Origin of the sequence: Corynebacterium ammoniagenes DSM 20306 (genome assembly GCF_001941425.1) — a bacterium.
GTDB lineage: Bacteria > Actinomycetota > Actinomycetes > Mycobacteriales > Mycobacteriaceae > Corynebacterium > Corynebacterium ammoniagenes.
The window spans coordinates 2,241,131-2,356,473 of sequence record NZ_CP009244.1; the positions used below are offsets into that span (position 1 = coordinate 2,241,131).

98 protein-coding genes, 10 tRNA genes and 3 rRNA genes (2 of these 111 running past the window's edge) are annotated in these 115,343 nt (G+C 54.8%); 42 read left to right on the forward strand and 69 right to left on the reverse strand.

Annotated features, from left to right (window positions below):
* Positions 1–331: the beginning of a bifunctional copper resistance protein CopD/cytochrome c oxidase assembly protein gene (locus CAMM_RS10285; RefSeq protein ID WP_003847256.1), read on the reverse strand. The gene continues 1,736 nt to the left of window position 1, outside the view; 331 of the gene's 2,067 nt are visible here — the first part of the coding sequence; the start codon lies at positions 329–331; the stop codon falls past the left edge of the window.
* Positions 332–490: 159 nt separating this feature from the next.
* On the opposite strand from CAMM_RS10285, the gene CAMM_RS10290 reads away from it, so the two are divergent.
* From CAMM_RS10290 to CAMM_RS10300, 3 genes are all read left to right on the forward strand, one after another.
* Positions 491–564, forward strand: a tRNA-Arg gene (locus CAMM_RS10290).
* Positions 565–619: 55 nt separating this feature from the next.
* Positions 620–1,261: a Fic family protein gene (locus CAMM_RS10295; protein ID WP_003847255.1), complete on the forward strand. Its 642-nt coding sequence runs from the start codon at positions 620–622 to the stop codon at positions 1,259–1,261.
* Positions 1,262–1,365: 104 nt separating this feature from the next.
* On the forward strand, positions 1,366–6,336 hold the full coding sequence (locus CAMM_RS10300) for a DEAD/DEAH box helicase (protein ID WP_003847254.1): 4,971 nt from the start codon (positions 1,366–1,368) through the stop codon (positions 6,334–6,336).
* Here the strand turns inward: CAMM_RS10300 and CAMM_RS10305 are convergent.
* The 5 genes from CAMM_RS10305 to CAMM_RS10325 all read right to left on the reverse strand — a co-directional run bounded on the left by CAMM_RS10305 (position 6,314) and on the right by CAMM_RS10325 (position 13,481).
* Positions 6,314–7,927, reverse strand: coding sequence for an alpha/beta hydrolase (locus tag CAMM_RS10305; RefSeq protein WP_147581081.1), 1,614 nt, complete (start codon positions 7,925–7,927; stop codon positions 6,314–6,316). The two genes, CAMM_RS10300 and CAMM_RS10305, sit on opposite strands and share 23 nt — an antisense overlap.
* Positions 7,928–7,939: 12 nt before the next feature.
* Positions 7,940–8,773, reverse strand: coding sequence for an ABC transporter ATP-binding protein (locus tag CAMM_RS10310; protein WP_003847251.1), 834 nt, complete (start codon positions 8,771–8,773; stop codon positions 7,940–7,942).
* Positions 8,774–8,776: 3 nt separating this feature from the next.
* Positions 8,777–10,840, reverse strand: coding sequence for a dipeptide/oligopeptide/nickel ABC transporter permease/ATP-binding protein (locus tag CAMM_RS10315; RefSeq protein WP_003847250.1), 2,064 nt, complete (start codon positions 10,838–10,840; stop codon positions 8,777–8,779).
* A gap of 3 nt (positions 10,841–10,843) precedes the next feature.
* Complete coding sequence (locus CAMM_RS10320) at positions 10,844–11,791, reverse strand: ABC transporter permease (RefSeq protein ID WP_003847249.1); 948 nt, start codon at positions 11,789–11,791, stop codon at positions 10,844–10,846.
* A 106-nt stretch (positions 11,792–11,897) separates the two neighbouring features.
* On the reverse strand, positions 11,898–13,481 hold the full coding sequence (locus CAMM_RS10325; RefSeq protein WP_040355388.1) for an ABC transporter substrate-binding protein: 1,584 nt from the start codon (positions 13,479–13,481) through the stop codon (positions 11,898–11,900).
* Between the two features lie 482 nt (positions 13,482–13,963).
* Here CAMM_RS10325 and CAMM_RS10330 point away from each other — a divergent pair, with 482 nt between their 5' ends.
* Positions 13,964–14,770 carry a FadR/GntR family transcriptional regulator gene (locus CAMM_RS10330; RefSeq protein ID WP_003847247.1) on the forward strand — a complete coding sequence of 269 codons (807 nt, stop codon included), beginning with the start codon at positions 13,964–13,966 and terminating at the stop codon, positions 14,768–14,770.
* Between the two features lie 145 nt (positions 14,771–14,915).
* Here CAMM_RS10330 and CAMM_RS10335 read toward each other — a convergent pair whose 3' ends face one another.
* The 3 genes from CAMM_RS10335 to CAMM_RS10345 form a co-directional block, all read right to left on the reverse strand.
* The gene (locus CAMM_RS10335; protein WP_003847246.1) at positions 14,916–15,845 is read right to left on the reverse strand and encodes a dihydrodipicolinate synthase family protein; all 930 of its coding nucleotides are present in this window, start codon (positions 15,843–15,845) and stop codon (positions 14,916–14,918) included.
* Between the two features lie 92 nt (positions 15,846–15,937).
* Positions 15,938–16,714, reverse strand: a complete 777-nt coding sequence (gene nagB / locus CAMM_RS10340) for a glucosamine-6-phosphate deaminase (RefSeq protein WP_003847240.1) — start codon at positions 16,712–16,714, stop codon at positions 15,938–15,940.
* Between the two features lie 13 nt (positions 16,715–16,727).
* Positions 16,728–17,948 (reverse strand): N-acetylglucosamine-6-phosphate deacetylase, encoded by a 1,221-nt coding sequence (locus CAMM_RS10345; protein WP_003847239.1) that lies wholly within the window; start codon positions 17,946–17,948, stop codon positions 16,728–16,730.
* 154 nt (positions 17,949–18,102) lie between these two features.
* Between CAMM_RS10345 and CAMM_RS10350 the strand changes: the two genes are divergently transcribed.
* Both CAMM_RS10350 and CAMM_RS10355 read left to right on the forward strand, forming a co-directional pair.
* Positions 18,103–19,047 (forward strand): ROK family protein, encoded by a 945-nt coding sequence (locus tag CAMM_RS10350; RefSeq protein ID WP_003847237.1) that lies wholly within the window; start codon positions 18,103–18,105, stop codon positions 19,045–19,047.
* A 51-nt stretch (positions 19,048–19,098) separates the two neighbouring features.
* The gene (locus tag CAMM_RS10355) at positions 19,099–19,803 is read left to right on the forward strand and encodes a putative N-acetylmannosamine-6-phosphate 2-epimerase (protein ID WP_003847236.1); all 705 of its coding nucleotides are present in this window, start codon (positions 19,099–19,101) and stop codon (positions 19,801–19,803) included.
* Positions 19,804–19,806: 3 nt separating this feature from the next.
* Here CAMM_RS10355 and CAMM_RS10360 read toward each other — a convergent pair whose 3' ends face one another.
* Positions 19,807–20,910 (reverse strand): alkene reductase, encoded by a 1,104-nt coding sequence (locus CAMM_RS10360; RefSeq protein ID WP_040355385.1) that lies wholly within the window; start codon positions 20,908–20,910, stop codon positions 19,807–19,809.
* Positions 20,911–21,075: 165 nt separating this feature from the next.
* Here CAMM_RS10360 and cmrA point away from each other — a divergent pair, with 165 nt between their 5' ends.
* Positions 21,076–21,876 (forward strand): mycolate reductase, encoded by an 801-nt coding sequence (gene cmrA, locus CAMM_RS10365; protein WP_003847233.1) that lies wholly within the window; start codon positions 21,076–21,078, stop codon positions 21,874–21,876.
* On the opposite strand, the gene CAMM_RS10370 is transcribed toward cmrA, so the two are convergent.
* Complete coding sequence (locus CAMM_RS10370; RefSeq protein ID WP_003847231.1) at positions 21,873–23,438, reverse strand: alanine/glycine:cation symporter family protein; 1,566 nt, start codon at positions 23,436–23,438, stop codon at positions 21,873–21,875. The two genes, cmrA and CAMM_RS10370, sit on opposite strands and share 4 nt — an antisense overlap.
* A 253-nt stretch (positions 23,439–23,691) precedes the next feature.
* Between CAMM_RS10370 and orn the strand changes: the two genes are divergently transcribed.
* Positions 23,692–24,339 carry an oligoribonuclease gene (gene orn / locus CAMM_RS10375; protein ID WP_040355439.1) on the forward strand — a complete coding sequence of 216 codons (648 nt, stop codon included), beginning with the start codon at positions 23,692–23,694 and terminating at the stop codon, positions 24,337–24,339.
* 49 nt (positions 24,340–24,388) lie between these two features.
* A tRNA-His gene (locus CAMM_RS10380) sits at positions 24,389–24,461 on the forward strand.
* 74 nt (positions 24,462–24,535) lie between these two features.
* On the opposite strand, the gene CAMM_RS10385 is transcribed toward CAMM_RS10380, so the two are convergent.
* Positions 24,536–25,510 carry an alpha/beta hydrolase gene (locus tag CAMM_RS10385; RefSeq protein WP_040355382.1) on the reverse strand — a complete coding sequence of 325 codons (975 nt, stop codon included), beginning with the start codon at positions 25,508–25,510 and terminating at the stop codon, positions 24,536–24,538.
* A 252-nt stretch (positions 25,511–25,762) separates the two neighbouring features.
* Between CAMM_RS10385 and CAMM_RS10390 the strand changes: the two genes are divergently transcribed.
* Complete coding sequence (locus tag CAMM_RS10390) at positions 25,763–26,770, forward strand: FUSC family protein (protein ID WP_232051064.1); 1,008 nt, start codon at positions 25,763–25,765, stop codon at positions 26,768–26,770.
* On the opposite strand, the gene CAMM_RS10395 is transcribed toward CAMM_RS10390, so the two are convergent.
* Entirely contained in the window at positions 26,754–27,737 is a 984-nt protein-coding gene (locus tag CAMM_RS10395; protein ID WP_003847225.1) for an MsnO8 family LLM class oxidoreductase, read from the reverse strand. The genes CAMM_RS10390 and CAMM_RS10395 overlap by 17 nt on opposite strands.
* A 19-nt stretch (positions 27,738–27,756) precedes the next feature.
* Positions 27,757–28,947 (reverse strand): L,D-transpeptidase, encoded by a 1,191-nt coding sequence (locus tag CAMM_RS10400; protein ID WP_003847224.1) that lies wholly within the window; start codon positions 28,945–28,947, stop codon positions 27,757–27,759.
* Positions 28,948–29,331: 384 nt separating this feature from the next.
* Between CAMM_RS10400 and CAMM_RS10405 the strand changes: the two genes are divergently transcribed.
* Both CAMM_RS10405 and CAMM_RS10410 read left to right on the forward strand, forming a co-directional pair.
* Positions 29,332–29,404: transfer RNA gene (locus CAMM_RS10405), tRNA-Lys, on the forward strand.
* A 180-nt stretch (positions 29,405–29,584) separates the two neighbouring features.
* Positions 29,585–29,902, forward strand: a complete 318-nt coding sequence (locus tag CAMM_RS10410; protein ID WP_003847222.1) for a hypothetical protein — start codon at positions 29,585–29,587, stop codon at positions 29,900–29,902.
* 100 nt (positions 29,903–30,002) lie between these two features.
* Here CAMM_RS10410 and CAMM_RS10415 read toward each other — a convergent pair whose 3' ends face one another.
* Both CAMM_RS10415 and CAMM_RS10420 read right to left on the reverse strand, forming a co-directional pair.
* A complete protein-coding gene (locus CAMM_RS10415; protein WP_003847221.1) occupies positions 30,003–31,286 on the reverse strand; it encodes a glutaminase in 1,284 nt (427 codons plus the stop codon).
* A 143-nt stretch (positions 31,287–31,429) separates the two neighbouring features.
* A complete protein-coding gene (locus tag CAMM_RS10420) occupies positions 31,430–31,705 on the reverse strand; it encodes a DUF3618 domain-containing protein (protein WP_003847220.1) in 276 nt (91 codons plus the stop codon).
* 83 nt (positions 31,706–31,788) lie between these two features.
* Here CAMM_RS10420 and bcp point away from each other — a divergent pair, with 83 nt between their 5' ends.
* From bcp to CAMM_RS10435, 3 genes are all read left to right on the forward strand, one after another.
* Positions 31,789–32,259, forward strand: a complete 471-nt coding sequence (bcp, locus tag CAMM_RS10425; protein WP_003847219.1) for a thioredoxin-dependent thiol peroxidase — start codon at positions 31,789–31,791, stop codon at positions 32,257–32,259.
* A gap of 21 nt (positions 32,260–32,280) precedes the next feature.
* Positions 32,281–32,955: a TetR/AcrR family transcriptional regulator gene (locus CAMM_RS10430; RefSeq protein WP_003847216.1), complete on the forward strand. Its 675-nt coding sequence runs from the start codon at positions 32,281–32,283 to the stop codon at positions 32,953–32,955.
* 128 nt (positions 32,956–33,083) lie between these two features.
* Positions 33,084–34,178 (forward strand): HNH endonuclease signature motif containing protein, encoded by a 1,095-nt coding sequence (locus CAMM_RS10435; protein ID WP_003847215.1) that lies wholly within the window; start codon positions 33,084–33,086, stop codon positions 34,176–34,178.
* A 35-nt stretch (positions 34,179–34,213) separates the two neighbouring features.
* Here CAMM_RS10435 and acpS read toward each other — a convergent pair whose 3' ends face one another.
* From acpS to CAMM_RS10450, 3 genes are all read right to left on the reverse strand, one after another.
* A complete protein-coding gene (gene acpS / locus CAMM_RS10440) occupies positions 34,214–34,654 on the reverse strand; it encodes a holo-ACP synthase AcpS (protein ID WP_040355438.1) in 441 nt (146 codons plus the stop codon).
* Between the two features lie 20 nt (positions 34,655–34,674).
* Entirely contained in the window at positions 34,675–43,725 is a 9,051-nt protein-coding gene (locus CAMM_RS10445) for a type I polyketide synthase (RefSeq protein WP_003847212.1), read from the reverse strand.
* 282 nt (positions 43,726–44,007) lie between these two features.
* Positions 44,008–44,196 carry a hypothetical protein gene (locus tag CAMM_RS10450; RefSeq protein WP_003847211.1) on the reverse strand — a complete coding sequence of 63 codons (189 nt, stop codon included), beginning with the start codon at positions 44,194–44,196 and terminating at the stop codon, positions 44,008–44,010.
* A gap of 52 nt (positions 44,197–44,248) precedes the next feature.
* Between CAMM_RS10450 and CAMM_RS10455 the strand changes: the two genes are divergently transcribed.
* Positions 44,249–45,052: an HNH endonuclease family protein gene (locus CAMM_RS10455; protein WP_003847210.1), complete on the forward strand. Its 804-nt coding sequence runs from the start codon at positions 44,249–44,251 to the stop codon at positions 45,050–45,052.
* A gap of 104 nt (positions 45,053–45,156) precedes the next feature.
* Here the strand turns inward: CAMM_RS10455 and CAMM_RS10460 are convergent, their stop codons facing one another.
* Together CAMM_RS10460 and CAMM_RS10465 are read right to left on the reverse strand one after the other, a co-directional pair.
* Positions 45,157–46,227 carry an SPFH domain-containing protein gene (locus CAMM_RS10460; protein WP_040355434.1) on the reverse strand — a complete coding sequence of 357 codons (1,071 nt, stop codon included), beginning with the start codon at positions 46,225–46,227 and terminating at the stop codon, positions 45,157–45,159.
* Positions 46,228–46,441: 214 nt separating this feature from the next.
* Positions 46,442–46,524: transfer RNA gene (locus tag CAMM_RS10465), tRNA-Leu, on the reverse strand.
* 87 nt (positions 46,525–46,611) lie between these two features.
* Here CAMM_RS10465 and CAMM_RS10470 point away from each other — a divergent pair.
* Positions 46,612–47,043, forward strand: coding sequence for a hypothetical protein (locus tag CAMM_RS10470; protein ID WP_003847205.1), 432 nt, complete (start codon positions 46,612–46,614; stop codon positions 47,041–47,043).
* A 72-nt stretch (positions 47,044–47,115) separates the two neighbouring features.
* Positions 47,116–47,466 (forward strand): DUF3817 domain-containing protein, encoded by a 351-nt coding sequence (locus CAMM_RS10475; RefSeq protein ID WP_003847203.1) that lies wholly within the window; start codon positions 47,116–47,118, stop codon positions 47,464–47,466.
* A gap of 75 nt (positions 47,467–47,541) precedes the next feature.
* On the opposite strand, the gene rdgB is transcribed toward CAMM_RS10475, so the two are convergent.
* The 7 genes from rdgB to clpS all read right to left on the reverse strand — a co-directional run bounded on the left by rdgB (position 47,542) and on the right by clpS (position 52,253).
* Positions 47,542–48,150: an RdgB/HAM1 family non-canonical purine NTP pyrophosphatase gene (gene rdgB / locus CAMM_RS10480; protein ID WP_003847202.1), complete on the reverse strand. Its 609-nt coding sequence runs from the start codon at positions 48,148–48,150 to the stop codon at positions 47,542–47,544.
* Between the two features lie 5 nt (positions 48,151–48,155).
* The gene (rph, locus tag CAMM_RS10485; RefSeq protein ID WP_003847199.1) at positions 48,156–48,884 is read right to left on the reverse strand and encodes a ribonuclease PH; all 729 of its coding nucleotides are present in this window, start codon (positions 48,882–48,884) and stop codon (positions 48,156–48,158) included.
* A 23-nt stretch (positions 48,885–48,907) separates the two neighbouring features.
* On the reverse strand, positions 48,908–49,675 hold the full coding sequence (locus CAMM_RS10490) for an MBL fold metallo-hydrolase (RefSeq protein ID WP_040355377.1): 768 nt from the start codon (positions 49,673–49,675) through the stop codon (positions 48,908–48,910).
* 99 nt (positions 49,676–49,774) lie between these two features.
* Positions 49,775–50,572: a glutamate racemase gene (gene murI / locus CAMM_RS10495; protein ID WP_003847194.1), complete on the reverse strand. Its 798-nt coding sequence runs from the start codon at positions 50,570–50,572 to the stop codon at positions 49,775–49,777.
* Complete coding sequence (locus tag CAMM_RS10500) at positions 50,573–51,244, reverse strand: rhomboid family intramembrane serine protease (protein ID WP_003847192.1); 672 nt, start codon at positions 51,242–51,244, stop codon at positions 50,573–50,575.
* Between the two features lie 153 nt (positions 51,245–51,397).
* On the reverse strand, positions 51,398–51,934 hold the full coding sequence (locus CAMM_RS10505) for a DUF2017 domain-containing protein (protein ID WP_003847190.1): 537 nt from the start codon (positions 51,932–51,934) through the stop codon (positions 51,398–51,400).
* 7 nt (positions 51,935–51,941) lie between these two features.
* Positions 51,942–52,253 (reverse strand): ATP-dependent Clp protease adapter ClpS, encoded by a 312-nt coding sequence (clpS, locus tag CAMM_RS10510; protein ID WP_075761557.1) that lies wholly within the window; start codon positions 52,251–52,253, stop codon positions 51,942–51,944.
* Positions 52,254–52,350: 97 nt separating this feature from the next.
* On the opposite strand from clpS, the gene CAMM_RS10515 reads away from it, so the two are divergent.
* The 3 genes from CAMM_RS10515 to CAMM_RS10525 all read left to right on the forward strand — a co-directional run bounded on the left by CAMM_RS10515 (position 52,351) and on the right by CAMM_RS10525 (position 56,357).
* On the forward strand, positions 52,351–52,920 hold the full coding sequence (locus CAMM_RS10515; protein WP_003847186.1) for a CAP domain-containing protein: 570 nt from the start codon (positions 52,351–52,353) through the stop codon (positions 52,918–52,920).
* An 89-nt stretch (positions 52,921–53,009) separates the two neighbouring features.
* The gene (locus CAMM_RS10520) at positions 53,010–54,332 is read left to right on the forward strand and encodes a nicotinate phosphoribosyltransferase (protein WP_040355433.1); all 1,323 of its coding nucleotides are present in this window, start codon (positions 53,010–53,012) and stop codon (positions 54,330–54,332) included.
* Between the two features lie 72 nt (positions 54,333–54,404).
* Positions 54,405–56,357, forward strand: coding sequence for an ATP-dependent DNA helicase (locus tag CAMM_RS10525; protein ID WP_003847180.1), 1,953 nt, complete (start codon positions 54,405–54,407; stop codon positions 56,355–56,357).
* A gap of 9 nt (positions 56,358–56,366) precedes the next feature.
* On the opposite strand, the gene CAMM_RS10530 is transcribed toward CAMM_RS10525, so the two are convergent.
* The 4 genes from CAMM_RS10530 to nrdF form a co-directional block, all read right to left on the reverse strand.
* Entirely contained in the window at positions 56,367–57,101 is a 735-nt protein-coding gene (locus tag CAMM_RS10530) for a peptidyl-tRNA hydrolase (RefSeq protein WP_003847178.1), read from the reverse strand.
* Positions 57,101–57,979, reverse strand: coding sequence for a phosphoserine phosphatase SerB (serB, locus tag CAMM_RS10535; RefSeq protein WP_147581084.1), 879 nt, complete (start codon positions 57,977–57,979; stop codon positions 57,101–57,103). The genes CAMM_RS10530 and serB overlap by 1 nt, the downstream gene beginning before the upstream one ends.
* 94 nt (positions 57,980–58,073) lie before the next feature.
* Positions 58,074–59,771 carry an aa3-type cytochrome oxidase subunit I gene (ctaD, locus tag CAMM_RS10540; protein ID WP_003847172.1) on the reverse strand — a complete coding sequence of 566 codons (1,698 nt, stop codon included), beginning with the start codon at positions 59,769–59,771 and terminating at the stop codon, positions 58,074–58,076.
* 474 nt (positions 59,772–60,245) lie between these two features.
* Positions 60,246–61,235 (reverse strand): class 1b ribonucleoside-diphosphate reductase subunit beta, encoded by a 990-nt coding sequence (gene nrdF / locus CAMM_RS10545; RefSeq protein WP_003847168.1) that lies wholly within the window; start codon positions 61,233–61,235, stop codon positions 60,246–60,248.
* A gap of 366 nt (positions 61,236–61,601) precedes the next feature.
* Here nrdF and CAMM_RS10550 point away from each other — a divergent pair, with 366 nt between their 5' ends.
* Positions 61,602–62,315, forward strand: a complete 714-nt coding sequence (locus CAMM_RS10550) for a FadR/GntR family transcriptional regulator (RefSeq protein WP_003847167.1) — start codon at positions 61,602–61,604, stop codon at positions 62,313–62,315.
* A 138-nt stretch (positions 62,316–62,453) separates the two neighbouring features.
* Here CAMM_RS10550 and nrdE read toward each other — a convergent pair whose 3' ends face one another.
* From nrdE to CAMM_RS10575, 5 genes are all read right to left on the reverse strand, one after another.
* Positions 62,454–64,616: a class 1b ribonucleoside-diphosphate reductase subunit alpha gene (gene nrdE / locus CAMM_RS10555; RefSeq protein WP_040355374.1), complete on the reverse strand. Its 2,163-nt coding sequence runs from the start codon at positions 64,614–64,616 to the stop codon at positions 62,454–62,456.
* A 78-nt stretch (positions 64,617–64,694) separates the two neighbouring features.
* Positions 64,695–65,129 (reverse strand): class Ib ribonucleoside-diphosphate reductase assembly flavoprotein NrdI, encoded by a 435-nt coding sequence (gene nrdI, locus CAMM_RS10560; protein WP_040355372.1) that lies wholly within the window; start codon positions 65,127–65,129, stop codon positions 64,695–64,697.
* A 154-nt stretch (positions 65,130–65,283) separates the two neighbouring features.
* Positions 65,284–65,511, reverse strand: a complete 228-nt coding sequence (nrdH, locus tag CAMM_RS10565; RefSeq protein WP_003847164.1) for a glutaredoxin-like protein NrdH — start codon at positions 65,509–65,511, stop codon at positions 65,284–65,286.
* Between the two features lie 567 nt (positions 65,512–66,078).
* A complete protein-coding gene (ykgO, locus tag CAMM_RS10570) occupies positions 66,079–66,201 on the reverse strand; it encodes a type B 50S ribosomal protein L36 (protein WP_003847162.1) in 123 nt (40 codons plus the stop codon).
* A 224-nt stretch (positions 66,202–66,425) separates the two neighbouring features.
* Positions 66,426–67,769, reverse strand: a complete 1,344-nt coding sequence (locus CAMM_RS10575) for a sugar porter family MFS transporter (protein ID WP_003847159.1) — start codon at positions 67,767–67,769, stop codon at positions 66,426–66,428.
* Positions 67,770–67,876: 107 nt separating this feature from the next.
* Here CAMM_RS10575 and nadE point away from each other — a divergent pair, with 107 nt between their 5' ends.
* Positions 67,877–68,686, forward strand: coding sequence for an ammonia-dependent NAD(+) synthetase (gene nadE / locus CAMM_RS10580; RefSeq protein ID WP_003847158.1), 810 nt, complete (start codon positions 67,877–67,879; stop codon positions 68,684–68,686).
* On the opposite strand, the gene CAMM_RS10585 is transcribed toward nadE, so the two are convergent.
* Both CAMM_RS10585 and CAMM_RS10590 read right to left on the reverse strand, forming a co-directional pair.
* The gene (locus CAMM_RS10585) at positions 68,683–69,426 is read right to left on the reverse strand and encodes a fructosamine kinase family protein (protein ID WP_003847157.1); all 744 of its coding nucleotides are present in this window, start codon (positions 69,424–69,426) and stop codon (positions 68,683–68,685) included. The two genes, nadE and CAMM_RS10585, sit on opposite strands and share 4 nt — an antisense overlap.
* Before the next feature lie 22 nt (positions 69,427–69,448).
* On the reverse strand, positions 69,449–70,033 hold the full coding sequence (locus CAMM_RS10590; RefSeq protein WP_003847156.1) for a dihydrofolate reductase family protein: 585 nt from the start codon (positions 70,031–70,033) through the stop codon (positions 69,449–69,451).
* A 139-nt stretch (positions 70,034–70,172) separates the two neighbouring features.
* Here CAMM_RS10590 and CAMM_RS10595 point away from each other — a divergent pair, with 139 nt between their 5' ends.
* From CAMM_RS10595 to CAMM_RS10610, 4 genes are all read left to right on the forward strand, one after another.
* Positions 70,173–70,517, forward strand: coding sequence for a cupin domain-containing protein (locus CAMM_RS10595; RefSeq protein WP_003847154.1), 345 nt, complete (start codon positions 70,173–70,175; stop codon positions 70,515–70,517).
* A gap of 132 nt (positions 70,518–70,649) precedes the next feature.
* On the forward strand, positions 70,650–71,879 hold the full coding sequence (locus CAMM_RS10600) for an NAD(P)/FAD-dependent oxidoreductase (protein WP_040355358.1): 1,230 nt from the start codon (positions 70,650–70,652) through the stop codon (positions 71,877–71,879).
* A gap of 252 nt (positions 71,880–72,131) precedes the next feature.
* Positions 72,132–73,505 (forward strand): MmgE/PrpD family protein, encoded by a 1,374-nt coding sequence (locus CAMM_RS10605; protein ID WP_003847150.1) that lies wholly within the window; start codon positions 72,132–72,134, stop codon positions 73,503–73,505.
* 71 nt (positions 73,506–73,576) lie between these two features.
* Positions 73,577–74,413, forward strand: coding sequence for a phosphosulfolactate synthase (locus tag CAMM_RS10610; RefSeq protein ID WP_040355355.1), 837 nt, complete (start codon positions 73,577–73,579; stop codon positions 74,411–74,413).
* 104 nt (positions 74,414–74,517) lie between these two features.
* Here CAMM_RS10610 and CAMM_RS10615 read toward each other — a convergent pair.
* The 4 genes from CAMM_RS10615 to pgm form a co-directional block, all read right to left on the reverse strand.
* Positions 74,518–74,590 (reverse strand) — tRNA-Ala (locus CAMM_RS10615).
* Between the two features lie 107 nt (positions 74,591–74,697).
* Positions 74,698–75,426 (reverse strand): DsbA family protein, encoded by a 729-nt coding sequence (locus tag CAMM_RS10620; protein ID WP_003847147.1) that lies wholly within the window; start codon positions 75,424–75,426, stop codon positions 74,698–74,700.
* A gap of 137 nt (positions 75,427–75,563) precedes the next feature.
* Entirely contained in the window at positions 75,564–76,034 is a 471-nt protein-coding gene (locus CAMM_RS10625; protein ID WP_003847144.1) for a MauE/DoxX family redox-associated membrane protein, read from the reverse strand.
* Position 76,035: 1 nt separating this feature from the next.
* Entirely contained in the window at positions 76,036–77,664 is a 1,629-nt protein-coding gene (pgm, locus tag CAMM_RS10630; protein WP_003847142.1) for a phosphoglucomutase (alpha-D-glucose-1,6-bisphosphate-dependent), read from the reverse strand.
* Positions 77,665–77,759: 95 nt separating this feature from the next.
* On the opposite strand from pgm, the gene CAMM_RS10635 reads away from it, so the two are divergent.
* Together CAMM_RS10635 and CAMM_RS10640 are read left to right on the forward strand one after the other, a co-directional pair.
* Complete coding sequence (locus CAMM_RS10635) at positions 77,760–78,119, forward strand: fluoride efflux transporter family protein (RefSeq protein WP_040355352.1); 360 nt, start codon at positions 77,760–77,762, stop codon at positions 78,117–78,119.
* A complete protein-coding gene (locus tag CAMM_RS10640; RefSeq protein ID WP_003847135.1) occupies positions 78,112–78,498 on the forward strand; it encodes a fluoride efflux transporter FluC in 387 nt (128 codons plus the stop codon). The genes CAMM_RS10635 and CAMM_RS10640 overlap by 8 nt, the downstream gene beginning before the upstream one ends.
* Positions 78,499–78,576: 78 nt before the next feature.
* Here CAMM_RS10640 and CAMM_RS10645 read toward each other — a convergent pair whose 3' ends face one another.
* Together CAMM_RS10645 and CAMM_RS10650 are read right to left on the reverse strand one after the other, a co-directional pair.
* Positions 78,577–81,138, reverse strand: a complete 2,562-nt coding sequence (locus tag CAMM_RS10645) for an ABC transporter permease (RefSeq protein WP_003847134.1) — start codon at positions 81,136–81,138, stop codon at positions 78,577–78,579.
* Positions 81,138–81,953, reverse strand: a complete 816-nt coding sequence (locus tag CAMM_RS10650; protein WP_003847133.1) for an ABC transporter ATP-binding protein — start codon at positions 81,951–81,953, stop codon at positions 81,138–81,140. Before CAMM_RS10650 ends, CAMM_RS10645 begins: the two co-directional genes overlap by 1 nt.
* Before the next feature lie 531 nt (positions 81,954–82,484).
* Here CAMM_RS10650 and CAMM_RS10655 point away from each other — a divergent pair.
* Positions 82,485–82,952 (forward strand): universal stress protein, encoded by a 468-nt coding sequence (locus CAMM_RS10655; protein ID WP_003847129.1) that lies wholly within the window; start codon positions 82,485–82,487, stop codon positions 82,950–82,952.
* A 135-nt stretch (positions 82,953–83,087) separates the two neighbouring features.
* Here the strand turns inward: CAMM_RS10655 and rrf are convergent.
* The 5 genes from rrf to ramA all read right to left on the reverse strand — a co-directional run bounded on the left by rrf (position 83,088) and on the right by ramA (position 91,210).
* Positions 83,088–83,206: ribosomal RNA gene (gene rrf / locus CAMM_RS10660) — 5S ribosomal RNA — on the reverse strand.
* 156 nt (positions 83,207–83,362) lie between these two features.
* Positions 83,363–86,441 (reverse strand): 23S ribosomal RNA (locus CAMM_RS10665).
* Between the two features lie 503 nt (positions 86,442–86,944).
* Positions 86,945–88,470 (reverse strand): 16S ribosomal RNA (locus CAMM_RS10670).
* The 16S, 23S and 5S rRNA genes sit together here, the layout of an rRNA operon.
* 620 nt (positions 88,471–89,090) lie before the next feature.
* Positions 89,091–90,359 carry a UDP-N-acetylglucosamine 1-carboxyvinyltransferase gene (murA, locus tag CAMM_RS10675; protein WP_003847510.1) on the reverse strand — a complete coding sequence of 423 codons (1,269 nt, stop codon included), beginning with the start codon at positions 90,357–90,359 and terminating at the stop codon, positions 89,091–89,093.
* Between the two features lie 11 nt (positions 90,360–90,370).
* The gene (gene ramA, locus CAMM_RS10680; RefSeq protein WP_040355514.1) at positions 90,371–91,210 is read right to left on the reverse strand and encodes an acetate metabolism transcriptional regulator RamA; all 840 of its coding nucleotides are present in this window, start codon (positions 91,208–91,210) and stop codon (positions 90,371–90,373) included.
* A 297-nt stretch (positions 91,211–91,507) separates the two neighbouring features.
* Here ramA and cysK point away from each other — a divergent pair, with 297 nt between their 5' ends.
* Complete coding sequence (gene cysK, locus CAMM_RS10685) at positions 91,508–92,443, forward strand: cysteine synthase A (RefSeq protein WP_003847514.1); 936 nt, start codon at positions 91,508–91,510, stop codon at positions 92,441–92,443.
* A 121-nt stretch (positions 92,444–92,564) separates the two neighbouring features.
* Positions 92,565–93,137, forward strand: coding sequence for a serine O-acetyltransferase EpsC (epsC, locus tag CAMM_RS10690; protein ID WP_003847516.1), 573 nt, complete (start codon positions 92,565–92,567; stop codon positions 93,135–93,137).
* A gap of 81 nt (positions 93,138–93,218) precedes the next feature.
* Here the strand turns inward: epsC and CAMM_RS10695 are convergent, their stop codons facing one another.
* The 7 genes from CAMM_RS10695 to CAMM_RS10725 form a co-directional block, all read right to left on the reverse strand.
* The gene (locus tag CAMM_RS10695; RefSeq protein ID WP_040355517.1) at positions 93,219–93,554 is read right to left on the reverse strand and encodes a GNAT family N-acetyltransferase; all 336 of its coding nucleotides are present in this window, start codon (positions 93,552–93,554) and stop codon (positions 93,219–93,221) included.
* 86 nt (positions 93,555–93,640) lie between these two features.
* A complete protein-coding gene (locus CAMM_RS10700; RefSeq protein ID WP_003847519.1) occupies positions 93,641–93,925 on the reverse strand; it encodes a GNAT family N-acetyltransferase in 285 nt (94 codons plus the stop codon).
* A 66-nt stretch (positions 93,926–93,991) separates the two neighbouring features.
* Positions 93,992–94,064 (reverse strand) — tRNA-Phe (locus CAMM_RS10705).
* A 25-nt stretch (positions 94,065–94,089) separates the two neighbouring features.
* Positions 94,090–94,163, reverse strand: a tRNA-Asp gene (locus CAMM_RS10710).
* 186 nt (positions 94,164–94,349) lie between these two features.
* A complete protein-coding gene (locus CAMM_RS10715) occupies positions 94,350–96,374 on the reverse strand; it encodes a vWA domain-containing protein (RefSeq protein ID WP_003847521.1) in 2,025 nt (674 codons plus the stop codon).
* 169 nt (positions 96,375–96,543) lie between these two features.
* Positions 96,544–96,617: transfer RNA gene (locus CAMM_RS10720), tRNA-Asp, on the reverse strand.
* 23 nt (positions 96,618–96,640) lie between these two features.
* Positions 96,641–96,713, reverse strand: a tRNA-Glu gene (locus tag CAMM_RS10725).
* Positions 96,714–96,801: 88 nt separating this feature from the next.
* Here CAMM_RS10725 and CAMM_RS10730 point away from each other — a divergent pair.
* The 5 genes from CAMM_RS10730 to CAMM_RS10750 all read left to right on the forward strand — a co-directional run bounded on the left by CAMM_RS10730 (position 96,802) and on the right by CAMM_RS10750 (position 99,457).
* Positions 96,802–97,134 carry a metal-sensitive transcriptional regulator gene (locus CAMM_RS10730; protein ID WP_003847523.1) on the forward strand — a complete coding sequence of 111 codons (333 nt, stop codon included), beginning with the start codon at positions 96,802–96,804 and terminating at the stop codon, positions 97,132–97,134.
* A 66-nt stretch (positions 97,135–97,200) separates the two neighbouring features.
* Positions 97,201–97,728, forward strand: coding sequence for a methylated-DNA--[protein]-cysteine S-methyltransferase (locus CAMM_RS10735; protein WP_003847524.1), 528 nt, complete (start codon positions 97,201–97,203; stop codon positions 97,726–97,728).
* Positions 97,729–97,756: 28 nt separating this feature from the next.
* A complete protein-coding gene (locus CAMM_RS10740; protein WP_003847526.1) occupies positions 97,757–98,251 on the forward strand; it encodes an RNA polymerase sigma factor in 495 nt (164 codons plus the stop codon).
* A complete protein-coding gene (locus CAMM_RS10745; protein ID WP_147581141.1) occupies positions 98,244–98,834 on the forward strand; it encodes a methylated-DNA--[protein]-cysteine S-methyltransferase in 591 nt (196 codons plus the stop codon). Before CAMM_RS10740 ends, CAMM_RS10745 begins: the two co-directional genes overlap by 8 nt.
* Positions 98,831–99,457, forward strand: coding sequence for a DNA-3-methyladenine glycosylase I (locus CAMM_RS10750; RefSeq protein ID WP_003847529.1), 627 nt, complete (start codon positions 98,831–98,833; stop codon positions 99,455–99,457). The genes CAMM_RS10745 and CAMM_RS10750 overlap by 4 nt, the downstream gene beginning before the upstream one ends.
* Before the next feature lie 16 nt (positions 99,458–99,473).
* On the opposite strand, the gene CAMM_RS10755 is transcribed toward CAMM_RS10750, so the two are convergent.
* The 5 genes from CAMM_RS10755 to CAMM_RS10775 form a co-directional block, all read right to left on the reverse strand.
* Positions 99,474–99,953 carry a YybH family protein gene (locus CAMM_RS10755; protein ID WP_003847530.1) on the reverse strand — a complete coding sequence of 160 codons (480 nt, stop codon included), beginning with the start codon at positions 99,951–99,953 and terminating at the stop codon, positions 99,474–99,476.
* 9 nt (positions 99,954–99,962) lie between these two features.
* A complete protein-coding gene (locus tag CAMM_RS10760) occupies positions 99,963–100,457 on the reverse strand; it encodes a hypothetical protein (RefSeq protein WP_003847531.1) in 495 nt (164 codons plus the stop codon).
* Between the two features lie 33 nt (positions 100,458–100,490).
* The gene (locus CAMM_RS10765) at positions 100,491–101,597 is read right to left on the reverse strand and encodes a cytochrome P450 (RefSeq protein ID WP_003847533.1); all 1,107 of its coding nucleotides are present in this window, start codon (positions 101,595–101,597) and stop codon (positions 100,491–100,493) included.
* Between the two features lie 117 nt (positions 101,598–101,714).
* A tRNA-Lys gene (locus tag CAMM_RS10770) sits at positions 101,715–101,787 on the reverse strand.
* Positions 101,788–101,968: 181 nt separating this feature from the next.
* Entirely contained in the window at positions 101,969–103,474 is a 1,506-nt protein-coding gene (locus CAMM_RS10775; RefSeq protein WP_040355625.1) for a succinate CoA transferase, read from the reverse strand.
* Between the two features lie 234 nt (positions 103,475–103,708).
* On the opposite strand from CAMM_RS10775, the gene dusB reads away from it, so the two are divergent.
* Together dusB and phoU are read left to right on the forward strand one after the other, a co-directional pair.
* Positions 103,709–104,854: a tRNA dihydrouridine synthase DusB gene (gene dusB / locus CAMM_RS10780; protein WP_040355519.1), complete on the forward strand. Its 1,146-nt coding sequence runs from the start codon at positions 103,709–103,711 to the stop codon at positions 104,852–104,854.
* A 161-nt stretch (positions 104,855–105,015) separates the two neighbouring features.
* Positions 105,016–105,744 carry a phosphate signaling complex protein PhoU gene (phoU, locus tag CAMM_RS10785; protein ID WP_003847537.1) on the forward strand — a complete coding sequence of 243 codons (729 nt, stop codon included), beginning with the start codon at positions 105,016–105,018 and terminating at the stop codon, positions 105,742–105,744.
* A gap of 137 nt (positions 105,745–105,881) precedes the next feature.
* On the opposite strand, the gene pstB is transcribed toward phoU, so the two are convergent.
* The 5 genes from pstB to mshD all read right to left on the reverse strand — a co-directional run bounded on the left by pstB (position 105,882) and on the right by mshD (position 111,184).
* Positions 105,882–106,655 (reverse strand): phosphate ABC transporter ATP-binding protein PstB, encoded by a 774-nt coding sequence (pstB, locus tag CAMM_RS10790; RefSeq protein ID WP_003847539.1) that lies wholly within the window; start codon positions 106,653–106,655, stop codon positions 105,882–105,884.
* A 39-nt stretch (positions 106,656–106,694) separates the two neighbouring features.
* Positions 106,695–107,612 (reverse strand): phosphate ABC transporter permease PstA, encoded by a 918-nt coding sequence (pstA, locus tag CAMM_RS10795; protein ID WP_003847541.1) that lies wholly within the window; start codon positions 107,610–107,612, stop codon positions 106,695–106,697.
* Positions 107,613–107,624: 12 nt separating this feature from the next.
* Positions 107,625–108,695: a phosphate ABC transporter permease subunit PstC gene (gene pstC / locus CAMM_RS10800; protein ID WP_003847542.1), complete on the reverse strand. Its 1,071-nt coding sequence runs from the start codon at positions 108,693–108,695 to the stop codon at positions 107,625–107,627.
* Between the two features lie 182 nt (positions 108,696–108,877).
* Positions 108,878–109,993, reverse strand: a complete 1,116-nt coding sequence (pstS, locus tag CAMM_RS10805; protein WP_003847545.1) for a phosphate ABC transporter substrate-binding protein PstS — start codon at positions 109,991–109,993, stop codon at positions 108,878–108,880.
* A 237-nt stretch (positions 109,994–110,230) separates the two neighbouring features.
* Entirely contained in the window at positions 110,231–111,184 is a 954-nt protein-coding gene (gene mshD, locus CAMM_RS10810) for a mycothiol synthase (RefSeq protein ID WP_003847549.1), read from the reverse strand.
* Between the two features lie 74 nt (positions 111,185–111,258).
* On the opposite strand from mshD, the gene CAMM_RS10815 reads away from it, so the two are divergent.
* Complete coding sequence (locus CAMM_RS10815) at positions 111,259–112,083, forward strand: LmeA family phospholipid-binding protein (protein ID WP_003847552.1); 825 nt, start codon at positions 111,259–111,261, stop codon at positions 112,081–112,083.
* Between the two features lie 26 nt (positions 112,084–112,109).
* On the opposite strand, the gene CAMM_RS10820 is transcribed toward CAMM_RS10815, so the two are convergent.
* Entirely contained in the window at positions 112,110–113,135 is a 1,026-nt protein-coding gene (locus tag CAMM_RS10820) for a diacylglycerol/lipid kinase family protein (protein ID WP_003847554.1), read from the reverse strand.
* A gap of 133 nt (positions 113,136–113,268) precedes the next feature.
* Between CAMM_RS10820 and CAMM_RS10825 the strand changes: the two genes are divergently transcribed.
* Positions 113,269–113,973: a heme-binding beta-barrel domain-containing protein gene (locus tag CAMM_RS10825; protein WP_003847556.1), complete on the forward strand. Its 705-nt coding sequence runs from the start codon at positions 113,269–113,271 to the stop codon at positions 113,971–113,973.
* Between the two features lie 32 nt (positions 113,974–114,005).
* Here CAMM_RS10825 and CAMM_RS10830 read toward each other — a convergent pair whose 3' ends face one another.
* Positions 114,006–114,854, reverse strand: coding sequence for an aminodeoxychorismate lyase (locus tag CAMM_RS10830; RefSeq protein WP_003847558.1), 849 nt, complete (start codon positions 114,852–114,854; stop codon positions 114,006–114,008).
* 145 nt (positions 114,855–114,999) lie between these two features.
* Here CAMM_RS10830 and ygfZ point away from each other — a divergent pair, with 145 nt between their 5' ends.
* Positions 115,000–115,343 carry the start of a CAF17-like 4Fe-4S cluster assembly/insertion protein YgfZ gene (gene ygfZ / locus CAMM_RS10835; RefSeq protein ID WP_003847559.1) on the forward strand. It continues 736 nt past the right edge of the window, so the window shows 344 of its 1,080 coding nt (coding positions 1–344); it begins with the start codon at positions 115,000–115,002; its stop codon lies off the right edge, out of view.

Consider the following 115,343-nt stretch of genomic DNA (forward strand, 5'->3'; position numbering starts at 1 on the left):
CCACCGTTAACCTCGCCTCATTTAACCGGAAATTATCCTTATCTGGAATATCCGGGCTAATGAAAAACGCGGTGGTCATAAAGGAACCGATGGACAATGCCATCAAGATCCATGCAATCGCGCGGAAGAAAGGCAGCCCGAAAGTCGTGAGCCGCCCAGGATCGGGAATGCCCAACGCGGCCAGAGAATCCGCGAGGAAAAACAGGGAAATAAAGCCGCCAACGAGACCAGCAATGAGCGCGGCGACTACATAAATAGGCCACGAGGAACGGACATTGCTTTTCGGTGGGACGGCGGGTTGTGCCGGCGATTGCTGCGAGGTCATCGACATGGCCCTTAGTATACTGAGCCAAGCTCAGGCCTCATAAATGTTAGCGACCGACTCCGTCACACCTGCCAGTTCAAGATTTCTTGAACCATGAGCTAAAATCACCCATTGTTAGTCCGCAAGGTGCACAGCCGATGTTTTGTACCCGCGGTTTTAACACTTGCCTCCATAGCTCAGCGGATTAGAGCAACGGGCTTCTACCCCGTGTGTCGTAGGTTCGAGTCCTACTGGGGGCACGCAAGTGACAAGGCGTTTCATTAGCCTTGCACCGAGCATCTAGGGAGGACTTCCATGCTCGATACGGGAAAATTGACGGACGTCATCTACACGGCCGGTAAAGTCTTCGACAATCTCCGAAGCGACCGGCTCGCGACACAATCTTTTATTTCTAACGGAGATATTCGAGGCATTGCGAGCCGAGCTGATCTCGAGCTGCTTAAAGACCTCAATGACGCCGCAAAAATCATCCTTGAGTGCCATAACAACAACATTTCGCTTAGTCCTAGCGTTGTCATTTCTATCAACTCTGCGATGACACGTTCAGCGGCACTTCGACCCGGAGTTTTTCGTCAGGACAGCGATAACATCGGGGTTTCTACTCGTTTTGGAGATCACCGACCTTTTGCAGTTCAAGAAACTGATCTCCAGAAGTTCATCAACGAGGCTTCAGTACTCTCCATTGAGAAGGCGGCTGCTACCCTTTTCGTTTCTATCGCAAAAGCTCAACCTTTCGGGGACGGTAACAAACGCACAGCGTTGTTAGCAGCAAATCTGCTTCTGCTGCCATCAAACAAAATACTGACAGTCCCTTTCAAGGACGACGACCCTGAAGTTTCAGCCAAGTTCAATGACTTGCTCGCGCGTGCATACATCTACGATGAGGTGGACGCATGCGTAGATTACATGGCGTCTCGAGGAATCATGCCCTTTTAATTCCTCCAAATTCAGCAGTATTTCATTGCCTGCTTTCTTTCGATGTCCCTCATCTTCCTCCCCCTGTTTCAGCGCACATAACCTAGTTCATAGATAATGTCTTTATGACTGCGTTTGGTGAAGTACTGGAACAACTCCGCGAAAATCAGCCTCAAGGCAAGTACGGCATTGCTTTTGAGAAGTTGATGGTGAACTTCTTCCGTACTGCCCCCACTCTTGCAAGCCAATTTGATGAGGTTTATCGCTGGAGTGACTGGCGCTATAATGGCGGCAAATCTGATACTGGCATCGACTTGGTGGCTCACCGAATTGATGACGATAGCTGGGTGGCCATCCAAGCGAAGTTCTACAAGGAAACCACCAGTATTCAAAAAAGCCACATTGACTCTTTCTTCGAGGCCAGCGGGCATTCCTTTGAAACGGAGAAGGGTAAGGAACACTTCTCGCATCGCTACATCATCTCCACCACCGACAAATGGTCAAAGAATGCTGAAGACGCTCTAGAAAACCAGGTCATTGAAACCAGCCGTATTGGTATGTCTGATATTGCCACGGCACCGGTGAATTGGGATGTAGCCTTCCCCGGTTCTGAAATTCAGATCAACCTATCCAGGAAAGAAGCATTTGCTCCTCGCAAGCATCAGGTCGAGGCAATCGACATGGTGATGACCGGGTTCGGAAACAATGACCGCGGCAAGTTGATCATGGCTTGCGGCACGGGCAAGACTTTCACTTCGCTTCGTTTAGCCGAGCAGTACGCAAAAGAAAACGGCAATAAGGCGCGAGTCTTGTTCCTAGTTCCATCAATCGCGCTGCTCTCGCAGACGCTTCGTGAGTGGACTGCGCAGTCCACGATGGATCTACGTTGCTTCGCGGTGTGTTCAGACACCAAGGTCGGGCGGGCTGCGGAAGATATTGCCCCGCACGACTTGGAAATACCGGTCTCCACCAATGGTGAGATGATTTCCAAGACTTTTGCGAGCGGTAAGCGTGCTCAAGGTTTGCACGTAGTCTTTTCCACTTACCAGTCCCTCCCGGCAGTACATGATGCTCAAATGACAGAGGGGGGGGGGATCGAAAACTTCGATCTCATTATCTGCGACGAGGCTCACCGCACTACCGGTGTAACTCTTGCTGGTGAAGACGCATCCAACTTTGTTCGCGTCCACGATGAGGACTACATCAAGGCGGACAAGCGCCTTTACATGACGGCGACTCCGCGCCTCTTCGATGATTCTATTAAGGGCAAGGCAGCAGAGCATTCCGCTGAACTCGCATCCATGGATGATGAGGCCATCTACGGCCCTGAATTCCACCGTCTCGGGTTCGGTGAAGCCGTAGAAAAGGGCTTGCTGACGGACTACAAAGTCCTGGTCATGACCGTTGATGAGGATGTTGCGGCAGAAGCACTGGCATCTGCACCAAGTCCGGATATTAATCTGACCACAGCATCTGCAATGATTGGTGCGTGGAATGCTCTCGCTAAGCGCTCGGGCAAACTTCAGGGTCAAAAAGACGGTTTTGACGTTGGTGCGGCACCGATGCAGCGCACCGTTGCTTTTGCGAAAGACATCAAGGCATCAAAGCAGATTGCAGAGTCTTTCCCGTCACTTATTGAGACTCACAAAGCACAGCTGATAGAGCACCAAGCACTGTCTGGCGTTGATGCGCAGAATATCAATCTTGAAATTGCCGCGGACCACGTGGATGGCACGATGAATGCTCTTGCACGTTCTTCGCGTATTTCTTGGTTGGAAGCGGACATGCCCTCCCAAGAATCCCGCGTTCTCACCAATGCTCGTTGTCTGTCTGAGGGTGTCGATGTCCCAGGCCTCGATTCCGTTATCTTCTTCAACCCGCGCAATTCGATGGTGGATGTTGTTCAGTCGGTCGGTCGCGTCATGCGTAAGGCCGAGGGCAAGGACTATGGCTACATCATTCTTCCCGTTGCGGTAGCCCCTGGTGTGAGTCCTTCGCAAGCGCTCAATGATAACTCTCGCTTCAGAGTTGTCTGGCAGATTCTCAACGCGCTTCGTGCGCACGACGATCGTTTCAACGCAAAAGTGAATTCCATCGCGTTGAACGAAGGTTCAATCGATGACTTACCTCTCGAGGTAAACCCAGTTGAGGATCCAAAAAAGAAGCTTAATGAAAGTGACGCTCGTAAAGCAGATGATGCCTATGACGATGGCACCATGGCGCAACAGGTTGCGCTGTTTTCTTTGGAGCAATGGCAAGAAGCCATGTACACGAAGCTTGTGGACAAAGTTGGAACGCGTACCTACTGGGAAGACTGGGCTGATGACGTCGCATCCATTGCACAGTCACAGATCACCCGTATTAAAGCCCTCGTCGATGGCGCTAATCCAAAACTACGTAAGGAATTCGACCGCTTTGTTGAAGGTCTGCGAGGTAACCTCAATGACTCCATTACTGATGATGAAGCGATAAGCATGCTGTCGCAGCATCTGATCACAGCACCTGTTTTTGATGCTCTATTTACTGAGTATGACTTCTCCACACATAACCCGGTGGCACAAGTCATGCAGCGTATGGCTGATGTGTTGGAGGAGGCCAACCTTGATACAGAGACAGATTCTTTGGAAAAGTTCTATGAGTCCGTCCGCGTACGTGCTTCTGAAGTATCTTCTGCTTCCGGTAAGCAGCAAGTGATTAAGGAGCTCTACGAGCGCTTCTTCCAAAAAGCATTCAAGAAGCAAGCTGAGTCCCTCGGTATTGTTTACACGCCAGTAGAAATCGTGGACTTTATCCTCCGCGCTGCCGATGACGTATCCAAGATACACTTTGGCAAAGGGCTTACCGATGAAGGTGTCTGCATCCTCGATCCCTTCGCCGGTACCTCCACCTTCATGGTTCGTCTCCTGCAGTCTGGTCTCATCAAACCGGAGGATTTGGCACGCAAGTACGCGAATGAACTCTTCGCAACCGAGATCATGTTGCTGGCGTACTATGTTTCCGCCGTCAACATTGAAACGACGTACAACGCACTTCGAGCCGAGGAGGCTTTCCGTAAAGGCGAAACTGAGCCTGAATATGTTCCATTCGACGGCATCGCGCTTGCGGATACTTTCCAGATCCATGAAGAGGGCGACATCCTCGACCTGGAAGTGTTCAAAAATAACAACCAGCGCATTGAGCGGCAAAAGACTGCACCCATCAACGTGGTAATCGGAAACCCTCCCTATTCTGCTGGTCAGCACTCTGCGAACGATAATAATGCGAACCTGAAATACCCAACTTTGGATAAACGTATTGCAGAGACCTACGCTGCGAAGTCGACTGCCACGAACAAGAATTCTCTATACGACTCTTACCTACGCGCATTCCGATGGGCCACCGATCGAATTGGCTCCCAAGGCATCGTCGCATTCGTTTCCAACGGCGGCTGGCTCGACGGAAACACAGGAGATGGAATCCGCCTGTCCCTGGCAGAAGACTTCACTGATATCTATGTCTTCAATCTAAGGGGAAACCAGCGCACAGCCGGTGAACTTTCGCGCAAAGAAGGCGGCAAGGTCTTCGGCTCTGGTTCGCGAAGCACCATCGCGGTCACCATTGGTATCAAGGACCCGACTCATGGAAGATCTCGAATCCACTACAGAGACATCGGAGACTATTTAAGTGCTGAGGAAAAGCTAGAAATCGTAAGTGAATCATCCATTCTAAAACTAGAATGGGACCACATCGAACCAAATATCCATGGCGATTGGATCAGCCAAAGGAACGAAAAGTTCACGCTGTGGCCAAAACTAGGAAGCACAAATTCCCAGGGACTGCAATTCTTCAAAAAGGTTTCTCTAGGCCTAGGGACAAGCCGAGATGCTTGGACATATTCATTCTCTCAGTCCAAATTAACGCTTAACGTAAAGAAATTGGGTAGGAACTTCGTTAAGGCTAGAGACGAGTTTCATGACGTCAGTCTTCCCCTACATGGCCCAGGTGAGCAACAGGTCAGCGCGTTTTTAAAGCAATTCCCTGGGCACTCGGACGGGTCTAAGATCAAGTGGAGCCGTAGTTTGCGTACCTATGCATTCCAAAATAAGGAACTTGTGTTTAATGAAGACCAACTAACGACGGCAATGTACCGTCCTTTTAGCAAACAGTCAGTGTATTTTGACAAGCTCTTGAACCATGAGCGTTCAAAGCTTCCCTCAATGTTCCCTACTCAATGGCACAATAACGTGGGATTCTATCAAGTCGGTAATGGCTCGGCAGTTCCCTTTTCAGCCTTTGCGACAAAACTCCTTCCAGATCTTCATGTCACTGGTGCCGGCTCAGGGGGCCAATTCTTTCCTCGTTTTACCTGGGAACCTCTCGAATTTAATGATGGTGGCTTATTCACAGAAGGCAGCACATCCACTTCAGAACAAGAGGCTTCCATGTACGGACAAGTCGGCGAAGTCGTTGACGGTTATCGCCGCATTGACAACATCACCGACGAGATCAAAAAGCTGTACCGAGGTTCTTTGGGCTCGGATATTTCAGGCGATGATATCTTCCACTTTGTGTACGGAAAGCTGCACGATCCGGAGTACCGGACGAAGTATGCTGCTGACTTGAAGAAGATGCTGCCACATATTGAAACTCCGGCGACGCGAGCGGAATTCGATAAGTTTGCAGTTGCGGGCAAGCAACTGATGGATCTCCACGTGAACTACGAAGATGCAGAACCTTGGCCGCTGACGTTCAAGGTCAACGGTGATGAGAATGACCGTGAGACGTGGCGTGTAATCAAGCTCGCGTGGGCAAAGAAAAAGGACCCAGAGACTGGTAAAAACGTCAATGATGTGACGACGATGAAATACAACAAGCGCGTCACCATCACGGATATTCCAGCAGAAGCCGATGAGTACATGCTGGGATCACGCTCAGCTTTGGCATGGATCATTGACCGCTACCTGGTGAAGAAGGACAAGGCATCAGGAATTGTTAATGACCCGAATGATTGGGCCGATGAAGTGGGCAACCCGCGCTACATTGCTGATTTGATTGGCAAGGTAACGCGGGTGGCAGTTGAGACCGTCCGAATCGTTAAGAGCTTGGAATCTGAGTAAACCTAGCGATGAGCTGCACCAGAGATTCCCAAGAGTCAGTTCCAGGGATGGTGCATAGACCGTGCACGGTGCCTTTGAACCAGTGCAGCTCAGTAATCACTCCGGCATCGGTGAAGCGGCGAGCCCAGTCGATTCCTTCATCGCGGAGCGGGTCAACCGGGTTCACTACAACCAGGGTCGGTGGAAGAAGTTCTGGGTTGGTCGGTATGAGCTGCACCAGCGAAGGCTTTACATGGTGGTCTGTATTTTCGGGAAGGTAGCCAGCCCAAGCCGCTTCGGATGCGCGGTCGTACCAGATCGGTCCATCGGCATACGTTGTCCAGGAAGCTGATTGCATTGCCGGATCCAGGCAGGGCTCCACGGCAATGAATGCGGTGACGTGCTGACGCAGTAGTGCTGCGTCAGCACGTGCGAATTCTTCGAGTCTCGCGAACGCTTGGGCAAGTGTGCCCGCGCCGGCGGAATCACCGTAGGCAATGATGGGCACATTGGGATATCGGCGCGCGGTTTCAATCAGCGCGGCAATCGCATCTTGAACGCCTGCTGGATAAGGGTTTTCCGGTGCCAACCGGTAATCCGGGGATACGGCAACTGCTGGCTGGAAGGCTTGAACTAAGGCCTCATGACGGACATCGTCATACTCGGGCTTGCCGCCCACATACCCGCCACCATGGACGCAGAAGAACACTACGATGGGCTGGGTACTTCCGTTGTGAATGTCATCGGCAGCTACAACGCGGACAGTCTGCGGTTGCGCATCACCGTCGGTGGTGTGGAATTCCGTGGCGCTGATGCCCGGCGCGAAGGGATAAGGCCTATTGCGCTTGGCCGTGGTCTCGCGCATGGGCACTACATCCCACGTGGTCTGCGGAGGAAGTACGTCCACGATGCGCTGAAGGCTGTCCAGAACAAAGGGCTTCTTTTTGCCGGTCGATGTGATGCTTTTAGACAACACATCGTCCAAGAAGGCATCGGCAGCTGCGAAGAATCCTTCAGGATTATCGTGGCGTACCAAATGCGATGCCCCGCTAACAATGGTCGTCTCTACTAACGGGAATTGCTGAAGTTCTTGAATATGTTCGTGGGTAAAGATTAATTCATTGTCTTTACCCACGCTATCGCCCGCGATAACCAACGTGGGAATGATGAGATTCGGCCAGATGGTCTCATCCGTTGCCCCATAGGAGAAGGAATACTCAGCGTTGTGGGCCTTGGCTTCTGCGGCGGTGAGAATGGCGGGGTCTTCAAGCACGAGGGCATCGGCAAGCAATGCATTATGCGTGGCAACATAAGCGGCCACTGCCCCGCCAAGAGAATGGCCCATAAGAATGACCGGAATACCGCTAGGTGATTGGTTAAGGATCTGCGCGAGGTCTTTCTCAAATTGTGTGGCGGTAGCGTGGAATTGGTTCTGACGCTGCGATTCTGTGAGCTCGGCTGCCAAACCGTGACCAGCAAGATCCACCAAGTACACCAGGAAATCCTCGCGATAGTGCGCGGCAAGGTCATGCAAATCCGTCGCGCTATACCCCACCCCGTGCGTGGCAATAATGATGCCGCGACGCGGGTTCCCAGCCACTTGAAAACTCAAGCTATTCCCCTACTAATTCAACTCAACACCCGAGGGGTGGAGCAATGATGGAGCGGCACCGAGCAACGTACGGGTATAGGCATCGCGCGGATTGCTGAGCAGCTCATCGGCCTGGCCCTGCTCTACAATCTTGCCGCCGTTCATCACCACGAGACTGTCCGAAATATAGCGCACGGTCTGGATATCGTGAGAGATAAACACCATGGACAGGCCAAGGTCATTCTTCAAATCCATGAGTAGGTTGAGGATCTGCGCGCGGACGGAAACATCTAGCGCGGAGGTTGGTTCATCGGCAATAATGACCTCCGGGCCCAGCGTCAACGCACGGGCGATGGCGACGCGCTGACGCTGACCGCCTGAGAGCTGTCCGGGCATGGCTTCAAGCGCAGAGACAGGCAGACCTACGCGCGAAATGAGTTCTTCAACGCGTTCTTCGCGCTCGGCTTTGGTGCCAACCTTGTGCATCTCCAGCGGGTCAATGAGCTGGTCATGCACGGTCATGCGAGCATTCAGCGCCGTTGATGGATCCTGGAAGATAACGGATACAACGCGCCCAATCTGGCGGCGCTCAGCTGCAGACCGGGTGGATACTTCCTTGCCGCGGAAAAATACCTGGCCATTGGTTGGGATCTGCAGGCCACACATCACATTGGCAGTGGTGGACTTGCCGCAGCCAGACTCGCCCACGATGCCGATGGTCTCACCTGCGTTGACTGCCAGCGATAGACCTTGGACTGCATGCACGTAATTGGGCTTGAACAGTCCACTGTTGCGGGATTTAAAGCGCACTTCAATATCGCGCAGCTCAATGATGGGATCTGTTGTGGTTGTGGTGTTGTGTTCCATGATTTACGCACCTTCCTTCGTGGTGGTTGAGCCAGTGTTCTCCACTGGAGTACCAGGAGAGATAACTCCGGTCTGCTGATCTGGAATGGCTGCGTAGGTGTGCTCCGTTTCCGGTGCTCCCACTTGTGTACGCACGGGAGTGATGTCCTCTCCGTAGCCTGGATGGGAAGAACGTGGTGCGAAGCGATCACCTGCGGGAAAGTCTCGCGGTGATGGGACAACGCCGGGAATCTGGTGAAGACGCCCGGAAGCGGCCTCAATGGACAAAACTGCGCCGAGCAGGCCGCGAGTGTATTCGTGTACGGGATTGGTGAGCAGCTCCACCGAGGTTCCCTGCTCAACAACCTGGCCGGCGTACATGACAGTCACCTTGTGTGCGACCTCAGCAACGAGTGCCAAGTCATGGGATACAAAGACCATGGCGAATCCGAGCTTGTCACGCAGGTCATTGAGCAACTCAATAACTTGCTTCTGCACCGTCACGTCCAACGCGGTGGTCGGTTCATCGGCTATAACCAGCTTGGGATCGCGTGTTAGGGCCATCGCAATCAATACGCGCTGGCGCTGACCACCTGACAGCTCATGCGGGTACGACTCCAAGGTGCGCTTTGGCTCCAGACCAACCAGCTCCATAAGTTCTTCAGCGCTACGGGTGCCACCGCGGGAGGTGAGCTGCTTCATCTGAGCTTTAATCAACATGCCTGGGTTCAGAGAACTCAGCGCATCCTGGTACACCATGGCTAGTTCATGTCCCAGCAGCGATTGACGTTCCTTGTGCGGCATGGACAGAAGGTCCCGGCCTTCATATAGCGCCTCACCGCTCACCTCGGCCTTCGGATCAATCAAGCCCATGATGGCGAAAGCGGTGATGGACTTGCCACAACCGGACTCCCCGACCAATGCCATGGTTTCACCCTTGCCGACGGTGAAGGACACGTTGTCCACCACATTGACATCACCATGGCGTGGGAACTTGATGCACAGGTTCTTGACTTCCAATAGAACCGGGGATCCTTCCGGTGCCTTCTGGCGGTCATCGCGCAGGGCTTCCACGCGCTTAAGTTCTGCGATTCGCTTGTCCAAGCTTTCTTTCTGCGCTGCGTGGGCCACAGCGGAATCAGAGAGCAGCTTATCCTGTTCGCGCTCAACATTCTTCGATGGCTTGGTCTTTGCAGGGCCGGTCGGTGCAGCAACCATGGCATCCGTGATGCCTTCGGACACAATGTTGAGACACAACACGGTCAACATAATCATTACGCCTGGGAAGAGTGCCTGCCACCATTCACCGCGCAACACACCTGGCTGCGCTGCGGACAAAATATTGCCCCAGGTAGCGATTGGTTCTTGAAGACCCGCACCGATGAAGGTCAGGGAGGCTTCCAGGATGATGGCGTCAGCCACCAGCAACGTTGCGAACACCAGGACTGGTGCCGCGCAGTTGCGCATGACGTGGCGGGCCAGAATCCATGGCGCACGTGCACCGGCGACAACCACAGCGTTGACATAGTCCTTGCCGTATTCACTCAGCACGTTCGCGCGGACAATACGAGTGAGCTGCGGGATGTAAACAAAGGCGATGGAACCAATAATCACCCAAATGAGTGACTCGGGGTTGGAAGGATCCCTAAACACCACGACGGTAACCGCTGCCAGCGCGATGGCTGGAACGGACATGATGACATCCATAATGCGCATGATGAGCTCATCCATGCCCTTGCGCGACACGGCCGCGATGGAACCCAAAATGACAGCAATCGCGAGCGCAATACCAGTCGACGCCAAACCAACCAGCAGTGAGTAGCGACCGCCATAAAGCAGGCGGGACAATACGTCACGGCCGAGGTGGTCAGTACCAAAGAGGTTTTCACCGGATGGCTCAAGGCCCTTCATGGTGATGGCTTGCGGATCGTGTGGCGCCAGCAGCGGCGCAAAAATCGCGCTGAGGGCAACGATGCCAAGGACGATGATCGATAGCTTGGAGCCAAAGCTCATGGCGTTCCACCGACGGAAGCGTACTTTGCCCGCGTTATCTTCCATGGCTTGGAGTTTTTGCTTCTTAGAAGTCATGTTTTACACCGCCCGAATTCGAGGGTTAATCAGTACATAGAGCACGTCAACGATGATGTTGACCAGGATGAAGGAAATCGCAACGACCAGTGCCGAGCCCTGGACAACGCTGACCCAGGAGTTGGTGATGCCATCGATAAGCACGCGGCCCATGCCCTGCAGGTTGAAGATGATCTCAATGACCACCGCGCCACCAATGAGGTAGCCAACGCGCAGACCCAGCACGGTGACTGGGGTAATCAGCGCGTTGCGCAAAACGTTGCGGGAGACAACCACGCTGCGCGGAATACCGGCACCGATGGCGGTTCGGACATAGTCAGAATCCAGCTCTTCGACCATGGAGGTACGAACAATACGGGTCATCTGACCAATCACCGGTACCGCCAGGGAGACTGCTGGAAGCAGCATGCGCTCAAACCAGCCGAGGGGGTCTTCGCTGAGTTGCGGCAGGCCACCGGCGACAGGCAGCTTGCCTATGAATGCCATGACCAGCAAGATAGCCAACCAGAAGGATGGGGTTGCAATGAAGATCACGGAGAAGAATCGGATGACCTGGTCTGGCCAGCGGTTGCGGAACAATGCCGCAATGATGCCCAGTGGGAAGGAAATCAGAATTGCGATGATCAAACCGAAGAAGGTTAGCTGCAAAGTAATTGGCAGTGCAGCGAAGACCTTATCGGCCACTGGTAGTCCTGCTTGGCCGTAGACGCCGAGGTCACCTTGGACCATGCCTGCGATATAGGAACCGAACTGGATGTACCATGGGTCATTGAGGCCATTGGTTTCGCGGTAGGTGGCGAGCGCCTCCGGGGTGGCAGATTCGCCGAGGGCAGCATATGCGGGGTCAATTGGTGACAGTGACATCAGCACAAATACCAGGAATGTCACCCCCAACACCATGATCGGCAGCAGCACGAGGCGCCTACCGACGAGCCGGATGAGATTGTTCATGAGTTTTCCGAGTTCTTCTTCCTAAGATCGAAATAAAGGGCTAGGCCTGTGTGCGCCTAGCCCTTTGAGATCAACGGTGTACAGCGAGGACTACGCTTGCGCCGTCTTATTCGTTCGAGGTCGCATCCAGCAGCTGCAGACCAGTGGTGGAGATTGCCTTGAAGCCTTCAATCTTTTCTGGGTTGTATGCAGTCAGCAGGGTGCGGTGGAACAGTGGGTAGATAACCGCGTTCTCAGCAATGATGTTCTGAGCGGTATCCCAGTTCTCCTGTGCCTCAGCAGATGGCTTCTTCACGCCTTCGGTGATGACGTTTTGCAGCTCATCGAATGCTTCCTTGTCAGATTCCTGCCAGAAGGAACGCTGCTGGGTCCACACGTTATCGCCGTACCACCAGTTCATCAGCAGAGCTGGGTCCTGGCCGAAGACCGATGGGTCACCAGGTGCCAGTGCTACGTCGAAGGATGGGTCTTCAACATCGAGGTAGTCGGAGTACAGCGATGCTGATGCCTGGGACTGGATGTTGACGGTGATGCCGACTGCCTCCAGGTCATTCTTGATCTGCGGCGATAGCTGCTCAATCCAGGTGTGGTCAGTGGTCAGCAAGGTGACTGAAATGTCATCAGCACCAGCCTCTTCCAGCAATTCCTTCGCTGCGTCTGGGTCATAGCTGAGGTCCGTATCGGCCTCACTGTAGTTCGGGTGGCTTTCCGGCAGGAAGGACGTTGCTTCCACAGCCTTGCCCGACATGTTGTTGTCCACCAGCTGCTGCTTATCGATAGCGCGGTGAAATGCCTGGCGGACACGCGCATCATTGAATGGTTCCTTCTCCGTATTGAAGAGCAAGAATGGCAGGTTGAAGCCTTCCTTTTCTTCAATAGTCATGCCAGCCCCCTCTAGAAGGGAAGCGTTGTCAGCGGAGACATTCTCAATAATGTCAGCAGCACCGGACTGACCAGCGTTGGTACGTGCGGTGTCATCGACCAGGACGTCCCACACCAGCTTGCCGTTGGTGGCTTCCTTCTCACCGTTGTAATGCTCATTTGGAATTGCAACTACCTGCGCATCTGTAATCGACTCATACTTATATGGGCCGGAACCGATTGGCATGGAGGTGAGTTCTTCATCGGTGGCAGATTCCGGAACGATCTTGACCACGGAGAGGCGCTCTTTGAGCAGCTCGAATGGGTACTTCAACTTCAAAGAAACGGTGGTGTCATCTTTTGCTTCAACAGTATCGATGAAATCAACCATGTCCGCGTAAATGTTTCCTTCAGCCATAGCGCGTTCAAAGGAGGAAACAACATCAGCGGAAGTTACATCCGCACCATCGGAGAACTTCGCACCCTCACGGATGGAGATCTCATACTCAGTGTCGGAGATTTCGGTTGGCTCATCTTCAGCGGCCAACGCCTTATATACCGAGTAATCCGAAAGATCCTGCTCATACAAGCCCTCAACTACGTGCCAGTTGGTACCCATTGCCAACGCCGATGAAGTGGAGGATGGGTGGTAGTTGGTGGTCGCGTATGCGACGCCGGAAATGATGGTTCCGGTACCTGCACCAGCAGTGCCGTCAGCACCACCAGCAGCATCTGACGTGTCATCAGAGCTTCCACAAGCTGTGACGAAGAGTGCGGCAGTGGCCAACATTGCGGTCATGACCTTCGCGCGGCGGTTTAGGTGTGCCATCTTCAATACCTTGTCTCTTTGGGGGAGGAATGGAGGAAACAGAATGCTACGTCTGCTATGAAATTGCTTAAGCGCGCACATTTATCTCAAACGCTGCGGCCGTTATCGGGATGCATATCTAAATCTCCCTAACGATTCGCTTATCAGACATCTTATAGGTTAGGTGGCTCACATAGTTGAAAAAGAGAGCGGCAAATCTCCAGAATGGCTACTGGACAGTGCATGACACCCAGTAGATACATCCATAGACAGAGGTCACACCACAAACGGGACACAAACCTTTAAGTCCCGAATCCACGCCGCAAGCACCCCCAGTATCACCCCCACCACCACCACATTCTTAGCCGTGCCAGCATGCATACCTTCTCCTATAACCAGGGCACAAAAGGCGCCTCACCCCCGCAAACACAGAAATCCCCATATCCCCACGCAGTATTTGATATCTACTGCTACAATTTCAACCTCAACGGCACTACACCTACATGTCTGACATCAGTGTGCACACCGAGTGCGTAATTGCCGTATTCATTCCGCAAGAGATTGAAGGCACCATGACTCATCCCAACTCCGCGGGAAGCGACACCGCAGGCACGCCGGCAGGCGGCTTTACACCCCTGCCGCCGCTCAGCCGCACAGATAGCGTTATTCAAGCCATCAAGGGTTACATTGTTTCGCACAAGCTAAATCCTGGCGATCCCCTTCCCTCTGAGAATCAACTCTGCCAAGAGCTGCAGGGATCCCGATCTGCTGTGCGCGAAGCTATCGGCCAGCTCCAAGCCTTAGATATCGTCCGTGTTGAACGCGGCAAGGGCAGCTTCGTTGGCAATCTATCGCTAGCGCCGTTGGCCGAAACTATTTTGTTGCGTGCGTCTTTAGAGCCCGGCAGCCTCAATACATTGCGTGATGTGGTTGAGGTTCGAAAAATGCTAGATATTGGCTCTGCCGGCGCGATCGTCTCCGCGCTCAAAGGGTCCACCAACCCTGCATTAAGCGCAGTTGTAACGGCTATGGAGAAAAAAGCCCAGGCTGGCGAGCCTTTCTTAGATGAAGACAACGCCTTCCACCAACAGCTTTACACCCACACCTCAGCATTGCTATCGCAGCTCGGAACCACTTTGTGGAGCATCCATATGCAAGCGCTCAGCAGCGCCGATGTTCGTACCGACAAGCTAGAAGACACCGCTCGCGCGCACCGCAAGATGCTCACCGCCGCCGAAGCTGGCGACTTGGAAACCTATCTTGAGGCGGTTGATGAGCACTACGCTCCCCTGCTCAACTCTCTAGCATAGTTCCCTGGCTTAGATTCCCTGCTCAGCTTTCCCTCTCAAGCACTTAAGGCCCAGTCTCTCAATGATTTTCATCCGAGACTGGGCCTTAACTTTTCTTACTCGGAGTCAATCTCTCCGCAAGAGCAGTCTGCCTGATAAGCGAAGACTAAATCAGGTCCGTATCCTGCAGCACCTTGCGGACTGCTTCAACATTGTCACCTTCCATGCGAGCAACAGGAAGAGGCATCTGGTTGGTCTTGATAACGTTGAGCATCTGTAGAGCCGTCTTGAATCCGCCGATACCAGCACCAAATCCGGAAACGCCGCTGGTGACAGTCACAATATGCATCAGACGTGCAATACGGTCCTGCTCGGTGCGCACGGTTTCCCAGTCGTTATTTTGGTAAGCATTCCACTGACGAACGTAGGCATCAGGATCGACGTTACCCAGACCAGGAACACTGCCATCTGCACCTGATAGGTAGGCCCCGTCAACAACGACCTCGTGGCCGGTAAAGATACGCAGCGGGTGACCTGCATCTTCATTGGCTTGACACAACCAGCGAAACGCTACATCATCGCCAGAAGAGTCTTTGACACCAGCGATTACACCGTCCGCAGCGAGACGCATCAACATGTCCACGGGCAGTTTGACATTGACGCAGACTGGAATGTCATAGGCGTATAAAGGAAGATTCGTTGCTTCCGCAATCGCACGGAAGTGCGCTTCGACTACTTCCAATCCACCCAATGCATAAAACGGGGCGGTGGCAACCAGTCCATCAACCCCTGCTGCTTCAGCATCGCGAACATGCTCAAGGACTCGTTCGGTCTGAGTGTCCACAACGCCGGCGAGAACCGGAAGTCGGCCATCGACAATGCTCACGGTCGCTTCCAGAATTTCCTGGCGGCGCTCGCGAGTGGAGAAAGCAACTTCGCCAGAAGAACCGAGAATAAAAAGGCCGTGCACGCCGGCTGCAATGAGGCGCTCTAAATGAGTCGCATAGGATTCGCGGTCAAAACTACGGTCCTCATTGAGCGGAACAATGACTGGTGGGACAACACCAGAGAGGTTAGCGATAGATGCATTAGACATGGGAAAGCTCCTTTAAAAGCAGTGAAAGTTCAAAACCAAACTTGAAAATCGAATGAGAAAGTTGAGGCCAGTTTCGGCTGAGGATCGTTAGGTCAATGTCCCTGCCAACTGGGTTTATTGGCTTCAGTAAACCGGTAGTAGTCAGCGTGTCTGAGTTGCTCTGCCGCCGCTTCATCCACAATCACCGTGGCATGCGGGTGTAGTTGCAGAATTGACGCCGGACAGATAGCGCTCAACGGCCCTTCAGCCAAAGCAGCAACGGCTTCTGCCTTGTTGCTACCAGTGGCCAGCAGCATGAGATGTCCGGCGCGGCTGATAGTGCCAAGACCTTGGGTCAGCACGTGAACTGGCACAGCACTTGTGGAGTCAAAGAAGCGTGCATTGTCCGAAATAGTGCTGGCGTGCAGCGTTTTCATACGCGTCCCCGAAGATAATGAGCTTCCTGGTTCGTTAAAACCAATGTGCCCGTCAGTACCTACTCCTAGTACTTGGATATCGATTCCACCAGCCGCGGCAATGGCTTCGTCGTAAGCAGCCCCTGCTTCATCTGGATTTTCAGCAGTTCCATCGGGTGAATACACACGGGCATCATCGATATCTACGTGATGGGTAAATTCCCGGCGAATAGTCGCAAAATAGGACTGCTCATGTCCACGTGGCAAGCCGATGTATTCATCCAGCAAGAAGGCTTGGCATTGAGAAAAGCTTAACTCTCCACGCTGATACCTCGTGATGAGTTCTTTATACATAGCCACCGGCGTTGACCCCGTGGCCAACCCAAGCGTTGCGCCGCGTCCGGCGTAGTCCGAGATGATGTCAGCCGCGGCTGTAGCCACTGACGCAGCATTAGTACGAATCAAAATTTCCATTAAATATTTCTTCCTACTTCGCAGTTACTTGTGGACGCAGCGCACTGCCTGCCGCAATGGTCATCTCCGGCAGCGAGTCAGAGCATCCGGCAAATACCACCAGGTCAGCAAGCTTTCCAGTAGATACTGTCCCCACGTCGTCCATCCCCATAACGCGTGCAACATTGCCCGTGACAAAGGCACTGGTGTGAGCAACGCTTGCGCCACGCGCTATTCGGCGTGCGAATTGCTCTGCTAAAGTGCTGGTCCCACCTGCGATAGCACCACCGTCAGTCAACCGCGCCACACCACCAGCAACGGTGACATCGAGCGCGCCAAGGACATAGTCGCCATCGGGTTTACCAGCCGCAGCCATCGCATCTGTAATTCCAAAGGCATTATTCGGCGCGCAATTGAACACCATGTCGACGGCACCATCGTCCAGATGCGTGCCATCAGCAATAACTTCTAGACCAATTTCCCCGCGCGCACCGGCACTAATGAGTGCAGCTGCCGCGCCGGGGTCACGATGGTGAATCTGCGGCATAGCATTGAATAAGTGCGTGGCAGTGATTGTCGCGCCAATCTTACGGCCACGCGAAATAGCAGCAGCCATGGTGTCAAAATCAGCATCAGTATGGCCCAACGATGCGATGACACCATGTTGCGCACATAGTTCAAAAAGCTGTTCCGAGTTCGCAGTTTCTGGCGCGAAGGTAATGGACTTTAAATAACCTTCACCTGCGGAAATAATCTCAGCAAATAGACTCGGGTCACCGTCAATAATGTTCGCCGGGTTCTGCGCACCACAGCGGCACGAAGAGATAAACGGGCCTTCCATGTGTACGCCTGAGATATATCCTTGCCTAGCCAAATCAGCCAACATCGACGTTTGTGCAATTAGCTCCTCCCCGGGCGCGGAGACCAAAGAAGCCCACAGCGTGGTGCTACCGCGTTCACGGTGGTACATCGCGGCAGCTCTGCATTCATCGGCAGTGCCGGTAGGAAATCCGCCGCCCGCACCGCCATGGTTATGCACGTCAATAAAGCCTGGAACAATCAACGGGCCATCCCACCGGGCAGCAGTCGATGCATCATAGTCAGCCGCATCATCGGCGTCGACGATTGCGTCAATAACGCCATTAACCAAAGTCAACGTAGCAGGGCGTGGCGGATTCACACCGTCATAAAACAACCCCGTGATATCGCCGTTAAATAAATCTCTAGGCACTTGGTTGTCTGAGTGCACCATCATGGCAGTTAATACCTCATTTGGTCTGTTGTGCATGTGTGAGCCGAACTTCCGAGCATCTGGCCAAGCCTTTTTACGCCAAGAGACTACGCACCTGTCGCCAACCTGTATGATGTCTTATAAGTAATGTAGCTCATAGTAGCAAAGTGGAGACCCCATGCCTAGCTTTTGCACAATCACGCTTGATATCGGTGGCACAAAGATCGCCTATGGGCTCATCCCAGATGCGCAACCCACCACGGTTCTTTCCGCAGGACGCATCCCCAGCCAACCGGCGAATTCCACCGCCCAGCAGCAGGTTCGCGTAGCACTACGGGAAGCTGCCGCGGCGGCACACGCAGCAGGACTTGTACCAACTCGCGTAGGTCTAGCTGCCCCTGGAGTAGTGGATACTGCCACCGGGATCGTTACGTACGCCGGGGCCACCATGCCCGGTTGGCAGGGTACGAACCTGTTCGACTTGGTGTCAGAAGAGGCCGGATTGCCCAGTATTGCCACCAACGATGTTCGTGCATTCGGGCTCGGTGAATACACATACGGTGGGCACACCGATTACTCTCGGGTGCTGTTTATTTCCCTCGGCACAGGCTTAGGCGGCGCAGTCATTGATGACCACACATTGATCTCTTCCCCACGTGCGACCGCCGGCGAGTTTTCAGAACTGGTCGTATCTGATGCCTTTGGATACGCCCAGCGCGCTGAATTCGTAGCTTCGGGAACCGGATTGACCATCTATTACAACGATATTGAAGAAGGCCACGTCCCTGCTATCGGCGAAGTCGCTTGGCGTGAGCTCACTGCTAACGACATTAGGCTGGAAGATATCGCAGAAGATGATGCCCACTTTGCCACGATTGCAAAAGGAAATCTCACTGGCCTAGGACGAGCGCTGGGTGCAATCGTGACAGCTTTCGATGTCGACGCAATCATCATCGGCGGCGGCTTGGTGGGCCTCGGAGAGAGAGTTCTAGCTCCCATTCGCGCAGGTCTTTCATCATCCGCACTAGAGCCTAATAAATCCACCCCGGTTATCCGGGCTAGGCTCGGTGACAATTCTCCGCTCATCGGTGCCGGTGTTCTTGCAACAACTCACCTGAGTTGAAACCGGCCACAAGAAACTCACAACATTTAAAACACCGAAAGAATTATTGCCATGAAGCTATCCTTTGAAAAACTCCGCGCGCAGATTGAAGGCAAGGTAATTGTCTCCGCACAAGCACCCGATGGCCATGCTTTACGCGATACTCATGCGCTGACCGCGATTGCAAAAGCATGCGTTGATGGTGGTTCACCAGCCATTCGTTGTGGCGGCTATGGCGGAGTGGAAGATATTGCGTCCATTAGCAATGCCGTTGAGGTCCCTATCTTTGGTCTGACTAAGGAAGGCACGGAGGGAATCTACATCACCCCAACGCGTGAATCAGTGCGCGCGGTGGCAAGGGCCGGAGCTGCAGTCGTGTGCGCAGATGCCACCTTCCGTAAGCGTCCGGATGGTTCCACCGTGGCTGATCTGATTGAAGTCGCTCACGAAGAAGACATCCTCTTCATGGCAGACTGCGCCACCGCAGACCAGGCTAAAGCAGCTGCTGATGCCGGCGCCGACATCGTGTCCACCACTTTGGCTGGATACACAGAAGACCGCCCGAAAACGGACGGTCCAGATTTTGAGCTACTCAAGCAAACGCGTGAACTTATCGGCCCCGATGTATTCCTCATTGGCGAGGGACGCTTTTCCTCACCAGCTGATGCGGCAAAGGGCCTGGAACTAGGCGCGAATGCCATCATTGTCGGCACTGCGATCACTGATCCAGGTTGCATCACCGCGCAATTCCAAGCCGGCGTATCGAAAGAGGATTAATACTTAGCTGCGCACGCGGGCATCTTCCAGCGTTGGATAATCAACATAACCTGTTGCCCCGCCGACGTAGAAGGTGCTCTGGTCCGGCTCATTGAGCTCCGCACCAGATTCCCAGCGCTCGACGAGATCCGGGTTAGCGATGAGCATGCGGCCAATAACCGCGGCATCTGCGCCGAGTTCATCGACCCAGTACTGGGCATCGTCGAGCTGGCTAATGACAGCGAAACCAGAATTGAGCAGCAACGGCCAGCCGTGCTCTTGCTGGATCAGTCGGCGCACTTCGGTGGCCACCTCACCTTCTGGTTCATTGACCAGCACGGAGACATAAGCCAACTTCAGATCAGAAATATGCGCGAACAGTGCCTGGTAGGTAGCAATGGTTTCTTGCGTGTCAGATTCATCAATACCCTGCACATGGTGCTGCGGGGAGATGCGCACCGCGGTGCGGTCTTCGCCGATTTCTTCTGCCACGGCACGAATGACCTCTGCGGTTAAACGCGCGCGGTGGGCTGGGTTGCCACCGTATTGATCCTCGCGGACATTGGAGCTTGGCGCGAGGAATTCGTGCAAAAGGTAACCATTGGCGCTGTGAATTTCAATGCCGTCGAGGCCCGCATCAACAGCCCGGCGCGCGGATTGGCGAAAATCCTCGATAATGCCTGGAATCTCCTCCACGGTGAGGGCCTCGGGCACAACGCCGTCGGTCTTGCCACTAAATCCACGGACCTGTCCGCCGGTGGCAATAGCACTGGGAGCTTTCACCGGTGCATCGCGCAAAAGATCGGGGTGTGAGGTGCGCCCACCGTGCATGACCTGGGCGAAGATAACGCCATCGCGGGCGTGCACGGCATCAGCAACGGGCTTCCATGCCTCGGTGTGTTCATCGGTGGCAAGTCCTGCTTGGCCGGGGAAGGAACGGCAGCTATACGCGGGGAATACGCCCTCGGTCACCACCAGACCCGCCGATGCCCGCTGGGAATAATATTCCTTGTGCAATTCAGTCGGGGTGCCATCTTCTCCGGCGCGCTGGCGGGTCAATGGTGCCATGGTTACCCGGTTGTTTAGGGTGTATTGGCCAATCTGGACTGAATCAAAAAGCTTCGTCACGGTGTCCTCCTCGGTGTGTAATAATCCGAACCGTACAACCGTGCACAAGCCAGATAAATTCCTGCCGGTGGTTCACCAACCCGTGCGTGCTGCGTGTGCAGTAGATTTAAGGCCTAGAACATGCACTGAATTTTTCTGCCTGAAGTGAAAGGATCTCCACCCACCATGGCACTTCCCTCCCCCGCTCCAGATTCCTACGCGCTGATCACCGGCGCCAGCCAGGGAATTGGTGAAGCAATGGCACGCGATCTTGCCAGCCAAGGTCACAATGTCATCCTCATTGCTCGCAGGAAAGAGGTTTTGCAGTCGCTTGTCGATGAATTCGTGGGCAACTACGGCATCGACGCCCTAAGCTGGCCCGCGGATCTATCCAAGGAACCTGAAGTGGATGAAGTCATTGCGAAAATGGCCGAGACCAAGATTCACATCATCATCAATTCCGCCGGAATCGCGAGCTTCGGTGCCTTTATGGACCAAGACTGGAACTACGAAACTGATCAGTTCCACCTCAACGCCACGGCAGTTCACCGCCTAACGCGCGCAGCCCTTGAGCAAATGTTGCCGCGTAAGTCCGGCGCGATCTGCAATGTCGGTTCTGCTGCTGGCAATGTGCCTATCCCGTATAACTCCACCTATGTCTTTACCAAGGCTGGAGTCAACGCGTTTACCGAGGCCTTGCACTATGAACTCAAGAAGACCGGCGTTTCCTGCACCCTGCTTGCCCCAGGGCCAGTGCGCGATGCCGTAATCCCGGATTCGGAAAAGTCGATTGTCGACAAGGTCGTCCCGGACTTTTTGTGGACCACCTACGAGTCCTGTTCCGAAGAAACCCTGAAAGCTATGTCGCGCAATCAGCGCCGAGTAGTGCCAGGGCCTTTGTCGAAGGCAATGAATACCATCTCACAGATCTTGCCCACCCCAGCGCTGGCGCCGTTGATGGGCAAGTTCTATTCGCAGATGGGCTAGTCACCTACTGGTGCAGCTTCTGATGCTTCAGGAGCTTGCGGAGCCGGCGGGTTGCCGTAGAGCTCAGGACGCTCGAGCTTGCGCTTTTCCCAGAAGGTGGCGTTTTTAATGCCCAGTGCCTCTGGATCGAACTGCGGATCCTTGCCGGCCTTCTTTTGCGCGTAGTAGTCCTTCAGCGCCTTCATGGCTGGCTTCTGAATAATCAAGATGCCGATGATGTTGAGCCACGCGGTAGCACCGACACCAATATCGCCCAGTACCCAGGCGGCGCCAGCCGCCGAGGAGGAACCCACGATAACGGAGATAAGAACCAGCACGCGCAGACCCCAAATGATGCCGCGACGTACTTGCGCATTTTTAATCCAGCGGTTGAAATACACCAGGTTCACTTCGGCCATGTAGTAGTACGCCAAGATAGTGGTAAAGGCGAAGAACAAAATAGCCAATGCCACAAAGCTGGGACCAAAGCCTGGGAATTGGGCATCCATACCTTCTTGGACAAAGCCCGGGCCAACAGCGATATCCGATGGTAGCGCTGGGCCTTCAAAGACAATGGCGCCATCTTCGCTTTCACCTTCAAACACCCGGTACATGCCGGTGGAGATGATGATGAACGCAGTAGCGGAGCATACGAATAAGGTATCTACGTAGACTGCGAAAGCCTGGACAAAGCCTTGCTTTGCAGGGTGGGAGACCTCCGCGGCAGCAGCGTGCTGCGGACCAGTACCCTGGCCTGCTTCATTAGAGTAAATACCGCGGCGTACACCCCACATGATGGCCACACCGAGCATGCCGGAAAAGCCTGCGTTGAGGTTAAACGCAGAAGAGAAGATCAGTCCAAATACTTCTGGGATCTGCTCATAGTTCGCAAACAAGATAACCAGCGCGATAACGATGTAGATGACCGCCATGAATGGCACGACCAAGGTCGCGAAGTTTGCAATACGCTTAACACCACCGATGACGATGATGCCCAGTACGGCCGCGATAGCGATACCGGTGTACAACGGTGGGATCCCCCACGCATTTTCCACAGCGGAGGAAACACCGTTGGCCTGCACGCCAGGCAGGAAGTAAGCGGTTGCCAAAATCATGGCGACTGCAAAAACGCAGCCATAGACCAGCATGAAAGGCGCTGCTTTGGTGTGAGCGTATGCCTTTTCAATGTAGTAGGCCGGCCCACCACGGTATTCCCGAGTGTCTTTATCCTGCTCTTTGTAAATCTGCGCCAACGTACACTCAATGAACGAGGTCGCGGAGCCCAACAAGGCCACCGCCCACATCCAAAAGACCGCGCCTGGTCCACCAAAAGCAATTGCGGTAGCAACGCCGGCAATATTGCCAACGCCGACGCGGCCAGCCAAAGACATCATCAGCGATTGGAACGACGAGACGCCATTTTCTGACTTCTCACCATTTTTCAGCTGCTTCAGCATGTCCGGAATGCCACGGATTTGAAGGAATTTGGTCGTCAGGGTGAAATACACGCCGGCCGCCAAGCACAGAAAAATCAATGCCGGGGACCAGATCACGCCATTTAGCCAATCAAATACATCTGCCATGCGGGCTCCTTAGCTCGGAATAGATCGCACTATCTAATACGACCGTCCGCATTAGATGAAAAGAATTCTGCCCTACCGATGCACTAAAAGTGAACTAGAGCACTAAATTAATTTTTAACTTTCCACGTCATCAATTCATTCATTCGACAGGAATCCACCCCACCTGCCGTGTTAATTCACAACCTAAATTTGCAAACTTTGCCAATTACCCCATTTCAGGGGCAAGACGTTCATGGCATTGGCAGGGGTTAAGATGGCAGACATGACTTCTTCTGCCACTCCCGCCAAACATGACCGCCTCGTGTGGATCGATCTGGAAATGACCGGACTTGATCCCAAGCGCCACACCATCGTGGAAATTGCCGCCATCATCACCGATGCGGAACTCAACGTTATTGGCGAAGGCCTCGACATCGTCATCCACGCCACGGATGAAGAATTATCACGCATGGATGACTTTGTCACCAATATGCACAACTCCTCCGGCCTCACCGAGGAAATCAAGGCTGCCACCACCACGTTGAAAGAGGCTGAAACGGCAGTACTAGAGCTCATCGAAAAGCACTGTGACCCTGAGCACCCCGCTCCCCTTGCCGGCAACTCCATCGCCACCGACCGGACCTTTATCCGTGAATACATGCCGCGCTTGGACAAAGCCCTGCACTACCGCATGATTGATGTCTCCACCATCAAAGAACTAGCCCGCCGCTGGCACCCCCGCGCCTATTTCAACCAACCCGATAAGGGCTTAGCGCACCGCGCACTCGCCGATATCGTCGAATCCATTCGCGAGCTCGACTACTACCGCCGCTCGGTATTCCGCACCGACGAAGGACCAACCTCCCCCGAAGCCGCCGAGGCAGCCAAGGAATCAAATGCGGCCTACCAGGCGTTTTTGTAATTTCGACTTCGTGAGTTACTCTTTAATACGCTGCTTAAGAGCAGCAATGGTGGCTGTAGTTCAGCTGGTAGAGCACCAGGTTGTGATCCTGGGTGTCGCGGGTTCGAGCCCCGTCAGCCACCCCGACCAAAACGCGCTTACCGTGAAATCGCAAGATCTCCGGTAAGCGCGTTTCTTCGTGCAATGAGCACTGCTTTTAAGTCAAAATCCTTCGCATCCAGTTGCTGCGCGTTTCTGTGGCCTCGCTGGATAATAGCGAGGGGATGCCGAAGACATCGAAGCCGTGATAACCACCGCGCCATACGTGCAGCTCCGTTTGCACGCCCGCTTCCAATAAACGCAAGGCGTACGTGATGTCTTCATCGCGAAAGACCTCCGCGGAGCCCACATCAATGTAGGTGGTGGGCAATCCAGAGACATCAGTCGCGCGGGCCGGGGCAATATATGGGCTGACCTCTCGGGTTTTATGGCCTTCACCAAGCAGCGCATTCCATGCGAACTCATTGGATTCCACGGGCCAAATCCGGCCATGCGGCTTGGCAAATTGCTGCGCGGAAACGGTCTTATCGCGATCATCCAACATGGGATAGATCAGAACCTGCGCGAAGAGATCAAAATCCCCACGGTCACGCGCCATCAGCGCCACGCCGGCTGCCAGTCCACCACCTCCGGAGGCGCCACCGACCATGATGCGCTCTTTGTCCACGCCCCACGCATCCGCTTGGGACACCGCCCACTCTAGGGTGGCATAGCAATCATTTAAGCCTGCCGGCGCTGGATATTCCGGCGCCAAACGATACTCCGGGGTCACGATGATCATATTGTGCTCATTAATCCATGCCAGATCGTCATAACCACCGCCAATTGCACCAAAGCGATCCCCAATAATCATGCCGCCACTGTGAAAGGTGATATATAGCGGCGAATTGCCGGACAGTTCTGCCGGTTTGAGCACCGTGACATCGATTGGACCTTCCGGGCCGTCAATAGCGTGTTCTTCCCACACAATGTTGTTTGCCTCAGCCGCCTCTTTCGCCAGAGCCGGACCTAAGCCAAATGCCTCCCGCAAAGACTGGTAGTTATCTTTGGTCACCGTGGGTAATTCAGTTTCAGGGGTTAAGGTAGCGCCTGCGACCTCACAAATATCTTGCCGCTTAAGCTGGTCAGACATGGTATCTCCTACTGCCAATTGAAATGGGTACTTAATTCCACACCCCACCCTCAATTTTGTGACGCAGATCATAGATAACAATCTGGCTAGAACACTGCTTCGCGCTGCCGATGTTGCATCGTGGCAAATTCGCCGCCGGGCGAAGAACGCTCACGTATCTTCGGTATAAGTGTCGTTTCTGACGGGAGACTCGACAGCGATTTATTCCGACTGATAGGAAATGGTGAGCACATGCGCAAAGGCGCCCTGAGAATGGATTTTCTTCTGATTTTCAAAACGGTCCTCGCCTCGACCAGCGCTTGGTGGATCTGCGTGGCCCTGTTGGACTCTCAGATGCCTTTTCTTGCCCCGTGGGTCGCGTTCCTAGTGATGCAGCCGACGGTCTCCAGCTCCCTTACCAGTGGCTTTCAAACTGTGATTGCCTCTGGCCTCGGGGTGCTGTTGTCGTCGGCAATCGGGGTATTCCTTGGTGTCGAAGTGTGGAGTTACGCGCTGGCACTCGTGCTCGGCATGCTGGGAGCGCGCATTCCGGGGCTGCGCAAAGAAGGCGCCACCATTGCCACGACGGCCATATTTTTGCTCTCCACCGGGTTTACCGAAGATGTCCCCGCCCTGGTTGACCGCATGATTGAGATTTCCATTGGCGTTGCCATCGGCGTTGGAGTCAATCTCATCGTCATGCCGCCATTGTGGGACCAACAGGCAGCCAGCACGGTTAAATCCCTGCGCCAACAAGTTGCGGATGTTTTGGACCAAATTGGTACAGAGTTTAGCGAATCCTGGGATAGCGACCGCGCCCATGAGCTATCGAAGACCGTCAATCAAATGCGCCGCGATTTAAGACAATCGTGGTCGACCGTAGAATTCGCCCAAAACAGCCGCCGCAGAAATCCGCGGGCCCTATTTCACGGCACGACGGGCACGCGGTACGAACAGGTTCTCATTAGCCTGGATGAAGCAATATCGCACCTGCGCAACCTCACCCGCATTCTGGCCAGCACCTCGGACTCGGAAACTTTGTGGGACCGACAATTTCGCGAAAAGTGGTCCACCATTGTCCAAACCACCGCTACCTTAATGAGCAACCCTGACGCCAATGTTGAACCAGCCGTACAGCAACTCGATGACTTGGCACACGCGATGGTGACTGAAAAGCAACTACCCGAAGAAGGTTGGCCGCTTTACGGTGCGCTCATTACTTCCGTGCGCAGCATTGCATCGCTTATCGATGATGTCTCCACCGCTACATCAGATGCATAAGAAGTTCCTCGCTGTAACTGCGTCCTTCCCTATCAGGGATATCGCCGGTGACGAGGAATTCTTCGACTGAAAGGTTCTGGGCGGCATCGTCAAGCATTGCTGCGACCTCGTCCTTCGTGCCGTAGACGGTGTGTGCCAACGACTCATCGATACGCTTTTTCTGCTGCGCGGTGAGGCTATCTAAGTCTAAGTCTGCTGCGACCCGCAGCTCATCGAAGACCCCCGTGGACCGGGATAGCACCTGGGAGTGCGCCTCCGGCAGCAAAAGATTGCGGGCTTTTTCCGTGGTATCGGCCACTGCGATATTCAGCGAGGCAATAGCGCTGGGCTCATCCAGAAATTCCGACGGGGTGAAGTTATCGCGATAGGCCTTAATCGCATCCGCCTGCGTGGACAGCGGGCCTCCGGTAATAACACCAATGCCGTGCTTGGCGGCGGTTAAGGCCGAGCGATATCCCGCCAGCATATAGATGGGCGTGCGCGCATTATCCGCCGGAAAAGAGCTCACCGCGCCCGTGCCTGCGAGATACCCCAAGAGCTCCTCGACATCATCTTCCAACCGAGCCTTAAGCTCTATGGGCTCGCCTTGACGCAATGCCTCGCGCACGGGCTTGGTAAAGCCAACGGACGAGCCCAAACCAATATCAATGCGGTTGGGAAATAACGATTGCAACAGCCCAATTTGCTCAGCGATGAGATACGGCGGATGATTCGGCACCATAATCCCACCGGTTCCAACGCGAATAGTACTGGTATGGGCTGCAACATAAGTTGCTAGCTGCGCCGGCTGCGAGCCAGGAATTCCCGGAACGCCGTGGTGTTCGGCAACGAGAAAGCGGCTAAAGCCGAGCTTTTCCACGTGCTGTGCGTGGTTGGCCACGCTCCTTAAGGTCTCATCGTGAGATTCATGATGTGTCCCGGCTGCCCGGTCAAGAACAGAAAAGCGCATAAGTACAACTGTACCCATGCGCTCGCTGTAAGAGGCTTTATGCGTTCCCGGCGGACCACTCTTCCCAGGACATATTCCAGTCACCCAGGCCGTCATAGACCGGCAAGGTTCCACCCGTGGTGTTTTTAACCTCCACGATGTCCCCGCGCTTGGTGTTATTCATAAACCACTGGGCTGCTTCCTCGGTGACGTTGATGCAGCCGTGCGAGGTATTGGTATTACCCTGCGCCCACACCGACCACGGCGCGCCGTGGACATAGATGCCAGAGTACGACATCTGGGTGGCGTAGTTGACCATCGTCTTATAGCCTCCGTCTTCGATGGAATAGCCAAAAGTCTCGGAGTTCATCAGCAGGGTTTCATGACTATCGCCAATCATGTAGCGCCCATTCGGCGTTGCCCAGCGGCCGCCATCTTTGCCCAAAGACACCGGGATGGAACGCAGGACTTCCCCGTTTTTGTACACGGTCATCAACTTGGTGGCGTCATCCACAATCGCCGTGACGCGATCTCCGATGGTGAAGTTGGTTTCGTTATTATCACTGCCGTAGATGCCATTGCCTAAGTCCACGCCCTGGATATCCACGTCCACGTCGACTTCGGTACCTGGCTCCCAGTATTCTTTCGGACGCCAGCGCACTTCATAGTCATTGAGCCAATAAAACGCGCCCTCGACCTCTGGCGCGGTGGTCACGGTGATAGCTTCCTGGGCCTTTTCGCGATCCGGGATGGCAACGTTAAAGCGCACGCCGATGGTTTGGCCAACACCCACCTCGGAATCTGGCAGTGGCGAGAGCGATGCCGCCGTGGTGTTTACCATCTCTGGCGTCTTAAAAGTCACCGATGAGGTTTTACCGTTCTCATCTTTCGCCTTGATGGTGTACGTACGGTTGAACCCTAAAGTCTCCGCGGAAGTCCACTCCATGCCATCATCGGAAAGCTCTTCCATGACAACGTAGCCTTCTTCGTTGGTCATGGTGACTTCGTCCAGCCCCTTACCAAGAGAGGTCACGGTGACCGGCTCATAAGGGTTATGGTCTTTCGCGCCATCGGCAACAGAGATCTCCGGCGCTGGCTTGTCTACCTTGTCCTTTTCCACCTGGCCCGATCCATCGGACGACGCGGCATCGACAGCCTGCGCATTCGGATCATCAGGATCTCGCTCAATGGTGCAGCCAGCTAGCCCTAATGCCGCAACGACTGTAAGTGCTACAACCGACCGGCTCAAGCGCCGGGTATTTACTTTACGTAGACCGAGCAACGGACAAGACCTATCTTCCTCATTTCAGACAACTCTTTCAATCTATCGGCAAAGCACCTAAAACACTAGCTAGACCACGCCGCCTTGCTGCTTCGTTATCGAATTAATACCAAATGGGAAATTCCCTGCATAAAGCTTTATTTCCAATATTATTTCTGGGTAAAAGAACTTCTTTCCCGGCGCGTTCCGGCGATGCTCGGTGACGCTTTGATTGCGATGATTTAACCATCCCAGAATCGCGGTTTACCTGCTGATTTTTTGTTTAACGCAATCTGGTGTTAGAGTTATCTCTCGTTGCACAGGCAAGGGAAATGCCAAGTACGGATTAGCTCCCAAACCAGAAACAACACTGCGCCATTAGCTCAGTTGGTAGAGCAACTGACTCTTAATCAGTGGGTCCGGGGTTCGAAACCCTGATGGCGCACAATCAGGCCAGGTGGAATTTTTCCGCCTGGCCTCTTTTTGTTTTCTTACTTAACCCGCAAATACTGGGGGTTTGGCAAAATGCTGGTCGCCGATTCTTTCGAGCTGTATAATCACTGGTAGATAGAGATCCTAATCACAGCTATCTATATCTTGAATCACATCTAGAAAGGATGAGATCATGCGTGTACTTCCTCAGGACTTAACCCCAGGGCTTGCCCGCGCTGGACGCGCCCTCGCTCAAATTAACTCTCTCATTATTTCCGAAGAAGCTGGACTGACCCGACAACAAGTCAGAGACTTTGAAAAGCGGGTCGGAAGCCTTACTCTCGACGAGAAAACTCGGCTACAAAAGACCCTTGAGAGCTACGGTGTAGTTTTCATCGCCGAGGAGGAAAACCTTGGACATGGAGTGCGCAAACGCTACACCACTTCCAAGCTCCGCCAGATCAAACGCTGGGAAGATGAGGGCGGGCTAGCAAACGAAGACGATAACTAGGCCTTTCTGCCCCCGGCACTGCTTGCGTAAGCAAAGAGTTACTGAGTCCTCCGCCAGGCAATGAGCGGCGGACTCAGTAACTCTCTGTGTTTTCTTGAGATTAGAGGAGTTCTTCGCCGTTAATCATGTAGTCCTCATTGTCATCACGGCGAACAACCTGCGTGCCATCGCGCATGGTGCGGTCTTTAATCCGCTCATCGGGGTCGATAACACCAATTTTGAAACCCGCCTCGCGCATACGGCGCAGCCCTTCTTTGAGCATGACGCGGCCGATGCGGTTGACCGTAGTAACCTGGCTGAAATCTAGCAGGACCTCGTCCGCGGTGATGTCATAGTCTTCTAGGCGGTAGAGGATGGACTCCGCGGCGGAGAAGTTCATAACACCTTGCAGGCGAACCACCCAGGCATCATTGATGATTTCCACATCGCGAATGGGGTGGATGCCATAACGCTGGTCAGTAGACATCAGGTGCAGTCCCATATCTTGGCTCAACCGCTTGAAGGCTTCCACGCCACGCACGGAATTTCCTTCACTATTAAGACGCGGCGAGAACGTCGCAATTCCCAACTGGCCGGGCAGGGTGCCAAGCAAACCGCCGGAGACTCCCGATTTCGCAGGAATTCCCACTTCGGCCATCCACCGTCCCGCCCCGTCATACATTCCGGCAGAACTCATCACGGCCTGGGTTAAGCGGCAAACATCAGGATCCAGGATCTTCTCCCCCGTTATCGGCTGAGTTCCACCATTAGCCAAGGTTGCGGAAATCACCGCCAGGTCTTTGACATTGACCTGGATAGAACACTGGCGGGTGTATGTCACCACTGCGTCGTGGGCGTCATCTTGAATGATTTCGTAGTTGCGCAGCATATGCGCCAAAGACAGATTGCGTTCGGCAAACAGCAGCTCGGAATCGCACGTTTCCTCATCAATGGTCAGATCCCTACCCGCCAGGCGCGACATGTACTGGCGGATGTGCTCCACGCGCTCATCAACGCCCGAGTCCACGCCATTAATCAATTGCGTCACTGTCATCGCGCCCGCATTAATCATCGGGTTCACAGGGCGATGATCGTCTCGATTCAACGACAGCTCATTGAATGCCTCACCCGACGGTTCCATCCCCACGACGGCAACTACTTCTTCGAATCCCAATTCCTGCAGCGCTAATGCGTAGACAAAAGGCTTGGAAATAGATTGCATGGTGAATTCTTCCGAATCATCACCCGCGCTATACAAGTGTCCCGTCGTCGTGCACAAGGCAGCACCGAGGTAGGACGGGTTCGCCGCTGCTAGTGGCGGGATGTAATCCGCAACGGAACCACCATCGAGGTAGCGCACATTTTCCAAGATTTCATCAAGGTAAAAGGGAATGGGAGTCTGCACATGCACCAGCCTAGCTAATGGTTATTGGGTTCGGGTTGAAAAGAACAATCGCTTTTAAGGATCGCTAAAGACCGGGCACCCGCACTGCTGGCAGGTCCCGGAAATTTGCAAGTAAAGCAGGTTAGGCTCGAGCGCTAAACGGCTTAGCGCTGGGAGAGCAGGTGCTGCAGGTCCTTGAGATCCTTGTGCTTGCGGCGAGAACGCACAACGCTAAACGCAATCGCGCCAACGACCAGCGCAGCAACGGAAGCTAAAGCGATCTGCACGTTTTGCTGTGAAAGCTTTTCAGTAGCCGCAGCCTTGGCATCGTTAGCCAAGTTTTCTGGCTTGGAGCGATCTGCCAGCTCATCCAAAGTGCTTGCGAGCTGGCGACGGGTGCGCTCGATGTCTCGCTGAATGTCATCAATATTGCGTGCCACGTTTATTGTCTCCTGAAAAGTTACATTGGATATTAGGTTCGCACCTAGTCTAGCGCGACTTACTTTACGATAGAGTAAAAGGCATGACTGAGCAGAATAGATTAGAAGTTGGAGACACCGCACCAGCCTTCTCTTTGCAGGATGATGCAGGAAACACCGTCTCTTTGTCCGATTACGCAGGAAAGCGCGTCGTAGTGTACTTCTACCCACGTGCTAATACCCCAGGCTGCACCACGGAAGCATGTGACTTCCGTGATGCCATGGAACAGCTCAATGACTCCGATGTTGCAGTCATTGGCATCTCCCCCGACGAACCAGATGCCTTGGCGAAGTTCCGTGAAGACCATGACCTCAACTTCCCTCTCTTGTCCGATCCAGAGAAGGAAACCCTCACGGCCTACGGCGCGTTTGGTGAAAAGAACAACTACGGCAAGAAAGTCCAGGGTGTTATCCGCTCGACCTTCGTGGTGGAGCCGGATGGCAAGATTGGTGCAGCAAAGTACAACGTCAAGGCCACCGGCCACGTTGCACGCATCATCAAAGAACTCGACTAAGAAGAGTCAGCATTTCCACCAATGACCGATAAGAACCCAGAGTTGCTTGTCCCCCGGCGGCGTCCTGCACAGGCGCGCAGCCGGGTGCGTTTCGAACGCATCTTGAAGGCAGCTCGTGACGTACTGGTAGATCTCGGCTTTGAGTCTTTTACTTTCGATGAGGTATCAAAGCGCGCCGAGGTTCCCATCGGTACGTTGTATCAGTTCTTTGCCAATAAATACGTTCTGATTTGCGAGCTGGATCGAGAAGACACCGCAGCCAACGTTGAAGAGCTCAATAAGTTTTCCCAGCAAGTCCCAGCACTACAGTGGCCGGATTTACTGGATGAATTTATTGACCACTTAGCGCGCATGTGGCGCGAAGACCCGTCACGTCGCGCTGTGTGGCATGCCGTCCAGTCCACGCCCGCTACCCGCTATACGGCCGCGGCCACGGAGCGGGAGATGCTGGAGCCGCTATCGCAAATCCTCAAGCCTTTGGCGCAGTGGATGAGCGATGAAGAGCGCATGGAGCTCGCCGGATTTTTGGTGCACACGGTGGTGTCGTTGTTGAACTACGCCATCCGCAGTGATGATCCGCAGACCATTGACGGGGTCATCACCGAAATCAAGCGCATGCTCATCGCGTATCTCTTCAGCGTGGCGCAGGGGCAACAAATCCCCGCGCAGCACCTCACCTCGGATCCTGAGCTCTAATCCTGAGAGCTTCCGAGTCCTTAGCCTGTGGATAAATCGCGGGTTTCGATGATGCGTCAACGCAGTTATCCACAGGCTCATAAGTTGGCGCTAGCGCGGCCGTGCCCCAACGCCATACTGTCCAAGTCATGGACTTACTCCAAGCATTTGCGCTTCTCACCAGCAACGGCGTCGGCCTCTTGAGGCTGTTCGCCGAGCGCTCGCCTTACGATGTAGCAAGCTACGGCATTGAAATTTCTCTGGCGAAAAACTACACCAAGCTTGCCGATGTCCTCTTCGGCCCCGCCGATTCCCCACGCCTGCAACGCGAGTCCGTAGCCCTGGCAGAAAAGCGCGAACTCAGCATCAACCACCTGTTGATGATCAACAAGCACGCCAAGAAGCTGAAAGCACGCGGCGCCGCATGGAAGTTGCGTGCCGAACTTATCGCGCACGAGGGAACCTTGGAAGAAGTCGACGCTTACGGCGCACAGCGTGTCAAAGAAGAAGTCGGCGAGACACCAAAGAAACCTGGCGTGCGCATCGGCCGCGCCGTAGGTGGCATGCGCACCATCAGCGTGACCGATAGCCAACGCCGCATTACTGACCTCGAAAAGACCCTCGACTCCGCTGCGCCCGATGACCAGCCGCGCTCCGGGGCCCTGCTGGAGGCATTCTGGAACCAGGTCGAAGGCGGCGGCCAAGGTCTGCTGCGCCCGGAATACCGCACCGTGATTGCCATCGGGCTCGATGACTTCGCCACAATATCCAGCGGCTCCGGCGATGAGGTCGTCGTGGGCTTATCGGATGGCACCACAATGACGGGAGCAGAGCTTATCGATGCCGCCTTGACCGGATCTTTAGGCGAGAACCTCTACGCCGGACTGTTTCACCCAACGGCTGGCCCCGTCAATCTCTACCAGGCGCGGTTTGCATCGCTGAAGCAGCGGATTTTGGCCACTGCGGAAAACCTCGTGTGCCCGTGGCCAGACTGCACCGTTCCCGCCGATAGGTGCCAAGTGCACCACATCGATGCCCACAAAAATGGCGGACACACCACACCGTCGAATTTGACGATGTTGTGTCGCTATCATAACGGCGTCAACGACGACGACCCGACAAGACGAAGACGCGGACGAATACAACGCCACCGCGGGAAAATGCGACTTATCACCCCAGGTGGAAAGCCGGTGGCCAACACGCATGACTTAAGCACCATGGGAGCAATGCACCTCATCAAATAGCTGCGCTCTAATTGCGGCAATTTCCCGATCGGTTTTTACCGCTGGTACCGCAGCAGGCACTGCGCGGTGGCGTAATCGCCATCATGGCTGATGCTCAGCGCCAGCTCCACGTCGCCTATTGATTCCTGAAGTTTTGCAGCAACTTCACCTTTAAGCTGCAGCGCTACCCTGCCCCAGCGGTCGGGCAAGACTTCGATCTCTGCGAAGTTCACCAGGTCTGGTTCAATCACTGGTGGCTTGCCGTAGATCGCTTGCGACCACGCCTTGATGAACGCTTCTTTTGCCGCCCACCGCCCAGCCAGGTGCTCAGTCCGTGAACCCGCAAGGCTCGAATTCGTAGCATCCGCTGCAGCGTCACGGCGCGTTTGAGCATGACGACGTTCCAACGGCGAAAACACTTGCTCAAAAGTCGAACCAGGGCGCGACAATTGCTCGGCAAAGCCGGGGATGTGGACCAAGTCCACACCCACGGTCATCGCTTCACGGTTGTCGAGCACTACTGCTGCTTTCCTGATTCTGCGGAAGTGCTCGGCTCGAGGACGGCTCCGCGCAGCCGCGCGGCATCGTCAAGCAATACTGCTGCTTCGCGTTCCTTGACTACGTCACCGGTTCCACCCAGGTTGCGGTCCACGGGGCGCTCATACAACGCCGGGCCACCGGAGATAGCCGAGGTTAGTCGCTGCAGACCAGCTGCCTCGCGGGCATTGGCCGACTGCTGCCACTGCGCGGCTGCCTCGGCGCCACGCTCAGCGCGCAGAGCTTCCACGAATGCGCCAGGGTGAACCACAGCAACCAGCGCGGAGACGTGACCAAAGCCCAAGGATGTAACCAGCCCGGCCTTTGGTGGGGTTGCACGCAAATCCAGCTGCTCGCGCAGCCAGGTCAAATGAGTGTGCTGGCGCAACGCCGGATCCACACAGTCCAACGAGCGGTTCGGTGGCAATACACCGTTGCGCAGAACCTGGGTGAGACCAACCAGCTGGAAGGCTGCGGCACCGCCCTTGGCGTGACCGGTCAGGGTCTTTTGCGAGATGATAAACAACGGGTTGCCCGCATCGCGGCCCATTGACGCTGCGATTCGCTCATGCAGGTCAGACTCATTCGGGTCATTGGCATTCGTAGACGTGTCGTGCTTGGAAATGACCGCGATTTCATTCGCAGACACCCCAAGCTCGGCCAATCCCTGCGCTAGACGGGAATCTGCCCCACCACGCGCGGCAGAAAGCGCACCCAGACCAGGCGCTGGAATGGAGGTGTGCGCACCGTCGGCGAAAGACTCCGCGAAGCCAACTACGCCCAAGACTGGCAGGCCCAATTCCGCAGCCAAGCTACCGCGCGCCAGCAAGATGGTGCCGCCGCCTTCCGACTCAATGAACCCGCCACGACGACGGTCATTGGCACGCGAGAAGTACTTGTGGTCAATGCCCTTGGCTTCCATCTCGCCGGAATCCGCCGTGGCCGCCATATCGCCGAAGCCCGTAATGCCTTCAATCGACAGGTCATCAATACCGCCGGCGACCACGAAATCAGCCTTGCGCAAACGCAGTTTATCCATGCCCTCTTCGACAGAGACAGCCGCGGTCGCACACGCGGCAACCGGGTGAACCATCTGGCCATAACCGCCGACATAAGACTGCATGACGTGCGCTGCCACGACATTCGGCAGTGCTTCCTGCAAGATGTCATTCGGGCGCGGCTGCGCCAGCAGCTTGTCCAGGTACAGCGAGCGCATCGACTGCATGCCGCCCATACCCGTGCCCTGGGTCGAGCTCACGCGCGCCGGGTGCACATGCGCCAGCAATTCCGCGGGGCTAAACCCAGCCGCCAAGAAAGCATCCACCGTGCACACCAGGTTCCACAAGGCCACCCGGTCGAGGTTGTCAATCATATCGGCCGGAATACCGTAGACACCGGGGTCAAACCCTTGCGGAATCTGCCCGCCGACAAAGCGCGTCATCGCCACGCGCCGCGGCACGCGCACCTCGGCCCCAGCTGGGCGGGTGACTTGCCATTCCTCGCCGTCAAAGTGCGCGGTGGCACCTTCCACGTCGGCAACAAACGTGCGCGCGGTTTCTTCATCCGCAACAGCAAAGGTCATATCGCGTTCGAGGTAGATGGTGGTCAGCTCCGGAGCCAAGTTATCCACCATCGGCATCTTCGGGCCGTAGTCATCGTGGTACTTGCGTACGCCGACGTTGGCTAGGACTTCATCGTGGAAGCGGTCGTAGATATCTTCCTCGGCGATTTCCTCGCCCTCGGCATCAAACCACGCACCCGAGGCATCATCCCAGGCAATCAGGCCAGTAGTCCACGCCAATTCGACAACACCAGCGGCGGTAAGGTCACCGGTCATCTCCACCTCGAAACGGGTCCGAGACGATCCCACCGGCCCAATTTCGCCGGCACCGACGATAACCACCATGTCATCGAGTTTTTGGTTCACACCCGCAAAATCAGGCGTGGTCCACTCAATGCGCTCGCGGATATTTGGCAATGCCCGCAAACTCGCCACTTCTTCTACGTCCTCGGCAACAGGCTGGACAGATACCGAACGCGCCAATTCCGGCAGGTTGATATCAGCCTCGCCTAAGCCACCGGTGAGATCCAAGGTGACAGGTGCGTGGGCAGCAGCGTCGCGCTTGCTTGTCGATGCCCCCTCGCCCACCAATTGACTCGCCATTTCCTCCGTGGAGAAAGTGCGCACGCCCTTGGCTTCGACGGCATCGACTAGCGGGTCATTGCCGCCCATCAAACCGGTGCCACGGACCCAGCCAATGTGGGCGTGAACAATGGAGGTGCGCGCACCCCATACGGGTTCTGCATGCCAGCGGGTCACCAGCGCATCCAAGGCAGCCTTGGACTCACCATAGGCACCGTCGCCGCCGAAGCGTCCCCGGTTGGGGCTGCCCGGCAACACGATGTGCAGGCGCTGGCCCACATGTGTTCCGGTGCCCAGCTGGCTGAGCCCAGCGATGAGCTTTTCCACACTCCACAGCAACAGGCGCATCTGTGCTTCGGCAGGGGCCCCGGCATCAGCCAAGGTGCCCTGCACGCGCGGTGCTGCAAACGGGAAGAGCAAGGTCGGCACCAAGGCTGGTTTAACCAGCTTCGAGGAACCGCCCACAGTGACCGTCTGCTCCGTGCCAATCCAGTCAATCAGCGCATCTAGGTCGGCGAAAGAGTTGAGATTCGCGGGCACAATCCACAATTGCGCGTTGCCACGCGCGGAGGTGCGGTAGAGGTTTTTATAAAACTCGAGGCGGTCATGTCCCAAACGAGACGTCGTGGCAATGACCGTGGCGCCCTCGCGCAGCAAGTTAGCCACAATTTCCGAGGCAATAGAGCCAGGCGAACCACCGGTGACAACAGCAACCTCGCCATCATGGTCCAAGGTCGAAGCCGCCACTCGTGCTTGCGCAGCCTGTTCATCTAGACCCAGGTAGGTTGCCATCGCTGCGGCTTCTTCGCCCGCGCCGGTGATATCAAGGTCCTCGATTTCGCCCAACGACAAACGCACGAGGTCTTCACGCGCCGAGGCCCAGCGGTCATCGAGTTGGACGGTCTTGTCTGCATCGAAGCTTGGGCTTACCAGTCGTGGCCAGTCCGCACCGAGTTCCGAGGTGACCAAGTCGACGACGGCCGCGTTGTCATCTGCTTCGGAAAACTCCGTGGTTGGTGCCTGCTGTCCCAGCTGTGAGAGCAAGGTCCGCGCGGTATTAGCCAAAGCGGAGTTCATCTTCTCGGAATACGCATCCAGTGCGGCCGAGTCCACAACTCCGCCTTGCGCTGCACCGCTAGCGGAAGGCTTCGAGATGACGATGCCGACCTTGGCACCGGCGGCGTCGACGGCGGCATCGATAAGCGCATCAAGCTCTGCGGTTGTTGCCGGGTTCGCCGGTGCAAGCAATGCCAGGTCACCGCCGCGTAGCGATGCCCCCTCGCGCGCTCCCAGCACGAGCTCTGCGGTGACGCGATCGACCCATCCGGCGCCCAGGCCCCAGGTGTCCGCGACGCGCTGGGCAATATATGCCGGCTTTTTACCAGCTGGTCCGGTCAAACGGCGCAGGGATTCTGCCACCTGTGCCGAAAGCACGGGACCGAAGGCCTTGTAGCCCTTGGCCATGCCGGAGACCTGCTCTTTGAGAGCGGAAATCTCGGCATCGGCTGCGCCTTCGATGGCACCGAGGCCGAATTCCACGCCCAAGTCCAGCAAGAGCTGGTTACGACGCGAGGAGACGCCTTCGACCAAAAGCTCAATGGTATCGGCAGCGCCCATTTGGTCGGGGCGGACCTTGGTCCAAATAGCAATGAGCATCTCGGTGGCATCGGCGGCGCTAAAGGCTTTGTCATCCGGGGTCGTGCCGCCAGCGGCCGGTGCTGGTGTCGCTGGTTGGGCGACCACGGGCTCTGGCGCCGCTGCTGGAGCAGCATTGGCCTGCGATACTTCTTCGGCGGTTGCTGTTGCGGCCTCTGCTACACCGGTTGAAGACTCCGAAGAGTCTTCAACCGGGCGCTCTAGGGCGTCTTCGGCGAAGACGGTGGCGCGGTCGCGTTCCACGTTGAGAACCTCAATGGGATTGCCGGCGTATTGCGGCAAGCGCAGGGTTTGGCCGAGCATATTCGCAAGCGTCGGGGAAGAACCCACGCCGATTTCTACAAAGCGCTCCACGCCTAGACCTGCGGTGCCGGCTCCGGCGCTGACGCTTGGGGCAGACAGCAGCAAGTCTTGGGTTTCGATCCAGCGCACAGGTGAGGCAAATTGCCACGCTAAGAGCTCAATGAGCAGGGTGCGGCCCATCTTGGCCGGGTCGTCCGTGGCCTTATCGAAGTCGGCGAGGATGTCGTTGACGTACGTCGAATCGACGACATCGGCCATGGCTTCGACGAATTCGCGGGTGAGCTCAAACGGGCGAGCCACCAGGTTAGGGATGTAGCGACCGCGCAGAATATCCAAATCCACGTCGTCTGGAATGAGCATGTCCAGGTGCGTGCGGAAGTTATCGACGCCGCCCAACAGGTGCGAAGAGTGAAATGGCACGTCGATGCCCGGGATCATGATAAATGAGCGCATGCCCGGCGCGCGCGACTCGGCATCGGCAGCCAATGCTGCCAACCCTGCTCGCGTGCCGGCGACGGCGTACTGCACACCGGCGATGTTGTAGTTGACGATTTCTAGGAATTCGCCGCGGGTCTGCGAGACCTGCGCGACGTAGTCAAAGACGTCCTCGGCGCGGATGCCAATCTTATTCGGGCGCAGCGCTGCCAGGCCGTAGTTGGAGTTGCCTTCTGCGTCACGGTCGACCAGGCGGTGCATGGTCAAACCGCGGGCGTAGACGATTTCTACAACGGCTTCCAAAGACAGCACCTGTGCGTAGGCAGCTAGGGCGTTGTATTCGCCCACGGAGTGTCCGGCGAAGTAAGTGTCCTGGGATTTCACGCCGGCTTCTGCCAGCTCCGCGATTTGGGCGCAGCCCAATGTCGCCATCGCGACCTGCGTGAACTGGGTTAAGAATAGAGTGCCATCTGGGTGGGTGAACTCTTCGCCGTCGACAACGACCAGCGGTGGGTTGTTGCGTACAATTTCCAAAATGGAAAAGCCGAGCTTTTCTCGGGTGTGGGCATCGGCGCGCTCCCAGACCTCACGAGCTGCGCTCGAGGAAGCATAAGATTCCATGCCCATGCCCTGGGACTGAATGCCCTGGCCGGGGAAACCGTAGAAAGTTCGCGGTGCGGCCATGGTGGCCGTGGCTTGTAAGACCACATCATCGCCGACGCTGGCTGTCACAGTACGCACTTCACCGCGTCCTGGGCGAGAGTCCACGCCAGTGCGCTCGACGATGAAGGTGACTTCTGCGCCGGGTAGCACGGGGCTGAGCATATTCGCGGACCACTCGGCGAGCTCAAGTCCATCAAATCCTGCTGCGAGCTGGCCGATGGCTGAGGTCCACATGCCGTGGACAATAACGCCGTTTTCCAATCCAGCTAACCGTGCGGCAGCAGCGGAGACGTGGATGGGGTTGCGGTCGCCGGTCACGACGGCGAAAGGATGCATCGACGCTGGTGCGGTCACGCGAAGCTGATGACGAAACGACGCTGGGGTGTTGGTGATCTCTGCGGTCGAGGTAGCAGGTTCAAGTTCCTGCTCGCCGGTGCGACCGACGATGGCAAAGCGTTCCTTCAACGTCGCCAGCACGGTGTCTTCTGCCTCGGCGATGGCGATGTCGACGGCGACTTCGACGACGCGACCAAGTGCAGTATCGCGGACTTCTCCCCCGCGTGCGGTCACGGTCAGGTCCACGGCCTCGGTGGGCAGTGCTTGGTGCAGGCGTACATCGTGTTCGAGGTGGACGAGGTTCAACAGTCCTTCCACCACGAGCGCGGAATCAGAGCCCGGGATGACAGAGTTGGCGATCACCGCGAAGACCGCTGGCCACGCGCGGCCGACGATGACATCAGGTGCGATAGCCGAATTGGTATCTGCGCTGGCGAGATAGCCGCTGGTAACCCCTGCGTAGTCTGACAATGCAGCGGAATCCAAGGTGGTCTTCCAGACGGCGGTGCCGTCGGTGACCTCGGGCAAGGTGCCGCCTGCTGCCACGGCGGCTAATGCTGCCATGGACTCTTCTGCTGCCTGTGCGGTGATAATCGGGGTTGCCGAAAGTGGTGCATCTGCTGGCACGGTAATCTGCAGCTGCAGCGTGGCACCAGGTACCGAGCCGGTCAGCGCAACCGATAGCTCGACGGTGTGCTCGTCGATGGTGACGAGTTCTGCGCCCTCAGTCGATGCGGTTTTCGCCTGGGAATCTACGGTCCAGGACTCAGAAACCTGAGCAACTGGATTCGGGCGTTGGCGCCCTGCCCATTCCACAGAGGGTGCGGCGAGGACGCGCTCGAGTGCCGAGTTCGCAAGCTCTGCCTTCTCGGTATCTTCTGATTGCAGGGCTTGTTCTACTGCGGCTGCTTCAAAGCGCGCGAGTAGTTCCGCTACTGGCTCATTGGCCTTGGTAATACCGGCAACAGCGGTGGTGCCTGGGATGATGCCCACTTGTTCTGCGGTGTAGCGCTCATCGTGTGCCTGCCACAGGGAGTCTTGGCGCCACCAACGACGCACATCGGAATCAATGACGGGTACGAAAGCTGGTGGTTTGCCGTTGCCGCGTAGCAAGTCCACAAACCAAGCTTCATCGGAAGCAATAACGGTGTGCTTCTCCGCTGCCGGATACGCAGCTACCACATCGGCGATAGCGCGTTCTGGGTGTTCAGCATCAACGGTGACTAGTGGTGTGAATTCGCCGTGGTCCGCTTCCGTAAGGCGGGCTTCGGCGCGGGCAATCATCTGCTCGAAACGACGTGCCCAGGAAAAATCGACCCACGAGCCCATGTACGAGACTTCGACATAACGGGCCAGCCACTCGGCGTAGGTCATGGCGTTGATATCACCGAAATACGGCTTGGCGGTGCCAGCAATCACGGCGATGATTTCTTCGCGGCGCGCGGCTACTGCGTCGGCGTCTCCGGCAACCTCGTCCAACAACCGTCCGGCCTTGGCGAAGGTGTTATCAATTTCGTGGATATCGGCGCCTAGTTGGGAGCGGCCGGAGGCAATACCGTCGCGGGCACCGCCGGCTGGAACCCAGCCGCCGCCTGGGATATCTTCCAGACCTTGGGTTGCTACCAGTGCCTGCTTGACTGATTCCGAGGCCGTGGACTCCTTCGTGGCCATCGCAGCGGTGCCGATCATGATGGCATCGACAGGCATTGCCGGCAGTCCATAGACCTTCGACCATTCACCGGTAAGATACTGCGCACCGCGTTCTGGGGCGCCAATACCGCCGGCGGCCATGAGCACGACATTGTCGCGCTCGCGGATATCGGCATACGTTTCCGTCAGCAGATCATCGAGGTCTTCCCACGAGTGGTGACCGCCAGCCTTGCCGCCTTCAACCTGCATGATGACCGTGGTATCCGGCAGGTCATCAGCAATTGCTAATACTTGGTGGACGTGGCGAACCGCGCCGGGCTTAAACGCTACCCAGGGGATATTGTCTTCCTGGAGTTGGCGCACCAGCGCGATTGCTTCCTCGTGCGGTGGAATACCGGCCGAGCAGATCACGCCATTGATGGACGCACCATTGGCACGCGCACGCGGAATCAAACGACGGCCCTCAATTTGGGCACGCCACTGCTTCGGGGACAGGTACATGGCGTTGAACTGAGCGTTAATGCCCGGGTTCAGCATGTCCTCGAGTCGTTCCAGCGAGTCATTCAAAATCGCGTCCGTGACCTGACCGCCACCAGCAAGCTCTGCCCAGAATCCAGCATTGGCAGCTGCGGCAACAATCGCGGGATCCACCGTCGACGGAGTCATACCGGCAAGTACCACTGGGGAATACCCGGTTAATTCGGTAAACCGCGTGGACAAACGTGTCTTGCCCTTATCGTCAAAAACCTTCGGCGCGAACTGGGCGAAGTTGACGGGAAGTTCTGGGGCCTGGCCGACATCGAAAAGCGCTGCTTGGCCTTCGTCCGTGGAGACAACCTGCACCCCAATGCCTTGACCGGCGACGACCGCCTTGGTCAAGGCAGCCATGCCCTTTTCCGGACCGCATTCCAAAATCCACGTCACGCCCGCATCGACAGCGGACTGCACCGTGGCAGGCCAGTTCACGATCTCCGTCAAGACTGCCTCTGCGCCATCGTGAGCCAAGTCTTTATCCAGCCCGATGCGCTCTGCCCAGCTGGTGACCATCTCTACTGCCGCGGACATCTTTGGGTGGTGGTAGCCAGATTGCACCGGCAAAGCATTAATACGCGGGGCAAAGGGGTTGCCGCCGCGTTCTTTATTTTCAATCGCTTTCGCGTCTTTGGCGGCTAATTTTTCAATCGCCTCAATGACCTTATTATTATCTTCCGGGCTGCCGGTAACAACGAAAGTGTTGTGGTTATTTTGCAGGCCAATAACGCTATCGACACCGGTTTTAGCCAGCACCTTGGCCAGCTGCTCGCGGGAAATGCCGGCGATGGAGACCATCGGTGAACCCGCAGCGATACGGATGAGTCCCGTGGCGCGTGCGGTCTTAGAAATAGCGACGCCGATGAGCTGCGCCAGCGCAATAACCTCTGCTGCCTGCGCGCGCCCGGAGGAGATATAAGTAGCAAGCGCGCCTTGGGAATGGCCAATGTGTGCGACTGCATCCGCAGGATCTAATCCCTGGGCTTTCAATGACTCAATCAGGCCGTACTGGGCGACCACGATGCCCGGGGTAGAAATCGACGAATCTGACAAATCCCACGCTGGGTCCTCGGCGTTGCCAGCCCACTCCACCGGATCGAAGCCGTGTGGCAGTGCAGCAACGAGCTCATCTGCTACTGGCTCCAGCAACTTGCCCGCTGCATCGACTGCTCCGGCTACCTGCGCGCCATTGCCACCGGCAATTACCGTGCGCAAGGTGGGCAACCAGCTAAAACCTTGTCCGGAAAAGCTGAGAGCAAATTTTTCAGACTCGAGTCGGTTCACCAGGCGGTGGTTAGAGATGCCAATAGTCACGATTCGTTTAACTCCTAGTGATATCGGTTATGACCAATGGCAGGGTTTCGAGTTGAGGGCGCACTGGTGCTATCCCACGTGTAATTCTTTGCTTAATCCAGGGTGGAAATACAAAGAAAGAAAACGAAAATGGCAGGCCAAAAATTCAGCTGGTTTATTAGCATGCCACAAAATCATGAGGAAACCATCATCTTTTAACCCGCGCCGCTTTCGACGTGCAGGTTTGACGCTTGTCGACGAACAAATTCACTCACCATTACTTTTGTGACCTGAACTATATTTCTATGCTAAGTATTTGTTCACCTTATCGCGTGCCTGCTCTAAGGTCGGCTCAGCGCTCCGAGAGTCCCCGCCGGGTTTTGCACCCTCCGGTGTCTCAAAAATCTGGCAGGCATGATCTGGAACCACTTCTGCGCTCCGATCCAGGCCGGTGTCTTCGAGGTATTCATCGAAGATGTAATCGATGCTCATGCCACAACCTTTCGAGGTTTGTCCGATGCCCCGTCTACAATCATCATCCATTATGAAAACGGGCTTCAAACGCACAATAACAGTTGCGGTTCAAATACTTCTTCTCCTCGTGGTTATTGTTGGCGTCGCTTTTTATCAAAACGCCGACCCGCACAGCCCACTTACTCCCTCTGCACAGGTGCATACCTCGACCCCCAGCACGGAGGACACCGCCCCCACCGAGCAGCAGGCAACAACACCGCATGCGGATAATTCAACACCAACCGCATCTGATGACTACTCCGCCACTCTCAATAGCCTGCGCGTGGCTGGTCGGGCACCAAAGACCGGTTACGACCGCGCGCTATTCGGCCAAGCGTGGAGTGATGACGTCACGGTTGAGTTCGGGCACAACGGTTGCGATACTCGCAATGACATTTTGCGTCGCGATCTAATTGACCTTGATATCAAAGACGGCACGCACGGCTGCGTGGTCTTATCCGGCACTCTCCATGATCCCTATAGCGGTGAGACCATTGATTTTGTGCGCGGGCAATCCACATCGTCGCAGGTACAAATTGACCACGTTGTCGCTTTGTCGGATGCCTGGCAAAAAGGTGCACAGCAATGGGATGTGCAAACCCGCCGTAACTTCGCCAATGACCCGCGCAACTTACGCGCGGTCAAAGGCAGTCTCAATTCCCAAAAAGGCGCGGGCGATGCCGCAACGTGGCTTCCACCCCGCCGCGAGTTTCGCTGCGACTACGCCCGCGACATCATCGATGTTAAATCCGACTACGGGCTTTGGGTCACCCCTGCAGAGAAAGAAGCCCTGCACACGCAGCTTTCCACCTGTGACATCAGTGCAACTAGCTAAGTTCACTCGCATATGCCCTTGACGAACAGAAAGACCCGGCCTGCGCCGGGTCTTTCTGTTTCATCTTTACTAGCCACCGGAATGGGCGAGATCGCTAGGATTATCTACTGGCCGTCCCCGCGAAGTTGGTCGCGCATTTCATTGAAGTACTCACGTGCAGATTGCACCTGCTGAGTCTGTTGCTGACGGTGTTGTCCTGTCTGCTGCTGCGCTGGGTTGGACTGCGGGCGAGACTGCGAGATTTCACGTGGAGACTTGTTCGTCGTCTTGGGTGCGTCCGAGTTTTGCTGCATGGCGTGCGAAGACATGAGCACATCGCGCATGCCCTCGAAGATATCGCCCATGCCGCCTGGGTTCGACGGCATAAACAGCACGTTGGAATTGGAGTTATTAGATACATCCACCATCGCATCCAAGTACTGGGAAACCAGCATCAGTGCCTCTGGGGACTCTTCGATACCGGCGTTGCGCAGCATCTCATACTGCGCAGCGATACCTTCGACAATTTCCTTACGCTGTTCAGCTACACCGCGACCTTGCAGCTTGCGAGCTTCAGCAGAACCTTCCGCTTCCTTAATCACGCGAATCTTTTCTGCTTCTGCCTGAGCAACCGCAGCTTCACGCTCACGTTGTGCGGCGTTGATGGAGTTCATAGATTCGCGTACTCGCGTATCCGGGCGAATATCAGTAACAAGAGTATTGACGAAGTTCCAGCCGTACTCCGCCATGTTGTCGCGCAAGGACAGACCGACGTTTTGAGCGATGGTGTCTTTGGAAGAGAAGGAATCATCCAAGTTCATGTTCGCTACGGAGGAGCGGACATTGTCCTGAACATAGGCGATGATCTGCTGCTCATGGTCGGATAGTCGGTAGAACGCTTCGCGTTCGCGGCCTTCTACAACTTCATATTGAACCGCCACGGGGATCTGCACGAAGACGTTGTCTTTCGTCTTGGTTTCCACCATGACATCCAACTGGTGAATCTGGAGAGAAACCTTATCCCGCACGCGATCGATGTACGGCAGTTTGAAGTGAAAGCCTGCGTGCGCAACCGCATTGAATTTACCAAGACGCTCGACGATCGCTGCTTCACGAGTACGAACAATGAAGTAGCCGTCAAAAATGGTTACTACAACCAAAAGTAATACGACTACGAGTGCAATTAGAGCTGCCAAAATTATCACCGACTGGATTAGGTGTGGACACTCCGAAAAGCTCGAAGCCTCGCACTATGTAATGAACAAATTGAAAATCGTTGTATTTCCATCGTCGCACAAAACTATTCCGAGCGCACTACCTAATTCCCGCAAGCGATACCAGCTTCACACTGCGATGAGGAAGGCTAAATGGCAAAAGGCCTCCTAACCAGGTTAGGAGGCCTTGAAATTGTGCGCCCGGTGAGACTTGAACTCACACGCCCTCTGGACACTAGAACCTAAATCTAGCGCGTCTGCCAATTCCGCCACGGGCGCTTGCGGATTTGATACTACAACAAAAGGTGGCCAAACTAATAATTAAGGGAATAGGGCTTTCTGAAAACTATCGGTAAGGTGGGACATGTGAGTCAGAAACGGAATAAAATTAAGCCCCGGTGGTGGCATTTTGTGCTCATCGGAGTTTTCGTGGTTGCCTTTCTTGGTCTCGCATGGTGGCAATGGACGCGTTTCCAATCAGGGTCCGGAACTTTCCAAAACCTAGGTTACGCCTTCCAATGGCCTCTTTTTGCAGCTTTCGTCATTTATGCTTATCGGACCGCCATGCACTATGAAAATGAGCGCATCGAGGCCGAAAATGAAGCTGCCGATACCGGTGCGGAGGACTATGTCTACCAGGCTCCCCAGGAAACTGATGACCAAGTCACCGAAATTGATGAGGATTTCCTGCCGCAACGCAGACAACTCAGCGTTGAAGAATTCAACGCCTTAAACCCTCAGCGACGAGGACAGTCCTCCACTGAGCCACGCTGGGATGATCATCCCGCTGATTTCTAAAGTCTGCTCTGTAGCAGACTTTGCCTCGGAATCTTTCCACCACTTAAAAATTAACCTAAGGATTTTTCTTCGATGACCAGCCAGCAGCAGGTACACCCAGAGCGCCAAAAGCGCGTTGACACGGCCTTGAAGTTCTTCACCGTTGCCGCCACGATCACCGGTATTTTCCTGGTGATCCTGGTGATCCGCATGGTCTTGGAATACATCGTCGGCATGGAAATGCCGGACTGGGCAACCCTTATTGCTCAGGCACACGGGCTTGCCTACATGGTCTACTTGCTTTCCATCTTGAACCTGGCGCCGAAGGCACGCTGGTCCGTGGGTCAGTGGTTTACCACTGCGCTCGCCGGTGTTATCCCCTTCTTCTCTTTCTGGATGGAGATTAAGCGTCGCGACCAGGTCAAGGAAATGTTCCAGATCTAAAAGCACAGCTTCTTCCCACCGCAAAAGGTCCGTACATGAGATTATGTACGGACCTTTGTTGTGCTGGCAGATTATCTAGTGCGCGGCAGCTAGCTTTTCGATGACCGGCACCAGCTGCGCCAATGCCCGACCGCGGTGGGATGCCGCGTTCTTTTCTTCTGGGCTTAACTCCGCAGCGCTTCGGCTGTCGCCTTCAGGTTGAAATAGCGGGTCATAGCCAAAACCGGCCTCTCCACGTGGCGAGGTTAAAAGGCGTCCCGGCCAGCGGCCTTCAGCGACATGTTCTTGACCAGCAGGAGTGACTACTGCGCAGACAGAGACGAATGCCGCTTGACGGCGTTCCTCGGGAACATGCGCCATCTGGGCGAGCAGAAGCTGGTTATTAGCTTCGTCGTTGCCGTGCTCGCCTGACCAGCGGGCCGATAAAACGCCCGGCATGCCATTGAGTTCTTCCACGGCAATACCGGAATCGTCCGCGATGCACGCCAGACCAGTTTCCCGAGCGCCCGCGTGTGCCTTAATCAAGGCATTGTCTGCAAACGTACGGCCGTCTTCTACTGGTTCCTCATAGGGATCGACATCGCGAAGCGGCACTAGTTGGACAGAATCAATGCCGGCATCGGCAAGAATCTTTTCTAGCTCTTGTAGTTTCTTGGAATTATTGGAGGCAACAAGCAGCTTCATGGTTATTAGATTCCTAGGGCCGCGCGCTGGGCAGCGATCAGTTCCACGCAGCCCTTTTGCGCAACATCCAGCATGGCGTTGAGCTCATCGCGGCCGAAGAGGCCGTTTTCGCCAGTACCTTGCACCTCGACGAAGTTGCCGGATTCCTGCATGACAACGTTCAGGTCTACTTCCGCGCGCGAATCTTCTTCATAAGGAAGGTCCAAGCACACATTGCCCTCGACCATGCCAACGGATACTGCAGCGATAGGCTGCAGTAGTGGCTCGCCGGGAACGACGCCTTGTTCTTTGAGCACGGCGATGGCATCGGCAAGCGCAACGTATGCGCCGGTGATCGATGCCGTGCGTGTGCCACCATCGGCCTGCAGAACGTCGCAGTCCAGCTGAATGGTGTTTTCTCCTAGTGCGGAAAGATCAACTGCCGCGCGCAAGGAACGACCGATGAGACGTGAAATCTCATGGGTGCGTCCTTTGACTTTGCCTTTCATGGATTCACGCGGCATGCGGTCGTGGGTGGCAGACGGCAGCATAGCGTATTCCGCGGTCAACCAGCCCTCACCGGAATCCTTCTTAAAGCGTGGCACGCCTTGCTCTACGGACGCGGTGCACATCACGCGGGTGTTGCCGAACTCTACCAATACGGAGCCGGCAGGATTAGTGGTGAAATTGCGGGTAATACGGACACTTCGCAGCTGGTCTAAGTCACGACCATCAGCACGTTGAAAATCAGTCATGTTCTCAAGGGTACCGCGCGTAGTTAGAGTTGAAACTCCATGCCCGGCGCGCCCAACACAATTTCGCCGTCAAATTCCGAACGTGCCGCTTCCAACGTGGATTGCGGGTCACTCCATGGCTGCAGGTGTACGAGAACCAGCTTTTTAACATCGGCAAGCCGTGCCAGTGTCCCTGCCTGCGTGCCGCTCATGTGCATGCCCTGTGGACGGCCTTCGACCTCACACCCCCAGGCAGCTTCCGCGAGCAAGATATCTGCGTCCTGTGCTGCGGGAACTAGGTCATCGGTGTACGCGGTATCACCGGTGTAGCAAATGACTTGCCCAGTCTTTGTGTGCTCCATCCGCAGGCTAAAGGCCTCAATTGGGTGGATTGCGTGAAAGGGAGTCATAAATACGTCATCGATGAGTTCTTTTTTGCCGTGTTCCCAGGCAGAAAAAGCAAAGGAGTCGGAGAAATCATCGACCTCATCGATGTGATCTGCGCTCATGCGGCCAAGATGCACAGGCGCATCTTTGGGGCCAAACATAAAATTTCGAGAGGCCGCGGGCGTATCGGGATGAAACCGGCGCCAGACCATCAAGGACGGAAAGTCCGTGCAGTGGTCGGCGTGCAGGTGGCTAAAAGTCATGTGAGCATCACACGGGTCCTGGATTTCCTGCAGGGCCGCAAATGTTCCAGGACCTAAGTCCATCACGATAGATGGTGCGTCTGGGAAAGAAACCAAGTAACCTGACGCGGGGTTATTGGGACTGGGCACACTGCCCGAACATCCCAGAATGGTCAACTTCATGAGGCTATGTTGTCATGAATTGGGCAAAAAATCTTTAATTACATGCCTTTGCACGGCCAAAGACACTATGGATAGCCCTATGTGGGGATACTCACGGTGTTAAAAAGACGACAGTTGCGGACCTAAAAACCGCTGTGCAAGACGTGCAAAGGTCTCTGGATCACCGGTAGATTCAAATAATCGCGTGGGCTCGTTATCCACAGGTGCCAGCTCGTCGCGCTCGGTCAAGATGCGCAATACATCCTTCGCGGTCTCTTCGGCTGAGGACACCAAGGTCACATTATCGCCCATCGCCAGCTGGATGATGCCGGTCAGCAGCGGATAATGCGTGCACCCTAGTACCAACGTATCGACTCCCGCTGCTTGCAACGGGGCCAGATATGCTTCGGCGACACCCAAGATCTGCCGGCCGGAGGTAATTCCGCGCTCGACAAAAGGCACAAAGTCTGGGCAGGCAACGGCGTGTGCCTCGACATTGGGTGTCTCGGCGTCATTCGCTTGGACGAAAAGGTGCTGATAAGCCTGGGAATTAATGGTTCCTTCGGTGCCAATCACACCCACCTTGTGGTTGCGTGTTGTGGCTAAGGCGCGGCGCACAGCAGGGCGTATGACTTCTACCACCGGAATGTCATAGCGCTGCCGAGCTTCATCCAAAAAGGCTGCGGTCGCGGTATTGCAGGCAATCACCAGCATCTTGCAGCCACGAGCGACCAAGTCATCCGCAATAGCGCGCGACAGGTTTTGCACATCTTCTAACTCGCGTGGGCCATAGGGGGCGTGCGCAGTATCGCCGACATAGATAATCGACTCTTGCGGCAGCTGTTCCATGATGGTGCGCGCGACTGTTAAACCACCGACACCTGAATCAAAGATGCCGATGGGGGCTAGACGGTCCACTTATCGCACCGCTTTCGCTTTTCGACGCGCAATCTGTTTCTTAGTGTCATCCGAGGTAATCACGCTACCTGCTACGACACCACCGACTGCGCCGAAAAGGTGCGCCTGCCAAGACACGCCTTCATAGATGGGCAGGACTCCGAAAATCATGCCGGAGTAGAAAATACCTAAGACCACACCCAAGGCAATCTGGCCCAGCGAGCGGTTAAAGATACCGCGAATAAGCAGGTATGCCCACCAGCCATAGACCACGCCGGAGGCACCAATGTGGTTCGTGCCCGGCCCGCCGAGCAGCCAGGTGCCGATGCCACCAATGAGCACGACTAACAGGGTGACTTCCCACCAGGCGCGACGGCCTGATAGCCCGACTAAAAAGCTAAAGATGGCGCCGGAAATGGAGTTGGAAATCAGGTGCTCAAAATTAGAGTGCAAAAATGGCGAGGTGATAATGCCCAGCAGGCCATTGAAATCCAGCGGGTGAATACCGAAGAAAGTCAGTGCCCCACCAAATAAAAAGGTGTTGACCAAGTGCACGATCCACAGCACCGCAACGTAACCGAATGCAAAGGTAAACCCGGTGGCGATGCGGCCACGCTTGGTGTAATTCGCCGAAATCCCGTTATTACGGGATCTTTTTCCGGCGGGCTGCGGTGTAGGGGCGGGATAAGTCATAATGCGGTCAAGTTTAGCCGAGTCCTGCGACTGTCGCCGCGTTCCTCGCCACAACTGCGCACCCCGCAGCCCGATTCCAAGCTGACAGGCTGGCAACTTTTCGCAAGCTCACAGCTTTGAAAGCAGCGGATATCTACGGGGCTTTACGGAGATTTAGCCGACGAGAGCTTCGAGCAGGGAATCTTGGCAATAGCCGAGCCACTCCACCAAGTTGTCGCGGTTTTGCTCATCTTCTTCGCTGATTATCGGCCCACTCGCAAGATACAAGCGCAGATCATTTAAACCGGCGAGAAATGCTTGTGCGTCCCCTTCTTCAATGGAGACTTCTACCCCGCCGACAGGACCGAGAGCATGGTTGATGACTTGGAGATTGCGCAATTTATCTTTGGCAATGTCATTTTCATGCAGGCTGCGCATCAGACCCGCGTCCCCGTCATATTCTTCTTGGCCCTCAGCAAAAAAGTCAGGAAATAGCCGCGCCAAAGACGGATCCTCCGGTGCGTCTTTATGCCCGCTGGGCATGTCCATCATTTCTGCCAGCTCATCTTTGGGCGCCGATTGTGCCCGCTGAATGATGGCTTCACTCACGGTGGAGGTGAGGTTTCCAAGCACCTCCCGCTCCATTGGCTCGAGGATGGTTTGGAATTTCGCGCCCCGTAAAAGCGCCTTTTTCTTTCTCCAAGGTTGCATCTATCTCTTAACCTGCCTGCTGCATTGTTGCCCAAAGCCCTGCTACTTGCAGCTTTTTCACGTCGGCTTCGACTTTGTCACGCTCGCCAGAGGTTACGGCGGCTTTGCCTTCCGTATGCACTTGCATCATCAATTCATTGGCGCGTTTTTTGTCATAGCCCAAAACCGTTTGGAAAACATAAGACACATAGCTCATGAGGTTGACAGGATCATCCCAGACGATGCACATCCACGGCAGGTTTTCTTCCGAAGCTACCGAGACGTCAACTGCCTCATCTAGCTTCGGAGAAGCCATGGGGGAACTTAATTGCACGTACATGTTCCCTAGCTTAACGGACTTTCTTACTTTAGTCGGAGATTTTGGCTAGAGTAAGTCACTGCAATTTCCTATTCGCAGCCCGAGAAAGCCGAAGATCATGCAACTGCCAGAGTCTATTGCCGGAAAACTCTCAGAACTTTTCTCCGGTGCCCACGCAACAAACATCATCAAAGTCGGTATTACCGCCATCTCCTTAGTCCTTGCCTTGCTCGCAGCGGTCGGTTCTAGCAGCGGTGCGCCGCAGGACGATGATTCTTCTCCGGAAGAAACTGCGCCGAACACGCACCCGGATTACCGCACGCCATCGCTGGAGGTGCAAACGCAGCTGGCCACCATCCAGACTGAGGTCTACCAAGCGGTCAATGAGATGCGTCAGGAACAAAACCTGGGCCTGGTCTTCGAATACCCCGAGCGCCAGGACGCGGCGCAGTTAAAGGCCCAGACCAATGCGGTTACGGGCACAGAAGAGCCGGTTGCAGAAAATATCAGCATGCTGCAGGCGCACCTTCCGCTCGAAGAGGCCAGTGGTTATGAGTTTATTGAGCGGTTGCGCACCTCTGAACCGCACGCGGCCGTGCTCATGGATAGCCAATACTTAAACATGGCGGTTTCTGCTGCTTATTCCGCTGATGACAACCAGGTGTGGCTGGTTCTGCAATTTGAATAGGGCTTTTAAGGGGTCAAGGGGGCATCGAAAAGCACTTCTGCGTGGTCCTTGACACAGATTGCTTTCTTCGCGCGCTAGACTTGTTTGCTGTGAACCCTCAGTCGAATGAACCTCAATCCACGGCATTGCTCACGGATATGTATGAGCTAACCATGTTGCAAGCAGCGCTTGCCGATGGTACCGCCGACCGCCCCGTAGTCTGCGAAGTTTTTGCACGCCGGCTGTCGAATGAACGACGTTATGGGGTGGTCGCGGGTATTCCGCGCGTTTTAGAAGCAGTGAAGAACTTCCGCTTTACCGAAGCACAGCTAGAAACGCTGACCTTTTTAGACGATGCGACATTAGAGTACCTGCGCAATTACCGTTTTTCCGGGCAGATTGATGGCTACCGCGAGGGCGAGTTATTTTTCCCCAACTCTCCGCTGCTGACCGTGCGCGGTGGTTTCGGCGAGTGTGTCTTGCTCGAAACGGTGATTTTATCGATCATGAACTCCGATTCCGCAGTGGCCTCTGCGGCCTCGCGTATGGTGGCTTCTGCTGATGGACGTCCGATTATTGAAATGGGTTCCCGGCGCACCCATGAACAGGCGGCCGTGACCGCTGCTCGTGCTGCCTACCTGGCGGGCTTCCAGTCCACCTCCAACCTGGAAGCCGCTGCCCGCTACGGCATGCCTGCATCCGGCACCGCGGCGCATTCGTGGACTCTGGCGCACGTTAACGACGATGGCACCCCGAATGAGAAGGCTGCCTTCCAATCCCAGGTGGACGCGCACGGGGTGGGCACGACCTTGCTGGTCGATACTTTCGACATCACTCAAGGTGTCAACAACGCCATTGAAGTTGCCGGGGTTGAACTTGGCGGTGTGCGCATCGACTCGGGCAACCTGGGGGCGATTACTCGCCGCGTGCGCAAGCAGCTCGATGATCTCGGCGCGCATAACACCAAAATTGTAGTCTCGTCTGACTTGGATGAGTTTGCTATCGCGGGCCTGCGCGGGGATCCGGTGGATGTCTATGGTGTCGGCACGTCCGTGGTTACCGGCTCTGGGGCTCCAACCGCCAGCATGGTGTACAAGATTGTGGAGGTGGACGGACATCCCGTCGCCAAGCGCTCGGAGGCGAAGAAGTCTGTGGGCGGTGCCAAGCGTGCCATCCGTTCCTACCGCTCTTCTGGCGTGGCCGTGGAAGAAATTATCTTCCCCTTCGCCGATGAGGAACCGGATACCGGGCACCTGACCTCTAAGATGCTCACCGTGCCGTTGATTCGCGATGGCGAAATCGTCGATGGCCAACCCACCTTGGATGAATCCCGTGCCTATTTGGCTGAGAGCATCAAGACCCTGCCGTGGGAGGGCTTGGCTCTAACCCGTGATGAACCTGCCGTGCACACCCGCTACTTGGGTTTTGAATAAACTCCCTGATACCCGCCTCGGTGCTTGACGCCGGTGCGGGAGTCATAGCGTGTATGGCTTAGACTCGGTGAGGTGAACGACGAACCCCTCAATCAGACAACGGACGCATTGCTCGACCAAGCCGTAGCTGCCTTGGGAGGCGCCCGCCGCGATGGCCAGCACGCCATGGCGCAAGCAGTCACGAAAGCTTTAGAGTCCGACCGCCATCTAGCGGTTCAAGCCGGCACCGGCACGGGTAAGTCCTTGGCATATTTGGTGCCGGCGATCCGCCATGCGCATAACACCGGCTCCACCATCATCGTCTCGACCGCGACCATTGCGCTGCAACGGCAGTTGGTCGAACGTGACCTGCCGCGCCTAGTGGAAGCACTGGAGCCGCTGATGCAGGAAAAGCCGACCTTTGCCATTATGAAAGGTCGCAATAACTACGCTTGTCTCAATAAGGTGGCACAGGCCGGGTTTGAGCCCGATGAGACGCTGTTAGACGATGACGATGTTTCGTGGACCGGCAAGCATGTTAAGCGTATTTTCGAGTGGGTCGATGAGACTGAAACCGGCGACCGCGATGATTTAGTCCCCGGTGTCCCAGACCTTGCGTGGCGGCAGGTTTCTGTCACGTCCCGGGAGTGTTTGGGGGCATCAAGGTGTCCGCAAGGAGAAGAATGCTTCGCGGAATTGGCGAAGCAGAAGGCCTCCAAGGTCGATATCGTGGTGACCAACCACGCGCTTTTAGCTATCGATGCCGCTGCGGAAACTGCTATTTTGCCCGAGCATGATGTTGTAATCGTCGATGAGGCTCATGAGCTCGATGCGCGCATTACCTCTGTGTCTACGGCAGAGATTAATGCCAGAGCCATCAAGATGGCTGCCAATCGCGCGAAGTCACTAGGTGCCGAAGGCAAAGATGTTCGCCTCGCAGAGCTTGCCGATGATTTTGCGATCTTTATTGACTCCTATGACTCCGGCCGCTGGGTGGATATGGATGAACCCGCGAAGAATCAACTCGATGGTTTGGCCACCGCAATCATCGAGTGCAAGTCGGCTGTTTCGCGCCCTAGTGAAGGTGAAGCCACCAATGATCCGGAAAAATTCGCGGAGCGGCAGAACCTCACTAATCACTTGTCTGAAATGGCAGAAACTATTCATCGCATTCTCGAAGTATTCGATACTGATGATGCCGCAGACCAAGACGATGTGGTGTGGGTCGATGACTCCTCGCTAGCTGTGGCACCGCTATCGGTTGCGGATATGCTGCGTGAAAACCTCTTTGGGCAAAACACCGTGGTGCTTACATCAGCGACACTGGCATTGGGCGGACGGTTTGATGTCATGGCTGCGCAATGGGGCATGCCGAAGGGCACGTGGGATTCCATGGACGCGGGCACGCCCTTTGATCCGGCGAAATCCGGCATCTTGTACGTCGCCTCCCATCTTCCCGCCCCGGGCCGCGATGGCTTGGCACCAGAGACGCTGGAAGAGATGAAAGATCTCATCATGGCGGCCGGCGGGCGCACCCTGGGGTTGTTTTCTTCGCGACGCGCTGCGGAGGAAGCCGCGGAGAAACTGCGCATGCAAGTGCCCTTTGAAATCTTTGTTCAGGGCCAGGACACCACCGGTGCATTGGTGGAGAAGTTCTCCAAACATGAAAATTCATGTCTTTTCGGCACGCTCACGCTCTGGCAGGGCGTGGATGTGCCAGGACCAGCGTGCTCCTTGGTCTTAATTGACCGCATCCCGTTCCCCCGCCCTGATCAACCACTGCTGCAAGCGCGCACGGAAGCAGCCAATGCCGCCGGGCGCAAGGGCTTTATGGAAGTCTCTGCCACCCACGCTGCCCTGCTCATGGCCCAAGGTGCCGGCCGGCTCTTGCGCTCCACGACGGATCGCGGCGTTGTGGCCGTATTGGACAACCGGATTGAGACCAAACGCTACGGCGGTTTCCTCAAGCGGTCGATGCCGCAATTTTGGACCACCACCAACCCCGACACCGTTCGCGGTGCGCTCAAGCGGCTGGTGGCCTCGTAACATCAGTGTTTAAGGCAGTGGAGCAGACACCGTGACCACGGTTGCCGAATCCGGGGCTACCTCGGTATATCCGGCATCCCGAATCACCACTGCATCAGGCTGCGACAGCGCCTGATTGAAGACCTCACGCGGTACTTCGCGCACGCTAAGCGCATATTCTTCCTGGGCCCACTGCCACGCTTGCTCCGCAGTCAGCGACGCCGCGTATAACATCGAGCCATGTCCCACTTGGGCAGCAGCCTTGCCAGCAGTCATCTCTAAGGTGTTGTCCACGTAGATCACCGGGGCATCGCTACGCGGAGTACCTACTTCTTCCGGTGCGATATCGGTGTGTCCAATCTGTAGCTTGGCAATCAACGGGTGCACATCCTGCACCGCCGAAGGCGCAAATGCCCGCGCCTGGTTATTTACCGTCACCCCGGGCAGAGCCTGCACGTCGTCCCATGCCTTGTTGCGCGCACGACGGGCGACTTTCCGAATGCGGTGCCCGTACCACTCAGCCAATGCTTCCGCGAAGGCTCCATCGGCACCTGCCCTGTCATCCAGGCAGACCGCTACGACCGCGCGGGCTGCGGACTCTAGCATCTCGATGCGTGACGGCGGATTGGATTTGGGCATATTCAACGCCAGCTGCATCGCTTGGATGGTCTCTGGGTGCTCTGGATCTTCATCCTTATCCCGCCAGGACCTTCCGGTACACGCGGCGACGAGGCGCTGGTGTGCTACTTCAAATTCCGGGGTCATTATTTATCATCCACAGACGTAGTTGCACCGAGGATTTGCACCAATCCCGCCAGAGTGGGCAGATTGATCGCGACATCAGCGTGCTCACGCAATGCTGGCTTAGCGTTGAAGGCAATGCCAAGGCCTGCTGCCGTGACCATATCGATGTCATTGGCGCCATCGCCGACTGCGACAGTCTGTGCCATATCTAGGCCAGAATCAGCGGCGAATTCGCGCAAGAATTCTTCTTTTGCTTCACGGTCGACGACCTTGCCGGTAACCCGACCGGTCAAACGTCCGTCCTCAATCTCCAAGGTATTAGCCCGGACGTAATCCAAGTCCAGCTCTGCCGCTAAGGGTTCCAGCACCTGGATAAATCCGCCGGAGACCACCGCGACGCGGTATCCCTGCTGCTTTAACGTAGCCAATGCGTCCTTGACCCCAGGCGTTAATTCAATGGCTTGGGACACCGAGTCGATCACCGACTCATCTAGACCAGCTAGTACGGCGACGCGTTCACGCAAAGACTCTTCAAAGTCCAGCTCTCCACGCATCGCACGATCGGTGACTTCTGCGACTTCCTTCTCTTTGCCCGCGTGTGCCGCGAGCATCTCAATGACCTCACCGGTAATTAATGTGGAGTCACAGTCGAGACAGATTAGCCCGCGGGAGGGAGATTCTCCGACTGGCAGCAACGCAATATCTACGCCGTGCGCAGATGCCACTGTGGCAATATCCGCAGGCGAGCCTTCAAACTTAACCGCAAGCTCTATCCCATCGAGATGCGCGGTCGGAACCGGCCGCTGCTCGAGAACAACAACTCCTAGTTCCTCGAAGTCTGAGACCACATTTGATGGGACGGAGGGGCCAACAATTATCAATAGATGAGTAGATATCACGTTGCCATGATACGACAAAGCCACCTCCCGAGGTATCGGGAGGTGGCTTATTGTCAGGAGGATGAATAGTGCTTAGGCACTATTTCTATCCAATCTAGTGTCCTGAACCAGCGTGTGCTTCTTCACGCAGACGCTTGACCATGTGCGGGTAGTGCAGCTCGAAGGCTGGACGCTCCGAACGGATGCGTGGCAAGGACTCGAAGTTGTGGCGTGGAGGAGGGCAGGAAGTTGCCCACTCCAGGGAGTTGCCGTAGCCCCATGGGTCGTCAACGGTAACGATTTCGCCGTAACGGTAGGACTTGAAGACGTTCCATACCAATGGGATGACAGATGCACCCAGGATGAAGGAGAAGACAGTGGAGATCTGGTTGAAGATGGTGAAGCCATCAGACTCCAGGTAGTCCGCGTAACGACGTGGCATACCCATGTTGCCGACCCAGTGCTGAATCAAGAAGGTTCCGTGGAAACCGATGAAGGTCAACCAGAAGTGGATCTTGCCCAGACGCTCGTCCAACATACGTCCGGTCATCTTTGGGAACCAGAAGTAAACGCCAGCGAATGCGGAGAATACAACGGTACCGAAGACGGTGTAGTGGAAGTGAGCGATAAGGAAGTAAGACTCAGCCAAGTGGAAGTCCAGTGCAGGAGCTGCCAGCATAACGCCGGTCATACCGCCGAAGAGGAAGGTGCCCATGAAGCCCATGGCCCAGATCATTGGGGTGTCCCAGGTGATGTGGCCCTTCCACATGGTGCCTACCCAGTTGAAGAACTTCATACCGGTTGGAACCGCAATTAGGAAGGTCATGAACGAGAAGAACGGAAGCAGAACTGCACCGGTTACGAACATGTGGTGTGCCCATACAGCCATGGACAGTGCACCAATGGCAAGCAGTGCGAAGACCATGCCGGTGTAGCCGAAGACTGGCTTACGGGAGAACACTGGAACCACTTCGGAAATGATGCCGAAGAATGGCAGTGCAATCACGTACACCTCAGGGTGGCCGAAGAACCAGAACAGGTGCTGCCACAGAATCGCGCCGCCGTTGGCGGAGTCGAAGATGTGGCCGCCGAGCTTGCGGTCATACAGAACACCAAGTGCAGCTGCGAGCAACAGTGGGAAGATCAGCAGCGACAAGATAGCGGTGGTGAAAATGGACCATACGAAGACTGGCAGACGGAACATGGTCATGCCCGGTGCACGCATCGTCAAAATGGTGGTGATCATGTTGATAGCGGAAAGCACGGTACCGATACCGGTTGCGCCAACACCAATGATCCACATGTCTGCGCCGACACCTGGGGTGTGAACACCGTCAGCCAAAGGCATGTACATGGTCCAACCGAAGTCAGCTGCGCCACCTGGGGTCAGGAAGCCGGTCAGCATGACGGTGCCGCCAACCAGGGTGATCCAGAAACCGAATGCGTTCAGACGTGGGAAGGCCACGTCAGGCGCACCGATTTGCAGCGGAAGCACGAAGTTAGCGAAGCCCCAGACGACTGGGGTCGAAAATAGCAGCAGCATGACGGTGCCGTGCATGGTGAACAGCTGGTTGTACTGTTCGTTAGAAAGGAACTGAAGACCCGGTGTAAATAGCTCAGCGCGGATCAGCAGTGCCATCAAGCCACCGATAAAGAAGAAGCCAAAGGACATGATGATGTACATGATGCCCAGCTGCTTGTGGTCGGTGGTGGTCAGCATCATCCAAGCCTTGGAACCGGTCTTTTCATTACCGGACGGCTCTGGACGAGTTGGCTGGACGTAATCGTCTAGCCGTGGCGCCACAGCGGTCATTGTTTTCCTCCTGAATACAAAGCACGTCAGAACCAAACCTGACGCGCTTAAAGGTTTACCTGCCTTATATTAGGCATTCTTACGCCTTTTTGCCAGCTCATCATAATCTTCCTCCCCCACCTGATTAGGGCTTTGTTACTAAAGTGACGACATTCTTGCAGTACGAACGGGGCGCCCGAATTAGCCTTCAAAACAGTTCCATAGATTTCTATGGGATACGCCACAGTTTTCGCGACGAGGGCCGAGCAAATCCCCAGCAATCTTCGCCTATAAACCCCCCGGTTGTTGTCATCCATTCGAATGATGTTTATGGGTCAGCAAAGACTGCCAATGGCACGTGCACAGCAGTTTTCGCAGATCAATGGGCAAAAATCCGCTGACCGCCACTATCTCCCCATGGCAAAAGCGGCGGGCGCTCTACGTTGAAGGCATCCGCCGCTTTTCTAACCATCGGGCTATGCCCAGGTGGGAATTTTAGAAATCCCAATCATCATCCACAGTCTCTTCCGCCTTACCGATGACGTAAGAAGAACCAGATCCTGAAAAGAAGTCATGGTTCTCATCGGCGTTCGGGCTCAGCGACGACAAGATTGCTGGCGAAACCTTCGTCTCGTCTGTTGGGAAGAGCCCTTCGTAACCGAGATTGTTTAGCGCTTTGTTCGCGTTATAGCGCAAGAAACGCTTGACGTCCTCGGTCCATCCCAAGTCATCATAAATGTCTTCGGTGTACTCCAGCTCGTTTTCATACAGGTCATACATCAAATCAAAGGTGTAGTCCTTATACTCTTGCTGCTTTTCTTCCGATAGCTTTTTGACGCCTTGCTGATATTTGTAGCCAATGTAGTAGCCGTGCACCGACTCATCCCGGATAATCAGGCGGATAATGTCTGCGGTATTGGTTAGCTTCGCGCGCGATGACAAATACATCGGCAGGTAGAACCCGGAATAGAATAGGAAGGACTCCAACAAAGTGGAGGCCACCTTCTTCTTCAATGGATCATCACCGCGGTAGTACGACATGATGATCTTTGCTTTCCGCTGCAGGTTTTCATTCTCCTCGGACCAACGGAAAGCTTCGTTAATCTGCGGCGTGGTTGCCAACGTCATAAAGATATTGGAATAGGACTTCGCGTGCACGGATTCCATGAAAGAGATATTGGTGTAGACCGCTTCCTCGTGCATAGTTTCAGCATCAGGCACCAAAGAAATCGCGCCCACGGTGCCCTGGATAGTATCCAGCAAGGTCAGTCCAGTAAACACACGCATGGTGGCTTGCTGTTCCTGCGGAGTCATCTTCTTCCAGGACTGAATATCATTAGATACCGGAATCTTTTCTGGGAGCCAGAAATTGCCGGTTAGACGGTCCCAAACTTCCAAGTCTTTCTCATCAGGGATGACGTTCCAGTTGATCGCCTTGACCGGTTCTGTGTGGTTATCGACGTATTCGTCGTATTTATTCGGCACGGTTTCAACCTATCTGCTCTACCTCGAAAGTGATGTGATTTCGGGTTCCCAGCATACTCCTAAACATGACCCACTCTCGGCTGGCGTGCCCCAATTTTTGTCTACATTGACTAATTGAAAACTTGCGACTTTACCCCAGATGAACTGGGAAAATACTGACTTAAAGTATCCGTCTGCCGGTGGGGAGAGCCGGTAGGGCTGTCGGGTTAATTTCACCACGCGAAGCCACTAGTGAATATTACTGTCATGGTTAGGCCACCACTGCCCCACTTGAGCTCTTGATGGTTCATACTGGGTTCTACACCTACGCCATTTTCTTGCTATCGGGTTGGCAAGGTGACAAAGACTCTGGGAAGGAAACCGTTTATGTCAGATCCACAACGTGTGCCTTTAGTTAACCCAGTTTTGGACTCCATTGGCTCGGACATCGTCGCGGGAGTAATTGGCGTTGGGGAAACGTTCACGCTGACCGATATTGAAAGGCAATTTGATGTCTCCCGCACCGTAGCCAGGGAGACAATGCGCATGCTCGACCACATGGGCCTGGTTAAGACTTCTCCACGAGTGGGGCTGACCGTACTTCCGTCATCAAACTGGGTCAGCTTTGATCCCACGGTAATTCGCTGGCGTCTTAGCAATGACAAAGCGCGACCAGCCCAGCAGCGTTCACTTAACCAGCTTCGCTTTGCTGTTGAACCCATCGCGGCGTCTGTGGCTGCCGGTGCTGCTACAGACCAAGAGCGTAAAGAGATTTTGACGCTGGCTAACCGCTTGGTGGAGTTGGAGCAGTATCCATCATCACGCGTTGGGGAGGCCCTCGAGGTTGATCTGAAATTTCACACCTTGATTTTTACTGCTTCGCACAACGAGATGTTTGTTGCTCTCGCGCCATCTTTGCTGAGCATTTTGAAGGGAAAGTCCGTCTTCGGATCTCAAAAGCGCAATCCCATCGGCAATACCGCAGCACTGCATGTCGAGCTCGCCGAAGCAATTGCTGCGGGAAACCATGTGGATGCACAAAACATTTCTCGTCGCGTACTCCTCGACAGCCGTGATGAAACTGAGCAGCTTTATCGTTAGTCCCGGCTAAAACACCACAAAGCCCGAGGTAACTTGCTCACAGTGTGAAGATACCTCGGGCTTTTGGCTACGTGATCCAAGTCTTGCCGCCACCACTCCCCTTTTCAGGAGAGCTTCAGGCAAGAGTGGAATCGAGCATTAAAGCATGCAGGATACGCAGCCTTCAATCTCGGTTCCGGCCAGCGCCATCTGACGCAGTCGGATGTAGTACAAGGTCTTAATGCCCTTGCGCCATGCGTAGATCTGCGCCTTATTGATGTCACGGGTGGTGGCGGTGTCCTTAAAGAACAAGGTCAATGAAAGTCCCTGATCAACATACTTCGTAGCAATGGCGTACGTGTCGATGATCTTTTCATGACCAATCTCGTACGCATCCTGGAAGTAGTCAAGATTGTCGTTGTCCATGTGTGGCGCTGGGTAGTAAACACGGCCAATCTTGCCTTCTTTACGAATCTCAATCTTGGAAGCGATTGGGTGAATCGAGGAAGTGGAGTTGTTGATGTAGGAAATCGAGCCTGTCGGCGGAACTGCCTGCAAGTTACGGTTGTAGAGTCCGTGCTCCATAACCTGTGCCTTTAGGTCCGCCCAGTCTTCCGCACTTGGGGTGTGGATGGTGGAGTCAGCAAAGAGTGCCTTGACCTTATCGGTCTGAGGCGCGAACTCAGCAGGATCGTAGCGGTCGAAGAATGCACCAGAGGCGTACTCGGAGTCCTTGAACTCGCTGAAGGTCTCGCCACGCTCCTTCGCAATCTTGTTAGATGCACGAAGAGCTGCATACATCACGGCTGCGAAATAAGCGTTGGTAAAGTCCAAGCCTTCTTCCGAGCCGTAGTAGATGTGCTCGCGGCCTAAGAAGCCGTGCAGGTTCATCTGTCCCAAGCCAATTGCGTGGGACTGATCATTGCCGTGGCGGATCGACGGTACGGAGTCAATGGCAGTCTTGTCAGCAACTGCGGTCAGACCACGGATGGCGGCTTCCACGGTGCCACTGAAGTCTGGGGAGTCCATCGCCAAGGCAATGTTCATTGAGCCCAAGTTGCAGGAAATATCGCTACCCATCTGCTCATAGCTCAGGTCAGCGTTGAACGATGATGGAGAGTTGACCTGCAAAATCTCAGAGCACAGGTTGGACATGTTAATGCGGCCGGTTTTAACCGGGTTGGCGTCATTAACGGTGTCCTCGAACATGATGTACGGGTAACCGGACTCAAACTGCAGCTCTGCCACTGTCTGGAAGAAGTGACGTGCGTTGATCTTCTTCTTGGTGATGCGTGGGTCTTCGACCATTTCCGCATAGTGCTCAGTTACGGAGATATCACCGAATGGCTTGCCGTAGACGCGCTCTACGTCATACGGGCTAAACAGGTACATATCTTCATTGCGCTTAGCCAGATCAAAGGTGATGTCTGGAATGACAATGCCCAAAGACAGGGTCTTAATACGAATCTTCTCGTCAGCGTTTTCACGCTTGGTATCGAGGAAATTCAAAATATCTGGGTGGTGAGCGTTCAAGTAGACAGCGCCTGCACCCTGACGTGCGCCCAACTGGTTAGCGTAAGAAAACGCGTCTTCCAGCATCTTCATGATCGGAATAATGCCCGAAGACTGGTTTTCAATGTGCTTAATAGGTGCGCCGGATTCACGGATATTGCTCAGGAGCAATGCCACACCGCCGCCGCGCTTGGAAAGCTGCAGGGAGGAGTTAATTGCGCGACCGATGGATTCCATATTGTCTTCGATGCGCAGGAGGAAGCAGGACACTAATTCGCCACGCTGTGCCTTACCTGCATTGAGGAAGGTTGGGGTTGCTGGCTGGAATCGGCCCGACATGATCTCATCGACCATGCTCTCGGCGACAGCGGTGTCACCATCTGCCAAGAAAAGCGCAGTCATGGAAACGCGGTCTTCAAAACGCTCCAAGTAGCGGCGACCATCAAAGGTCTTCAAGGTATAAGAGGTGTAGTACTTGTACGCGCCAAGGAAAGACTTAAAGCGGAACTTAAAGCTATATGCCCGCTTGAACAGGGACTTAATAAATTCCCAGTCATACGCTTCAATAACTTCGGGCTCGTAGTACTTGTTTTCAACTAGGTACTCAATTTTTTCTTCCAGGTCGTGGAAGTACACGGTGTTTTGGTTAACGTGCTGCAAGAAGTATTGGTTCGCGGCCTCGCGGTCCATGTCGAACTGAATCTTGCCGTCTTCGTCGTAGAGGTTCAGCAGTGCATTGAGAGCGTGGAAGTCTAGCTTCTCAGAAGTCTTTACCGGCTCGGCAACGGTCTTGCCCAATTGTTGAGTCACTTGAAGCACTCGGCCTTTCGTTAGAGTTTGTCTAAGGGTGAGGGTTGTAATCCCTCATAGTAATTAGGGGCGCAGGTTTTAGCTGGCTTGTTTTTCCAGCCCCAGCTTGGCTGCGTTTTGTAGGAGACCGCCGCGGCAAATACGTACGTCGTCTTCGTTGCCCATCATTTCAAAGCGGTACACATAGGGCACTTTGCACTTTCCGGAGATAACCTCTCCGGCTTTGCCAAAGTCAGGGCCAAAGTTGCTATTGCCACCGGCTACAACGGCTCGGATAAAACTGCGATTGTGTTCATTGTTAAGGAAACGAATGACCTGGCGTGGAACAGGTCGGCTATTTTCGCCGGACAGTGAAACTCCGCCACCATAAGTTGGACACACCAGCACATAGGGCTCATTAACTATTAAAGGCTCGTCCTTTAACCGCAGCGGAATACGCACATTCGGTAGGTCGAGCTTTTGCACAAAGCGGTGAGTGTTATCGGTGACGGAAGAAAAGTAGACGACCAACACGGTCGACTCCCTCCTTTGAAACTCCAAGTTCCTTCCAGGAATTACATAACGTCACTGGAAGAGTGGCCGAGGAACTTCCTTACGGATACGCGATCCCTCAGCCTTGTCTGCTGCATGCAGTTCTACTGCGTGCAGATATTCTGCGTGCAGTTATTTAAGCGGCCTGCAGCTGCTTGATGCGCTCTGGGCGGAAACCAGACCAGTGCTCACCATCTACCTCTACGACTGGAGCCTGAACGTAGCCCAGCGCCATAACGTAGTCACGTGCTTCATCATCAAGAGAGATATCAACGGTGCTATAAGTCAGCCCTGCACGGTCAAGAGCCTTCTTCGTAGCGGTGCACTGGACGCAAGCTGGCTTGGTGTAGAGAGTGATGGACATTGTGCTGACCTAACCTTCGATATTCGTGCGAGCCATTAATCGGCTCTGTGTGGGGCATTTTAAAGCGGTTCTCAGACGGTCTTTCCGTACCGCTGAGCGATACCCACAACACTATACTTTGTGCCGCTGACCTGCAACCATCACAACATGTAGTAGTTACACGCATGGAATTACCAGGATAGCGCTTGCCGATGCCCCACATGTAGACCGCCGAGACTTTCGGCAATTACATCGTTGAAAGTCTCCCGGAAGTACATTCGCGAAACCACCTGCGGCTTTAGATATTTCCTGCCGCAACGTGTGAGCAAGTTCACCTTTAACGCTGCGCAAGCTTACAGTCCTTCACATTGGCCACATTGGAACCATTGATCGCAACTGTGTAGTTTTAGCGCAAATCTATCTTAGCCAACAGACGTGGGCGCACGTTCCTAAGGAGCCCTTAAGTCTCCGCAGGACCACTACCCCACAACAGCGCGTCCTGGTTCCACTCGCCGGCTGCGCGCAAAGCTAAAGCCACCCGAGTCATCACGAGGATAACTTGGGTGGCTTGAGCGAAAAGATCGTATCTTAGCCCTGACGAGCCTTGAAACGTGGATCCTTCTTATTGATCACGAAGACCTTACCGTGGCGGCGAATAACCTGAGCGCCCGGCTTCTTCTTCAGCGACCGAAGCGACTTGCGAACCTTCATCGGGCGCTCCTTTCGTTATGCGCATCCTGATTCGCCGTGATGTGGCGAACCATCAGATTTACTGCGGTTAATATTGTTCAAGCACGCGCCGGAGTTTGTAGAAAACTCCGGTCATGACACGAGGGAGAATATTACCCTATAGCAGCGTGAAGACAAAATAATACAATCAACACGGTGACTAAAATTGCAGTTTCGGCTGCCTTTCGGCAAACGGAAACCCCCTATTATCGAGTGCTGACTCGATCATAACGCCTGCGCATCTCAGCGCCAACCTCGTCCAAAGACTTGCCCATGGTTTCAGGCACGAGAGCGCGCGTATAGCCCATCGCAATGATGCCGAGTACGCCAAAGACCGCAAAGGCAACGGGGCCAGTTAGCCATTCCACCAGCGGTAAGAAGTACTGCGCCACCGCCCAGTTTGTAACCCATAAGCTCAGGCCTGCGATGCCCATGCCGAGCCCGCGGACTTTGCCAGGAACTAACTCAGAGATCAGGAGCCAAGTTGCGGGAGATACCGCGGCTTGTTGGGAAGCAATAAACGTTGCCATGAAAAATAGCGAGACCATAGCGAAGAAGAAGGAGCCATTGGCAAAGGAATAGGCGCCGGCCAAAATAAACAGCGAAATGGTATTGCCGGCTAGACCAATCATCAGCAAGCGTTTGCGGCCGATGCGGTCGACTACCTTTAGCCCGATCCAGCAGGCCACGACTGAGACCACGCCGATGACAATGGAGGTATACACCGAGTTGGTGGTAGAAATACCCACTTGATTCATCATGGTGGGCGCAAAGTAGACCACGGCATTCACGCCCGTAATTTGCTGGGTTAATCCCATGAGCATCGCTAATAAGACGGTAATGCGGATCCAGCGGGTGGATTTCAGAATGGACCATTCTGTAGCGGTGCCGCGGCTGCTTTCGGGTGGGGCGAGCTCTTCTAGCCCCATCCCCAACCGGCCCGCTACCGCGTTGGCTTCATCCACGCGGCCTTTAGAGACCAACCAGACGGGCGAGTCCGATACGAACAGCATGCCAATAAACAGCATGGCACCTGGCACGGCGGCAAGGCCTAGCATCCACTCCCAGCTACCAAAGGTGGCCAGCGCGGAATTGACCAGGTAGGCAGCGAGTTGGCCGACCACAATCATCAAAGTATTAAGCGAGACTAACCGCCCGCGCATCGCTGGTGGCACCATTTCCGCGATATACATCGGGGAAACAATGGACACGCCACCCACGGCTAGGCCTAAGAAGGTACGCGCAGCACCGAGCATCACGATGGACTCTGAGGCCGCGCACCACAGCGAGCCCACGACGAAAATGGCTCCGCCTAACAGCAGCGTCCGGCGTCGCCCCCAGGCATCGGCGGCGCGGCCGGCAACCAGGGCGCCAACGGCAGCACCGACCAAAAGCATGGACGTAACCCAGCCTTCTTGGTGGGCGGTCATGTCAAAATCCGGGCTAATAAACAACAAAGCACCGGACATAACGCCGGTGTCATAGCCGAATAAGAGGCCGCCTAATGCCGCAATTAGGGCAACTAGCTTTACATATCTGTCAGTACTCACAAGAGTCCATTAAAGCACTCAAGGTCCGAATAACTCCGTGAGCGCTGCAATCTGAATCCATCAAGATGACCACTAATAATAATTGGTCCTCAGGTTAGAATGGCCACATGGACGATCTGCAGCAGACTATTATTGCCACCTTAGGCACCAAGCCCAGCATCGATGCAGCCGAGGAAGTAACCCGGCGCGTCGATTTCTTAGTGCACTACCTTCGCACCACTGGCGCTGCGGGCTATGTCTTAGGCATTTCCGGCGGCCAGGATTCCACGCTTGCAGGCAAACTCGCGCAGCTGGCAGTCGATCAGGTCGACGGCGCCGAGTTCTACGCGTTGCGGCTGCCGCACGGCGTACAGATGGATGAAGATGATGCCACAATGGCCATGGACTTCATCCAGCCCGATCACAGCCTGACCATCAATATCGAAGGTGCCACCAGCTCCCTGGATGCACAGGTAGCGCAGAGTTTGGGTGGGCACCAAATGGGAGATTTCAACCGCGGCAATGTCAAAGCTCGCCTGCGCATGATTGCGCAATACGCGGTGGCCGGCGAAAAGAACCTGCTAGTTATTGGCACTGATCATGCCGCGGAAAATGTCACCGCCTTTTTCACCAAATGGGGCGATGGCGCAGCCGATCTGTTGCCGCTGGAAGGGCTCAACAAACGCCAGGGCGCGCAGATGCTGCAGTATCTCAATGCCCCAGAGGAAACGTGGCGCAAAGTTCCCACGGCTGATCTGGAAGATGACAAGCCCGGCCTGCCCGATGAGCAGGCGCTCGGTGTCACCTACGCGCATATTGATGATTACCTAGAAGGCAAGCAGGTGCCGGCGGAGGCAGCAGGGGTCATCGAAAAGCATTGGCGTCGCGGCGCGCACAAACGCCACATGCCGCAGGGACCTATCACCTACCAAGGCTAGGCAGGGTAGTTTTTCACTACCTCGGCAGCGGCCTCGCCGAGCGCGCGGTGATATGCCATCCCGTGCGTCATGGCATGCACGGCCAAAGGATGTAGTTGGTGCAGCGCAAAATCCACATCCGGGTCGCCATAGCCTGCGAGAATATCCACCAGGTGCGGAGTGCCAAACAGATCCAGCATCGCCAAATCCGTGTGCGGGTGCCCGCCGTGCGCAGCCGGGTCAATAATTACTACGCCGGTGGGGCTAAACAACACATTGCCCGCCCACAGGTCGCCATGGATGCGAGCCGGGGGCACATTAAATTCGGGGGCACCGGCATGCTTAACGATGTTCTCGCACGCCTTTTCCACCTGCTGCAAAATCTCCGGGGCAAGGTTGGCCCGGCGCGCAAATGGCAGGACGCGCTGCTCGGTATAAAATTCTGCCCACTTGTCCGTTGGCGTACAGGATTGCTCGACGCTGCCGATATAGTTTTTGCCCGTCCACCCCTCCGGTGCAGCACCAAAAGCCTCAGCTCCAGCGTCATGAATTCCGCGTAGAACTTTGCCGAAAGCAAACGCTGATTCTGGATCTGGTCGCACGGTGTCCACGCGCTTTTCCACCACCGTGGTGCCACTAACATCAATCACTTCCACGACGGCGTCCGCGGCCTCCGGGGTTGCGGCGGCCAGCCATTTCAGGCCGGCGGCTTCTGCCTGCGCCTGGTCGGGAGTCGAGGTGGTTTTAGTAAAAGTTGTCATCGAGTGATTCCTCCTGCGTCGTCTACTTCTTTACCCGATACACCAGCTTTTGGATGCCATTGGAATAGTGTGCGTGATCTTCTAGGACCAAATGCTGTGCGGGCAAGTCCGCTTCGCTAAACATGCGCTTGCCCGCACCAAGTAGGACGGGAAAGACCAGTAGGTGGTAGCGATCGATCAGCCCGCGCTCCTGCAGGGCCTTGACCAAGGTAGCGCTGCCGTGGACTAGTAACGGGCCATCAAAGTCCGGGGCCCCGGGTAGTTCGCCATTTTTCAGTGCTCGTACTTCGTCGAGGCTGCTCACAATAGTTGCGGGCCAGCGCTTGTCATCGCCCGTTAGCGTAGTGGAGACAACAAAGCGCGGCATGGCGTTGTATCCAGAAAATTCTTCCATCTCCGGCCATACTGGGGCGAAGGCCTCATAACTTTTGCGCCCCAGCAGCAACGCTCCTGCTTCTTCTTGCTCGCTGCCTTTGAGCTCGTATGCCGCCGGGTCAAAGTCAATGTCTTTGACAGTCCAGCCCGCATTGCGGTATCCGGACTCACCACCTGGGGCTTCCATAACGCCGTCCAGGCTGATCCTTTCCGTCACTATTAATTCACGCATGCACCCCAGAATACGCGCACGAAGCTCTGCTTTTCTTGCCTAATTTCTGCCTGGTTTCTTCCTGAAACCTAAATCAGCGCGACATCACTGGTATAAACTCGAATCAAACCGTGCAAAATGCCAACACGAAGGAGACACCGTGGCTACAGAGCACAATGACATCGTTAACCTCACTGATTTAAGCGCCGAACTGCTGGACAAAGCAGCAACGGTCAATAGTGGACGCGCAACCCATGCTTTCCGGGCAGTACCGGGAGGCAAGCTCACGCAGGTGCTTTTAGCCTTAAAAGAAGGAAAAGTGCTATCCGATCACGAAAATCCCGGCGAAGCACTGTTGCACGTCCTCAAAGGCACCGTGCACGTCACCGTGGGCGATGACTACGTGGAAGTTAAAGAAAATGAGCACGCCGTCGTACCGCAAGAGCGTCATGGTGTGCTCGCGATGGAAGATTCTGTTGCGCTACTCACCGTGGTGCGGTACTGAACTGGGTGCGGGAGGATACTGCATCGACAAGCGAAAAGTGCGTGCCTGTCAATGCCGGTAGCATAGAACCACAGACCCAAGCGGTCGACTTCGGAGCCGGCCGCCCCATGTAAAACTACGAGGAGGATGGCTATGAGTACACCAGAAAATATCGTCATTATCGGCGGCGGATTAGCAGGTGCCAAGACTGCCGAAGCTCTACGCGATAAGGGATATCAAGGATCCGTAACACTTGTTGCGGAAGAAGATCACTTGCCCTATGAACGCCCACCACTGTCGAAAGAATATTTGGCGGGAAAGGCTAAGTTCGAAGACGCGGTGGTTCACCCAGCCGACTGGTACGAGGAAAAGAACGTCACCCTCAAGCAGGGAACCCGCGCCACCAAGGTTGATACCAAAGACCATCAGGTCACCCTTGCCGATGGCTCCACCTTGCCCTATGACAAGTTGGTGCTGGCCACCGGTTCCACGGTGCGAAAGCTTCCCATCCCCGGCGCGGATGCGGACAATGTCTTCTACCTTCGCACCGTTGAAAATTCCGATGCCCTCCGCGAAACCTTCGGCAAGGATAAGAAGCTTGTCATCATCGGCGGTGGCTGGATTGGCCTGGAGACTGCCGCGGCGGCCCGCGGCGCAGATACCGATGTCACGCTGCTGGAAGGCGCCAAGCTGCCGCTGTATAAGATTCTCGGCGACGAAGTCGCGCAAGTATTTGCAGATCTGCACAGCGACAACGGCGTTGACCTGCGCACGGATGTAAAAGTATCCGAAATTGTCACTGAGAACGGCCGCGCGGTGGGTGTCCGCCTGGAAGATGGCACCACCATCGATGCCGATAATGTCGCCATCGGCGTCGGCGTTGCCCCAGCCACCGAGCTAGCTGAAGACGCAGGCTTGGATGTCGACAACGGCGTGCTTGTCGATGGCTCCTTGCAAACAAGCAACCCCGATGTCTACGCGGTGGGCGATATTGCCAATCACGACCACTCGGTCCTTGGCCATCGCATTCGGGTGGAGCACTGGGCCAATGCCCTTAACCAACCTGCCGCTGCTGCGGCTGCGTTGCTGGGCCAAGACGATAGCGGTTACACCAACCTGCCGTACTTCTTCAGTGACCAATACGACCTGGGTCTTGAATACGTCGGTCACGCTACCGGCTCAGAAGACAAGGTCGTCATTCGCGGCGATCTGGACAAGCGCGAGTTCGTGGCGTTTTGGGTAAACTCTAAAAACCACATCCTCGCCGCCATGAACGTCAATGTCTGGGACGTGCCAGATAAAATCAAGCCGTTGATTGCAGAGGGAAAGAAGGTGGACTTGGAGCAGTTGGCTAACCCCAACGTTCCATATTCACAGCTGTAAAGTCTTCCCCCTCGCTCAAGTCGAGCGAGCTCCAGCCGGACGAGCCTATGCCGCGCACGATACGCGCGACTGTGCTCGCCCGGCTTTTCCATGCCCCGAGCAAACACTCCTAGGCCCCATGCTACCAGCCTATATTCATGGTTTTCAGGGGAAAATGAGATAGCGCACAGCGCGGAGTAAAGCCGTTGACAATTCTAAAAAGAAGACTAGAACGGAAGGTGAGCCTAAGGCTAGGTGATTGGAGGGTAAACAATGACCGAATCACAACAACTCGCACAATTCGTACAAGATGCAGACCTTGCCCGAATCAGTCCCGAGGCCGTAGAACAATTAAAAATTAGAGTGCTTGACACACTCGGTGTCGCCATCAGTGCGCTCGATGCTGAGCCGACCGTGGCAATTCGTGAACTGCTCACGGATCTCGGCGGCACCCCGACCGCAACAATGATTGGCGGTGGCAAGACTAGCCCCGAACGCGCAGCTTTTTATAACAGCGCATTAAGTCGTTATCTAGATTTTATGGATGCATACCTGGCCAAAGGTGAAACAAACCATCCTTCAGATAACTTCGGCGCAGTCTTGTCATCCGCAGAAAGCGTCGATGCTTCCGGTGCGGAACTACTCACCGCCTTCGCGGTAGCGTACCAAGTACAAACCCGGCTTTCTGATGTCGCGCCGGTACGCGATAAAGGCTTCGATCACACCACTCAAGGTGCGTTTGCAGCTGCCGCCGCGGCAGCCAAGGCGCTGCGGCTTCCAGCGGAGCAAATTGCCAATGCCATTGCTATGGCTGGCACCGCAAATGTTGCACTGCGCGTAACGCGCACGGGAAACCTTAGCCACTGGAAGGGCCTTGCCTACCCACACGTTTCGAAGGAAGGCACCTTCGCAGCGCTCTTAGCCAGCCGCGGCATTACCGGCCCGGAAGAAGTCTTCGAAGGTAACAAGGGCTTTAAAGATTCCATCGCCGGTGACTTCGAGATTGACTGGTCACAGGAAGACCTCGAGAGTGTCACCCGCACGATTATCAAAAAGCACAATGCAGAAATCCATTCACAATCTGCACTCGATGCCGCCCAGGAGATCCGGGATAAAGAAGGCTTTGATCCGGACGAGATAGACAAGGTTCATCTGACTACTTTCGATGTTGCCTACTCGATCATCGGCGGCGGTGAGGAAGGCGATAAGCAGCTTATTCGCACCAAGGAAGAAGCAGACCACTCCCTGCCATGGATGTTGGCCGTGGTGTTTCTCGATGGCCACCTCAACCCAGAGCAATATGCCCCAGAGCGCATCACCGCAGATGATGTGCAGGCGCTGATGAAGAAGGTGGAAATTACGCCCTCGGACGAGCTTTCCAAGCGCTTCCCTGAGCACATGCCAGCAGAACTTCAGGTCACGCTGTCCGATGGCACCGAGTTTTCTACCTCCAAAGATAGCTACTCAGGTTTCCACGATGACCCACTTAGCTGGGAGCAGGCACGTGAGAAATTCGACGTGCTGGTTACGCCATTTACCGGCGATAAGCTGCGCGATGAGATCGCTGAGATTGTCCATGACCTCGACAACCGCCAGGTCTCAGAACTAACGGAAGCCCTGTCGAAGGTCTCTGTGAGCCGAGGCTGATTCCATTGCTTGACTAACGCCTATTTCAAACAATAACTCTTTCTCCATATTTTCCCTGAAAGGAGAAAATCATGACTAATGCAGTCCCACATAACGTATCCTTCAACTTCGTTCCACGCGCATACCGTCCAGAAAAGCCACGTACTTTCGGTATGACGGAAATCCGTGCACCGTACTACTCCACGTTCGGCACTCGCCACTTGCAAGATGTCTTTGATGTTGCGGGGCAATGGGTTGATGGCATCAAGTGGGCTGGCGGTTCCTTTGCCTTGCTCCCTCCCGAGCAAGTCCGCGCATTTAGCGATATCGCACACGAAAACAATGCCTATGTCTCGTCCGGCGGCTGGATTGAAACCGTGCTTCGCTACGGCGATGATGCTGTCGACCAGTATCTCAAGGAAGCCAAGGACGTGGGCTTTGACGTCATTGAAATTTCCGCCGGTTTCATCATGCTCAACACCACCGGCCTGCAGCGCCTGGTCGAAAAGGTCGACAAGGCAGGGCTGAAGGCCAAGCCAGAATTGGGCTTGCAGATTGGTTCCGGCGGTGACTCCGGCGAATCCGAGCTCGCCGCGGAAGGTAAAAAGGATATCGGTGATCTCGTCGACCGCGGCAAAAAGGCTCTCGATGCCGGCGCTTCCATCATCATGATTGAATCCGAAGGCATCACCGAAAACGTCAGCCAATGGGATACCAACGCGGCTGCCTCCATTATTAACGGCCTTGGCCTAGAGAACGTCATGTTTGAGGCTGCCGATGGCCCCGTCTTCGAGTGGTACATCAAAAACTACGGCAATGAAGTAAACCTCTTCGTTGACCACAGCCAGATCCTGCAGCTGGAAGGCCTGCGCCAAAATATCTGGGGCAATAAGAGCACCTGGGGCCGGGTCATCAACCCAGCTCCCTAAACTCACCTAGCTCGTCTCGTCTACGCACGCATTGCCGCGCGTAGACAGGCAACGGACGGTGATTACGAAAAATGCGGTTGACCTTGGTCAACCGCATTATTTTGTGGAGCTAACGGGATTCGAACCCGTGACCCCCACACTGCCAGTGTGGTGCGCTACCAGCTGCGCCATAGCCCCGAACACTAATATAAGTGCTTCCGCGCCTCATAAGGCACTTGTTACAAGATACACCGCCGGAGATTGGTTAACCAAATCGCCGACGGTGTGACTCGTGTTTTGGGTGATTACGCGTTTTCTACCGAGTAAGCCACCCAGTTGTTGAGCTGGTCATCAGGGATATCCTCACCGTCAATGACAACGCGAGGAGAAGAAACCGAACCGGTCTGCTCTTCCAACAACTCGTAGTTGGCGGTAGCAATTTCTTGACCGGTGGAAAGCTGGGAGTTCTCAATCTCTTCGACAACCTCGGAAGACGCGCCGGCATCGGCAGCAGCCTTGGCTACATCTTCTGGCGTCCAGGAGTTGTAGACCTTCTGCTGGTCAGCCATCAAGGTCTTGTGAACATGCCACCACGCCTTAGCTTCGCCAGCTTCAGCCAATGGGGTCACCGCAGCAACCGTCATGGTGGAGTGACCTTCATTGGTGGTTGGGTCCTGGCCATCAAGGAAGTTCAGCTGGCGGATATTGACGATCAGATCGCCTGCTTCGACAGCGTTTTTCATGTCTTCGCTCGTTTGTACAGAAAGGTCAGAGCAGTGTGGACACGAGAAGTCTTCGTAGAGATCCACCTCTGGGGTGTCCTCAGTAGCGCTATCTGATGCCAAGACAACAGCGTTATCTTCAAAGGAAACATTGAAAGCCACGTCTTCGACTTCGCCGCTGCGGTTACGTTGACCGTTGATGACGATATAGCCGATAACAACGGCAACAATCACCAGCAGAGCCACGATGCCCCACAAGAAGCCAGCGCCGCTCTTCTTATTCGGGTCTGAAACCTTGGCAGTTTTCGCCATGAGTTCTCTCCAACTTTCTAGTGTTAATTCTGGAATTTATTTCCGCATTTAGATGCTACTTTATAGGCCTTCAATAGGCACTACCGAATGATGCAGCTCACCGCTCACGCACCGCTTGCGCACCACTACCGCATTGCTTAAGGGTAAATCGCAAATTTCTTAAAGGGCCGAACAATGGTCCATCCCGACAGGAAGATATAGAAGAAATCACGCAAGATGGTCACCGCGTAATTCATGGGACCATCAGATGCGGTTGGGTCTGTCTCGAAGCAGCCGCAGTCAATTTCCAGACCACGCAGCCATGCTTGCCCAATACCGATGACAAATAAGGTCAAGACAATGATGGCAAGCTTGTTCGCGGGTTTGAGAAATAGCCCTAATAGCAGCAGCACGCCACCCATGATCTCCAGCGGACCAATGATTTGAGCTAAGAAATTGGACCATTCGCCAGTGAAAATATCGTAATTTCGGATGGTCATCGCGACTGTGGCGTGCTGGTTCAGCTTGGACAGGCCAGCTGAAATCCAGATATAAGCCATATAGAAGCGCGCAAATGCACTTACACAGTCCAAGATGAACGCCTTGTTAATGTATTTCACTCGGCTCATCTTAGTCGGTGGACGTGTCCCCTAAAACCTCCGCCACCAGATTCTGAGCTTCTTCCTGCACTTTTGTCAGGTGATTTTCATCCACAAAGGACTCGGCATAAATTTTGTATTTCGCCTCGGTACCCGATGGACGCGCGGCAAACCACGCGTTTTCCGTCGTGACCTTCAATCCACCGATGGCTGCACCGTTGCCAGAAGCTTCGGTCAACTTAGCGGTAATCTTCTCACCAGCTAATTCGGTTGCTGTAAGTTGCTCCGGTGACAAAGCTTTCAGGCTGGCCTTTTGCTCGCGGTTTGCCGGAGCATCGGTACGCGCATAGACCGGTGCACCAAATTCGTGCACTAATTCTTCATACCGCTGCGATGGAGTCTTGCCCGTCACGGCAGTAATCTCCGCCGCCAACAGGTTCAAGATGATGCCGTCTTTATCGGTCGACCACACGGAGCCATCGAAACGCAAAAAGGACGCGCCGGCAGATTCCTCGCCACCGAAGCCAATGCTGCCATCGAAAAGCCCCTCGACAAACCACTTGAAGCCCACCGGTACTTCCACGAGTTTCTTGCCCAAGGATTCCACGACGCGGTCAATCATCGAAGATGACACCAAGGTCTTGCCCACGCCGGCATCGCCCCAGTTCGGGCGGTGGCGGAACAAGTAGTCAATGGCCACCGCCAAATAGTGGTTCGGGTTCATCAGCCCGGCATCCAGGGTGATAATGCCATGCCGGTCTGCATCCGCGTCATTGCCGGTGGCCAAATCATAGGTGTCCCGGTTCTTAATCAACGACGCCATCGCATGTGGTGAGGAACAGTCCATGCGAATCTTGCCATCGGTATCCAAAGTCATAAACCTAAAAGTGGCGTCGACTTCCGGATTAACCACGGTCAAATTGAGCCCATAGTGCTTAGCGATGGCGGCCCAATAGTCCACACTCGCCCCACCCATCGGATCCGCACCGATGGACAGCCCGGATTGTGCAATGACTTCCATGTCCACGACGTTGCGCAGGTCCTCAACATAGTTGTGCAGAAAATCCCAGGGCACACACCGCTTATCCAAAACCCCGTCGACACGAGTGCGTTTAACCCCGTCGAGGTCGCGCTGCAAATAATCATTGGCCTGCTGCGCAATCCAGTCGGTGGCATCAGCATCTGCCGGGCCGCCGGTGGGTGGGTTGTACTTAAACCCGCCATCTCGCGGCGGGTTGTGCGATGGGGTGATGACGATGCCATCGGTACCTGGGTTATTCAAGATCGCATGTGAGATTGCCGGGGTGGGTGTATAGCGCCCGTGGCTGTCCACGCGCACTTCCAGCTCATTGGCTACAAGCACCTCGAGCGCACTGACCATTGCCGGTTCCGAGAGCGCATGGGTATCGCGGCCAATAAATATCGCCCCAGTTGTGCCCTGTTGCGCGCGGTAGTCCACGATAGCCTGGGTAATAGCCAGGATGTGGTCTTCATTAAACGCGGAGTCCAAAGAGCTTCCGCGGTGGCCCGACGTTCCAAAAGTCACCGCTTGATCCGGATTGTTCACATCAGGTTGGCGTGTGTAATACGCCGTGGCCAGCTGTGCGATATCGATCAAATCACGTGATTGGGCTAGTTCGCCCGCGCGCTCATGCGCCATGGCTGCTCCTTAGTAGAAGTATGTTGTGGCTCTAGTATCCCCTGTGCCGCCAGTTATTGCAGGCAATGCGGTATCGGGGGATTAAGATTGTGCGTATGCGGGAATCATTAATCGTCGGCGCGGGCGCCGTCCTTGGCGCCTTCGCCCGGTGGGGGCTGAGTCTCGCAGCGGGTTCGCTGGCAATGATGGCCGCAGTACCGCACGCCGGCATTTGGTCCCTGCTGCTGATTAATATCCTCGGTGCCGGTCTCATGGGTTATTTCCAGCCGGGCCCGTTCTGGGGAAAAGGCGTACTTGGCGGGTTTACCAGCTTTTCTACCTTCGCCACCGCCACCGTCGCTCTGACCGCGCTCGGAGCGCTAGGCCATGTCGTCGTAACAGTAGCCGGGTGCGTTTTAAGCTATTTGCTTGGCGATGCCCTCCGCACCCCTCGAAGCCGAGTTAACCATGGCTAATCCGCTCATCCTGATCCTGGCCTTTGGGGCAGCGGCCTTTCTCGGCGGCATGCTGCGTTCTTTGTTGGCGCAATGGTTTCCTGCCCGCGTCGGGACTTTCGTCGCCAATGTTTTGGCTTCTTTTGCCGCCGGCATGGCGATTGGTTTCACCACGGCTATTGACGATCCAGAAACCAGCAATTTTCTCATGCCGGTGGTGGCCACAGGCTTTGCCGGGGCACTGTCGACCTGGTCGACCTTGGCTGCGGAGTTATCCGCGTTGATTAAGTCGAAACAGTGGCGCACCCTCGCGTTTTATTTAGGCCTGACCCTGGCGGTGGGAATCATCTTTGCCCATCGTGGTGCTGTCTGGGCACGGCGTATTTACTACGTGGAATAGAAGCTGATGCAATGCCAAAGGCCGCTGTGGGTGTTATCTTCACAGCGGCCTTTTGCTTCTAGTACAACGGCAGACGTACTAGTCAGCGATGGCTTCGAGCGGTGGAGTCTTAGCCGCACGTGCCGAAGGCCAGATGGCTGCCACGACGCCGACGACCGCAGAGGCTGCCAGCATAATCAGCAGCTGCGCCCACGGTACGACAGCGCCTTCAAGGCCAGTTCCAGAAAGAACTTCAATAAAGGCCCAGCCCAAGCCCAAACCAATCAGCATGCCCATGACCGCGCCAAATACGGCAATCTGCACGGCTTCTAAGGTGATCATGGTCCGAATCTGGCGACGCTGGGTACCTACGGCGCGCAGCATGCCGATCTCTTGGCGACGTTCAATAACGCCCAGGGTCAACGTATTGACGATACCCAAGATGGCGATGATGACAGCCAGTGCCAGCAGCGCATAAAGAATCGACAGCATTTGGTTGATGAGGTCCGTGGCTTGGCCCGCGTACTCTTCACCCGTCATCACCTGGATGATGATCAATTCCTTCATGGACTCTTCCAAGTTGGTGCGCAGCTGATCCAGGTCATAGCCTTCTTCAGCATTTACACCGACAAAGTAGAGCTGGCCTGCTTCCGCCGGCACAAAGTCTTCGAATGCAGACTGCGATACTCCGAAGCCTTCCACAATGGGGTTGGGCTCATAGATACCGATGAGTTCAACTTCGCGGGATTCCATTGGGTTGACCGGCGAGGTGAGTTCATAAGATTCGCCCACCGTCCAGCCATTGGCTTCCGCGACGGTGCGATTAGCGATAAATCCTGGGTTTTCTTCCAGGTCCATCGAACCTTCCACCACGTCAAAGGCAACCATGCTTTCCGGGTTGCCATCGATCGAGTTTGTCATCTGGAATTGCGGGCCATAATCGAGCGCCGCCTGACCATCGACAAGCACTGGCGCCATACCGACCGCAACGGTGTTTGCGACGCCTTCTGTCTCCTGTGCCAAATGTGGAGTAGTTGCCGGCGCTGGGAACGAGCCATCCGTCGGGCCACTCAAGATGTAGTCGGCGGAGACATTGTCTTCCATCAAATCCTCAATCGAGGAATTCATGGTCGCGCCCAGCATGCCAATCGCGGTGACCAGCGCAAGACCCAAGGTCAACGCGAAAGCCGTCGCAGAGGTGCGGCGCGGGTTGCGCTTAGAGTTGGTCGCAGCCAAGGCGCCCACTGCCCCAAACGGCGCACCGATAGCCTTGCCGAAGACGGGAACAATGGGCAGGCTCAATGCTGGTCCAGCGAGGAAGAACCCGACGATAACGCCCAAAGCGCCCACGCCAACCAGCGATGCACGAACACCGGTGGAACCATCGGTCCACACTGCACCGGCGATGGCCAAGGCCACGCCCAGAATCAACAGGGCTAGGCCGATAATGGTGCGAACCTTTAACGACGAGCCCGCCGCGGATTCTGTGGTACGCATTGCTTCCACAGGTTCAACAGCACCTGCTCGGCGAGCTGGAGCCCAGGCTGAGATGACCGTGACGATGGTGCCCAAAATAATTGGTACCACCACCGCGTTAACGGTCAGCCCCAGCCCACCTCCTAGCGGCATATCTTGGGTACTCAAACCGAGCTTAATCAGCGCCACCAAGCCCATGCCAGCGATAACGCCGACCGCGGAGCCGATAAGACCGACAATGACAGATTCGGTGACCACGGACCGCGTAATCTGGCCGCGGGAGGCGCCTAGTGCTCGCAGCAGGGCAAACTCCTTGGTGCGTTGCGCAACAATCATCGAGAAGGTGTTTGCGATGATGAAGGTACCTACCAACAAAGCAATCAGGCCAAAGGCGATGAGGAAGTAGTTAATAAACTGCATTCCTTCAGAAATTGCCTTGGTCAGATCCTCCGCCAGCTTTTCACCGGACTCGGCAGATACGTCATACTCATCATTGAGGTGTTGGACTAAGGCATCCGGTTCAACATCCGAAGCTCCCGATACCGCGAGCGAATCAACCATGCCGCCCGGCGCAAAGCGGTCTAGGTATCCGTCCTCAGACATCATCAAAGCGATAGATGAGCCAGAATCCACCGGCGGTTCATACACACCGGAGACATCAACTTGAATGTGCTCATTCGGGGTGACCAGGATGAGGGTATCCCCAATGGCGATATCGTATTCGTCGACGGCTTCCTGGTTAATAACCACCTCGGAATCACCCGAAGGAGCATTACCTTCCGACATGCGGGCGGCTTCGCCTACATAATCCTGCTCAGGATAAAACGGAGCGAGTGAGGAAGACCCGCCGCCGGTTTGAAAAGCTTCAGAATCTTCATTGGCTGCCACAACAGTCTGGCTACCGCGAATATTGACCGATTCCACCTCTGGGTCATCGACGATAGCTTGGCGGACATCTTCACTGATACCTTCGCTACCCTCTGCTGGGCTTACCGCAGCATCGACGCCGTCGAATGACGAAGAAATCGCCGAATCAAAAGTATCCGACAAGGTCTTGGTGAACATGAAGGAACCAGCAATAAAGGAGGTTCCCAACACCACGGCGAGCAGGGTGAGAGCAAGTCGTAGTTTATGTGCAAAAATATTGCGCAAGGACACCTTGCGCATCGTAGAACCACTAGCCATTAGCCCTCAATCTCCGCCATCACCTGGTGAATGTCTTCCATCGTCGGATCCTGAAGTTCGTTGACGAACTTGCCATCAGACAAAAAGACAACGCAGTCAGCGTAGGCTGCTGCTTTCGGATCGTGCGTGACGATGACAACCGTCTGGTTATCCTTGTCTACCGCAGTGCGCAAAATATCGAGAACTTCGCGGGAAGAATTTGAGTCCAGGTTTCCGGTTGGCTCATCTCCGAAGATGATCTCTGGGCGCGAGACCAGCGCACGAGCACAAGCCACGCGCTGTTGCTGACCACCGGATAGCTCCGCTGGACGATGCCTCAAGCGATTCGCAATGCCCAAACGACTGGTGACTTCCTCAAACCAATGGCGATCAACCTTGCGCCCCGCAATATCGGTTGGCAAGGTGATATTTTCTTCCGCCGTCAAGGTCGGGACCAAGTTAAAAGACTGGAAGATAAAGCCCAGGCGGTCACGGCGGATAGACGTGGTCTCTTTGTCATTTAATCCGGACAAGTTGGTATCGCCAATAAACGCAGAGCCCGACGATGCACGGTCGAGGCCCGCCATCGTGTGCATCAACGTTGATTTACCGGAACCTGACGGTCCCATGATCGCCGTAAACTTATTGCGTGCGAATTCAATATTGATGTGGTCTAAGGCCACAACTGCGGTCTCGCCTTCCCCGTACATCTTGTGAAGATCAACGGCACGGGCGGCGGCAACATCAGTCACCGTATGGTTTTCAGCTTTATCGGTAGCTGCGACGGACGTCTTCTCCGTCTCTTCTTCAGGACTGCCAACGGGCTGATTGCTCATATACTTATATGCTTTCCTCTAACTCCTCCGACCTGTGATGTGGACAAAAGGAGATATTGCGTCAATACAATTACCCTGACAAATCTACCGGACGCAGGGCGCGTAAGAAATCGGGGAAGACCCCTATTCTTTCCTTCAACAGTCCACGTAGTTCCGCGCCCCTCCTGCACGAGCACCAGGATTAATATTTGAGGTTCACCGATACCGTTATCAAGGTGTGCGGTAGACACAATTGAATTCAGGATTAGCCGTCACCGCAGTCCCCTACCGAATCCCCTGGCTCTTTGGAATGGCCCAACCACACGGCTGCCGATAGCACCATTGCTATCGTTCCTTGTCACCCTAGCGCTTTAGATGGTGACTACCTGAGCTCTTTGCCGGTTACTCGATACCGCGAGAAGCGAGCAGAAGGGTTCTTTCACAAGAACTTTCCCAAAGCGCTATGACAGGACATACTAACAATGGTAAATTGAGAGACTTAAGTCATACCTCAAGACTTTTGACCCATTCTGAAAGGGACCCAAACTTACAATGAAGACGATTATCACTGGTGTCGACTCCAGCCAGACCGCTCTCACAGCAGCAGAAAAGGCAGCAGAACTTGCCGCAAGTTTTGATGCAGAGCTCTACGTGTTCTCTGCCTATGCCATCAACTCAGCAGTCGCTATCCAAACCGCTAAGAGCGGAAACATGGCAAACCAAACCTCGGAGGCATATCAACGCCTTGCTAACAGTCAAGCATCCGCAGCGCAAGAAGCCGCAGATTCAGTTGCAGCTATCCTGCGCAACACCTGGCCAAACCTTCAAGTTAAGGCATTCGCAGTAGAAGGCCAGCCGGCGGAAGTCCTTCTGAAGCAGGCAGATAAATTAAAGGCGGATGCGATTGTAGTCGGCAACAAGAGGGCTCAGGGCTTTTCTCGAATCCTCGGCAGCATCTCCCGAAATGTAGCTGCTGAAGCAAAGTGCGATTTGTACATTGTAAATACCACGCGTCAATAGGCAATGGCTAGGAGTATCTCAATAAAGGATACAAATAGCCCAAGCGGGGTAGTAAAACGACAAAAGGCGAGGATGGGAAACACCTAAGTGCTTCTCATCCTCGCTCTTGTTTTATGTAGTTGTTGTTTGTTTTAATGTCGGCGGTAACTTACTCTCCCACACCCTCCCGGGTGCAGTACCATCAGCGCGGGCAGGCTTAGCTTCCGGGTTCGGAATGGGTAACCGGGCGTTTCCCTGCCGCTATTTCCACCGACAAACATGCGGAACACCAAGTCACTGGTGCTACGGGTGTTATGTCAGATACTGCATAGTGGACGCGTTACACACACATACGTGGGTGTCTTATTTTGTTACTGTGCGGAACAAGTATTTTCTCGTTACATGGCGTTAACCAAACCACAACGTGTTTGGTGTGTTAGTTTGTCGGTGCATTAGTACCAGTAGCCTTAACATCTCACAATGCTTACAGGTCTGGCCTATCAACCCTATAGTCTGTAGGGAACCTCAACAGAAACCTCATCTCAAAACAGGCTTCCCGCTTAGATGCTTTCAGCGGTTATCCCTTCCGTACGTAGCCAACCAGCCCTGCTCCTGGCGGAACAACTGGCACACCAGAGGTACGTCCGTCCCGGTCCTCTCGTACTAGGGACAGCCTTCTTCAAGTTTCAACGCGCGCGGCGGATAGAGACCGAACTGTCTCACGACGTTCTGAACCCAGCTCGCGTGCCGCTTTAATGGGCGAACAGCCCAACCCTTGGGACCTACTCCAGCCCCAGGATGCGACGAGCCGACATCGAGGTGCCAAACCATCCCGTCGATATGGACTCTTGGGGAAGATCAGCCTGTTATCCCCGGGGTACCTTTTATCCGTTGAGCGACACCACATCCACAAGTAGGTGCCGGATCACTAGTCCCGACTTTCGTCCCTGCTCGACTAGTCAGTCTCACAGTCAAGCTCCCTTGTGCACTTACACTCACCACCTGATTGCCAACCAGGCTGAGGGAACCTTTGGGCGCCTCCGTTACATTTTAGGAGGCAACCGCCCCAGTTAAACTACCCACCAGGCACTGTCCCCAACCCAGATCATGGGCCAAGGTTCAGGTATCCAATCCGATCAGAGTGGTATTTCAACAACGACTCCACCACAACTAGCGTTGCAGCTTCACAGTCTCCCACCTATCCTACACAAACCGAACCGAACACCAATACCAAGCTATAGTGAAGGTCCCGGGGTCTTTTCGTCCTGCCGCGCGTAACGAGCATCTTTACTCGTAGTGCAATTTCACCGGGCCTGTGGTTGAGACAGCAGAGAAGTCGTTACGCCATTCGTGCAGGTCGGAACTTACCCGACAAGGAATTTCGCTACCTTAGGATGGTTATAGTTACCACCGCCGTTTACTGGGGCTTAAATTCTCAGCTTCGAACACCAAAAGTGTCCTAACCGGTCCTCTTAACCTTCCAGCACCGGGCAGGCGTCAGTCCATATACCTCAACTTCACGTCTTCGCATGGACCTGTGTTTTTGATAAACAGTCGCTTCCCTCTATTCTCTGCGACCCACCACAGCTCACATAGTAAATATGATCACCATAGTGGGTCCCCCTTCTTCCGAAGTTACGGGGGCAATTTGCCGAATTCCTTAACCACAGTTATCCCGAACGCCTTAGTATTTTCAACCTGACTACCTGTGTCGGTTTAGGGTACGGGCCATATACACACATCGCTAGAGGCTTTTCTCGACAGTACAGGATCACCAACTTCACCAAAAAGGCTCCGCATCACGCCTTAACCATATGAGCAACGGATTTACCTATCACTCGGCTTACACGCTTACACCAACAATCCAATAAGTGGCATGGCTACCTCCCTGTGTCACCCCATCGCTTGGACCACATTTCAGGCCCCACGCACGCACACAACACTCTTGCCCGAAGGCGCAAGTACCATGCTTGTGGGTGGTTAGTATCAATGCTTTACCACGGGCGCGCATATACGGGTACCAGAATATCAACTGGTTATCCATCGACTACGCCTGTCGGCCTCGCCTTAGGTCCCGACTCACCCTGGGAAGACGAACTTGACCCAGGAACCCTTAGTCATCCGGCGGGACAGATTCTCACTGTCCAATTCGTTACTCATGCCTGCATTCTCACTCGCACACAGTCCACGACTCCTTACAGTACCGCTTCATACCATGCACGACGCTCCCCTACCCAATACATACAAAATGCATTGCCGCGGCTTCGGCGGTGTGCTTGAGCCCCACTACATTGTCGGCGCAAAACCACTCGACCAGTGAGCTATTACGCACTCTTTCAAGGATGGCTGCTTCTAAGCCAACCTCCTGGCTGTCTTCGCGATCTTACATCCTTTTCCACTTAGCACACCCTTAGGGGCCTTAACCGGCGATCTGGGCTGTTTCCCTCTCGACTATGAAGCTTATCCCCCACAGTCTCACTGCCGTAGAACACAATTGATGGCATTCGGAGTTTGGCTGATGTTGCTAAGATGATAGTCCCGCTCAACCAACCAGTAGCTCTACCTCCACCAAGCTACTACGACGCTGCACCTAAATGCATTTCGGGGAGAACCAGCTATCACGGAGTTTGATTGGCCTTTCACCCCTACCCACAACTCATCCCCGCAGTTTTCAACCTACGTGGGTTCGCGCCTCCACGACGTCTTACCATCGCTTCACACTGGCCATGGGTAGATCACCCCGCTTCGGGTCCAGGACATGCCACTACCACCCTCGTTAGGATTCGGTTTCCCTACGGCTACCCCACACGGGTTAACCTCGCGACATGCCGCTGACTCGCAGGCTCATTCTTCAAAAGGCACGCCATCACCCACACAACAAGGGGCTCTGACGGATTGTAGACACATGGTTTCAGGAACTATTTCACTCCCCTCCCGGGGTACTTTTCACCATTCCCTCACGGTACTCATACACTATCGGTCACACTGAGTATTTAGGCTTACCGGGTGGTCCCGGCAGATTCACAGCAGATTCCACGAGCCCGCTGCTACTCGGGCACCACAACACACACACCATGTTATCTTCACCTACAGGGCTCTCACCTTCTACGGCCGGGCATTCCAACCCACTTCACCTAACAACACAATGCGCGCTCTGTCCTGGTAGAAACAGAAAATCATGGCCCCACAACACCGCATGCACAACCTCTACCAAGTATCACATACACACGGTTTAGCCTCATCCACGTTCGCTCGCCGCTACTAGCAGAATCATTATTTATTTTCTCCTCCTGCAGGTACTAAGATGTTTCACTTCCCCACGTATAACCCCCACACTGACTATGAATTCATCAGCAGGTACCTACCCATAACGGCAGGCGGGTTTCCCCATTCGGACATCCTCGGATCAACGCTCAATTGACAACTCCCCGAGGCTTAACGCAGCCTTACACGTCCTTCATCGGCCCAGCATACCAAGGCATCCACCATGCGCCCTTAAATAACAAACACACACCCCACACACCACAAAGTGCATGGGGGTGAACAACCATAACTAAAAAATACTAAACACACACCAACCAAAGTTGGTATGCGACGTTCTCACAGAAAAAATAAGAAAAATTACACACACCACACAAACACTTCAAAAGCACTCGTGTGGTGGATGCTCGCGTCCACTATACAGTTCTCACACAACACCCCACACCACCAACCACACACCCACTCAGCAAAGAGTCTTTAGTATGTGTTTCGTGATGCAAGCACCAGGACCAACCCACATAAAGTGGATTGCTGTCCCAGACACCCAACAGTGCACCAATGCAATATCCAGATTTAAATATTGTCCATGACTATGTGTTTCAAGAATTTGTGTTAGCAGCCCATCATGGCTGCCGGTGTGTTTCCACTCCGATTCAAACTCGGTGGCATGACCACACTCGGGCCATCAACCACCAACACCCGCGCCACACAACCGTGTGACAGCAAAGATGTTTAATTTAAAAGCTCCTTAGAAAGGAGGTGATCCAGCCGCACCTTCCGGTACGGCTACCTTGTTACGACTTCGTCCCAATCGCCGATCCCACCTTCGACAGCTCCCTAACAAGTTTAGGCCACTGGCTTCGGGTGTTACCAACTTTCATGACGTGACGGGCGGTGTGTACAAGGCCCGGGAACGTATTCACCGCAGCATTGCTGATCTGCGATTACTAGCGACTCCGACTTCATGGGGTCGAGTTGCAGACCCCAATCCGAACTAAGGCCGACTTTCAGGGATTCGCTTCACCTCACGATGTCGCTGCCCATTGTATCGACCATTGTAGCATGTGTGAAGCCCTGGACATAAGGGGCATGATGATTTGACGTCATCCCCACCTTCCTCCGAGTTAACCCCGGCAGTTTCTCATGAGTCCCCACCATCACGTGCTGGCAACATAAGACAAGGGTTGCGCTCGTTGCGGGACTTAACCCAACATCTCACGACACGAGCTGACGACAACCATGCACCACCTGTATACAGACCACAAGGGACGAACTATCTCTAGCCCAATCCTGTATATGTCAAGCCCAGGTAAGGTTCTTCGCGTTGCATCGAATTAATCCACATGCTCCGCCGCTTGTGCGGGCCCCCGTCAATTCCTTTGAGTTTTAGCCTTGCGGCCGTACTCCCCAGGCGGGGCGCTTAATGCGTTAGCTACGGCACAGAAGACGTGGAAGCCCCCTACACCTAGCGCCCACCGTTTACGGCATGGACTACCAGGGTATCTAATCCTGTTCGCTACCCATGCTTTCGCTCCTCAGCGTCAGTTACTGCCCAGAGACCTGCCTTCGCCATCGGTGTTCCTCCTGATATCTGCGCATTTCACCGCTACACCAGGAATTCCAGTCTCCCCTACAGCACTCAAGTTATGCCCGTATCGCCTGCACGCCCGAAGTTAAGCCCCGGGATTTCACAGACGACGCGACAAACCACCTACGAGCTCTTTACGCCCAGTAATTCCGGACAACGCTTGCACCCTACGTATTACCGCGGCTGCTGGCACGTAGTTAGCCGGTGCTTCTTATCTACCTACCGTCACCACCCAAGGTGGCTTCGTCGATAGCGAAAGGAGTTTACAACCCGAAGGCCGTCATCCCCCACGCGGCGTCGCTGCATCAGGCTTGCGCCCATTGTGCAATATTCCCCACTGCTGCCTCCCGTAGGAGTCTGGGCCGTATCTCAGTCCCAATGTGTCCGTACACCCTCTCAGGCCGGATACCCGTCGCCGCCTTGGTAGGCCATTACCCCACCAACAAGCTGATAGGCCGCAGGCTCATCCCACACCGCAAAAGCTTTCCACCACAACATCCAAGAAGTGGTCCTATATGGTATTAGACCCAGTTTCCCGGGCTTATCCCACAGTGCAGGGCAGATCACCCACGTGTTACTCACCCGTTCGCCACTCGAGTACCTGTACAAGTACAGGCCTTTCCGTTCGACTTGCATGTGTTAAGCACGCCGCCAGCGTTCATCCTGAGCCAGGATCAAACTCTCCACAAAAATAAGGCTGTGAAAAGCCCAAAACCTAACCAAAAAAGACAAACAACACACAAAACATCACTGCAATGTGTGAAGCTGACCAAAAATTACTACATAAAGAAATCAACAAACCCAACCAAACAAAAAATGCCAGTTGAGTAAGGTAAAAGTGTTTTAACCTGCATCAGCAGACAACAATTACATTCAATATGCACCGTTAAAAATATTTAACTATTTTCAATGCCACCCATAACGACAAGTGACATCCGGTACACACCAACAACCAAACACACCCGAAGGAATGCTCAGTCCAACATAATTCTCATCCACACAACACAGACAAAAATATAAAATCTAGTACATTGGTACACTATTGAGTTCTCAGACAACAACCACACCACCACGACCAACCCGCATTACACACGAGGCAGAAGATAAGTGAATGGAAAGTCACAAATAAATTTTGCTTGTCAACGGCTGTTTTCCTACCGCCATACTCACCAGAACCTCAGGCTCTGTGCGGGGCGTTGTCGGTCTCGCTGACTCACATAAAGTTACACACCAACCAGAAACAACACAAATCCCCAGCACAAACTACATTTCTGCGATTCGTACTGGGGTTCATTTTTGATGATGTGAAGTTATTGGACGATTTCCTCTTGTCCGCGCTCAATCGTGGCACCAAGCGCCTGGAGGTTTTCCACGAAGTGCGGGTATCCGCGGTCAATATGGAAGACATCATGCACAGTGGTTACTTCATCAGCGCAAAATGCGGAGAGCACCAATCCTGCACCCGCACGGATATCGGATGACCAAACGTGCGTGGAGGAAAGCTTCTCTTGCCCACGAAGAACAACATGGTGGCCATCGACTTGAGCGTCTGCACCGAGTCGAAGCATCTCGTCAACAAAGCGGAAGCGAGACTCAAAGACATTCTCTGTAATGACGGCAGTTCCTTCAGCTATTGCAGAGAGCCCAATAGCCATTGGCTGCAGGTCAGTAGGAAAGCCCGGAAATGGCAGAGTTTGATAATCCACTGACTTTGGTCGACCGTCCATGCGAACACGGAATCCGTTTTCATAGGTCTCAATATCTGCACCGGCAGAACGCAGCTTCGATAGCGGAAGGTGCAAGTGACGTGGAGCGATACCGCTAACCGTGATGTCACCTTGGGTCATCACCGCAGCATAAGCCCAAGTACCTGCAACAATGCGGTCACCAATGACTTCATGGTTAGTGGGATAGAGCTTGTCCACTCCGTTGATAGTGATAGTAGAGGTGCCAGCACCGGAGATATCTGCACCCATCTCCAAGAGCATGCTGCACAGATCAACAATCTCGGGCTCGCGCGCAGCGTTGTCCAATACCGTGGTGCCCTTAGCAAGCACTGCAGCTGTCAAAATATTTTCGGTAGCTCCCACGGATGGAAAATCCAGCTTAATCTTTGCCCCAACAAGCTCGGAGGCTTCGGTTACTACCGCGCCATGCTCAATGTGGGTTGTTGCACCAAGCTTTTCTAATCCAGACTGGTGCATGTCCAGAGGGCGGGAGCCAATGGCGTCACCGCCCGGAAGGGCTACACGGGCTTTGCCACAACGTGCAGTTAGCGGACCCAAGACACAAACGGATGCGCGGAATTGACGAACAGCATCAAAGTCAGCATCACTTCGGGGCACCGCTGGGGTGTCAATAGTGACAGTCGTACCGTCAATGTCCACCGTGCAGCCTAGACCCTCAAGCACCTTTTGCATCAAAGGGACATCGAGGATCTCTGGGCAATTAGTTAGCGTTGTAGATCCTTCAGCCAGCAATGCGGCGGCCATCAGTTTAAGAACCGAGTTCTTGGCGCCGTCTACTTTCACAGCGCCTTGCAGGCGCGCTCCACCGGAAACAGTAAATAGATCTTTCACGCCTAACTATCTTACGGCAATGCACCAATTCGGCGCGCAGCGTTGACAGCCTCGTAGCGAGTATGTGCTCCAAGCTTGCGCATTACTGAGCGAAGATACGATTTGACGGTCTCGGCGCCAATGCCCATTTCTTCTGCCGCTTCCACATTTGTGTGGCCCAATGCGACGCAGCTCAGCACGTCCAATTCTCGGGCCGACAATTTAGTGGATTGCTTGACACGAACTGGTGAGACCATCTGATCGCAAAGTGCTTCTAGCTCCTTGCGCAAAGATTCATCTTCGACACGGTTAGCAAGCATGCGCAGCTTTGAGTGCGTGGAACGTACTTGCTCCCACTCCGCGCCGTTCATTACGTGACCGCGACCGGCACCAGCCTTGGTGCCATCACTACGACGAAGCGCGGAATTTACCGCTAGGTCCTGTTCCAGACTGCGCGCAGTCATCGTGACTTCTTCAATCACTTTGTCGCCGAGACGAACTGGTGAGTGCACTCCAACGTAGATGACTCCACGAATTTCGCGTTGCACAATCACGGGAACTGCCACGATCGAATGCAATCCTTCATCTTGAATGTAGCGGTCATTCTCGTGCGAGATCGTATTCGCGCGAATATAGTCAGACACGCCAACTGCACGACGGGTAGAGACTACGCGTCCACCAACACCAACACCCGGTTCAATGATGAGATTCTGCAGTGCCGGAGTACGTAAGCCAACCCACTGCGTAATTTGCAGCCGGTTATCCGGCAACAGAGTTCCGTACATGGTGACCGGAATGCCTGTAGCCGTCTTCAAAGAAGACAACGCGGTACGGACGGCTTCATCGTCGTCTTTTATCCGATGCGAGTCCATTAACCCAAACTCCTTAAAGCCCGTAAAACGGGGGTATTCCAACACGGTTACCCACAGTTTAACCGTTATTCGGGGGTAATCCTAACCCACTGCGCTACGGAAACTCCAATCTGACTCACATCGAGTTCCATAAATCTAGGGACACCCGAACAGGTGCCCCCGCTTACTGCAACAACGCACTTGCTCCACCCCAAATCTTAACCTTTCGGTCTAGAATAAATATACCGTCCGGTCTAGTGTCGTGGTGTACACTAGCGATAAACCAACAAAGTTGTCTACAAAGAGGAGGCCATATCCATGGCTAAGATTCACGATTCAATTCTTGACACCATCGGTGGAACCCCACTGGTTCGACTCAACAGCCTGACCAAGGATCTCGGCGCAGAGGTACTGGTTAAGGTCGAGTCCTTCAACCCAGCTAACTCGGTCAAAGACCGCATCGGTAAGGCAATCGTCGACGCCGCTGAGGCATCTGGCGAGCTCAAGCCAGGCGGCACCATCGTAGAGGCCACCTCAGGCAACACCGGTATCGCACTGGCACTTGTTGGCGCAGCCCGTGGCTACAAGGTTGTATTGACCATGCCAGAGACCATGTCCGCTGAGCGCCGCGTCTTGCTGCGCGCATACGGTGCGGAAATCGTCTTGACCCCAGGTGCTGCTGGCATGCAGGGCGCTGTCGACAAGGCTAATGAGGTTCTGGCGCAGCAGGACAACGCAGTCCTTGCCCGTCAGTTCTCCAACGAAGCAAACGCGCAGATCCACTACGAGACCACTGGTCCTGAGACCTGGGAAGACTCCGGCGAAAACGTGGACGCATTCGTCGCTGGTGTGGGCACAGGCGGCACTGTCACCGGTGCTGGCCGCTACCTGAAGGAAAAGAACGCCGACCTGCGCCTAGTCGCTGTCGAGCCTGCTGATTCCCCAGTACTGACCGAAGGCAAGGCTGGCCCACACAAGATTCAGGGCCTTGGCGCTAACTTCATTCCTGAGGTTCTGGATCGCGAGCTTCTCGATGAGGTTCTTACCGCAACCAACGAAGAATCCATCGCTATGGCCCGCAAGCTGGCTACCGATGAGGGCCTACTGGTTGGTATCTCCTCCGGTGCAAACGTCGCAGCAGCGCTGAAGCTCGCTGAGCGTGAGGAATTCAAGGGCAAGACCATCGTCGTCGTTGCACCAGACTTTGGTGAGCGCTACGTCTCCACCGTCCTCTTCGAAGACATCCGCGACTAATTAATTCTCGGCTGCGCGAAGACTTTAATTCATCGCGTCATTCCCGGCTATCCAATGTTATTGGGCAGCCGGGTCTTTTTGTGTGGTGGCGACTTAAAGGTTTAACGGTAGAATCCGGGGCATGAACCCTTTCACAATCATTTCTCGGATTCGGGAAGACCTTCGCAATGCACGCGAGCATGATCCTGCTGCTCGTGGCGACCTTGAAAATGCGGTCGTTTACTCCGGGTTGCACGCCATTTGGGTCCATCGCATTTGCCACTGGCTGTGGAAGCGCAATATTAAGGGACCGGCGCGGATTTTATCGCAACTAAACCGCTTCTTTACCGGAATTGAGATCCACCCTGGTGCAACTATTGGTCGACGTTTCTTTATCGACCACGGCATGGGCATCGTTATTGGCGAAACCGCCGAGATTGGCGACGGCGTCATGCTTTATCACGGCGTGACTTTAGGTGGCCAGGTTCTGACCCAAACTAAGCGGCACCCCACGCTCAAAGACAATGTCGTGGTTGGTGCGGGCGCTAAGGTGCTTGGTCCCATCACCATCGGCGAAGGCTCCGCGGTAGGGGCGAATGCTGTAGTAACCAAAGACGTTCCTGATAATCACACCGCGACCGGTATTCCGGCTAAAAATCGCCCACGCAAAAAGGACCAGCAAATCAAGCTGGTCGACCCTGATTATTTTATTTAATTTCCTACTAATTACTCAACGAAAAGTCGCTGCACAATGTCATTTGTGCAGCGACTTTTTTGCGGTCTTAAAACAGTGAGACTAGCTTTCTCCGGAATCGTCTTTCTTGACGTCGGAGGCTTTGACGATGATGTCCTTGTAGTCGCCGGTAGTACGCACCAATTTACGCACTGCAGGACACGTGGCAACGACTTTGACCCCATCTTCACGCGATTGGTCCAAGGCGCTAGTAATCAGCGGTTTAGATAGCCCTTGGCCGCGAAATGCATCATCAACGACTGTGTGGTGGAATTCGCGCACACCATCAGCAATATTGAGGTAATGCGATGCCCCAGTTTCTTCGCCATCGACGGTTAGAACATATTTGAGGTTTTCAGGATCATGCGTGACTTGAATGTCTTTATCTTCTGAGCTCATCTTCTTCTCCTTCAACGCATCTGCTCATTCCCCGGTGGTTGTGGCATCAGTTTGAAGGGAATGGACAAGGTCGTGCAGAGCATTGCTTATCGACGAATGAGATCTTCGTATTCTGGATTCTTGTTCACAAAGTGCTGAACAGCGGAGCACGAGGCAACTGCCTTGAGCCCAGCTTCACGAGTATCATCCAACGCTGCCTTCACCAAGGGTGAGGACAGACCCTGTCCACGGAAATCGGGGTTGATAACCGTGTGGTTGAAGTCCCGGACATCCTCCGAGGGAGTGACGTAGTCAGCAAATCCAGCGGTTTCGCCATCGACGGTGAGGACGAAGCGCTTGCGGTCAGTGTTGTGAGTTACTTCATTAGTCATGGTTCCCAGTCTACACTTGAGAAACAACAAAGCTCCTAATGTTTTCACACTAGGAGCTTTATGTTGTGGCCAGAGCCAGGATCGAACTGGCGACCCCACACTTTTCAGGCGTGTGCTCTACCGACTGAGCTATCTGGCCAAAGATTGCCGCAAGGACAATCTTGCGACCCTGACGGGACTTGAACCCGCGACCTCCGCCGTGACAGGGCGGCGCGCTAACCAACTGCGCCACAGGGCCTTATTTAATTTATCTGTGCCCCTTAGGCACGATATGTTACTTTACATAACGCGCGCTCAGCAATACAAATCCGCAGTTCAAGCGCCAGTTTAGCCGACCTTTGCCCGAGCTTCTCCCCGCAAGTATTTAGCAGCAGCTTAGAAAAGCCCGAAAAGATCAGGCGCGAGACTAATCAGCGGTCATGTCTTACTGCTTGTTACGCAGCCGCAGTACGATGACCACAGCAGCCGCCAGAAGCCCCAGTACCACGATGCCTACCGCACCCCAGACAGCGCCGTTGAATCCACCACCGTTGGACTCGCCTTCCGCCGCTGCGTTGTAGGCATCTGTACCTTGGGCGCCTGCATCTTCGAGGGCGGTCTCCACCGCCGATGATGCCGGCTCAAAGGTCGGAGGCGTATCCGAAGGCTCCGGACCTGGTTCATACGTCGGACGCCAATCGCTGCCTGCATCCACGGGCCGGGTGACATCTACCGCGAGCTCATAATCCTGGTCAATGTTTCTCAGACTCTCTTCATCCCACGGCACCGCCAGTGACACCGCAATGAAATGATCACCGGCAATGGAAACGCGCTGTCCACCCGCGTTCACATTCCTGTTGTCGTAGCGTAGCGGCCTGTCCACCATAAGCTGGGACACATTTGAACTTTCTGAGGTCTGCTGAGACGAATGCGTATCATCCACCACAGATTTCACGGGATTGACCAATTGGAGTGACAACCAAGCGGAATCAATATTTTCATTCAGTCGGTTGCGGATGGCCATCTCAGGAACCTGGCCCCACTCGACGGGAATCTTGTAGTAGTGAGTTTCGCCAGCCACGATGGAGTTCTTAAAGGTTCCTTGCTCAATCTCGGGCGCGCCATTAAAGCTGGTGCCATGTTCAATATCGTGGGCATTTCCAAACTTCACATCGGGAGACTCCTGCGCCAAAGACCCGGGGTCGCCCTCTAGTTGAATTGCATTTTCCGGAGGAACTGGCTCGTAATAAATATTGACTTCTACACCAAGCTCTTCACCAACAAGTTCTCCATCCATCCCGGCGGTAAAGGTGTGTCCGACAATCCACTCTTCCATGTCGCAATTGCCCACTTCTTCCCCATCGATGAAAGATGTCATGGGTTCAGTGGGGAAAAGATTCCTCATGTCGACTTTTCCTTTCCACACCGTCATTGACTCATCCGCCCGGCAGTCAGACCCATCCATGTGATTAGACACCTCAGCAGCATCTACTTGCACGCTGCCATCGCTTCCTGAAGCTACGCTTCCGGTTGAGTCTCGCAGTGGAATTCCGGTTACGGAGATCATTGCGTTGTGCCCCTCGGGGACAGCTACGCGGAAGTAGTTGATGTCGCTCTCGGTACCGGACACCTTGACCCGGGTCTGGTACTGGCCCTCGTCGAGCCATTTGGCGTCGTCGATATTGTCGGCGTATTCAAATTCGGTGCCGGTCATGTCGTAGCCGACGGCGTCGCGCTGAACCAGGAACTCGAGCTGGTTGCCCAGTTCCTCAGCGTTCTCGGCTTCAACGTAGGTACCGCCTGAGGCCTCGGAGATACATTCCAACTCAGCCTGTGCAGCTTCATCGGGTTTAAACCCCACTGTGTGGATGGCGAGGTCAAAACCGTCGCCGGCGAGTTCTTCCGCCACCTCACAGGCAGGTGGCGGTGCGCAGGTATCAATGCCATCAGAGACCAAGATGATGGAGCGGTCCCCTTCACTGCCCAGTTCATCGGCAGCAGCGCGCAGCGCATTGCCCATCGGGGTATAACCCTGCGCCTCCAAGGCACCAATCTCACTTTTGAGCTCTTCGTTGTCAATACGCTCAACCGGTGCCAGCACGTCGATGTCCTGGCATCCTCGCTCCCGGTTGTCCGGAGCATTGGACCCAGAGGCCCCGTAGGCAAGCATGCCCATCACGGCTGTCTCCGGAAGGGAATTCACAAGCTGATTAGCCGCCTGCTTCGCTGCATCCAGTCGCGTTCCCCCATCGACGTCTTCGGCGAGCATCGAATCCGAGGCATCCATGATGAGCGCAGCGCGCGAGTCACCACCGGAGTTTTCGGAGCTTTCCGAACCAGATTTTTCTGCTTCCTCGCTGGCAGATTCGCTTTGGGCTAAAGCTGGCCACGTTGTCCAAGTGGTAGCAAACATAATTGCTACCAACAAGGCAAGGAATTGGGTGACGGTTCTCAGAGGTAATCTCACCATGCCGGGTGTTCCTTCCAATACGAAAATAGCCACCCGGGAATAGGCGACCCTAGCGTGCCAGAATATTGGAAAAAGGTTAACTTTGGTGAAACAAACCAAAACAGCTTGGAAACAGAGCCCACCGATCGGAAAAAGCGCCAGCTTTCGCTGACGCTTTCGATTTCACATGCGACCCTGACGGGACTTGAACCCGCGACCTCCGCCGTGACAGGGCGGCGCGCTAACCAACTGCGCCACAGGGCCAATTTGCTGTGGAATTACTTCCGTACCCCCAACGGGATTCGAACCCGTGCCGCCGCCGTGAAAGGGCGGTGTCCTAGGCCGCTAGACGATGGGGGCCTGTCGCTCTTGGCGACGTTTAAAAAATATACTTGAAGTAGACTGGTAAACAAAATCGCATTCACGTTTAAATAGAAAAGAGCAGGTCATGACAGAAAAAACCAGCACTTGCAGTTGCCATGCACCAGGACAGCATGGTTATAACTCCGATGATGATTCCAAGAAGAAATATCTTGCGCGGCTCAAGCGCATCGAGGGGCAAACGCGCGGCATTCATCGCATGATCGATGAAGACCAATATTGCATCGACATCATTACTCAAATCTCTGCGGTAAAGTCCGCCTTAGAAAATGTGTCCTTGGCACTTTTAGAAGATCACATTGCGCACTGCGTCGCGGGAGCATCGAACGAAGATGGCACCGTCGATGAAGAAATGTTGGACGAGGCGATGCGCGCGATTAAAAAACTTCTCAAGAGTTAATCTCACGTTTTTACCGGCTGCAGCGTCTACCTATTAGACCACCAAGAACTAGGAAAGGACCCAGCCATGCCAGCTGTGAGACACGGGAAAACTATGACCGTTCTCGGAGAACTCACCGTGGTGATGGAGGACGAGGCTGTAACGGGTATCTACTTCGAAAACCATGAGCATCTGCCAGATGAATCTGCTTTCGGCGCCGCTATCGATGCCACGGTCGATGCCACCTCCGACGAGCTTCTCCAGACTGTCAAGCGCGAGATAGACGAGTACTTAAGTGGCGAACGCACGGAATTTAGTGTTGCGTTGCAGCCGCATGGTTCGCAGTTTTCTCTCGATGTGTGGGCTTTGTTGCAAGAGATTCCCTATGGCCACACCCAGACCTATGGCCAGCTGGCGGAAAAGATGGGTAACCGGCATTTAGTGCAACGAGTAGGCCAGGTCGTAGGGCGCAATCCGCTGAGCATCTTTATCCCCTGCCATCGCGTGATTGGCGCCGATGGCTCGTTAACCGGCTACGCCGGCGGATTAGACCGCAAGCGTTTCTTGCTTGAGCTAGAAGAACCCGCTGAGGCTTCCGCAGCCCGGCTATTTTAAGCCAGGAATTGAAGCTCAGAAGATTGCTATGAAGGTTGCCTTCGAAGTCGCTGTCGCGCAGCATGCCGACACCGTGCTGCGCGTATGCCGCGCGGTTCTCGGTGCTACGACTGATGCCGACGATGCATGGTCGGAGACCTTCCTCGCGGCATTGCAAGCATGGCCGAGCCTGGATGATGACACCAATGTGGAAGCGTGGTTGGTACGAGTGGCGCATCGTAAAGCAATTGATGTCGTTCGTTCTCAATCCCGGCGCGCTGTGCGAAGCTCCCTGGTACCGCCAGAGGCTTTGCAGGAGTATTCGTGGGTGGAAGACGGGGCATCGACAAGCGAAGGCTCTGACGGCATTTGGGAGGCTGTTAGTGCCTTGCCAGAAAAACAACGACTAGCAATCGCGTACCACTACTGCGGCGGGCTTAGCCATGTGGAAACTGCTGAGCTGACCGGCAGCACTCCTGATGCGGTTCGACGCGCGGCGGCAGACGGCATGAAAAAGTTAAGAAAGATATATGACCATGGATGACAACCTGACATTTCCTGTGGAGCCGGAAGCCACCGATAAGCTTCACTCTCGGCTGGTGCTCAATGCTGAGCGCTTGGGGCTCTTGGATGTTGCGTATCGCTACATTGACACCCCGGTGGGCACCCTCTTGCTGGCGGCAACGGAGGCGGGTCTTGTACGCGTTGCTTTTGGGCGCGAAGACTTCGACGCGGTGCTTGATGGGCTCGCAACGCATATTAGCCCGCGGATTTTGAAAGCACCACAGCGCCTGGATGCTGCGGCACAAGAAATTGAGGAGTATTTCGCTGGCCGCAGGCAGCACTTTGACCTTCCTCTCGACCATGCGCTGTCCCGCGGATTTCGGCTGACCGTACAGCAATTTCTTCCGCAGATTACCTATGGGCATACCCAGTCATATAAGGAAGTTGCGCACGAAGTCGGAAACCCGAAGGCGATTCGCGCGGTAGGAACGGCGTGTGCCACCAATCCCCTGCCAATTGTGGTGCCGTGTCATCGCGTGCTGCGTAGCGATGGCTCCCTGGGAGGATATATCGGGGGATTAGAAGCAAAGCAGCAGATTTTAGACTTGGAGAGTGCCGCATGAACTTAGAACAACCAACCTCTGCGAACGGTGACCCCGGCGTGATCGTCGGCGACGACGGCTTGGCTCGTCCCGTGTGGGCAAGCTCAGATCCCTTAATGCAGGAGTACTACGACACCGAATGGGGCATGCCGGTCCACGATGAACAAGGCCTTTTTGAACGCTTGAGCTTAGAAGCTTTTCAAGCAGGGCTATCGTGGGCGACCATCTTGCGCAAACGACCGGCCTTCCGGGAAGCCTTCGCGGACTTTCAACCGGACGTTGTTGCGCGCTTTGACGACGATGATGTGGCTCGGTTGATGCAGGATGCCTCCATTGTGCGCAATCAGAAAAAGATCGCGGCCACCATCAATAATGCGCAAGCGACCATCAAGCTTCGCGAGAAAGGCGGGTTGGCGAAATTCATCTGGTCTTTTCAGCCTGAGGAGACTCCGCAACCGCGCACTATGGCGGAGGTTCCCACCAAGTCGGCGGAGTCTTTGGCGCTGTCGAAAGCGCTGCGCAAAGAGGGATTTAATTTTGTTGGCCCCACCACGATGTATGCATTAATGGAAGCCGTCGGCATGGTAGATACCCATTTGCTGGATTCGCACCGCCGTGGCTCGTCTGGCATCTGGCCGAAGTAAGCACGCAGGGCAAGTGCTACTGCTCGGTCGTGTGCCCGTAATGGGCCGGGGTCAGCGCTCCCCCAGTAGCAATATGTGTTTCTGCACCATTGATGCGGTCCGTGTTGTGGGCAGAGACAGCACGCCATGCACCGTCTTCCTGGCGCTGCACCGTAAAGCTCATGACTCCGCGCCGGCGCTCCGCTTCTATCCCACTGTGTGATTCTTGCCCCGTCATCAGCCAAGCTGCGTGAACAACCGCTATATCCGCGCTTAACTGGCGCACGGAGGTTCGCCGCAACGTCATATGCGAGCTAGTAAAAATCTTTTCAAAGCCATAAGCATGCGCTTTGCGGATGCTGCCACGGTCATGCCACCACAGCCCCACGACGTTGACGAAATCCGCGTCTTCGACAAAAAGTGCGGCTAATGAATCAGCATCATGGTTATTCCATGCCGCAGCGAATGCTTCCGCAACGTCTAGCGGTTTGTTTAGAACCGGAAGTGAACTAGCCATGGCCCAAGCTTAAGCCCGAATATGAGCTAGCACGAGTCCGACAGGGATGCTGAAAATCATGATGACAAGCGCGGCCATAAGAAGCAGGCGCCCAATCTCTGCACTGCGGCTGCGGGTACTACCGGCAATCCGGCCTTGCTGCAGGGCAATCCACAACATGATTACTAGCGGCACTAAGAGCACGACACCGCCGAGATCCACTAGCAGCGGAAAAGACAGCAACGAGCCCACGACGACGGCGGTGTTGCCGAGGTACCAGCCCACCAGTAAAGCCCAGCCTCCGCGGCCTACAATCCAGTGCGCAATAAATTGGCCCACCAAATACACCGGCACGCCGGCTACTAAAACGAGGTAGGCAGACAGCCAGCTGCCCTTGGCGATGCCCAAGGGCGATGCCACAGCTGCCACCGCACCGCCGAGGAGCACGAAGGCGCCTCCGATGAGCATCAACCAGCGCTGCATCAGTGCCAGGGACGAGTCTTCTTGTACGCTCACGCGAGTCATGTTTTCCGTTCTTTAAAATCTTCCACTAGGCCTTTAACGGGCAGCCAAACGAACCGGCGCCTTGTCCCAGCCGCCGTCGACACTGCGCATACCTTGTAATGCGTGGCCATCCGCGGTGACCGGCACGACCTCGAACCGGGGTAGTACTTCCGCCCAAAAGGCCCGCAACTCCAACAAAGACACCGTCTTACCCGGGCAAAAGTGCGGACCGGTGCCCCACACTAAATTGTCCTCCGCGTGCTGTGTGGGCGCAAAGCCCTGATCGAAGACCTTCGGGTCTCGGTTCGCCCCGGTCCAGTGAATATGTACCCGCGCACCTTCTGGAATCTGGGTACCTCCCAGCTCCACAGGGCAGGTGGTAATGCGCCGATTGCTCACGAAAGGGTTATCCAGTCGTAGGATTTCATTCGTGATGGCATCAAATTCTGGGTGAACCGGCTCCTGCTGGTTTTCCTGACCCAAGATGGTGCGCACGCGCTGCTGCAACTCTGGTGCATCGGCGAAGGCGACTGCCATGACAGCAATACACTTTGCCATCGAGCCCAGGTCTCCCGCAGTCCAATTGCGCAAGATGGACACAATCTCCGCGTGCTCTAGCCCGTGCTGGGTGGCAAGCAAGTGTGTCTCTGAGCCTTCCGGCGCTTCCTCGACGGCGATGCGGATGATGTCATCAAATTCTTCGGCGACCCAGCCGTGCCATTCCTTGTCACCACTGCCGCGGGCACGATTATTGGCATCGATCCAGTCCACCAAACGCTGCGTGAGATGCTGCGGCCACTGCAACCAACCTTGCATGGCGCCGACGGCATACCGCACCGCTAGGCCGTCAATATCGTCGATGTGTCCATCTTCCACGGCCGCCTCGAGGCAGTCGGCCGCCGCGGCGTGAAACTGCGGAAGATATTTCAACACGCGCGTTGGTTCAAGGTAGCCATCAATAAGCTCACGTGCCTGGACGTGCTCCTCGCCGTCCAAACCATTAGGGATTTGTAGGTACGCGGATACTTGGGAGGAAAACCTGTCAGGATCCTGCGCTACAGCTTTTACTTCCGCATGGCCGACAACAATAAACTCATCTCCCTGGGAGATGACAGTCTGGCCTTTGACATGGGCAACATCAGCACGCTCTCGAGGGTTCACACCCCAAACCTTATCATTAAACGATAAAACCCGTGTTTATTATTGGGTCCCCTGTGCACCCCCACCCCCTGGGGAGACGACGAACGCCGCTGACCTAAGTCAACGGCGTTCAGTTTGTGGGCCCTGCGGGGATCGAACCCGCGACCTGCGGATTAAAAGTCCGTAGCTCTACCAACTGAGCTAAAGGCCCAACGACAAACTATCTTAATGCCACCGGGTACAAATTTGAAAACCGGGTGGGCTTAACGACAAAAGCGCAGGGTCTGGCCGAGTTTTCTCGGACTGCCCCTGCGCTCCTGCGGATGCCCCGTTAACTAATCAGTTGATTTTCTAACCTGCACCGAAGCATCGACAAGCAATGCGCGCTTTTCTTACTTCTGCTCGCCGCGCATGTCGCCAAACTCTTCAAAGTTGCGCTGGAACTCAAATGCAGTTGCCAGGTCATGCGGGGTGTGAACGAACTTCTGCTCCATCGCACGGTTGAAGTACTCCTCCAACATTGGACGGTAATCAGGGTGCGCAACAGCAATGATGCGCTCCACACGCTCACGTGGAGCAAGGCCACGCAGGTCAGCTACACCGTACTCGGTGATGATGACCATGGTGTCGTGCTCAGTGTGGTCAACGTGAGAAGCGAAAGGAACAATCGCAGAAATTGCGCCGTCCTTTGCAACCGATGGGGATACGAAGGTGGTGATGTAGCCGTTACGGGTGAAGTCACCAGAACCACCGGTACCGTTCATGATGCGGGAGCCGCCAACGTTGGTGGAGTTGATGTTGCCGTAAATATCAGCCTCAATCATGCCGTTGGACGAGACCAGACCAATACGACGGATAACCTCTGGGTGGTTAGAAACCTGCTGTGGACGCAGGATGATGTGCTTAGCGTAACGCTCAGCCTCATCGTTCATCTTGTCTGCATACTCTGGCGACAGAGCAAATGAGGTTGCCGAAGCAACGGTCATCTTGCCTGCGTCGATCAGGTCGAGCATGCCGTCCTGAATAACCTCAGTGTATGCCTTGATGTTTTCGAACTTGGAGTCCAGCAGACCAGCCATCACAGCGTTCGGGACGTTGCCCACGCCGGACTGCATGACGAAACGGTCGTAAGACATACGGCCCGCTTCTACTTCACCTTCAAGGAAGTGGATGAAGTTCGCAGCAATCTTCTCGGAGACCTCGTCTGGCTCCTTAAATGGTGCGTTACGGTCTGGAGCATTGGTTTCTACAACTGCAACGACCTTCTCCGAAGGCAGCTCGATGAAGGTTTCACCGATGCGATCTTCTACCTCAGTGATTGGAATTGGCTGGCGGTTAGGCAGCTTCTCAATCTTGTAGATATCGTGCATGCCCTCTAGGTTCTCGGACTGCCAGGAGTTAACTTCCAAGATGATCTTGTCAGCGGCAGCGATAAATTCGAGGTTGTTGCCAACAGCCGAAGAAGGAACGATATTGCCGTTTTCGAGGATGCGCACAACCTCGATGATGGCTACCTGGAAGTCACCGTAGAAGCCCTGCTCTACCTGCTGACCAATGTGGGACAGGTGAATATCCTGGTAAAGAATGTCACCTGCGTTAGCCTTATTGCGCAGGGTTGGATCCGAGTTATATGGGGAGCGGAAGCGCAAAGCATCTGCTTCTGCCAATACACCGTCACAGTCAGGAGCAGTGGAAGCACCGGAGAGCAAGTCAATCTTGAACTCTTCGCCAGCTGCGTGAGCAGCCTTTGCCTTTTCAGCAATTGCAGTTGGCAGGGCCTTTGGGTAGCCAGCGCCAGTAAAGCCGGAGATGCCTACGCGGTCACCGTGGTTAACAAACTTGGCTGCATCTTCTGCAGACATGACCAGGTCCTTGTAATTGCCAATCCTGTCAGACAAATTAATTACCTCCTTGTAGAAGCGCCCTGCTGTGGCCCACAAAGAATCCCTCTTTGTGTTGTGAAATTTCAGCAGTGGCGCTGTTTTAAGTTACATAGCCCACAATAGCTAATAATTACATTTTACGCTCAACCGTTAACATACTTGCAATAGCCTCCCACCACACGATGAGCAGGCATGGGTACATGTCACTCATACTTGCCAAGAGTCCCCGATAAAGAGGACAATAGCGACGTGGCATTAACAATTGGAAACTTTGAACTCTCCTCCCCCGTCATCCTCGCACCGATGGCGGGGGTAACCAACGTTGCCTTTCGCTCACTGTGTCGAGAACAGGAAGTTCATCGCACGGGAACCGTCTCCGGTCTTTATGTCTGCGAGATGGTCACTGCGCGCGCCTTGGTGGAGCGCAACGAAAAGACGATGAAGATGACCACGTTTGCGCCCGATGAGGACCCGCGCTCGTTGCAGCTATACACCGTGGATCCGGAATACACGTACAAAGCAGCGAAGATGATTGTCGATGAGAACTTAGCCGATCACATCGACATGAATTTCGGCTGCCCTGTTCCCAAGATCACCCGCCGCGGTGGTGGGTCGGCTCTTCCGTACAAGCGCCGTCTTTTCGGCAATATCGTGGCGGCCGCAGTCAAAGCTACTGAAGGCACCGATATCCCCGTGACGGTAAAGTTCCGCGTCGGCATTGACGATGAAAACCACACGCACCTTGATGCTGGCCGCATCGCGGTGGAAGAAGGCGCAGCAGCCGTGGCCTTGCATGCACGCACTGCCGCGCAGCGTTACTCCGGCGAGGCTGACTGGAATGAAATCAAGCGCTTGAAAGAACATCTCGCACACACCGACGTTCCCATTTTGGGCAACGGCGATATCTTCAAAGCCACGGATGCACACCGCATGATGGAAGAAACCGGCTGCGATGGCGTTGTCGTCGGCCGCGGCTGCTTGGGGCGTCCATGGTTATTCGCGGAGCTCTCAGCCCAACTGCGCGGTGAAGAGATCCCTGCTGAGCCCACCTTGGGCGAAGTCACCCAAATCATCATTCGCCACGCGGAACTGATGGCACACTATGACGGCGAAGCACATGCTTCTCGCGATATCCGCAAGCACATTGGCTGGTACCTCCGTGGTTTCCCAGTCGGTGGTGGAATCCGCTCTGCCTTGGCTCGTGTGGAATCGCTTCAGCAGTTGCGCGAGCTTCTGGCGCCATGGGCTGATTCCCCTGCCCTAGCCGAGGACGCCGATGGCCCACGTGGCCGCCAAGGCTCCCCAGGCAAAGTCGTGCTTCCCGAGGGTTGGCTGGATGATCCGGAAGACGAATCCGTTCCTGAAGGTGCGGAGCTCATGCACTCCGGCGGCTAGGCTCACCGCCACCGTTATATCGGGCGCAATATCGGAGGTTTCTGGCAAGACTGGGTGAATTCCTTGCATGAATCATTGAATTTACCCACATTTAGGGCAGCCCCACGGATATATCGTTTACTCGCCGCGCGTATTGGGGATGAATGTCATAGACTACCCGTATGCGTAATGCTTATAGGGAAGAGTTAAATGCTTTCGCTCACGACCTTATCGTGATGTGCGACGGCGTTTCTGCGATCATGCACAAGGCTTCCCAGGCACTACTGACAGCTGAGCTGCAGCCCGCCGAAGAAGCCATCTCACTATCAGATGAGTTGGATGAAGTCCGCCTGCGTTCGGAAGAACGGGCGATGGAATTGCTCGCACTAGAAAATCCGGTGGCCAAAGATCTGCGGCAGGTAGTCTCTTCGATTTATATCGTGGAAGACCTTCAGCGCATGAGTGAATTGGCAAAGCATATTGCCAACGCTGCCCGCCGTCGTCACCCCGTACAAGTCATCCCTTCGGCATATTTGGGCTATTTCAAAGAACTGGCTCGCTTGGTCGAAGATATGGTCACGCTTACACGTGATGTTTTAGTAGACCCCGATGCGGATGTCGCCTTGCGCCTGACCAATGAGGATGACGCCGTTGATGACATCAATGAGCACCTGCTCAATGTGCTCACTCGTCGCGAATGGACAGAGACCACCCGCGCCGCCGTCGATATCGCGCTGCTATCACGCTTTTATGAGCGCTACGCCGACCACTGCGTCAACGTAGCTGCCCGCGTGGTCTTTCTTATCACCGGCCTTACTCCCGAAGAGTATTTGGCAGAGCGAGAAGACAAACAAAAGCGCGCTGATACCGAAGCCCGGTTCCAAGAACTGGAACGCCAGTTTCGCCGCTAGTGCAGCCGCCGCACTACCCCACTGGCCGTCCTTTTAGTGTGATGAGCTGTAGATAGAAAAATCCAGCTAGTATCGCCTCATTCGAGGTTTTACTAGCTGGAATTTGTGCTCAGACAATCAAGAGCGGAAGGTCATGTTTAGCCGAAGCGACCAGAGATGTAGTCTTCGGTTTCCTTCTTATCTGGGTTTTCGAAGATCTTCTTGGTCTCATTAAATTCAACCAAGTGGCCTGGACGGCCGGTAGCTTCCAAGGAGAAGAAGCCAGTCTTGTCAGACACGCGTGCAGCCTGCTGCATGTTGTGAGTGACAATCACGATGGTGAAGTTTTCCTTCAGCTCGTGAATCAGGTCTTCAACCGCGAGAGTGGAAATTGGGTCCAGTGCCGAACAAGGCTCGTCCATGAGAAGAACCTCTGGCTCCACGGCAATCGCGCGGGCGATGCACAGACGCTGCTGCTGTCCGCCAGAAAGGCCGCCACCTGGCTTGTCCAAGCGGTCTTTAACCTCATCCCACAAGTTGGCGCCGCGCAAAGAACGCTCAGCAACCTCTTTGAGCTTCTTTTTATCTTTGACACCGGACAGCTTCAAGCCTGCAACCACGTTGTCCTCAATGGACATGGTTGGAAATGGGTTAGCTTTCTGGAAGACCATGCCGATGGTATTGCGCACTGAAACTGGGTCAATCTTCGGACCGTAGATGTTTTCGCCATCGAGCAGGATTTCACCCTTGACATAAGCGCCAGGGATTACTTCGTGCATGCGGTTGATGCTGCGCAAGACAGTGGACTTACCGCAGCCGGATGGGCCAATGAAAGCAGTAACTGCCTGCGCCGGAATGTGCATATTGACGTTTTGCACAGCGTGGAAATCACCGTAGAAGATGTCCACGTCATTGAGTTCGAGCTTTGACATTTGTACTCCTGGAATAAATGAAGGTGTTGGCGCGGCGCGCTATTGCTTGATCGAGAACTTCGCTGAGATAACGCGGGCGCCGATGTTAAGAAGCGCAATAATCAGAACCAGCGTGAACGCTGCGCCCCACATCTTGTCAAGAACATTCGGATTCAGTCCGGCCTTGAACATATCGAGCATCATCAACGGCAAGGAAGACATGGGGCCTGAGGATGGATCCCACTTCAATGCTGGGGTGGTACCAACCAGAATCAGCACTGGTGCGGACTCACCCATGATGCGTGCGATGGCGAGCATGATACCGGTGGCAATACCGGACAAAGCGGTAGGAAGAACTACGCGTGCGATGGTCTTCCATTTTGGAACGCCGAGTGCATAGGAGGCCTCGCGCAGATCCATTGGAACCACGCGCAGCATCTCTTCGGTATTGCGAACGACAATCGGAATCATCAGAAGCAACAGCGACCAGGCAACGGCGAGACCAGAACGGTCGAAGCCCAGAACGGTGATCCATGCTGCGTAGATGAACAGTGCTGCAACGATGGATGGGACACCGGACAAGATATCCACCATGAAGGTGGTGGTGCGGCCGAGCCAGCCACCGCGGGAGTACTCCACTAGGTAGATAGCGGTGAAAATACCAATCGGGATTGCGATAACCGAGGCCAGTGCAGACTGCACCAGGGTACCGACGATGGCGTGAATAGCACCGCCGCCTGCTTTGGCGTAACGGGTGCCGAGCATGTCATCGGTCCACCATTCAGCGTTAAGCACCGGTGGAAGCCCTTTAGAAATCAGTTCCCAAAGAACAAATACCAAGGGGATAATTGCCAAGAACATGCAGAAGTAGATGAGTACTTTGGCAATGCTGTCGGCGGATTTACGACGACCCGAGATTTGCAAGAACGCGGAGGTTTTTCCTACTCCGGTTTGTGCAGGAGCTGTAACGTTAGTCATTGTACAACCTCCCTATTTCTTGCCCGAGACAATTGAGCGGGCAATCGCGTTGACCACGAAGGTCAACAGGAACAGTACTAAGCCGGCAGCGATGTAGGCGCCTGCCTTGATGTCGTTATTGAACTCAGGCGCAGCGTTGGCAATCGCAGTTGCAAACGTCGTACCACCGTCAAACAACGAACCGCGGAATGCGGTGGACGGAGAAACCACCATGTAAAGCGCCATGGTCTCACCCAGTGCACGACCCAAGCCGAGCATGGAGCCGGAAATGTAGCCGGACATGCCGAATGGCAGCACGGTCATGCGCACAACTTCCCAGCGGGTAGCACCCAGAGCCAGCGCGGATTCGACTTGACCCTTCGGGGTCTGCACGAAAATCTCACGCGTGGTTGCAGCAATGATTGGCAAAAACATGATTGCCAAGACAATGCCACCGGTAAACATGTTGCGACCGGTTTCAAATGATGGGGTGTTGCTGTAGGTGGAAAAGAGGAAGAATCCTCCGGCCCAGCTTTCAATCCAGGTGTAGAAACCGGAGAGGAATGGCCCGAGTACGAGCCAGCCCCACAGACCGTAAACGATCGAAGGGACAGCAGCGAGCATGTCCACCAGGTAGCCCATCGGCTTGACGATGGACTTTGGCGCGTAGTTGGAAAGGAAGATCGCAACGCCCAAAGCGATGGGCATCGCAATGATCAGCGCGAGGACTGACATCATCACGGTTGCTGCGAACAAGTTCGGAATGCCGAAATACATGTTCTCGACATCGGAGGTATTCCACGTATCGGTGTAGGTGAAAAAGCCTAAGTATCCGTTGGCATTTCGGTTGAGTGCGGGAATTGCACGGAGAACAAGGAAGATACCGATGGCGGCAATGAATACCGTAATCAGTGTTGCGGACGCGGTGGAAAGAACTTCGAAGACGCGGTCGCCAATGCGACGAACGCTTCCGGTCTTTACTCCGTCATTCGCACCTGCAGGTGCCCCACTGCCACTGGAGTTCACAGCAACCGGATGTGCATCTGCACTTCGGTTATCTTCCAGCTTGACGTGGTCGCCCGAGGTCGAGTTGTAGTCAGCCATATGGCGCAGTCCTTCAACTTCATGGGATTTGGTTTTGGTCACAGTCACCGCCTAAGCGGCGCGACGCCCCCGGGAGGCAACAAGGAGTGTCGTAAACACACCTTACAAGCCAGCGGGGGCGTTGTACCTACCCAAGTATTTGACTTAGATAAGTACAAGTTGTTCGTTGAACAACCATTAGATTAGCCGTTGATAGCCTGAACTGCCTCAACCAGGCGGTCATAGTGGCCGCCGGTTACTGGAATGTGTCCAGACTCAGACAGTCCCTCATCCTGGTAAGCCAGTGCGGTCATCAGGAAGTCCTTGACCAGGTTGGCCTCTTCCTCGCTGTAGCCGCCGGAGCAGACAATCTCGTAGGTGGTCAGAATCAGTGGGTAGCCTGCATCGGAAGCAAAGAGTGCATCGGAGTCAACAACCATGTTGTTGCCCTCGGTGGTGAACTCCATGTTCTCCAGCGCCTGACCAACGGTTTCTTCATTCAGCTCGGTTGGGCCCTGGCCGAAGTCGATGTTGGCAATGCCCAAGCCGGAGTCAGCTGCGTGAGAGTGCTCAACGTAGGTGATGCCGCCGTCAATCTGCTGTACCTGGGTGGCAACACCGGAAGAGCCGTTAGCACCTTCGCCCACGTCGGTTGGGAAGTTGGTGCCTTCGCCTTCCCACTCGCCGGTGGAAGCAGACAGGAACTTCTGGAAGTTATCGGAAGTACCGGACTCATCGGAACGGTAGACAACGGAGATGTCGGTGTCTGGAAGCTCAACACCCTCGTTTTCAGAAGCAATAGCTTCATCGTTCCACTTGGTGATGTCACCAGCGAAGATCTTCGCCAGGGTCTCGGTGGTGAGGTTGATTGGCTCTTCAACGCCCTCCAAGTTGTAGGCAACAGCAACTGGGCCGATAACGAATGGCAGGTGCCATGCTTCGTTACCGCCACAGCGCTCTGCAGCTGCGTCTACCTGGTCCTCTTCCAATGGGGAGTCAGAACCAGCGAAGACAACCTGGCCAGCTACGAAGTTGGTACGGCCAGAGCCGGAACCGGTTGGGTTGTACTCGAGGTAAGCGTCGCCACCGGTAGCTTCCTGGTACATCGCACCGAAGTAGTCCATGGCGTTCTGCTGGGAAGATGCACCCTCGGCAACCAGACCGCCGGTTGCGCCAGAGAGGGTGTAGCCGCCTGGAAGTTCTACTGCGGAACCGCCATCTGCGGAATCTTCCGAAGAGTCGGAGCAAGCCACCAAAGCCAGGGAGGAAGCTGCGACAGCACCAATGACGGCAGCGGAGCGCTTAAAGTTGCGAATCACGGGGAAACCTTTCCGGTTAAAATTCAGGGAAGTTTTGATTGTCCGAACACATGCCTACCCGTGCGTCGCTTATCCCCTTTTTTCAGATTTTCTTTAAATCTTTCAAGAGTTTTAAGCAGCCGAATCTCAGGCGGTTGTGCTCACGAGTTGCTAACCTATCCGGCGCGGGTTAACCGCAATAGGGTCTTCCGGTTAACAAACGGTTAACTTAGATGATTTTCCCCGTGAATCTCATCACTAGTCCTTGCCCGGGATATCAGAGGTCTCATAAACGACGTGATTTTCGGCGATTTCAAAGCCTAAACGCTCATAAGCCTTGACCGCCGGGCCGTTGTCGGCTTCAACGTACAAAATGACCCGATCAGCGCCTTTTTCTGCCATGCGTGCCAGCCCAGCATTTAGCAGTGGACCACCCAAACGGCGGCCACGGTAGGCATCGGCTAAGCCCACGACATAGACTTCGCCGAACCCCTCTTCGGTTTCATCATGCCACTTCGTCCAATGAAATCCTGCCATATTAGGCAGCGTTTTTTCTGTGGATTCCTTTGTGGTTTCCTCAGCATTAGCTGGGACGTCCCAGAAAAAGATGACATCTTTTTCGTCGAACCACGCCGGTTCCATACCTCGGTGCAAACGCTCCATATCCCAGCCGCCTTGCTCTGGGTGCCAGGAAAAGGCCTCATTATTAGCCTTGAGCCACTGTTGGTCAACATGTTCTTTGCCAAAGCGCTCGACAGATTGTGTGTAATTAGCAACCAATAATTCAGTATCGGGCTTTTGCGCCGCCGTCTTTAACGCTTCACCTTCAATGGCCATGACCAGCAGATGACGCGTAATCCGCAGGTCCTTGGCCTTGGCCAAAGCTTGTGCACCGGCAAAGTTGCCGTGTGCCCACACGGGCGTCGGAGCAACAGCATCAAATAGTGCCGTACCGCGGCCTTCCTGGCGTGCACCCGGTACAACAAAAAGCTCGGCGCTGCTGCCATCGCTAGCTGCGACTGCTTCCACCTTCCCGTCAGATTCAATAAACCAATGCTGGTGGTTCAGTCGCTCATCGCGCAGGCCTAAAAGAAACTGTTCGGAAAAAGGGTCAATGCCGTCATGCTTGCCGGTTTCTTGCGCGGCGGTTTCAACCGCAGCAGCGAGTTCAGGATGATTAGCAATAGTGATGTTTTGCACGTTAAAAGTCATATCCCCACCCTAGTGATGAAACGGTTGGTTAGTAAGCTTCTTGTCAACGCCCCGACTAGATAAGGAAATTCATCGTGAGCGAAGCCGTACCAGCCGCTGCCACTAGTGGCGCGACCAAGGCCAGCGTGACTATTCCCGCGCGATTTGTCCGTCCGCTGAAAGTGGGCGCGGGCATTGCCGTAACGGTTGCGGCATTAGCGGTGGTGGACACAGGCTTTGCGATGCACGCCGAGCACACCCTCGCGCAGCAGGTCAAGGCAGAGGCGCAGCTAGAAAATACCCCGCAGGTCTACATCGGTGGCATGCCTTATCTGGGTGCTGCGGTTCTTCCTGATCATGAAATTCCGCTCATGGAAGTCAAAGCCCTCGATATCGAAGTCCCGCGCTTGGGCCTGGTCAATGCCTCCACCACCTTAAGAGATGTGCAGGTTACTGCCGATCAATTAATTAGCGGCAACTTCACGGGCGCCACGGTTTCGACCTGGTCGCGCGCTATTTCCGTTGATGCGGTGTCTTTAGGGCGGTTGATGGGCATTAATGATTTACAAATTGCTAATCCGAAAAATATCTCGCCCACCTCAGGTACCTCGGCAGAAGCCATCTTGGAAGGCACTCTTCCCGGCGATACCGAGTCCACGTCAGTAGAAGTCACGCTTCGGCTTGTCGATGAAAGATTCATCATGACCCCAGTCAACGCGGACAATGACCGGGTGGCTGAAGCATTTAGCTACAGCTTGGATACGCGTCAATTACCGCTTTCCGCGCAAGCGACCGCCGTGCGTTTGCAAGGCGGTTCCATCACGTTTGAAACCCAACATCGCAATACCAGCTTGGAAGTCTCCCAACTTTCTCCAGTGGAGATCGATGGACGCTATGACAGCGAAGGCCGCGAGAACTAGAAGACGTTAGGCGGCCCTAGACGACGTTAAAATACGCGGATGAAATCGCGCAGGGTCTCGCGCAATGACCGCTCATGCGGGGCGCGTGCCGAGCGCGGCGCATACACTTCCACGGCATCCGGCACGGAGCGCAGCTTCACTTTCGTCAGCTTGCCCTCGGATTCCCCATCGGCTTGGAAGCGATGAGGTGTCGGGCAGCTCAATTCCACGGTGCTGGCGTGGTCGAAGTCAATGGTCCTTGCGGTCGATACCTTATTGAGTACCCGCTGACTATCGACTCCGAATAAGTGCAAAACTCCAATTAGTCCGCCGAGTCCAGAAATATCAGTGACCCCGAATAGGCTCAGCCCTTCCTCAAATGAGTTTTCGGTATTCAAACCAACCGGCAGCGGTCCTAAAAAGGTCCAGGGGTTGGTATTGGACGCCAAAAGAACCGGGACTTCGTCGAGGGCAAACTCCTCGCCTTCACGCGACGACGCGCGAACATTAATGGTGGGTGGGTTTCTCCGCGCGCGCCCAACTGCTCGCACCGCAACCATAAGGTAGCGAAAGGGCGTGGCCGCAAAACCTTTTTCACGCACGCGGTCCACCTGAGCCAGGACATCGGCATCCAAACCAAATCCCGCGTTGACCCCAAACCACCGGTCATTCCATGTACCAAGGCAAATGGTGCGCGAGATATCCTTTTCAATCAGCCGCGATAACACATGCACTGCTTCCACCGGATCGGCAGAAAAACCGAGTGCACGCACTAAAACGTTGGCAGAGCCCGTGGGAATAACAGCCAGCTTCGGCAAAGTTTCTGGATCTGGGTTTTCTGTATCCGCGGAACCTAGCAGGCCGTTGATGGCCTCGTTGACTGTGCCATCCCCACCGAGCAAGATGATCAAGTCGTAGTCTTCACGGGTCAGCCCCGAGACCATTTCTTCCGCGTGTGCGGGGTGATGCGTAAAACGCACGAACAGACTCAACTGCTCAATGGCAAAAAGCGGAGGCAGTATCTCTCGCAGCAATTCGCTCGATTGAGTCGTGGAGTTCGGATTCAAAATCATAAGTGCACGCACCCTTGCAAGTTTATAGCTCTTTGCGCAGTCCTGACTAGATGACAAGCTCCAAGCTGCAAGAATTTAGCCCAGAGCGCGAAGATTAAAGCTCCCTCGGATCATCCGACTAGGCTGGTGCACCATGAGCGAAAATACCGAAGAAAACAAGTCACAAAATATTCCAGATTCCGCCGCCGACGCCCTTGCTGCTAATGCCAACAGCGATGGCCGCCTCAGCGGCAATGATGCAGTTAACCTCGCTGCAGAAGCGTGGAAAGATGCAGCTAGCCAAAACATTCCCACCTTCAAGTTCGCTGATGAACCACTAGATTCTGACACCGCTAACTTGCGCCAGGGGCCATCGCTTAACGATGCCCTCTTGGGCCTGCTCCCCCTCGTCGGAGTCTGGCAGGGCGAAGGCGAAGCGCATGATTCTGACGGCACCCAATTTCACTTCGGCCAGCAGCTCGTCGTAGCCCACGATGGTGGCGAATACCTCACTTTCAGCTCCCGTACCTGGAAGATCGATTCTGAAGGTAAGGCCGGCGAGCCTCATGTTCGTGAGTCCGGCTTCTGGCGTATCTCCTCGAAAGATGAGATCGAGATGACGTACACGTCCTCGAACGGGATTGTAGAAATCTTCTACGGCGAAGTCTTTAATGAGCGCGCATGGCAGCTGCAGTCTGCGTCCACCATGGTCACCGAGACTGGACCAAAGAACCTAGGGCCTGGCAAGCGCATGTACGGCCTGATGCCTAATAACAATCTCGGCTGGGTCGATGAGCGCCTCGTCGATGACGAAATGCGCCCATACATGTCCGCTGAACTGCGTCGCGTCGCTGGATAACGAGCAGCAGGACTACCCGCGGCTCCCCACGGCTAACCGCGCGACATCGCCGCATCAATAAGGCTTCGGATTTCAGCTTCATTATTCGGAGCCTTTAATTTATGCTCTTCCAGCCTGCGCACCCGCGTGGCGATGCGGATCGAAGATACCAACCACACAGAATCCGCTCCGAGAAGATAATCCGTGTCCATGACTTTCTGTTTGCATCGATAGCCCTGGCTTTCGGCGTATTCAAACAGCGCTGCTTGGGTGGTGCCCGGCAAAATATTATCGGCAGCTGGAGTACGCAGCTTATTACCCTTCACCGTCACCACAGTGGACGTCGCGCCTTCCAAAATGTGCCCCTCTTCGGGGTCGGTAAAGATGACATCATCGAATCCGCGCTCGCGTGCCAGGCGCAGCGTAGCCATTGTCGCGGCGTAGTTCAAAGTCTTAGCTGGCAGCTCCGCGGGAAAAGACCATCCGCGTTCACTGAGCATCACCCGCACGCCCTCGTCACGTTGGGCCAGCACCTCCTCTGCAATCGGCTGGATAACCACCCACGCCGTAGGCATTCCGGTGGAGGCTCGCCCCCGAGAGTACGTCCAGGTGCACTTGCCTTCGCCATCACCGAATTCCTCAATCGCAGCGTCAGTAGCGCTCAGCCAAGATTCGAGGATCGGCTCAGGCAGGCCTAAGGCAGCGGCGGAATTGCGAAACCTTTCCGCATGACGGTTGAGATTGGCCGCTTGACCATCTCGGATCAAGATGGACTCAAAGATGCCATCTCCACGCGTGACCGCGTAGTCATCCCAAAATATGAGAGGGAGCGAAGGATTATGCCAGCGAATCGAACCACCGAAGGGCTCGACTACAAAGATAACCGGCTTTTGTGAAACCATGCTTTCGATTATGCCTTGCTTGTCCTCATCGGTGTGGGCAGCACGCTCGTAATCTCCCCCAAAGGGTATGTACTAAAAGGGCGAGGGGTGTCATTTCCCCGCTCCGACAGGTACGCTGGTAGTCGTGAGTTATACTTCGCCCCTGATGCAATTGCCGGGTGCGGCAGCCGTACAAGATGACACGCTGATTGACTCCCAAGGAGTCGCGTGGCATTACGGGGACCCGCTGGTTGAGCAACGCGCATTGCATTTAGATACCCCTGTGCTGGTAGATCGTTCGCAACGTCGAGTTATCTCTGTTGTTGGACCTGATGCGCCAGAGTTTTTAAATAACCTACTATCCCAGAAACTCGACACGGTCGATCCTGGATATTCCGCGGCTGCATTGGATTTAGATATTCAGGGCCGCATCCTGCATTACTCCGATGTCGTGCGCACGGATGACGGTTTTTATCTCGATACCACCGCAGCCGAGTTTGAGTCCTTTTT

Coding starts and splice junctions, on each gene's coding strand:
- CAMM_RS10295 (WP_003847255.1), top strand. CDS start 620: ATGCTCGATACGGGAAAATTGACGGACGTCATCTACACGGCCGGTAAA.
- CAMM_RS10300 (WP_003847254.1), top strand. CDS start 1,366: ATGACTGCGTTTGGTGAAGTACTGGAACAACTCCGCGAAAATCAGCCT.
- CAMM_RS10310 (WP_003847251.1), bottom strand. CDS start 8,773: ATGGAACACAACACCACAACCACAACAGATCCCATCATTGAGCTGCGC.
- CAMM_RS10315 (WP_003847250.1), bottom strand. CDS start 10,840: ATGACTTCTAAGAAGCAAAAACTCCAAGCCATGGAAGATAACGCGGGC.
- CAMM_RS10320 (WP_003847249.1), bottom strand. CDS start 11,791: ATGAACAATCTCATCCGGCTCGTCGGTAGGCGCCTCGTGCTGCTGCCG.
- CAMM_RS10325 (WP_040355388.1), bottom strand. CDS start 13,481: ATGGCACACCTAAACCGCCGCGCGAAGGTCATGACCGCAATGTTGGCC.
- CAMM_RS10330 (WP_003847247.1), top strand. CDS start 13,964: ATGTCTGACATCAGTGTGCACACCGAGTGCGTAATTGCCGTATTCATT.
- CAMM_RS10335 (WP_003847246.1), bottom strand. CDS start 15,845: ATGTCTAATGCATCTATCGCTAACCTCTCTGGTGTTGTCCCACCAGTC.
- nagB (WP_003847240.1), bottom strand. CDS start 16,714: ATGGAAATTTTGATTCGTACTAATGCTGCGTCAGTGGCTACAGCCGCG.
- CAMM_RS10345 (WP_003847239.1), bottom strand. CDS start 17,948: ATGATGGTGCACTCAGACAACCAAGTGCCTAGAGATTTATTTAACGGC.
- CAMM_RS10350 (WP_003847237.1), top strand. CDS start 18,103: ATGCCTAGCTTTTGCACAATCACGCTTGATATCGGTGGCACAAAGATC.
- CAMM_RS10355 (WP_003847236.1), top strand. CDS start 19,099: ATGAAGCTATCCTTTGAAAAACTCCGCGCGCAGATTGAAGGCAAGGTA.
- cmrA (WP_003847233.1), top strand. CDS start 21,076: ATGGCACTTCCCTCCCCCGCTCCAGATTCCTACGCGCTGATCACCGGC.
- CAMM_RS10370 (WP_003847231.1), bottom strand. CDS start 23,438: ATGGCAGATGTATTTGATTGGCTAAATGGCGTGATCTGGTCCCCGGCA.
- orn (WP_040355439.1), top strand. CDS start 23,692: ATGGCAGACATGACTTCTTCTGCCACTCCCGCCAAACATGACCGCCTC.
- CAMM_RS10385 (WP_040355382.1), bottom strand. CDS start 25,510: ATGTCTGACCAGCTTAAGCGGCAAGATATTTGTGAGGTCGCAGGCGCT.
- CAMM_RS10390 (WP_232051064.1), top strand. CDS start 25,763: ATGGATTTTCTTCTGATTTTCAAAACGGTCCTCGCCTCGACCAGCGCT.
- CAMM_RS10395 (WP_003847225.1), bottom strand. CDS start 27,737: ATGGGTACAGTTGTACTTATGCGCTTTTCTGTTCTTGACCGGGCAGCC.
- CAMM_RS10410 (WP_003847222.1), top strand. CDS start 29,585: ATGCGTGTACTTCCTCAGGACTTAACCCCAGGGCTTGCCCGCGCTGGA.
- bcp (WP_003847219.1), top strand. CDS start 31,789: ATGACTGAGCAGAATAGATTAGAAGTTGGAGACACCGCACCAGCCTTC.
- CAMM_RS10430 (WP_003847216.1), top strand. CDS start 32,281: ATGACCGATAAGAACCCAGAGTTGCTTGTCCCCCGGCGGCGTCCTGCA.
- CAMM_RS10435 (WP_003847215.1), top strand. CDS start 33,084: ATGGACTTACTCCAAGCATTTGCGCTTCTCACCAGCAACGGCGTCGGC.
- acpS (WP_040355438.1), bottom strand. CDS start 34,654: ATGACCGTGGGTGTGGACTTGGTCCACATCCCCGGCTTTGCCGAGCAA.
- CAMM_RS10450 (WP_003847211.1), bottom strand. CDS start 44,196: ATGAGCATCGATTACATCTTCGATGAATACCTCGAAGACACCGGCCTG.
- CAMM_RS10455 (WP_003847210.1), top strand. CDS start 44,249: ATGAAAACGGGCTTCAAACGCACAATAACAGTTGCGGTTCAAATACTT.
- CAMM_RS10475 (WP_003847203.1), top strand. CDS start 47,116: ATGACCAGCCAGCAGCAGGTACACCCAGAGCGCCAAAAGCGCGTTGAC.
- rdgB (WP_003847202.1), bottom strand. CDS start 48,150: ATGAAGCTGCTTGTTGCCTCCAATAATTCCAAGAAACTACAAGAGCTA.
- rph (WP_003847199.1), bottom strand. CDS start 48,884: ATGACTGATTTTCAACGTGCTGATGGTCGTGACTTAGACCAGCTGCGA.
- CAMM_RS10490 (WP_040355377.1), bottom strand. CDS start 49,675: ATGAAGTTGACCATTCTGGGATGTTCGGGCAGTGTGCCCAGTCCCAAT.
- CAMM_RS10500 (WP_003847192.1), bottom strand. CDS start 51,244: ATGACTTATCCCGCCCCTACACCGCAGCCCGCCGGAAAAAGATCCCGT.
- CAMM_RS10505 (WP_003847190.1), bottom strand. CDS start 51,934: ATGCAACCTTGGAGAAAGAAAAAGGCGCTTTTACGGGGCGCGAAATTC.
- clpS (WP_075761557.1), bottom strand. CDS start 52,253: ATGTACGTGCAATTAAGTTCCCCCATGGCTTCTCCGAAGCTAGATGAG.
- CAMM_RS10515 (WP_003847186.1), top strand. CDS start 52,351: ATGCAACTGCCAGAGTCTATTGCCGGAAAACTCTCAGAACTTTTCTCC.
- CAMM_RS10530 (WP_003847178.1), bottom strand. CDS start 57,101: ATGACCCCGGAATTTGAAGTAGCACACCAGCGCCTCGTCGCCGCGTGT.
- ctaD (WP_003847172.1), bottom strand. CDS start 59,771: ATGACCGCTGTGGCGCCACGGCTAGACGATTACGTCCAGCCAACTCGT.
- CAMM_RS10550 (WP_003847167.1), top strand. CDS start 61,602: ATGTCAGATCCACAACGTGTGCCTTTAGTTAACCCAGTTTTGGACTCC.
- nrdH (WP_003847164.1), bottom strand. CDS start 65,511: ATGTCCATCACTCTCTACACCAAGCCAGCTTGCGTCCAGTGCACCGCT.
- ykgO (WP_003847162.1), bottom strand. CDS start 66,201: ATGAAGGTTCGCAAGTCGCTTCGGTCGCTGAAGAAGAAGCCGGGCGCT.
- nadE (WP_003847158.1), top strand. CDS start 67,877: ATGGACGATCTGCAGCAGACTATTATTGCCACCTTAGGCACCAAGCCC.
- CAMM_RS10585 (WP_003847157.1), bottom strand. CDS start 69,426: ATGACAACTTTTACTAAAACCACCTCGACTCCCGACCAGGCGCAGGCA.
- CAMM_RS10590 (WP_003847156.1), bottom strand. CDS start 70,033: ATGCGTGAATTAATAGTGACGGAAAGGATCAGCCTGGACGGCGTTATG.
- CAMM_RS10600 (WP_040355358.1), top strand. CDS start 70,650: ATGAGTACACCAGAAAATATCGTCATTATCGGCGGCGGATTAGCAGGT.
- CAMM_RS10605 (WP_003847150.1), top strand. CDS start 72,132: ATGACCGAATCACAACAACTCGCACAATTCGTACAAGATGCAGACCTT.
- CAMM_RS10610 (WP_040355355.1), top strand. CDS start 73,577: ATGACTAATGCAGTCCCACATAACGTATCCTTCAACTTCGTTCCACGC.
- CAMM_RS10620 (WP_003847147.1), bottom strand. CDS start 75,426: ATGGCGAAAACTGCCAAGGTTTCAGACCCGAATAAGAAGAGCGGCGCT.
- CAMM_RS10625 (WP_003847144.1), bottom strand. CDS start 76,034: ATGAGCCGAGTGAAATACATTAACAAGGCGTTCATCTTGGACTGTGTA.
- pgm (WP_003847142.1), bottom strand. CDS start 77,664: ATGGCGCATGAGCGCGCGGGCGAACTAGCCCAATCACGTGATTTGATC.
- CAMM_RS10635 (WP_040355352.1), top strand. CDS start 77,760: ATGCGGGAATCATTAATCGTCGGCGCGGGCGCCGTCCTTGGCGCCTTC.
- CAMM_RS10640 (WP_003847135.1), top strand. CDS start 78,112: ATGGCTAATCCGCTCATCCTGATCCTGGCCTTTGGGGCAGCGGCCTTT.
- CAMM_RS10645 (WP_003847134.1), bottom strand. CDS start 81,138: ATGGCTAGTGGTTCTACGATGCGCAAGGTGTCCTTGCGCAATATTTTT.
- CAMM_RS10650 (WP_003847133.1), bottom strand. CDS start 81,953: ATGAGCAATCAGCCCGTTGGCAGTCCTGAAGAAGAGACGGAGAAGACG.
- CAMM_RS10655 (WP_003847129.1), top strand. CDS start 82,485: ATGAAGACGATTATCACTGGTGTCGACTCCAGCCAGACCGCTCTCACA.
- ramA (WP_040355514.1), bottom strand. CDS start 91,210: ATGGACTCGCATCGGATAAAAGACGACGATGAAGCCGTCCGTACCGCG.
- cysK (WP_003847514.1), top strand. CDS start 91,508: ATGGCTAAGATTCACGATTCAATTCTTGACACCATCGGTGGAACCCCA.
- epsC (WP_003847516.1), top strand. CDS start 92,565: ATGAACCCTTTCACAATCATTTCTCGGATTCGGGAAGACCTTCGCAAT.
- CAMM_RS10695 (WP_040355517.1), bottom strand. CDS start 93,554: ATGAGCTCAGAAGATAAAGACATTCAAGTCACGCATGATCCTGAAAAC.
- CAMM_RS10700 (WP_003847519.1), bottom strand. CDS start 93,925: ATGACTAATGAAGTAACTCACAACACTGACCGCAAGCGCTTCGTCCTC.
- CAMM_RS10715 (WP_003847521.1), bottom strand. CDS start 96,374: ATGGTGAGATTACCTCTGAGAACCGTCACCCAATTCCTTGCCTTGTTG.
- CAMM_RS10730 (WP_003847523.1), top strand. CDS start 96,802: ATGACAGAAAAAACCAGCACTTGCAGTTGCCATGCACCAGGACAGCAT.
- CAMM_RS10735 (WP_003847524.1), top strand. CDS start 97,201: ATGCCAGCTGTGAGACACGGGAAAACTATGACCGTTCTCGGAGAACTC.
- CAMM_RS10740 (WP_003847526.1), top strand. CDS start 97,757: ATGAAGGTTGCCTTCGAAGTCGCTGTCGCGCAGCATGCCGACACCGTG.
- CAMM_RS10745 (WP_147581141.1), top strand. CDS start 98,244: ATGGATGACAACCTGACATTTCCTGTGGAGCCGGAAGCCACCGATAAG.
- CAMM_RS10750 (WP_003847529.1), top strand. CDS start 98,831: ATGAACTTAGAACAACCAACCTCTGCGAACGGTGACCCCGGCGTGATC.
- CAMM_RS10755 (WP_003847530.1), bottom strand. CDS start 99,953: ATGGCTAGTTCACTTCCGGTTCTAAACAAACCGCTAGACGTTGCGGAA.
- CAMM_RS10760 (WP_003847531.1), bottom strand. CDS start 100,457: ATGACTCGCGTGAGCGTACAAGAAGACTCGTCCCTGGCACTGATGCAG.
- phoU (WP_003847537.1), top strand. CDS start 105,016: ATGCGTAATGCTTATAGGGAAGAGTTAAATGCTTTCGCTCACGACCTT.
- pstB (WP_003847539.1), bottom strand. CDS start 106,655: ATGTCAAAGCTCGAACTCAATGACGTGGACATCTTCTACGGTGATTTC.
- pstA (WP_003847541.1), bottom strand. CDS start 107,612: ATGACTAACGTTACAGCTCCTGCACAAACCGGAGTAGGAAAAACCTCC.
- pstC (WP_003847542.1), bottom strand. CDS start 108,695: ATGGCTGACTACAACTCGACCTCGGGCGACCACGTCAAGCTGGAAGAT.
- mshD (WP_003847549.1), bottom strand. CDS start 111,184: ATGACTTTTAACGTGCAAAACATCACTATTGCTAATCATCCTGAACTC.
- CAMM_RS10820 (WP_003847554.1), bottom strand. CDS start 113,135: ATGATTTTGAATCCGAACTCCACGACTCAATCGAGCGAATTGCTGCGA.
- CAMM_RS10825 (WP_003847556.1), top strand. CDS start 113,269: ATGAGCGAAAATACCGAAGAAAACAAGTCACAAAATATTCCAGATTCC.
- CAMM_RS10830 (WP_003847558.1), bottom strand. CDS start 114,854: ATGGTTTCACAAAAGCCGGTTATCTTTGTAGTCGAGCCCTTCGGTGGT.